Origin of the sequence: Microbacterium sp. NPDC012755, assembly GCF_042901325.1 — a bacterium.
Taxonomy (GTDB): Bacteria; Actinomycetota; Actinomycetes; order Actinomycetales; family Microbacteriaceae; genus Microbacterium; species Microbacterium natoriense.
In genome coordinates, this window is the sequence record NZ_JBIBCT010000001.1 from 3165378 (window position 1) to 3277561 (window position 112184).

102 protein-coding genes, 5 tRNA genes and 1 other RNA gene (2 of these 108 cut by a window edge) are annotated in these 112184 nt (G+C 68.0%); 43 read left to right on the top strand and 65 right to left on the bottom strand.

Translation table 11 applies throughout. The features are described from left to right. From secD to pdxS, 8 genes are all read right to left on the bottom strand, one after another. On the bottom strand, nucleotides 1-1099 hold the 5' portion of the coding sequence (gene secD / locus ACFY5A_RS14795) for a protein translocase subunit SecD (RefSeq protein ID WP_387235114.1). 632 nt of this gene lie to the left of the window's left edge; only the first 1099 of its 1731 coding nucleotides appear in the window; its start codon is at nucleotides 1097-1099; its stop codon lies beyond the left edge, outside the window. Between the two features lie 57 nt (nucleotides 1100-1156). Further along, nucleotides 1157-1555, bottom strand: coding sequence for a preprotein translocase subunit YajC (gene yajC / locus ACFY5A_RS14800; RefSeq protein WP_105677360.1), 399 nt, complete (start codon nucleotides 1553-1555; stop codon nucleotides 1157-1159). Nucleotides 1556-1629: 74 nt separating this feature from the next. Next, nucleotides 1630-2655 carry a Holliday junction branch migration DNA helicase RuvB gene (gene ruvB / locus ACFY5A_RS14805; protein ID WP_105677361.1) on the bottom strand — a complete coding sequence of 342 codons (1026 nt, stop codon included), beginning with the start codon at nucleotides 2653-2655 and terminating at the stop codon, nucleotides 1630-1632. Beyond that, nucleotides 2648-3253: a Holliday junction branch migration protein RuvA gene (ruvA, locus tag ACFY5A_RS14810; RefSeq protein WP_387235117.1), complete on the bottom strand. Its 606-nt coding sequence runs from the start codon at nucleotides 3251-3253 to the stop codon at nucleotides 2648-2650. The genes ruvB and ruvA overlap by 8 nt, the downstream gene beginning before the upstream one ends. Nucleotides 3254-3262: 9 nt before the next feature. Beyond that, complete coding sequence (gene ruvC / locus ACFY5A_RS14815) at nucleotides 3263-3847, bottom strand: crossover junction endodeoxyribonuclease RuvC (RefSeq protein ID WP_387235120.1); 585 nt, start codon at nucleotides 3845-3847, stop codon at nucleotides 3263-3265. A gap of 48 nt (nucleotides 3848-3895) precedes the next feature. Beyond that, the gene (locus tag ACFY5A_RS14820; RefSeq protein WP_387235123.1) at nucleotides 3896-4654 is read right to left on the bottom strand and encodes a YebC/PmpR family DNA-binding transcriptional regulator; all 759 of its coding nucleotides are present in this window, start codon (nucleotides 4652-4654) and stop codon (nucleotides 3896-3898) included. A gap of 62 nt (nucleotides 4655-4716) precedes the next feature. Beyond that, entirely contained in the window at nucleotides 4717-5316 is a 600-nt protein-coding gene (pdxT, locus tag ACFY5A_RS14825) for a pyridoxal 5'-phosphate synthase glutaminase subunit PdxT (protein ID WP_341942108.1), read from the bottom strand. Then, nucleotides 5306-6199 (bottom strand): pyridoxal 5'-phosphate synthase lyase subunit PdxS, encoded by an 894-nt coding sequence (gene pdxS / locus ACFY5A_RS14830; protein ID WP_341942107.1) that lies wholly within the window; start codon nucleotides 6197-6199, stop codon nucleotides 5306-5308. Before pdxS ends, pdxT begins: the two co-directional genes overlap by 11 nt. A gap of 93 nt (nucleotides 6200-6292) precedes the next feature. Here pdxS and ACFY5A_RS14835 point away from each other — a divergent pair, with 93 nt between their 5' ends. Both ACFY5A_RS14835 and pdxY read left to right on the top strand, forming a co-directional pair. Beyond that, the gene (locus ACFY5A_RS14835; protein WP_387235129.1) at nucleotides 6293-7597 is read left to right on the top strand and encodes an aminotransferase class I/II-fold pyridoxal phosphate-dependent enzyme; all 1305 of its coding nucleotides are present in this window, start codon (nucleotides 6293-6295) and stop codon (nucleotides 7595-7597) included. 46 nt (nucleotides 7598-7643) lie between these two features. Then, on the top strand, nucleotides 7644-8495 hold the full coding sequence (pdxY, locus tag ACFY5A_RS14840) for a pyridoxal kinase PdxY (protein WP_387235132.1): 852 nt from the start codon (nucleotides 7644-7646) through the stop codon (nucleotides 8493-8495). A gap of 110 nt (nucleotides 8496-8605) precedes the next feature. On the opposite strand, the gene ACFY5A_RS14845 is transcribed toward pdxY, so the two are convergent. Together ACFY5A_RS14845 and thrS are read right to left on the bottom strand one after the other, a co-directional pair. Continuing rightward, nucleotides 8606-9154 carry an HIT domain-containing protein gene (locus ACFY5A_RS14845; protein ID WP_341942106.1) on the bottom strand — a complete coding sequence of 183 codons (549 nt, stop codon included), beginning with the start codon at nucleotides 9152-9154 and terminating at the stop codon, nucleotides 8606-8608. After that, nucleotides 9151-11079, bottom strand: a complete 1929-nt coding sequence (gene thrS / locus ACFY5A_RS14850; protein ID WP_387235965.1) for a threonine--tRNA ligase — start codon at nucleotides 11077-11079, stop codon at nucleotides 9151-9153. The genes ACFY5A_RS14845 and thrS overlap by 4 nt, the downstream gene beginning before the upstream one ends. A 193-nt stretch (nucleotides 11080-11272) precedes the next feature. Between thrS and ACFY5A_RS14855 the strand changes: the two genes are divergently transcribed. Then, nucleotides 11273-12625: a deoxyribodipyrimidine photo-lyase gene (locus tag ACFY5A_RS14855; RefSeq protein ID WP_341942104.1), complete on the top strand. Its 1353-nt coding sequence runs from the start codon at nucleotides 11273-11275 to the stop codon at nucleotides 12623-12625. 1 nt (nucleotide 12626) lies between these two features. Here ACFY5A_RS14855 and ACFY5A_RS14860 read toward each other — a convergent pair whose 3' ends face one another. Then, nucleotides 12627-12986: a YnfA family protein gene (locus ACFY5A_RS14860; RefSeq protein WP_341942103.1), complete on the bottom strand. Its 360-nt coding sequence runs from the start codon at nucleotides 12984-12986 to the stop codon at nucleotides 12627-12629. 106 nt (nucleotides 12987-13092) lie between these two features. Between ACFY5A_RS14860 and ACFY5A_RS14865 the strand changes: the two genes are divergently transcribed. Continuing rightward, complete coding sequence (locus ACFY5A_RS14865; protein WP_387235136.1) at nucleotides 13093-14721, top strand: hypothetical protein; 1629 nt, start codon at nucleotides 13093-13095, stop codon at nucleotides 14719-14721. 10 nt (nucleotides 14722-14731) lie between these two features. On the opposite strand, the gene ACFY5A_RS14870 is transcribed toward ACFY5A_RS14865, so the two are convergent. From ACFY5A_RS14870 to ACFY5A_RS14880, 3 genes are all read right to left on the bottom strand, one after another. After that, nucleotides 14732-15499 (bottom strand): head GIN domain-containing protein, encoded by a 768-nt coding sequence (locus ACFY5A_RS14870; RefSeq protein WP_387235139.1) that lies wholly within the window; start codon nucleotides 15497-15499, stop codon nucleotides 14732-14734. Nucleotides 15500-15584: 85 nt separating this feature from the next. Next, entirely contained in the window at nucleotides 15585-16250 is a 666-nt protein-coding gene (locus ACFY5A_RS14875) for a response regulator transcription factor (RefSeq protein ID WP_341942100.1), read from the bottom strand. Then, nucleotides 16238-17401 carry a histidine kinase gene (locus ACFY5A_RS14880; RefSeq protein ID WP_341942099.1) on the bottom strand — a complete coding sequence of 388 codons (1164 nt, stop codon included), beginning with the start codon at nucleotides 17399-17401 and terminating at the stop codon, nucleotides 16238-16240. Before ACFY5A_RS14880 ends, ACFY5A_RS14875 begins: the two co-directional genes overlap by 13 nt. Before the next feature lie 165 nt (nucleotides 17402-17566). Between ACFY5A_RS14880 and ACFY5A_RS14885 the strand changes: the two genes are divergently transcribed. Next, nucleotides 17567-18514: an alpha/beta fold hydrolase gene (locus ACFY5A_RS14885; RefSeq protein ID WP_387235143.1), complete on the top strand. Its 948-nt coding sequence runs from the start codon at nucleotides 17567-17569 to the stop codon at nucleotides 18512-18514. A gap of 32 nt (nucleotides 18515-18546) precedes the next feature. Beyond that, nucleotides 18547-18945, top strand: coding sequence for a hypothetical protein (locus ACFY5A_RS14890; RefSeq protein ID WP_387235146.1), 399 nt, complete (start codon nucleotides 18547-18549; stop codon nucleotides 18943-18945). A 248-nt stretch (nucleotides 18946-19193) separates the two neighbouring features. Here ACFY5A_RS14890 and ACFY5A_RS14895 read toward each other — a convergent pair whose 3' ends face one another. Continuing rightward, nucleotides 19194-20483 (bottom strand): peptidoglycan DD-metalloendopeptidase family protein, encoded by a 1290-nt coding sequence (locus ACFY5A_RS14895; RefSeq protein ID WP_387235149.1) that lies wholly within the window; start codon nucleotides 20481-20483, stop codon nucleotides 19194-19196. Between the two features lie 504 nt (nucleotides 20484-20987). Between ACFY5A_RS14895 and ACFY5A_RS14900 the strand changes: the two genes are divergently transcribed. Both ACFY5A_RS14900 and ACFY5A_RS14905 read left to right on the top strand, forming a co-directional pair. Further along, on the top strand, nucleotides 20988-22061 hold the full coding sequence (locus ACFY5A_RS14900; RefSeq protein WP_387235152.1) for a hypothetical protein: 1074 nt from the start codon (nucleotides 20988-20990) through the stop codon (nucleotides 22059-22061). 202 nt (nucleotides 22062-22263) lie between these two features. Continuing rightward, the gene (locus tag ACFY5A_RS14905; RefSeq protein WP_387235155.1) at nucleotides 22264-22848 is read left to right on the top strand and encodes a hypothetical protein; all 585 of its coding nucleotides are present in this window, start codon (nucleotides 22264-22266) and stop codon (nucleotides 22846-22848) included. A 28-nt stretch (nucleotides 22849-22876) separates the two neighbouring features. On the opposite strand, the gene ACFY5A_RS14910 is transcribed toward ACFY5A_RS14905, so the two are convergent. From ACFY5A_RS14910 to ACFY5A_RS14935, 6 genes are all read right to left on the bottom strand, one after another. Further along, nucleotides 22877-23326 carry a hypothetical protein gene (locus tag ACFY5A_RS14910; protein ID WP_387235158.1) on the bottom strand — a complete coding sequence of 150 codons (450 nt, stop codon included), beginning with the start codon at nucleotides 23324-23326 and terminating at the stop codon, nucleotides 22877-22879. A gap of 326 nt (nucleotides 23327-23652) precedes the next feature. Continuing rightward, complete coding sequence (locus ACFY5A_RS14915; RefSeq protein WP_387235161.1) at nucleotides 23653-25746, bottom strand: AAA family ATPase; 2094 nt, start codon at nucleotides 25744-25746, stop codon at nucleotides 23653-23655. A 132-nt stretch (nucleotides 25747-25878) separates the two neighbouring features. Next, a complete protein-coding gene (locus tag ACFY5A_RS14920; protein ID WP_387235164.1) occupies nucleotides 25879-27063 on the bottom strand; it encodes a GIY-YIG nuclease family protein in 1185 nt (394 codons plus the stop codon). After that, nucleotides 27060-29045 (bottom strand): DEAD/DEAH box helicase, encoded by a 1986-nt coding sequence (locus tag ACFY5A_RS14925; protein ID WP_387235167.1) that lies wholly within the window; start codon nucleotides 29043-29045, stop codon nucleotides 27060-27062. The genes ACFY5A_RS14920 and ACFY5A_RS14925 overlap by 4 nt, the downstream gene beginning before the upstream one ends. Then, nucleotides 29042-31765, bottom strand: coding sequence for a DNA methyltransferase (locus ACFY5A_RS14930; RefSeq protein ID WP_387235169.1), 2724 nt, complete (start codon nucleotides 31763-31765; stop codon nucleotides 29042-29044). Before ACFY5A_RS14930 ends, ACFY5A_RS14925 begins: the two co-directional genes overlap by 4 nt. A gap of 179 nt (nucleotides 31766-31944) precedes the next feature. Further along, on the bottom strand, nucleotides 31945-32355 hold the full coding sequence (locus ACFY5A_RS14935; protein WP_387235172.1) for a toll/interleukin-1 receptor domain-containing protein: 411 nt from the start codon (nucleotides 32353-32355) through the stop codon (nucleotides 31945-31947). Between the two features lie 26 nt (nucleotides 32356-32381). Between ACFY5A_RS14935 and ACFY5A_RS14940 the strand changes: the two genes are divergently transcribed. Beyond that, nucleotides 32382-32735: a hypothetical protein gene (locus tag ACFY5A_RS14940; protein ID WP_387235175.1), complete on the top strand. Its 354-nt coding sequence runs from the start codon at nucleotides 32382-32384 to the stop codon at nucleotides 32733-32735. A 765-nt stretch (nucleotides 32736-33500) separates the two neighbouring features. Here ACFY5A_RS14940 and ACFY5A_RS14945 read toward each other — a convergent pair. The 3 genes from ACFY5A_RS14945 to ACFY5A_RS14955 form a co-directional block, all read right to left on the bottom strand. Continuing rightward, nucleotides 33501-33572, bottom strand: a tRNA-Val gene (locus ACFY5A_RS14945). A gap of 25 nt (nucleotides 33573-33597) precedes the next feature. After that, nucleotides 33598-33668, bottom strand: a tRNA-Cys gene (locus ACFY5A_RS14950). 53 nt (nucleotides 33669-33721) lie between these two features. Then, a tRNA-Gly gene (locus ACFY5A_RS14955) sits at nucleotides 33722-33794 on the bottom strand. A gap of 153 nt (nucleotides 33795-33947) precedes the next feature. On the opposite strand from ACFY5A_RS14955, the gene ACFY5A_RS14960 reads away from it, so the two are divergent. Both ACFY5A_RS14960 and ACFY5A_RS14965 read left to right on the top strand, forming a co-directional pair. Further along, nucleotides 33948-34023: transfer RNA gene (locus tag ACFY5A_RS14960), tRNA-Val, on the top strand. A gap of 245 nt (nucleotides 34024-34268) precedes the next feature. Next, nucleotides 34269-34553 carry a GIY-YIG nuclease family protein gene (locus tag ACFY5A_RS14965; RefSeq protein WP_387235178.1) on the top strand — a complete coding sequence of 95 codons (285 nt, stop codon included), beginning with the start codon at nucleotides 34269-34271 and terminating at the stop codon, nucleotides 34551-34553. A gap of 58 nt (nucleotides 34554-34611) precedes the next feature. Here ACFY5A_RS14965 and ACFY5A_RS14970 read toward each other — a convergent pair whose 3' ends face one another. Further along, nucleotides 34612-34998: an SPW repeat protein gene (locus ACFY5A_RS14970; RefSeq protein WP_105673092.1), complete on the bottom strand. Its 387-nt coding sequence runs from the start codon at nucleotides 34996-34998 to the stop codon at nucleotides 34612-34614. 94 nt (nucleotides 34999-35092) lie between these two features. Here ACFY5A_RS14970 and ACFY5A_RS14975 point away from each other — a divergent pair, with 94 nt between their 5' ends. Both ACFY5A_RS14975 and ACFY5A_RS14980 read left to right on the top strand, forming a co-directional pair. Next, nucleotides 35093-35734 carry a Pr6Pr family membrane protein gene (locus ACFY5A_RS14975; protein ID WP_387235181.1) on the top strand — a complete coding sequence of 214 codons (642 nt, stop codon included), beginning with the start codon at nucleotides 35093-35095 and terminating at the stop codon, nucleotides 35732-35734. Nucleotides 35735-35865: 131 nt separating this feature from the next. Next, a complete protein-coding gene (locus tag ACFY5A_RS14980) occupies nucleotides 35866-37026 on the top strand; it encodes a DUF1611 domain-containing protein (protein WP_105673091.1) in 1161 nt (386 codons plus the stop codon). Here ACFY5A_RS14980 and ACFY5A_RS14985 read toward each other — a convergent pair. The 3 genes from ACFY5A_RS14985 to zapE all read right to left on the bottom strand — a co-directional run bounded on the left by ACFY5A_RS14985 (nucleotide 36992) and on the right by zapE (nucleotide 40097). Beyond that, entirely contained in the window at nucleotides 36992-37585 is a 594-nt protein-coding gene (locus tag ACFY5A_RS14985) for a type II toxin-antitoxin system PemK/MazF family toxin (protein WP_387235184.1), read from the bottom strand. The two genes, ACFY5A_RS14980 and ACFY5A_RS14985, sit on opposite strands and share 35 nt — an antisense overlap. 108 nt (nucleotides 37586-37693) lie before the next feature. Further along, on the bottom strand, nucleotides 37694-38932 hold the full coding sequence (locus tag ACFY5A_RS14990) for an ammonium transporter (RefSeq protein ID WP_105673089.1): 1239 nt from the start codon (nucleotides 38930-38932) through the stop codon (nucleotides 37694-37696). A gap of 124 nt (nucleotides 38933-39056) precedes the next feature. Then, the gene (gene zapE, locus ACFY5A_RS14995; protein ID WP_105673088.1) at nucleotides 39057-40097 is read right to left on the bottom strand and encodes a cell division protein ZapE; all 1041 of its coding nucleotides are present in this window, start codon (nucleotides 40095-40097) and stop codon (nucleotides 39057-39059) included. Nucleotides 40098-40227: 130 nt separating this feature from the next. Between zapE and ACFY5A_RS15000 the strand changes: the two genes are divergently transcribed. Together ACFY5A_RS15000 and ACFY5A_RS15005 are read left to right on the top strand one after the other, a co-directional pair. Next, on the top strand, nucleotides 40228-41121 hold the full coding sequence (locus ACFY5A_RS15000; protein ID WP_387235187.1) for a sulfurtransferase: 894 nt from the start codon (nucleotides 40228-40230) through the stop codon (nucleotides 41119-41121). A gap of 19 nt (nucleotides 41122-41140) precedes the next feature. Further along, the gene (locus tag ACFY5A_RS15005; protein WP_341942087.1) at nucleotides 41141-41572 is read left to right on the top strand and encodes a SufE family protein; all 432 of its coding nucleotides are present in this window, start codon (nucleotides 41141-41143) and stop codon (nucleotides 41570-41572) included. On the opposite strand, the gene ACFY5A_RS15010 is transcribed toward ACFY5A_RS15005, so the two are convergent. Beyond that, nucleotides 41556-42710 (bottom strand): alpha/beta hydrolase, encoded by a 1155-nt coding sequence (locus ACFY5A_RS15010; protein ID WP_387235190.1) that lies wholly within the window; start codon nucleotides 42708-42710, stop codon nucleotides 41556-41558. The two genes, ACFY5A_RS15005 and ACFY5A_RS15010, sit on opposite strands and share 17 nt — an antisense overlap. A 25-nt stretch (nucleotides 42711-42735) precedes the next feature. Here ACFY5A_RS15010 and ACFY5A_RS15015 point away from each other — a divergent pair, with 25 nt between their 5' ends. The 4 genes from ACFY5A_RS15015 (at nucleotide 42736) to ACFY5A_RS15030 (ending at nucleotide 47933) form a co-directional block, all read left to right on the top strand. Beyond that, a complete protein-coding gene (locus tag ACFY5A_RS15015) occupies nucleotides 42736-43317 on the top strand; it encodes a DUF3000 domain-containing protein (protein ID WP_223586378.1) in 582 nt (193 codons plus the stop codon). Further along, entirely contained in the window at nucleotides 43310-44503 is a 1194-nt protein-coding gene (locus ACFY5A_RS15020) for a ribonuclease D (RefSeq protein ID WP_341942085.1), read from the top strand. The genes ACFY5A_RS15015 and ACFY5A_RS15020 overlap by 8 nt, the downstream gene beginning before the upstream one ends. Before the next feature lie 73 nt (nucleotides 44504-44576). Then, entirely contained in the window at nucleotides 44577-45782 is a 1206-nt protein-coding gene (locus ACFY5A_RS15025) for a thiolase family protein (RefSeq protein WP_341942084.1), read from the top strand. A gap of 6 nt (nucleotides 45783-45788) precedes the next feature. Continuing rightward, on the top strand, nucleotides 45789-47933 hold the full coding sequence (locus tag ACFY5A_RS15030; protein WP_387235193.1) for a 3-hydroxyacyl-CoA dehydrogenase NAD-binding domain-containing protein: 2145 nt from the start codon (nucleotides 45789-45791) through the stop codon (nucleotides 47931-47933). A 142-nt stretch (nucleotides 47934-48075) separates the two neighbouring features. Here the strand turns inward: ACFY5A_RS15030 and ACFY5A_RS15035 are convergent, their stop codons facing one another. From ACFY5A_RS15035 to ACFY5A_RS15045, 3 genes are read right to left on the bottom strand one after another with little or no spacing between them, the layout of a single operon-like run. After that, entirely contained in the window at nucleotides 48076-49698 is a 1623-nt protein-coding gene (locus ACFY5A_RS15035) for an FAD-dependent oxidoreductase (protein WP_387235196.1), read from the bottom strand. Further along, nucleotides 49691-50596, bottom strand: coding sequence for a diacylglycerol kinase (locus tag ACFY5A_RS15040; RefSeq protein WP_341942081.1), 906 nt, complete (start codon nucleotides 50594-50596; stop codon nucleotides 49691-49693). Before ACFY5A_RS15040 ends, ACFY5A_RS15035 begins: the two co-directional genes overlap by 8 nt. A gap of 1 nt (nucleotide 50597) precedes the next feature. After that, nucleotides 50598-52220 carry an FAD-binding oxidoreductase gene (locus tag ACFY5A_RS15045; protein WP_387235200.1) on the bottom strand — a complete coding sequence of 541 codons (1623 nt, stop codon included), beginning with the start codon at nucleotides 52218-52220 and terminating at the stop codon, nucleotides 50598-50600. 20 nt (nucleotides 52221-52240) lie between these two features. On the opposite strand from ACFY5A_RS15045, the gene ACFY5A_RS15050 reads away from it, so the two are divergent. The 5 genes from ACFY5A_RS15050 to ACFY5A_RS15070 all read left to right on the top strand — a co-directional run bounded on the left by ACFY5A_RS15050 (nucleotide 52241) and on the right by ACFY5A_RS15070 (nucleotide 56392). After that, nucleotides 52241-52819: a helix-turn-helix domain-containing protein gene (locus tag ACFY5A_RS15050; RefSeq protein ID WP_341942079.1), complete on the top strand. Its 579-nt coding sequence runs from the start codon at nucleotides 52241-52243 to the stop codon at nucleotides 52817-52819. Then, nucleotides 52816-54264 (top strand): glycerol-3-phosphate dehydrogenase/oxidase, encoded by a 1449-nt coding sequence (locus tag ACFY5A_RS15055; protein WP_341942078.1) that lies wholly within the window; start codon nucleotides 52816-52818, stop codon nucleotides 54262-54264. Before ACFY5A_RS15050 ends, ACFY5A_RS15055 begins: the two co-directional genes overlap by 4 nt. 140 nt (nucleotides 54265-54404) lie before the next feature. After that, nucleotides 54405-55100, top strand: coding sequence for an SPFH domain-containing protein (locus ACFY5A_RS15060; RefSeq protein ID WP_105673076.1), 696 nt, complete (start codon nucleotides 54405-54407; stop codon nucleotides 55098-55100). A 45-nt stretch (nucleotides 55101-55145) separates the two neighbouring features. Beyond that, nucleotides 55146-55820: a TetR family transcriptional regulator gene (locus ACFY5A_RS15065; RefSeq protein ID WP_341942077.1), complete on the top strand. Its 675-nt coding sequence runs from the start codon at nucleotides 55146-55148 to the stop codon at nucleotides 55818-55820. A gap of 101 nt (nucleotides 55821-55921) precedes the next feature. Further along, a complete protein-coding gene (locus ACFY5A_RS15070; RefSeq protein WP_341942076.1) occupies nucleotides 55922-56392 on the top strand; it encodes a hypothetical protein in 471 nt (156 codons plus the stop codon). A 582-nt stretch (nucleotides 56393-56974) separates the two neighbouring features. Here ACFY5A_RS15070 and dxs read toward each other — a convergent pair. Further along, on the bottom strand, nucleotides 56975-58915 hold the full coding sequence (gene dxs / locus ACFY5A_RS15075) for a 1-deoxy-D-xylulose-5-phosphate synthase (protein WP_341942075.1): 1941 nt from the start codon (nucleotides 58913-58915) through the stop codon (nucleotides 56975-56977). Between the two features lie 161 nt (nucleotides 58916-59076). On the opposite strand from dxs, the gene ACFY5A_RS15080 reads away from it, so the two are divergent. Then, nucleotides 59077-59778, top strand: a complete 702-nt coding sequence (locus ACFY5A_RS15080) for a hypothetical protein (protein WP_387235205.1) — start codon at nucleotides 59077-59079, stop codon at nucleotides 59776-59778. On the opposite strand, the gene acnA is transcribed toward ACFY5A_RS15080, so the two are convergent. The 4 genes from acnA to dut all read right to left on the bottom strand — a co-directional run bounded on the left by acnA (nucleotide 59779) and on the right by dut (nucleotide 64571). Then, nucleotides 59779-62613, bottom strand: a complete 2835-nt coding sequence (gene acnA, locus ACFY5A_RS15085; RefSeq protein ID WP_105673070.1) for an aconitate hydratase AcnA — start codon at nucleotides 62611-62613, stop codon at nucleotides 59779-59781. It abuts the gene before it with no gap. A 154-nt stretch (nucleotides 62614-62767) separates the two neighbouring features. Next, on the bottom strand, nucleotides 62768-63502 hold the full coding sequence (locus ACFY5A_RS15090) for a DUF3159 domain-containing protein (protein ID WP_387235208.1): 735 nt from the start codon (nucleotides 63500-63502) through the stop codon (nucleotides 62768-62770). After that, nucleotides 63499-64086: a DUF3710 domain-containing protein gene (locus tag ACFY5A_RS15095; RefSeq protein ID WP_105673068.1), complete on the bottom strand. Its 588-nt coding sequence runs from the start codon at nucleotides 64084-64086 to the stop codon at nucleotides 63499-63501. Before ACFY5A_RS15095 ends, ACFY5A_RS15090 begins: the two co-directional genes overlap by 4 nt. Then, entirely contained in the window at nucleotides 64086-64571 is a 486-nt protein-coding gene (dut, locus tag ACFY5A_RS15100) for a dUTP diphosphatase (RefSeq protein ID WP_181155829.1), read from the bottom strand. Before dut ends, ACFY5A_RS15095 begins: the two co-directional genes overlap by 1 nt. 12 nt (nucleotides 64572-64583) lie before the next feature. On the opposite strand from dut, the gene ACFY5A_RS15105 reads away from it, so the two are divergent. Then, complete coding sequence (locus tag ACFY5A_RS15105) at nucleotides 64584-65057, top strand: DUF3093 family protein (protein ID WP_341942070.1); 474 nt, start codon at nucleotides 64584-64586, stop codon at nucleotides 65055-65057. A 136-nt stretch (nucleotides 65058-65193) separates the two neighbouring features. On the opposite strand, the gene ACFY5A_RS15110 is transcribed toward ACFY5A_RS15105, so the two are convergent. Beyond that, nucleotides 65194-65487 carry a DUF4193 domain-containing protein gene (locus tag ACFY5A_RS15110; RefSeq protein ID WP_105673065.1) on the bottom strand — a complete coding sequence of 98 codons (294 nt, stop codon included), beginning with the start codon at nucleotides 65485-65487 and terminating at the stop codon, nucleotides 65194-65196. Nucleotides 65488-65687: 200 nt separating this feature from the next. On the opposite strand from ACFY5A_RS15110, the gene sepH reads away from it, so the two are divergent. Beyond that, complete coding sequence (gene sepH, locus ACFY5A_RS15115) at nucleotides 65688-66725, top strand: septation protein SepH (protein WP_341942069.1); 1038 nt, start codon at nucleotides 65688-65690, stop codon at nucleotides 66723-66725. A 15-nt stretch (nucleotides 66726-66740) separates the two neighbouring features. Here the strand turns inward: sepH and ACFY5A_RS15120 are convergent, their stop codons facing one another. Continuing rightward, nucleotides 66741-67862: a nucleotide pyrophosphatase/phosphodiesterase family protein gene (locus tag ACFY5A_RS15120; RefSeq protein ID WP_341942068.1), complete on the bottom strand. Its 1122-nt coding sequence runs from the start codon at nucleotides 67860-67862 to the stop codon at nucleotides 66741-66743. A 45-nt stretch (nucleotides 67863-67907) separates the two neighbouring features. Between ACFY5A_RS15120 and ACFY5A_RS15125 the strand changes: the two genes are divergently transcribed. Further along, nucleotides 67908-70349, top strand: coding sequence for a DNA topoisomerase (ATP-hydrolyzing) subunit A (locus tag ACFY5A_RS15125; protein ID WP_387235214.1), 2442 nt, complete (start codon nucleotides 67908-67910; stop codon nucleotides 70347-70349). Nucleotides 70350-70460: 111 nt separating this feature from the next. Here the strand turns inward: ACFY5A_RS15125 and ACFY5A_RS15130 are convergent, their stop codons facing one another. Next, a complete protein-coding gene (locus tag ACFY5A_RS15130) occupies nucleotides 70461-71276 on the bottom strand; it encodes an alpha/beta fold hydrolase (protein WP_387235217.1) in 816 nt (271 codons plus the stop codon). 19 nt (nucleotides 71277-71295) lie between these two features. Further along, on the bottom strand, nucleotides 71296-73374 hold the full coding sequence (locus ACFY5A_RS15135; protein WP_387235220.1) for a type IIA DNA topoisomerase subunit B: 2079 nt from the start codon (nucleotides 73372-73374) through the stop codon (nucleotides 71296-71298). A 182-nt stretch (nucleotides 73375-73556) separates the two neighbouring features. Here ACFY5A_RS15135 and ACFY5A_RS15140 point away from each other — a divergent pair, with 182 nt between their 5' ends. Beyond that, nucleotides 73557-73772, top strand: a complete 216-nt coding sequence (locus tag ACFY5A_RS15140; RefSeq protein ID WP_105673060.1) for a hypothetical protein — start codon at nucleotides 73557-73559, stop codon at nucleotides 73770-73772. A gap of 29 nt (nucleotides 73773-73801) precedes the next feature. Here ACFY5A_RS15140 and ACFY5A_RS15145 read toward each other — a convergent pair whose 3' ends face one another. From ACFY5A_RS15145 to ACFY5A_RS15170, 6 genes are all read right to left on the bottom strand, one after another. After that, nucleotides 73802-74842, bottom strand: a complete 1041-nt coding sequence (locus ACFY5A_RS15145; RefSeq protein WP_387235223.1) for an alanine racemase — start codon at nucleotides 74840-74842, stop codon at nucleotides 73802-73804. After that, on the bottom strand, nucleotides 74839-75534 hold the full coding sequence (locus ACFY5A_RS15150) for an alanine racemase (protein ID WP_105673058.1): 696 nt from the start codon (nucleotides 75532-75534) through the stop codon (nucleotides 74839-74841). Before ACFY5A_RS15150 ends, ACFY5A_RS15145 begins: the two co-directional genes overlap by 4 nt. Further along, entirely contained in the window at nucleotides 75534-76292 is a 759-nt protein-coding gene (locus tag ACFY5A_RS15155; RefSeq protein ID WP_387235226.1) for a type 1 glutamine amidotransferase, read from the bottom strand. The genes ACFY5A_RS15150 and ACFY5A_RS15155 overlap by 1 nt, the downstream gene beginning before the upstream one ends. Beyond that, entirely contained in the window at nucleotides 76289-77605 is a 1317-nt protein-coding gene (locus tag ACFY5A_RS15160; protein WP_341942061.1) for a MurT ligase domain-containing protein, read from the bottom strand. Before ACFY5A_RS15160 ends, ACFY5A_RS15155 begins: the two co-directional genes overlap by 4 nt. Beyond that, nucleotides 77605-78846, bottom strand: coding sequence for an RNA polymerase sigma factor (locus tag ACFY5A_RS15165; protein WP_105673055.1), 1242 nt, complete (start codon nucleotides 78844-78846; stop codon nucleotides 77605-77607). Before ACFY5A_RS15165 ends, ACFY5A_RS15160 begins: the two co-directional genes overlap by 1 nt. 166 nt (nucleotides 78847-79012) lie before the next feature. Then, nucleotides 79013-79954 (bottom strand): proteasome assembly chaperone family protein, encoded by a 942-nt coding sequence (locus tag ACFY5A_RS15170; protein WP_105673054.1) that lies wholly within the window; start codon nucleotides 79952-79954, stop codon nucleotides 79013-79015. A gap of 113 nt (nucleotides 79955-80067) precedes the next feature. Between ACFY5A_RS15170 and ACFY5A_RS15175 the strand changes: the two genes are divergently transcribed. The 3 genes from ACFY5A_RS15175 to sucB all read left to right on the top strand — a co-directional run bounded on the left by ACFY5A_RS15175 (nucleotide 80068) and on the right by sucB (nucleotide 84711). Further along, entirely contained in the window at nucleotides 80068-81546 is a 1479-nt protein-coding gene (locus ACFY5A_RS15175) for a leucyl aminopeptidase (protein ID WP_387235229.1), read from the top strand. Further along, the gene (gene lpdA / locus ACFY5A_RS15180; RefSeq protein WP_387235232.1) at nucleotides 81543-82916 is read left to right on the top strand and encodes a dihydrolipoyl dehydrogenase; all 1374 of its coding nucleotides are present in this window, start codon (nucleotides 81543-81545) and stop codon (nucleotides 82914-82916) included. The genes ACFY5A_RS15175 and lpdA overlap by 4 nt, the downstream gene beginning before the upstream one ends. A gap of 67 nt (nucleotides 82917-82983) precedes the next feature. Beyond that, nucleotides 82984-84711: a 2-oxoglutarate dehydrogenase, E2 component, dihydrolipoamide succinyltransferase gene (gene sucB, locus ACFY5A_RS15185; RefSeq protein ID WP_387235235.1), complete on the top strand. Its 1728-nt coding sequence runs from the start codon at nucleotides 82984-82986 to the stop codon at nucleotides 84709-84711. 8 nt (nucleotides 84712-84719) lie between these two features. On the opposite strand, the gene ACFY5A_RS15190 is transcribed toward sucB, so the two are convergent. After that, on the bottom strand, nucleotides 84720-86195 hold the full coding sequence (locus ACFY5A_RS15190) for a hypothetical protein (protein WP_387235238.1): 1476 nt from the start codon (nucleotides 86193-86195) through the stop codon (nucleotides 84720-84722). Nucleotides 86196-86359: 164 nt separating this feature from the next. On the opposite strand from ACFY5A_RS15190, the gene ACFY5A_RS15195 reads away from it, so the two are divergent. Further along, on the top strand, nucleotides 86360-87070 hold the full coding sequence (locus ACFY5A_RS15195) for a DUF4191 family protein (protein WP_105673049.1): 711 nt from the start codon (nucleotides 86360-86362) through the stop codon (nucleotides 87068-87070). Nucleotides 87071-87135: 65 nt separating this feature from the next. Here ACFY5A_RS15195 and ACFY5A_RS15200 read toward each other — a convergent pair whose 3' ends face one another. Next, nucleotides 87136-88323 carry a RimK family alpha-L-glutamate ligase gene (locus ACFY5A_RS15200; protein ID WP_105673048.1) on the bottom strand — a complete coding sequence of 396 codons (1188 nt, stop codon included), beginning with the start codon at nucleotides 88321-88323 and terminating at the stop codon, nucleotides 87136-87138. A 17-nt stretch (nucleotides 88324-88340) separates the two neighbouring features. Between ACFY5A_RS15200 and ACFY5A_RS15205 the strand changes: the two genes are divergently transcribed. Further along, entirely contained in the window at nucleotides 88341-88829 is a 489-nt protein-coding gene (locus ACFY5A_RS15205) for an ATP-dependent zinc protease (RefSeq protein WP_387235241.1), read from the top strand. 6 nt (nucleotides 88830-88835) lie between these two features. Here ACFY5A_RS15205 and ACFY5A_RS15210 read toward each other — a convergent pair whose 3' ends face one another. Further along, nucleotides 88836-89267, bottom strand: coding sequence for an RDD family protein (locus ACFY5A_RS15210; RefSeq protein ID WP_223586358.1), 432 nt, complete (start codon nucleotides 89265-89267; stop codon nucleotides 88836-88838). Between the two features lie 136 nt (nucleotides 89268-89403). Between ACFY5A_RS15210 and glnA (ACFY5A_RS15215) the strand changes: the two genes are divergently transcribed. Continuing rightward, nucleotides 89404-90828: a type I glutamate--ammonia ligase gene (gene glnA / locus ACFY5A_RS15215; RefSeq protein ID WP_105673045.1), complete on the top strand. Its 1425-nt coding sequence runs from the start codon at nucleotides 89404-89406 to the stop codon at nucleotides 90826-90828. Nucleotides 90829-90995: 167 nt separating this feature from the next. Next, nucleotides 90996-91838: a transposase gene (locus ACFY5A_RS15220; RefSeq protein WP_387235244.1), complete on the top strand. Its 843-nt coding sequence runs from the start codon at nucleotides 90996-90998 to the stop codon at nucleotides 91836-91838. Nucleotides 91839-91872: 34 nt separating this feature from the next. On the opposite strand, the gene ACFY5A_RS15225 is transcribed toward ACFY5A_RS15220, so the two are convergent. Then, on the bottom strand, nucleotides 91873-92379 hold the full coding sequence (locus tag ACFY5A_RS15225) for a GNAT family N-acetyltransferase (protein ID WP_387235247.1): 507 nt from the start codon (nucleotides 92377-92379) through the stop codon (nucleotides 91873-91875). A gap of 115 nt (nucleotides 92380-92494) precedes the next feature. Here ACFY5A_RS15225 and ACFY5A_RS15230 point away from each other — a divergent pair, with 115 nt between their 5' ends. Further along, a complete protein-coding gene (locus ACFY5A_RS15230) occupies nucleotides 92495-93667 on the top strand; it encodes an AI-2E family transporter (protein WP_341942054.1) in 1173 nt (390 codons plus the stop codon). Here the strand turns inward: ACFY5A_RS15230 and ACFY5A_RS15235 are convergent. Genes ACFY5A_RS15235 through ACFY5A_RS15250 form a run of 4 tightly spaced genes read right to left on the bottom strand, consistent with a single transcriptional unit; the run spans nucleotide 93654 to nucleotide 99149 of the window. Beyond that, nucleotides 93654-94568 carry a diacylglycerol kinase family protein gene (locus ACFY5A_RS15235; RefSeq protein ID WP_341942053.1) on the bottom strand — a complete coding sequence of 305 codons (915 nt, stop codon included), beginning with the start codon at nucleotides 94566-94568 and terminating at the stop codon, nucleotides 93654-93656. The two genes, ACFY5A_RS15230 and ACFY5A_RS15235, sit on opposite strands and share 14 nt — an antisense overlap. A gap of 42 nt (nucleotides 94569-94610) precedes the next feature. After that, nucleotides 94611-97586, bottom strand: coding sequence for a bifunctional [glutamine synthetase] adenylyltransferase/[glutamine synthetase]-adenylyl-L-tyrosine phosphorylase (locus tag ACFY5A_RS15240; protein WP_341942052.1), 2976 nt, complete (start codon nucleotides 97584-97586; stop codon nucleotides 94611-94613). 7 nt (nucleotides 97587-97593) lie between these two features. After that, the gene (glnA, locus tag ACFY5A_RS15245) at nucleotides 97594-98931 is read right to left on the bottom strand and encodes a type I glutamate--ammonia ligase (RefSeq protein ID WP_387235251.1); all 1338 of its coding nucleotides are present in this window, start codon (nucleotides 98929-98931) and stop codon (nucleotides 97594-97596) included. A gap of 2 nt (nucleotides 98932-98933) precedes the next feature. Then, on the bottom strand, nucleotides 98934-99149 hold the full coding sequence (locus ACFY5A_RS15250) for an SPOR domain-containing protein (RefSeq protein WP_341942050.1): 216 nt from the start codon (nucleotides 99147-99149) through the stop codon (nucleotides 98934-98936). A 70-nt stretch (nucleotides 99150-99219) separates the two neighbouring features. On the opposite strand from ACFY5A_RS15250, the gene ppgK reads away from it, so the two are divergent. Then, nucleotides 99220-99966 (top strand): polyphosphate--glucose phosphotransferase, encoded by a 747-nt coding sequence (gene ppgK, locus ACFY5A_RS15255; protein ID WP_387235254.1) that lies wholly within the window; start codon nucleotides 99220-99222, stop codon nucleotides 99964-99966. A gap of 67 nt (nucleotides 99967-100033) precedes the next feature. On the opposite strand, the gene ACFY5A_RS15260 is transcribed toward ppgK, so the two are convergent. From ACFY5A_RS15260 to ACFY5A_RS15280, 5 genes are all read right to left on the bottom strand, one after another. Continuing rightward, nucleotides 100034-100597, bottom strand: coding sequence for a LysM peptidoglycan-binding domain-containing protein (locus ACFY5A_RS15260; RefSeq protein ID WP_387235257.1), 564 nt, complete (start codon nucleotides 100595-100597; stop codon nucleotides 100034-100036). Between the two features lie 179 nt (nucleotides 100598-100776). Continuing rightward, nucleotides 100777-101133: RNase P RNA component class A (gene rnpB, locus ACFY5A_RS15265), an RNA gene on the bottom strand. A gap of 23 nt (nucleotides 101134-101156) precedes the next feature. Then, nucleotides 101157-102854 (bottom strand): bifunctional 3'-5' exonuclease/DNA polymerase, encoded by a 1698-nt coding sequence (locus ACFY5A_RS15270; RefSeq protein WP_387235260.1) that lies wholly within the window; start codon nucleotides 102852-102854, stop codon nucleotides 101157-101159. A gap of 25 nt (nucleotides 102855-102879) precedes the next feature. Further along, the gene (locus tag ACFY5A_RS15275) at nucleotides 102880-103611 is read right to left on the bottom strand and encodes a zinc ribbon domain-containing protein (protein ID WP_105673035.1); all 732 of its coding nucleotides are present in this window, start codon (nucleotides 103609-103611) and stop codon (nucleotides 102880-102882) included. Between the two features lie 33 nt (nucleotides 103612-103644). Continuing rightward, entirely contained in the window at nucleotides 103645-104025 is a 381-nt protein-coding gene (locus ACFY5A_RS15280; RefSeq protein WP_341942047.1) for a YchJ family metal-binding protein, read from the bottom strand. A 22-nt stretch (nucleotides 104026-104047) separates the two neighbouring features. On the opposite strand from ACFY5A_RS15280, the gene ACFY5A_RS15285 reads away from it, so the two are divergent. Together ACFY5A_RS15285 and ACFY5A_RS15290 are read left to right on the top strand one after the other, a co-directional pair. Next, nucleotides 104048-104878 carry an aldo/keto reductase gene (locus ACFY5A_RS15285; RefSeq protein ID WP_341942046.1) on the top strand — a complete coding sequence of 277 codons (831 nt, stop codon included), beginning with the start codon at nucleotides 104048-104050 and terminating at the stop codon, nucleotides 104876-104878. Further along, the gene (locus tag ACFY5A_RS15290; RefSeq protein ID WP_387235265.1) at nucleotides 104790-105857 is read left to right on the top strand and encodes a methyltransferase family protein; all 1068 of its coding nucleotides are present in this window, start codon (nucleotides 104790-104792) and stop codon (nucleotides 105855-105857) included. Before ACFY5A_RS15285 ends, ACFY5A_RS15290 begins: the two co-directional genes overlap by 89 nt. On the opposite strand, the gene ACFY5A_RS15295 is transcribed toward ACFY5A_RS15290, so the two are convergent. Beyond that, nucleotides 105820-106665: a helix-turn-helix transcriptional regulator gene (locus tag ACFY5A_RS15295; RefSeq protein ID WP_387235268.1), complete on the bottom strand. Its 846-nt coding sequence runs from the start codon at nucleotides 106663-106665 to the stop codon at nucleotides 105820-105822. The two genes, ACFY5A_RS15290 and ACFY5A_RS15295, sit on opposite strands and share 38 nt — an antisense overlap. Nucleotides 106666-106766: 101 nt before the next feature. Here ACFY5A_RS15295 and ACFY5A_RS15300 point away from each other — a divergent pair, with 101 nt between their 5' ends. After that, nucleotides 106767-107531: an SDR family oxidoreductase gene (locus ACFY5A_RS15300; protein ID WP_387235271.1), complete on the top strand. Its 765-nt coding sequence runs from the start codon at nucleotides 106767-106769 to the stop codon at nucleotides 107529-107531. 3 nt (nucleotides 107532-107534) lie between these two features. On the opposite strand, the gene ACFY5A_RS15305 is transcribed toward ACFY5A_RS15300, so the two are convergent. From ACFY5A_RS15305 to ACFY5A_RS15315, 3 genes are all read right to left on the bottom strand, one after another. After that, nucleotides 107535-108422, bottom strand: a complete 888-nt coding sequence (locus tag ACFY5A_RS15305; RefSeq protein ID WP_387235274.1) for a TIGR01777 family oxidoreductase — start codon at nucleotides 108420-108422, stop codon at nucleotides 107535-107537. A gap of 106 nt (nucleotides 108423-108528) precedes the next feature. Further along, on the bottom strand, nucleotides 108529-109482 hold the full coding sequence (locus ACFY5A_RS15310; protein ID WP_387235277.1) for an L-lactate dehydrogenase: 954 nt from the start codon (nucleotides 109480-109482) through the stop codon (nucleotides 108529-108531). A gap of 73 nt (nucleotides 109483-109555) precedes the next feature. Then, nucleotides 109556-110464, bottom strand: coding sequence for a DMT family transporter (locus tag ACFY5A_RS15315; RefSeq protein WP_387235280.1), 909 nt, complete (start codon nucleotides 110462-110464; stop codon nucleotides 109556-109558). A 92-nt stretch (nucleotides 110465-110556) separates the two neighbouring features. Here ACFY5A_RS15315 and ACFY5A_RS15320 point away from each other — a divergent pair, with 92 nt between their 5' ends. Continuing rightward, the gene (locus ACFY5A_RS15320; RefSeq protein WP_387235283.1) at nucleotides 110557-111393 is read left to right on the top strand and encodes a LysR family transcriptional regulator; all 837 of its coding nucleotides are present in this window, start codon (nucleotides 110557-110559) and stop codon (nucleotides 111391-111393) included. A 60-nt stretch (nucleotides 111394-111453) separates the two neighbouring features. Here ACFY5A_RS15320 and ACFY5A_RS15325 read toward each other — a convergent pair. Continuing rightward, a tRNA-Val gene (locus tag ACFY5A_RS15325) sits at nucleotides 111454-111526 on the bottom strand. A 153-nt stretch (nucleotides 111527-111679) separates the two neighbouring features. Between ACFY5A_RS15325 and aceE the strand changes: the two genes are divergently transcribed. Beyond that, nucleotides 111680-112184: the 5' end (the start) of a pyruvate dehydrogenase (acetyl-transferring), homodimeric type gene (aceE, locus tag ACFY5A_RS15330; protein ID WP_223586350.1), read on the top strand. 2222 nt of this gene lie beyond the right edge of the window; 505 of the gene's 2727 nt are visible here — the first part of the coding sequence; its start codon is at nucleotides 111680-111682; the stop codon falls past the right edge of the window.

Consider the following 112184-nt stretch of genomic DNA (forward strand, 5'->3'; position numbering starts at 1 on the left):
CGGCGCCGAGAGCCCGGTACACGATCAGCGAGTAGATCGCGACGAGCGCGAGGCCGATGAGACCGGCGATGAGGCCGATCTGCAGCTGCTGCGTACCGAGAGTCGCCGACACGGTTCCCGAGCTCTGCACCACGAAGCTGAGAGGCAGGGCGCCGAACTTGAGCTGGTCGGCGAGAGTGGTCGCGGACTCCTGGGTGAAGTTGCCCGAGATGCTCGGGCGGCCGTCGAGGATCTGCCCGTTCATCTGCGGAGCACTGATCACGCTGCCGTCCAGTACGAACGCGAACTGGTCGCGCGGCGAGAGGTTGGCGAGCTTGTTCTGGTACAGACGCGTGCTGACCTTGCCGAAGGCGTCGGCACCCTCAGACGTCATGGTCAGCTGCACGAGCCAGGCGCCCGACTTGGGGTCGCGGCCGGCCGTCGCATCGGTGATCGCGGTGCCGGTGAGCTCGGCCGGGCCCAGGAGGTACTTGGCCGTGCCGCTCGGGTCGCAGGCGATCAGCGGCTGGTCCTGGGGAGCCCGGGAGGCGTCGGCCGGCGGGTTCGCGCAGTCGTAGGCGAGGAACTCGGCCTGCAGCTTGTCGGTGACCCACGCGAGGTCGCTCGAGTCCGTCGGCTTCACCGTCGGGGTGGCGTTCAGCGAGGGGTCCGGCGTCGGATACGGCGTGGTGTTGCCGTCCTCCCCGGTGAACGACGTCGCGGCGGCCGTCGTGTAGAGCACCGCGCGGAACTCCAGCTGAGCGCTCGACTTGATCCGCTCGCGCGTGGCCTCGTCGGCCACACCGGGGATCTGCACGACGATGTTCTGGCCGCCCTCGGTCGTGATGTCGGCCTCGCTCACACCGGAGGCGTCGACACGCTGCCGGATGATCGCGGCCGCCTGGTCCATCTGCTCCTGCGAGGGCGCTGCGCCGTCTTCGGTCTGCGCCTGGAGGACGATCTGCGTGCCGCCCTGGAGGTCGAGGGCGAGTTCAGGGGTCCACGAGCTCTGCTTGAACACATACACGCCGAGCGCGTTGATGCCGAAGAGGACGCCTGTCACCAGGACGAGTCCGAGAAGGACCCTCCAGGCGTGACGGACCGGAGAGGAAGAAGCCACGTGATCAGCTTTCTGAGATGCCGGAGCGCCGGTGCGGCGCCATGGTCCTGAGGAGGATTACTTGTCGTCCGCGTCGCGCTCGAGACGCGCGCGCGTCTCCTCGGCCGTCTCGATGCCGGGAGCGGCGTCAGCGGCGGGCGTCTCGTCGACGGCATCCGTCACGTCGTCCGCGATGGCGTCCTTGGGCTCGACGACCCGCAGGATCGCCTGGCTGTGCACCTCGATGATCGTGCCGGGTGCGATCTCCACCAGAGCCGGCTCGTCCAGGTCGATCGGGTCGTAGGCCACGATCGTCCCGAAGATGCCGCCCTGGAGCAGGACCTTGGCGCCGGGGACGGTCTTCGTCGCCTTAGCCTCCTGGTCGGCCTTCATCTGCCTCTGACGCTTGCGGGTGTTCACGAACATGAAGATGATCAGCACCGCGAGGATCGGGAGCATGATGAGTGTGGGATCCATCGCGGATGCCTTTCAGTCGCGCACACGCCGACGACGGCGTGCACCAGGGGGGATCGGAAGGAAGTCTTCAGCGATTATAGGTGATCGAACAGTCCGTCTTCGGTGCGACGGGCGACGCCGAGGTGCGCGTAGGCCTCCGGCATGGCGATCCGACCCCGCGGAGTGCGACCGAGGAAGCCGATCCGCACGAGGTACGGCTCCACGACGCTCTCCACGGTCTCGGCCTCTTCGCCGACCGCGACGGCGAGCGTGCTGAGACCGACGGGGCCGCCTTTGAACCGGCGGACCAGCGCTTCCAGCACTGCCCTGTCGAGGCGGTCGAGGCCGATCGAGTCGACGTCGTAGAGCTCGAGGGCCGCGCGGACGCCGGACAGGGTCGCCTCTCCCCCGCCGTGCACGAGTGCGTAGTCGCGGACGCGCCGGAGGAGGCGGTTCGCGATGCGGGGGGTGCCACGGGAGCGCCGTGCGATCTCTGCGAGGGAGTCAGAGGGCAGATCGACTCCGAGTACGCGAGCGGATCGGTCGATCACGCGCTCCAGCTCGGACTCGTCGTAGAACTCGAGGTGGCCGGTGAAGCCGAAGCGATCCCGGAGCGGGTTCGGGAGCAGACCGGAGCGGGTCGTCGCGCCGACGAGGGTGAACGGGGCGAGCTCCAGGGGGATGCTCGTGGCCCCGGCGCCCTTGCCGACCATGATGTCGATGCGGAAGTCCTCCATCGCGAGGTACAGCATCTCCTCGGCCGAGCGCGCCATGCGGTGGATCTCGTCGATGAAGAGGACCTCGCCGGGGGTCAGGCTCGACAGCAGGGCGGCCAGGTCACCGGCGTGCTGGATCGCCGGGCCGCTGGAGAGCCGCAGCGGACGCCCGCTCTCGTGGGCGACGATCATGGCCAGAGTGGTCTTGCCGAGCCCTGGGGGGCCCGCGAGGAGGATGTGGTCGGCCGGGCGGCTCTGGATGCCGGCGGCGTCCAGCAGCAGCTGCAGTTGGCCGCGGACCTTCTGCTGACCGACGAAGTCGCTGAGACTGGTCGGTCGCAGCGCGCCCTCGATGGCGAGCTCTGTCTCGTCGACCGGCTCGGTCGCGTCGCGCGCGTCAGACACGCGCCGGCCCCAGCATCGCGAGGGTGCGGCGCAGGAGCGACGCGACGGACGAGCGCTCGGCCTCCGAAGCGTCGGCGGACGTCTGGGTCGCCGCCTCGACGGCGACCTTCTCGGACCAGCCGAGCCCGATGAGCGCCGCCGCGACCTGATCGATCACGTCGACTCCCCCGGCGGCGGGCTTCCTGGCCGGGCTTCCGACGGGAGCCACCTTTCCGGCGAGCTGCACGACGATCAGCTTGGCGGTCTTCGGACCGATGCCGGAGACGCGACGGAACGGCGCGTCGTCCTCCGCGGTGACGGCCTCGGCGATCTGGTCGACCGTGAGGTGCGAGAGGACGCCGAGCGCGGACTTCGGTCCGACACCGGTGACGCTGATGAGCAGGCCGAAGACCTCCAGTTCGCTGCGATCCGCGAACCCGTAGAGCGACAGGGCGTCCTCGCGGACGATGAGACTCGTGTGCAGCATCAGCCGCTCTCCGATCGCGGCGGTGTGCGCGACGTCGGCCGGGACGGCGACGGAGAACCCGACTCCTCCGACTTCGATGACGACCTGGTCCGGCGTCGTGTGCAGGACAATGCCGTGCAGCGAGGAGATCATCTCACCAGTCTAGGCACCGGATCGTACATACGTTCGAGCGACACGCTCGGCATCCGCCCAGGCCTTCTGCGCGGGCGTCAGCACGTCCTGCCCCGGCACTCCCGCAGCCCCTCGGCGCCAGGCATGGCACAGCGCGATCGCGAGCGCGTCAGCGGCGTCGGCGGGCTGCGGCGGGGCGTCGAGACGGAGGATGCGGGCGATCATCGCCTGCACCTGTCGCTTGTCGGCGGAACCGTAGCCCGTGACCGCGGCCTTCACCTCGCTCGGCGTGTGGGTCGCCGCAGGAAGACCGGCCTCGGCTGCCAGCAGGAGCGCCACTCCACTGGCCTGAGCGGTGCCCATCACCGTGTGGCTGTTCTGCTGAGCGAACACGCGCTCGACGGCGACCGCGTCAGGGCGGTGCGCCGCGATCACCTCGCGGATGCCGGCGGCCACCGTCGCGAGACGTTCGCCGATCGGCGCGTCGACGGCGGAGCGGATCACGCCGACGTGCACGAGCGTCCCTCGACGGGCGCGGTCGACGTCGACGACGCCGACACCGCACCGGGTCAGACCGGGGTCGATGCCGAGGACGCGCAACGTGGAGGAGGTCACCTCTCCAGGCTATGCGCCGTCAGCGGCGCCGGCTGCCCGGCGCGCCCGTCACTCGTCGTTCTCGAGCTCCGCCTGCACCTCGGCCGACAGGTCGAAGTTGGTGAACACGTTCTGCACGTCTTCGCTGTCCTCGAGGGCGTCGATCAGTCGGAAGATCTTGCGCGCCGTGTCGGCGTCGATCTCGACCTTGAGGTTCGGGACGAACTCGACGTCGGCCGACTCGTACTCGATGCCCGCGTCGACGAGGGCCGAGCGCACCGAGACCATGTCGGTCGGCTCGGTCACGATCTCGAAGCCCTCGGCGTGCGGCTCGATCTCCTCGGCGCCCGCCTCGAGCGCCGCCATCATGACGTCGTCTTCGGTGGTGCCCTCAGAGCTCACCACGATGACGCCCTTGCGGCTGAAGTTGTACGCCACGCTGCCGGGGTCGGCGAGGGTGCCGCCGTTGCGGCTGAGCGCGGTGCGCACTTCGGCCGCCGCACGGTTCTTGTTATCGGTCAGACACTCGATCATGAGGGCGACGCCGTTGGGTCCGTAGCCTTCGTACATGATCGAGGTGTACTCGACGGCCTCGCCGCCGATACCGGCGCCGCGCTTGATGGCGCGGTCGATGTTGTCCTTCGGGACGGAGGTCTTCTTCGCCTTGAGGACGGCGTCGAACAGCGTCGGGTTGCCCTGCAGGTCGGCGCCGCCGAGCTTGGCCGCGACCTCGATGTTCTTGATGAGCTTCGCCCACGACTTCGCACGCCGCGAATCGATGATCGCCTTCTTGTGCTTGGTCGTGGCCCACTTGGAATGCCCGGACATAAGTCTCCCGCTCGTCGAATCCGCCCGGGCGCCTGGCCCAGGGCATCGTCCAGTCTAACGAATCACGCCGCGCGCGCCGCGACCCGATCGAGGAAGCGCGCGTGGAAGCGGCTCTCCCCCATGATCTCCGGGTGGAAGCTGAGCCCGAGCAGACCGCCCTGCTCGACGGCGACGACGCGGCCGTCCGGCAGCGCGGCGAGGACGGATGCCGCCTCTCCGACGCTCTCGACCACCGGTCCACGGATGAACGCCGCCTTCACGGACCCCGTGCCGAGCTCGGGCACGTCGAGCTCGGCCTCGAAGGACTCGACCTGGCGGCCGAAGGCGTTGCGTCGGACGACGACGTCGAGCCCGCCGAACGACTCCTGTCCGTCGATCGCATCGACCACGGCATCCGCCAACATGATGAGACCGGCACAGGTGCCGAGCACCGGCATCCCCGCGGCGATAGCCTCGCGGATGGGCTCCTGCAGACCGAAGATCCGGGAGAGCTTGTCGATCACGCTCGACTCGCCGCCGGGGATCACGAGCCCCGACACCGTCGCGAGCTCCTCCGGACGGCGCACGAGCACGACCTCGGCGCCGAGACCGGCGAGCAGGGCGGCGTGCTCGCGCACGTCGCCCTGCAGCGCGAGCACGCCGACCTTCGGGCTACCAGCCACGCTCGGCGAGGCGGTGCGGTGCGGGGAGGTCGGAGACGTTGATGCCGACCATGGCTTCGCCGAGTCCGCGGGACACCTCGGCGATGACCTTCGGGTCGTCGAAGAACGTCGTGGCCTTGACGATGGCCTTCGCGCGCTCTGCGGGGTTGCCCGACTTGAAGATGCCGGAGCCGACGAAGACGCCGTCGGCACCGAGCTGCATCATCATGGCGGCATCCGCGGGGGTGGCCACGCCGCCCGCCACGAACAGCACGACGGGGAGCGTGCCGGTCTCGGCGATCTCGGCGACCAGCTCGTACGGCGCCTGCAGCTCCTTGGCGGCGACGAACAGCTCGTCCTTCGGGAGCGCGGTGAGCGCGGCGATCTCGCCGCGGATCCTGCGGATGTGCTTCATCGCCTCGGAGACGTCTCCGGTGCCCGCCTCACCCTTGGAGCGGATCATCGCCGCGCCCTCGTTGATGCGGCGCAGCGCCTCGCCGAGGTTGGTGGCGCCGCACACGAAGGGCACCGTGAAGCCGTACTTGTCGATGTGGTTGACGTAGTCGGCCGGGGAGAGCACCTCGGACTCGTCGATGTAGTCGACACCGAGCTCCTGCAGCACCTGGGCCTCGACGAAGTGGCCGATGCGCGCCTTCGCCATCACGGGGATCGAGACCGCGTCGATGATGCTGTCGATCATGTCGGGGTCGCTCATGCGCGACACGCCGCCCTGGGCGCGGATGTCGGCGGGAACGCGCTCGAGGGCCATCACGGCGACGGCGCCGGCGTCTTCGGCGATCTTCGCCTGCTCGGCGGTGACGACGTCCATGATGACGCCGCCCTTGAGCATCTCGGCGAGCCCGCGCTTGACGCGCGAGGATCCGGTGGTGGTCTGTTCGGTCATGAGGGGCTCCTGTCAGGATGAACCAAAGCTCGTTTTGATCTATGTCAAAAGATAGCACTGTCCGGAACGACCTAGAATCGGTCACGAGGACTCATGACGGACATCACAGGGAGCACAGCGGCGGAGATCGCCGACAGCGTGCGCGGGCTGCGCGACCGCGGCCTACTGCGTGCGGGCAGCGTCCTGCCTCCGGTGCGTGAGCTCGCCTCGACCCTCGGCGTCAATCGCAACACGGCGGTCGCCGCGTATCGTCAGCTGGCCCAGGCGGGACTCGTCGTGTCGCGTGGCCGCGCGGGGACCGTCGTCGCCGGACACGAGTCCGTCGCCCAGGAGGGATACGCCGCCGACACGGTGCTCCGCGATGTCGGAACCGGAAACCCGGATCCTCGGCTGATCCCGGACCCATCCCCCGCACTCGCCACCCTCGCCGGCCGCCCGGTGCTCTACGGAGAGCCGGTGATCGACCGCGGGCTCGACGAGTGGGCGCACGACTGGGTCGCCGCAGACCTCGGCGACGCCGACTTCCGCATCACGATCACCAGCGGTGCGGTGGATGCCGTGGAGCGCCTGCTCGCGCAGGCTCTCATGCGCGACGACGCCGTCGCGCTCGAGGATCCGTGCTTCCTGGCCAGCATCCACACCGTCCGGCTCGGCGGATACCGTGCCGTCCCCGTGCCCGTCGACGAAGAGGGCATGACGGTCGACGGTCTGCGGGCCGCACTCGACGCCGGCGTCCGCGCGGTGATCTGCACACCCCGCGCGCAGAACCCCACCGGGGCGAGCCTCAGCGCCCGCCGGGCGGCGGAGCTGCGCACCGCGCTCGCCGCGCACCCGTACGTGCTGATCATCGAGGACGATCACTTCTCGATGCTGTCGCGCCGCCCCTACGAGACCCTGATCGGCCCCGCGCATCGACGGTTCGCGCTCGTGCGCTCGGTCTCGAAGTTCCTGGGTCCCGACATGTGCCTGGCCGTGGCGGCGACCGATCCCGAGACCGCAGAGCGTCTCGCGATGCGGCTGAGCCCCGGCACCACCTGGGTGAGCCACCTGCTGCAGCGCCTGACCCTCGCGCAGCTGACCGACGAGACCGTGGCAGCGAGGATCGCGGCGGCATCCGAGCACTACGCGGCCAAGAACGACGACTTCGCGACCCGCCTGCGAGAGCACGGCATCGAGGCCGCCGCATCAGACGGACTGAGCCTGTGGGTCGCCCTGCCGATCGCCGCGCGCACGGTCGCCGAGCGCCTCATGCGGCGCGGCTGGCTGGCCCGCACGGGTGACGACTTCGCTCTCGACGACAGGGCAGAGCCGTCGCGCCACCTGCGCCTCACCGTCCACGATCTCTCCGACGACGATGCGGCGACGCTCGTCACCGACCTCGTCGCGGCAGTGCGATGATCCACCCCCGCGGTCTCCGGCCCGCTCTGAACGAAAGGATCGGAGAATGAAGGTCCTCTCCATCCAGTCCGCCGTCGCATACGGCCACGTCGGCAACTCGGCGGCCGTCTTCCCGCTGCAGCGCATCGGCGTCGAGGTGCTCCCGGTCTACACGGTGAACTTCTCCAACCACACCGGCTACGGCGCCTGGCGCGGCCCGCTCATCGCGCCGGCCGATGTCGCCGAGGTCATCACCGGCATCGAGGAGCGCGGCGTCTTCGGCGAGATCGACGCGGTGCTCAGCGGCTACCAGGGCGGAGAGGGCATCGGCGACGTCATCATCGACGCCGTGGCCCGAGTCAAGGCCGCCAACCCGGAGGCCGTCTACGCGTGCGATCCGGTAATGGGTAACGCGAAGTCCGGTTGCTTCGTCGCTCCCGCGATTCCGATCCTGCTCCGCGAGAAGGTCGTCCCCGTCGCCGACATCATCACGCCGAACCAGTTCGAGCTGGGCTTCCTCACCGAGACCGAGCCCGACACCCTGGAGTCGACCCTCGCCTCCGTCGACCTCGCGATGGCCATGGGCCCCTCGACCGTGCTGGTCACCAGCGTCGAGCGACCCGACCGCGAAGAGGGCACGATCGAGATGCTCGTCGCCGACGCGACCGGTGCGTGGATCGTCCAGACCCCGCGCCTTCCGATGAAGGCCAACGGCTCCGGCGACGTCACCGCCGCACTGTTCACCGCCCACTACGTGCAGACAGGCAGCGCGCAGACGGCGCTGGAGCGCACGGTGTCGAGCGTGTTCGACCTGCTGTCGTTGACCCTCGAGTCGGGCGAACGCGAGCTGCAGCTCATCGAGGCGCAGGAGTTCTATGCGAACCCGCGACTCCAGTTCACCGCACGCCAGGTGCGCTGAGGCGCGGACGCTACCGCGCTTCGTCTCGCTGCACTCGCTCGCTCAACGACCGGACTCCCGCGTCTGGTCGTTGAGCGAGGAGCGCAGCGACGAGACGAAACGTGTGAGGCTCAGGCGGAGGGCCAGGCGTTCGCGACGGCCTCGCGCACCTCGCCGAGCAGCTGCGGCAGCGCCTTCGTCTTGGCGATGATCGGGAAGAAGTTGGCGTCCGACGTCCATCGCGGCACCACGTGCTGGTGCAGATGGGCGTCGACGCCGGCCCCGGCGACGGCGCCCTGGTTCATGCCCAGGTTGAAGCCGTCGCAGCGTGACACCTCGCGCAGCACGCGCATCGCGGTCTGGGTGAGAGCGCCGATCTCGGCGACCTCCTCCGGCGTCGCCTGATCGTAGGTCGCGATGTGCCGGTACGGGCACACGAGCATGTGGCCGGAGTTGTACGGGAACAGGTTCAGCAGCACATAGGCGGTCTCGCCCCGTGCCACGATCAGCCTCTCCGGGTCCGGGTGCTTCGGCGCCTCGCAGAACGGGCACTCCTCGCGCAGCGGCTCAGGGCCCGCCTGGATGTACGCCATCCGGTGCGGGGTCCACAGCCTCTGGAACTCGTCGGGGACGCCGGCCAGATGACCGGCGTCCTCCAACGACTCAGAACCCGAGGTCACGCCAGGTCCCCTGCTTTCAGCACCAGCGCGTGCGAGGAGATCGCCGCGGTGATCCGGCGCACGGCATCCGCCACCGGCACGCCGTTCTCCTGCGTGCCGTCGCGGAAGCGGAACGAGACCGTACCAGCGGCCCTGTCCTGCTCGCCGACGATGAGGATCACGGGGACCTTCGCCGTCGTGTGGTTGCGGATCTTCTTCTGCATGCGGTCGTCGGAGTGGTCGACGTCTGCGCGCACTCCCGCCGCGCGCAGCTGGCCGATCACATCGTCGAGGTAGTCGCCGTACTGCTCGGCCACCGGGATGCCGACGACCTGGCTCGGCGCCAGCCACAGCGGGAAGTCTCCCGCGTAGTGCTCGAGGAGGATCGCGAAGAAGCGCTCGACCGAACCCAGCAGGGCGCGGTGGATCATCACCGGACGGTGCTTCTGCCCGTCGGATCCGGTGTACTCGAGCTCGAAGCGATCGGGCTGGTTGAAGTCCAGCTGGATCGTCGACATCTGCCACGTGCGGCCGATCGCGTCGCGCGCCTGCACAGAGATCTTGGGACCGTAGAAGGCCGCGCCGCCGGGATCGGCGACGAGCTCGAGGCCGGATGCGACGGCGACCTCGCGCAGGGTCTCGATGGCCGTGGCCCACTGCTCGGGCTCTCCGAGGAACTTCGGGTTCCCCTCCTCGTTCGTGGACAGCTCGAGGTAGAAGTCGTTGAGCCCGTAGTCGCGCAGGAGGTCCAGGACGAGGTTCAGGTTGGTGGTGAGCTCCTCCTTGACCTGATCCTGGGCCACGTAGATGTGCGCGTCGTCCTGCGTCAGCCCTCGGACGCGGGTCAGGCCGGACAGCGTGCCGCTCTTCTCGTATCGGTAGACGGTGCCGAACTCGGCGAGCCGCAGCGGCAGCTCGCGGTACGAACGTCCACGCGAACGGAAGACGAGGTTGTGGAACGGGCAGTTCATGGGCTTCAGGTAGTAGTCCTGCCCCTGCCGCGTGATGTTCCCCTCCTCGTCGACGATCTCGTCGAGGTGCATCGGAGGGAACATGCCGTCGGCGTACGTCTGCAGGTGACCCGACGTCATGAAGAGATCCTTCTTCGTGATGTGCGGGCTGTTCACGAGGTCGTACCCGTTGCGCAGCAGGTGACGGCGCAGGTTCTCCTCGATCTCGTAGCGGATGATGCCGCCCTTCGGGTGGAACACCGCGAGACCGGAGCCGATCTCGTCGGGGAAGGAGAACAGGTCCATCTCCGCGCCGAGCTTGCGGTGGTCCCGACGCTCGGCCTCGGCGAGGCGCTCCTGATACGCGCGCAGCTCGTCCTTGGACGGCCAGGCCGTGCCGTAGATGCGCTGCAGCTGCGGGTTCTTCTCGCTGCCGCGCCAGTACGCCGCGGCGATGCGGGTGAGGTCCCAGCCGTTGCCGATCATCCGCGTGTTGGGCAGATGCGGCCCGCGGCAGAGGTCCTTCCAGACCACCTCGCCGTCTCGGGTCGTGTTGTCGTAGATCGTGAGCTCGCCATCGCCGACCTCGACGGACGCGCCCTCGGCTGCGTCGGCGTTCGACCCCTTGAGCCCGATGAGCTCGAGCTTGAACGGCTCATCGGCGAGTTCGGCGCGCGCCTCATCGTCGGTGACGACGCGGCGCACGAAGCGCTGGCCCTCGCGGACGATGCGCTGCATCTCCTTGGTGATGGCCTTGATGTCTTCGGGGGTGAAGGGCGTGTCCACGCCGAAGTCGTAGTAGAACCCGTCGGTGATGGGCGGGCCGATGCCGAGGTTCGCCTGGGGATTGATGCGCTGCACCGCCTGGGCGAGCACGTGAGCGGCCGAGTGACGCAGGATGTTCAGCCCGTCGGGGCTGTCGATGGTGACGGGCTCGACCTCGTCGGCGTCGGTCACGGTGGTGGCGAGGTCCTTGAGGACGCCGCCGACGCGCATCGCGACGACGGATCGGTCAGAGAACAGGGCGAAGCCGTCTTTCGGCTGGGCGTTTTCAGGCACTGAGCACTCCATCTGGGTCAGGAATCCAGGCTACCCGCACGACCGGGTGCTTCAGACCGCTCTCGCCCTCGGAATCGGGCGAACCGTGGGGAGCTCCGCGGTGAAGAGCACGCAGAGGGGACAATGAGATATGCCCTCTCCCACGATCGTCTGGCTGCGCGATGATCTCCGAATCGCGGACAACCCGGCCCTGCTCGCGGCCTCGCGCCGCGGGGAGCCGACCATCGCGCTGTACGTGCTCGATGAGGAATCACCCGGTGTCCGGGTCCTGGGAGGGGCTGCTCGCTGGTGGCTGCACCACTCGCTGGCGTCGTTGGCGGAGCGGCTCGGCGAGAAGGGCGTGCCCCTGGTGCTGAGGCGAGGCCCCGTGTCACGGGTCGTCGAGGATGTGGTTCGGGAGAGCTCCGCCGGCGCCGTGTACTGGAACCGGCGCTACGGGGCGGCCGAGCGCGACATCGACGGCGCCCTGAAGTCCTCCCTGCGCGAGGCCGGTCTTCTGGTCGAGTCCTTCTCGGCGTCGCTTCTGCACGAGCCGTGGATGGTCAGGACGGGCGGGGGCACCCATTTCTCCGTCTTCACTCCGTTCTGGCGCGCCTGCCAGGCGCTTCCGGCGCCCCGGCATCCGCTGCCGGAACCTGACGACTTCGTCGGCATCCCACCCGCTCTCGAATCCGACGACATCGCCGGGTGGGCTCTGCGCCCGTCGTCCCCTGATTGGGCCGGAGGTCTGCGAGAGACGTGGACACCCGGCGAGCCCGCAGCGATCGACCGCCTCGCTCAGTTCCTCACGGAAGACGTCGACGACTACGAACGGACGCGTGATGAGCCCGCGGCGGGAATGACCTCGCTGCTCTCTCCTCGACTGCGCTGGGGCGAGCTGAGCCCGTTCACCGTGTGGCACAGCGCCGCGGGCGCACCGGGGACAGGGAAGTTCCTCGCCGAGCTCGGATGGCGGGAGTTCGCCTGGCACACCCTCTTCCACTTCCCCGATCTGGCGACCCGCAACCTGCGCCCGTCCTTCGACGCCTTCCCCTGGCCGCCGGTCGACGTCGAACAGCTCACCGCGTGGCAGCAGGGACGCACCGGCGTGCCGCTGGTGGATGCCGGGATGCGGGAGCTCTGGAGCACCGGATTCATGCACAACCGCGTCAGGATGGTGGCCGCGTCGTTCCTGGTGAAGAATCTGCTGATCGATTGGCGGCTCGGCGAGGAGTGGTTCTGGGACACGCTCGTCGACGCGGACGAGGCGAGCAACCCCTTCAACTGGCAGTGGGTTGCCGGGTCCGGCGCCGATGCCGCGCCCTACTTCCGGGTCTTCAACCCTGAGCTTCAGGCGAAGAAGTTCGATCCGCAGTCCCGCTATGTCGAACGATGGGCCGGGGATTCCCTCCTCACGACGCCGATCGTCGACCTGGGCGCCACGAGGAAAGCGGCTCTCGCGGCCTATGAGCGGATGAAACGAACCTCCGCGGATCTCCCCTGACTCACAGCGCTGCCGGCTCGCTCGCGCCGCCAGCCGTCGGAGCGAACACGATGATCGCCGCACCGACCAGCGCGACGGTCGAACCCACCCAGTCCCATGTCGTGGGCCGGAATCCGTCGACGATGATGCCCCACGCCAGGGAGCCGGCGATGAACACACCGCCATAGCACGCGAGCACTCGCCCGAAGTTCGCATCGGGTTGCAGCGCGGCAATGAATCCGTACGCTCCGAGGGCCATCACTCCGAACACGGCGAACAGCCACCCGCGGTCCTCCTTCACGGTCTGCCAGATCAGCCAGGCGCCGCCGATCTCCGCGACGGCCGCGAGCAGGAACAGGATGCTGATGCGCAGAACGGTCATGCGTTCAGTGTTCCAGGGTTCCCGCGCTCACCGTCCTGATCGATACGGTGATCACGGGGAGCTGATCGCATCCCCGTCTCCCCCACTGCACCCGATAGGCCCTGCCATGCGCTCTGTCCGCTCCCGCCCCGCCGCCGTCACCGGCCTTCTCGCCATCGCAATCGTCGCGCTGCCGACGGCCGCGGTCGCCGCGGTCGCTCCCTCCGACGACGTGACTCCGGTCGTGGCCGTGTCGCTGGAGCCGTACTTCCCCGGCGAGCCGTCCTGGCCGTCCACCGCGTACCCGACCTGGGCGCTGCGCATCGATCTCTCCGACGCCGATCCCGTGCCAGGCGAAGCCACGAACATCGACCTCTCCGCGAATCTCACTGCGGCGGCCGCTCCCGGCGCGCTGCGCGATGAGGACGGGGTGGAGCTCGCGACCTTCGCCGTGTCACCCGACGGACACCGCATCACCGTCACGTACTCCGCCGCAGCCGCCGCGGTCGTCGATCTGCAGGCCGAGCTCGCGATCTTCGTCAGCGCCGACTCCGTGGGCCCGGGGAAAGACACGCTCACGGCTCAGGCCGCGGCCGACGGCCTCGTGTTCCCGCTCAGCGCCTCCTACACGGGACTCGCCTGGAACCCCGCCGGCACCGTGGGAACGTGGGTCCCGAGCCCGACCGGCTCCCTGCGCTTCCTCGCACGCTCCGTCGTCGAGGCCGTCCCCGAGTTCGCCGAAGATGGCGGTCAGTGGATCGGAGTGGGCGGCGCGAGCGACTGGACCGGAAGACTCGCCCCTGTCAGCGGAACCACCCGGGTGTTCGGGCTGGACGAGCTCCCCGCCACCCTGGACGGGTTCACGGATCCGGCATCCCTGTGGCAGGACGGCGTCGACTACACGGTAGACGAGCAGGAGACGCACGATGGCGGGCCGGTGTTCGGCGTCACGGTCACCGGTTCTCCGACCGGATACATCGTCGTCGAACAGGCGTACGACCTCGTCTCGGCGGGCCCCTCGCTGTTCGACGCTCCCAACACCGCCCTCCCGCTTCAGGGACGGAAGGTGTTCGGCGCCGGCACCCGTATCGTGACCGGATCGGTCGGCGGGCACCAGGGCGGGGGGAACGGAGTGGGAGGGCTGTCCACTCTCGCCTTCTTCGCCGGCTCGGGCGGAGCGGCCTCCGGTGCCCCGATCTCTCCGGCGCTGTCCGTGGACCGCGCAGTGACCCCCGACACCGCCGCCCCCGGAGAGACGACCGGACGGGTCGCTCTCACCATCGCGAACACCGGCAACACCCCGCTCGACGTGAACGTCGCCGACCTCCTCGCCGCGAACGACGCCTCCGTCCTCCTCCGCGATGCGGACGCGAGTTCCGGTGCCGTGACGGTGGACGGCCGCGCCGTCCGCTGGACCGGCATCGTCGGCCCCGGCGAGACGCTCGTGGTGACCTACACGTTCCGCGCGACGGCATCAGGGCCTCGTCCGGGAACCGTCTCCTGGAGCGGGAACGCCCGCGGAGTCGTGCCCCGGAACGCGGAAGAGTCCGTGGAGCCACCGGTGCCCACCGCAGAGGTCACCGTCTCCGCACGTCCCCTCGTTCCGGAAGCGCCGACCTCGCCGGGGTCGGGGAGCACTCTCGCGACCACCGGATCAGATGCGCGCGCCGCGCTCGGTCTCGGCGCCCTGGCCGTCCTGCTGGGCGCGGGAGGGGCTGCGCTCCTGGTGAGCTCGCGTACGCGGTCCCGGAGCTGACCTCCGAGGTTCAGCGACGGTACAGCTCCCCCGAGCCGGAGATCCTCTTCGTCACGCTCGGGTCCCCCGCGTAGGAGACGTCTCCGCTCCCGTCGATCACGACATCGAGGAAGAGCCGGGCGTCGACATCGGCATCCCCCGACCCGGTGACGACCACGCGGGCGCGGTCGCTGCGCAGGGATGCCGCGCTGAACCCACCCGACCCCGCAACCTCGACGTCCTGGGCGGCGGCCGTGCCGTCGATCTCGACGCCCCCGGATCCCGTCATGCGGACGGTCAGCTCGGAGAGCTGGACATCGTCGACGGAGATGCTGCCTGACCCGTCCGCGACGACGGAGGCCGAGTCCGCGGCGACGCCTGTGGCCTCGACATCGCCCGAACCCTGCACGTCGATCGAGGGCGCCGTCGCGCCGGTGAAGTCGACCTGCGCGTCGCCCGAGCCTCGCACGTGGAGAGTCTCGAGGGTCGTCACCGTGAGCTCGTAGCGGATCTCACCGTTCCATCCGATGGGCGTCTTCTCCATGCCGAGGGTCAGCACCCCATCGGAGATCTCTGACGTGAGCTCGCCGATCACGTTCTCCCCTGCGGTGATGCGCAGGGATGGCGTGGTGCCGACGCGCATCGTGAGATCGCCGCTCGTGTCCAGCACCACCTCGTTGATGTCCGTGATCGGTCGGTCCTCGCTCACCCGTGTCCCCGTGTCGAACGCCGCGCAGCCGGTCAGGGCGGCGGTGACGGCGAGCAGGATGACGGTGGAGGACAGCAGACGGGAGCGCATGGAAGACACGCTACGGAGGCGCCGGGCCGCTGAACAGCTACCGGGGTATGGAATCCGCCTCCCTCTGCGGTACGAGGAGGTCTCGTCAGACGCCGGGAACGACGAGGCCCCACTCATAGGCGAGGATCACGAGCTGTGCGCGGTCGCGGGCTCCCAGCTTCATCATCGTCCGATTCACATGGGTCTTCGCGGTGTGCGGAGAGATCGTCAGGGTCTCGGCGATCTCCTGATTGGTCAGCCCGCCGGCGACGAGCAGCATCACCTCGCGCTCGCGATCGGTGAGCGCGTCGAGAAGGCCCAGATCCGGAACGCGGGGTGAGGCGTCGGCGGCGCGCAGCGAGCGCTCGATGAGGGCGCGAGTCGCGGCGGACGACAGCAGCGCGTCTCCCCGGTCGATCGTGAGCACGGCGCGCACGATCTCCTCCGGCTCGGCGCCCTTGCCGATGAATCCGCTGGCACCCGCGCGCAGGGCCGCCACCACGTACTCGTCCTCCTCGAAGGTCGTGAGGATGAGCACGCGCGTGCGACCCCCTGCGCCCTCTGCGCAGATCTCAGCCGTCGCGGCGATGCCGTCGAGGTCGGGCATCCTGATGTCCATCAGCACCACGTCCGGCGTCTCGCGCTCCACGGCGCGCACGGCGTCCCGCCCTGTGGCGACCTCGCCGACCACGAGGATGCCGGCGTCGCCGAGGATGTCGCGGACGGCCTGCCGGATGAGCGGCTGGTCATCGGCGATGATCACGCTGACCATTCGTCACTCTCTCCGGCTGTGGGGAGTCGTACGTCGAGACGGAACACTCCGTCGACGCTCTCCGTCCGGACCGTACCGCGGACGGCTGTGACGCGCTCACGCAGGCCGACGAGCCCGTGACCGCCAGGGAACGCCTCCGGCCCCGGACGCACCTCGTTGCGGACGTCGATGAGGAGATCGCCGCCGACGACGTCCAGGCGGACGCGCACGGGACGATCCGACCCGTGCTTGTGGGCGTTGGTGAGGCCCTCCAGGAGCACGAGGTAGGCGACGTGATCGTTCGACGGAGACAGCGCGACCCCGGCGGACTCGTCGTGGAGCTCGACGCGCAGCCCCGCGACCACGAAGCGCGCGATCAGGTCGGCGGCGCCCGCGAGCCCGGTCTGCGGGCGCAGGTCCCCGGTGTCCTCCGGATCCTCGGAGCGCAGCAGCGCCATCAGGCCCCCGATGTCGGTGAGGACCGTGCGGGACGCGCGTCGAATCGTCGTCAGCGCCTCTCTCGCGCGATCCGGTCGGGATTCCAGTGCCGACGACGCGACTCCCGCGTTGAGACTGATCACCGTGATCTGATGCGCGACGACATCGTGGAGATCGCGCGCGATGCGCACACGCTCCTCCGCGACCCGACGTCTGGCTTCCTCTTCTCGGCCGCGCTCCGCACGTTCCGCACGCTCGGTCATCGCGGCGCCGAACTCGCGACGTGATCGTGTGGCATCGCCGATCGCCCCGGCCAGTGCGATGAAGAACAGGAACTGCAGGGCCCTCGAATCGAAGAACTCGCCGTGCAGCGGGACCGCGTTGGAGACGAAGACGACTCCGACGACCAGCGTCAGCGCGATCAGCCCCACGGTGCGACGTGTGTACGCGGTGACGGCGAACGCGCTGATCGCCGTCGCGATGAGAGAGCTCGGCGAGAGTATCCCCGTCAGCGAGAGGACGACCGCGACGACGACGCTGACGCCCAGGACCGCGAGCGGCCACCGGCGACGGAACGGCATCACCGCGGCCGGCAGGAGCGCGATCGGGAGCAGCATCCCGGGGACCTGGAAGACCGCCTCCGGGTACGGCAGCACCGCGAACAGGATGATGACGGCGACGGCGATCACATCCCCGAACGGCGCGGTGAGTCCGGAAGCGGGGCGGGCGGGCATCCTTCCAGTATTCCGCGCGCGGCCGGATCGGGAGTCCGCCCTGAGGATGACTTCCCCGTACTGCGAACGCGGTAGGGAGATGTCTGCGCCGGGGCGATGCCTCGAGCGGGCATCCGAACGACGCTGGAAGGACGGGGCGCACCGTGCGCCGCGGGAGAGGTCCGAATGAAGAAGTCTGTGAAGAGAGTGCTCGTCTCGGTGACCGCCGTCGCCGCGGTGATCGCCGTCGGATTGGCGACGACCACGATCGTGAACGTCGTCGCCACCGACGCCGAACAGGAGCGGATCGAGCCCTACGGCCAGCTCGTCGAGGTCGACGGACGCCACATGAACGTCGTCATCAGCGGCAAGGGCGACGAGACCATCGTGCTCCTCCCCGGGTTCGGCACGGCGTCCCCCGCGCTCGATTTCGCGCCTCTCGTCGATGACCTGTCGGCGGATCACCGCGTCGTCGTGGTCGAGCCGTTCGGCTACGGCCTGAGCGACGGCACGGACCGCGAACGGACCACGGCGAACATCGTCTCCGAGGTGCACGAGGCTCTGGACGAGCTCGACATCGACCGGTATGTGCTGATGGGGCACTCGATCGCCGGGGTGTACGGCATCGAACTCGCACGTCGCTATCCCGACGAGGTCCAGGCGTTCGTGGGTATCGACTCCAGTGTGCCCGGTCAGCCCCGAACGGACACCGCGTTACCCATCGGCCTGCTCGGCGCCGCCAAGAACCTCGGGCTCATCCGCCTTGTCGCCACATCCGCCACGGGCTACGAGGAGGACGCGTACTCCGAAGAGGTGCGCGAGCAACTGGTGATGCTCTCCAACCGGAACTCGCTGAGTGCGACGTATCTCGATGAGATGTCGCACATCCGCACGAACTTCGCTGACGCGCTCGGCACCGGGTTCGCCCCGACGCTGCCGCTGCTGCTCTTCGTCGTCGAGCACAACGAGGAGGTCCCGGAGTGGCGGGAGCTGCACGAGAAGCAGGCCGCGAGCGTCGAGGACGGAACGGTGATCGCCCTCGACGGCTCGCACTATCTGCACCACACGCAGTCGCCGCGGATCGCCGAAGAGTTCCGGGCATGGGAGGCGGCTCGATCGGCGCAGGTCGACTGAGGTCGCCGACGGGCACCGGATAGCGTGGGCACATGATCAGGACTGCTGCACGATGGATGCTCGCGCTGGTGCTCGCCGCGGCCGGCGCCGCCCATCTCGTCCGCACCCGGGGCTTTCGGATCGTCGTCCCGGACTGGGCGACTCGGGTCACGGGCCTCGACAAGGACGCGATCGTCATCGCCTCGGGGGCGGCGGAGCTCGCGCTGGCTGCCGGTCTCGTCGCCCTCCCCCGCGAACGCCGCAGGATGGGCTGGGCCGTGGCGGGATTCTTCGTCGCCGTGTTCCCCGGGAACGTGCACCAGTGGCGTACGCGCCGCTCCGCACCCGGCCTCGACACGGATGCCCGCCGGCTCTGCCGTCTCTTCCTGCAGCCGCTGCTCGTGCTCTGGGCGCTGTGGGCGACCGCCGAGGGTGGCGACCCGCTCCGTTGACAGCGCGTGTCCCGCCTGGGGTTCCGGCAGTGGGCGCACCCGCAAGCGTCGTACGTCGCGCGTCGGCTCAGGCGAAGAAGTCCTCATCGATCTCGACGACCTTGTACGTCTCGCGCATCGCCGTCCACCCCACTGCTGAGAGCCGTGACGACGCCTACTGGTCGACCGCCGGACGACGTTGTGACGGGCAAGGCGCTTCGCCTGTCGTCTCCCGTTTGTAGGAGACGACAGGCGATGCAAGGGTTCGTCTAGGAGATGATGGAGAACGCGCCCCACCCGGAGCCGACCTGGATGCCGTTTCCGAAACCGCCGGTCCCGTTTCCGGGATACAGCCACAGCGTCTGGTCGCTTCCGCGACGCGCGATGAGGTCGGGGTTGCCATCCCCGTTGTGGTCACCGTTGCTGACGATGTTCGTGAAGCCGTTCCATCCCTGGCCGACCTGTTGGACGTTACCGAAGCCGCTTGCTGTGCCGTAATATCCCCAGAGCTCGCCCGCGGAGTTGCGGGCGATGAGGTCGCCCCGCCCATCCTTGTTGAAGTCTCCAGCCACCAATGAGGTGAACGCCGACCAGTTGGTCCCGATCTGCACTGGTGCGGCGAAGCTTCCTGCGCCGTTGCCCGGATACAGATACAGGTTCGAGTCGGAACCACGGGCGACCAGATCGGGGTTCCCATCGCTGTTGAAGTCGACGCCCCCGGTCAACAACGAGTAGGTGTTCCATCCAGGGCCGAGATATGTGGGGGTGAAATTGCTCGCGAAGTCGCCGCGGTAGAAGTACAGGCTGCCGTCTGATCGTGTCTGCATGAAGTCGCCTGCGTTGTCTCGATCGAAGTCGCCCGTGACGATAGACGCCGTGGTGGCCCATCCCGGACCTCCCTGGTAGGTGAGTTGCGTCCCACCCGCTCCATCGCCGAAGAACTCCACCAGGTAGCCGTCGTTGCGGATGCCGATCAGGTCGGCCTTCGCGTCGCCGTTGATGTCGAACTTGATACCTGACCCGGTTGGGCCCGCTCCCAGCGGTTGAAGCGCAGCGACGTCGGGCTGACCGCAGTAGAAGTACTGGTTCGTGAGGTTGACCCCATTGCGGCGGATCTCGAAGTGCATATGAGGTCCGGTGCTGTTGCCGGTGCTTCCCACTGTGCCGATGCGCTGACCTTGATGCACTGTGGCGCCCTGTCCGACGGTCAACGACCCGGCGACCATGTGGGCGTACAGCGTCGTGTAGCTGCCCGCATGGGCGAGCACGATCTTCGTCCCGTAGCCGTCCGAGCTCGACTGACCGGCGGCGGTGACCACACCATCCGCCGCCGCGTACACCGGGGTGCCACCGTTTCCGTTTATGTCAACGCCATCGTGACTGGGGCGGCTGTCGGCAGGGCATCCGTCAACGATGTCGGCAACGTGGCCGCTGACGGGGGACACGAAGCCGACGGCGGCAGACGCGGTGGCCGAGGGCACCAGAGCGGCACCGGCTATGGCGACGGCCGTCACGACGAGGGCAGCGAGTTTGCGAGGAGCGCGGAGGCTAGGTTTCATGCCCACACCGTATTGAACAACTCAGCGCAGCCGCTGTCCCCTCTTCTACCTACAGACTCTCGCTCTGCCGGTCGGTACGTTGAAGGGTTCGTCACTCTTCGCATCGCCCGAATGCGACCCAAGCACCCCGGACAACAAAAAACCCCGGATGAACCGGGGGTTTTGTCTGTGCGCGATACTGGGATCGAACCATGAACTTTGCCTATTCGGAATAGGCGTGAATACGGGCGACGCCAGTGTTTTCTAGGGATCATACGATTTTCGAGTCGCGCAAGAATCGTCAAGAAGTGGAGTGAATTCCCGTTCACACGCCCACGTAGGGCCCACGGAAATTCGTATCCTCAGGTATTCACGGATACGCCGTGGATCAATCCGTAGGTATCGATTCAACACGTCTGAACGGCGTCGGGAATGACGTCGGACATAGGTCGCTAGGGTCGTGGACATGGACCATGTGTGCTTCGATGCCCCTGGCGTGATCTCGGATGCGGGTGTGCTCCCCTGATGCTCACGGCGACACCTACTCCCCTGCCGGTTGCGACGGCATCGGGACCCGAGTTCCTCGGCATCCCGTTGGCTGTCTGGGCGTTTGGAGTCTCGCTACTGAGCTTCCTGATCGCTCTGAGCGCTCTGGGCTGGCAGGTGACGAAACACTTCCTCGACGGTGGCCGCGTGAAGGTGTACCTCAATACCGCGGTCTGGCAACCCGAGTTCATGATCGCTACGAACCGATCAGGCAAGTTCGCCTTCAAGCACGGCTCGGCATCACGCAGCGTGACGCACGGTGAGGCGCTGGAGCTCGCGCAACTGGTTGTCGAGAACCCCGGACGCACCGCCGTCACGATCTATTCGCCAGGACTCCAGTTCAGCGGACACGGTAAGAAGAACCACACTGTAGTGCCGCGCATGTTCGAGACCGACGGGACGTTCGGCCCGGATGGGGCCGTCACTGACACGGTCGTGAGGCTCGAGCCCTATGCACGCGTCACCTTCCTGCTCGACTACTGGAGCTCGGTGCCGGGCCTCCTGAAGGAGGCCCCGAAGGGCTACGTGGATATCCGAGGACACGTAAGTGTCGCTGGCCGCACCAACAGACCCCAGAGGTCGAGCTATCGGAAGCGGTGGCGCATCCACCTCGGCATGTACACGGCGATCGAGGGATCTCCGGACTTCACTCCTCTCGCGGTACTGTGGCGGGAGATGTATATCCGCCTCCCGAAGGATCAGGAGGGGGATGATGTGCATCCGTCGCATCAGAGTCGACGGACGACACGCTACGACGCACGCTTTCTTCTCGACCGTGCGATGGCGCGCTTCGACGCGCGCCCCGATCGTGATGACCTCAAGGAAGCCCTTCAAGAGCTCGCAAAGAAGGACGGCGACAAGTACCCATCATTCGGCATGAATCTGTGGGAAGGTTACGCCGCACTCGACCGGATGGAAGGGCACCTGACACCATGGACCGAGGGCCTGTTCAGCGCGGCGTACGTGAAGAGGAAGCCTGCGTCGGCGCAGGAGAACGCATCCGACGACGCTGAGAACACGTCTGAGGCGGAGCCATCGCCGGACCAGTTTTAGATCGCGAACAACATCTCCCATCACGTCGCGCCGTATATCGGAAGATGGCCAGGATGCTCTGCCAGGATGCTGACATGGTGAGGCAGATCATTACGGCGGTTCGTTCGGGCACAACGCTGACTGCTCGAATGAAGGCAGCACTGCCGTTTGCCGGCGATCTCGACGCGCTCCGGCAGATGTTCTCCTGAGGAGCGGCGACAGTATGAGCTCTACGAAGCCGGTCGCGCTGTGGGTCGAGCCGGAGCGAGCAACGCGCTCCGAGAAGATCATCGCAGTATCCACGGTCAGTCTGATCGGCGTCGTGCTGGCGTTGGCAATCGGGCACCTGTTCCTGCCGACGACAGGACTCGTGGCACTCAACCGTGACGGGTGGGGCTTCGCAGACATCAGCCATCTCGCACTGATGGCGCTGATATCTGCGCTGGTCTTGGTGCATGCCTCGCTCGGAGAGGATGCCCTTCGACCCCGGACGATGCTCGTGCTGTCCAGCGTCATCGGAGGCATCGGAACCCTGTTAGCTCTCGCCAGGAGCTACTTCCTGTTGTTCGGCCTGCTGTACTCCGAGGAGGAATGGCGGACGTCTGCCGTGTTCGCTCTGGCGGTGTTGGGCGTCATTCCGTTCGCTCTTCCCTTCGCGAGCGGGATCATCCTCCTGAGGAACGACTTCGAGCCAGTGAAGTGGCGCGTGCGCGCCGTGTCTATCACGGTTGGAACTGCGGCGTTGATCGTCGTGCTCGCAGCGATGATTCCACGGTGGGTGCGACTGGCCGAGATGGGCGTCTGGTGAGAGGCCGAGGAGCGCCGCACTGGGACGCTCAGGCTGCAGGACATGCGGGAGCGATGTCCTGGGTCCGCCTGATCGAGCGCACGGAGATCAGCGCGAGGAACGCCAGGAACAGCACGATGCTGATCGGTAGCGCACAGAGCCCGTAGACCGACTGAACGAATATCGGCCACAGCGCCAGACTGACGGATGACATCGTATCCATCAGGGGCTGCGCACCTTCGACGATGGACGACGACCAGCCGCTGTACAGCGCCGCCTGGGCGAGCAGCATCCAGACGGGACTCACGAGCAGAGGCAGGGCGCGGAGCCACCACCGGTACCGCGCAGCGCGTCGTGCCAGCCTCCAGCCCGCGAGCAGAGCGACGATGAGGCCGGCACCCCATCCCAGAACACCGAGACCAGCGGCGATGCCCTCCTCGCCGACGTTGTCAGCGCTCGGCTCCGAGAGGGCCAGCATCAGAGCGCCGTACATCATCATCGACGCGGTCAACGCCGTGGGCGCACCGACGCCGACCCATGTGACGGCTCGGTCACGGCGCGTGGGTGCTGCCGTTTCCTAGAGCGCGCGTGTCATCCTCTCACCATAGCCAAGGTGCTGTCACTCATGCGGTGTGGAATCGCCCCACTGGACAGTCGGGTCCGGGCGCAGCTCGAGTACCTCGCCGGGGTCGATCTCGGGCCAGGTGCGGTTGTACTGCAGCACGGGCGATCCATCACCGAACCGCGCCCACTGCTCACCACTCGGTTAGGAGGCAGCTGTCCGCTCTCAATGGGGCCTAGCGGTACGCGACTCGCGTCGCACCCCTAAGCAAAGATCTTCCCAAATATGCTGTTGAGCTCCGTGACCACAGCGTCCGCGCTTTCACCCAGAGAGGCGCGATAAGCGTCAAGAGTCGGACGAGTCGCACGGTACGCGACCGCCTGGTTCACCTTGTCGCGCTTTTCGTTGGTGCTCGCGTAGTAGGACTCGATCGCACCACGAGATAGCACATGACAATCCTCGTCGGCGAGCATCTCCAGAAGTTCTGTCTTCAACTGCGCCGCGAGACTGTCTGCTGCTGGAGCAACTAGCTTCTCTAGACGATCCGAACGACGAACATAGGCGAAAACTCGTTCGAGGCACTCGATAGCCGCCGCGGAATCTCCAGCATCGTGTGCCGTTCTAGCTTCGCCAAGGTGTTTTCGAGTCTCGCCGCTACGCTCGAGATCCCGTACCTGCGAGCTGGTCAGATCCAACGCGATCGAGCTCCACACATCCAGTGCGTCCAGTAGTTCTCCGCGCTTCGCTTTACTCGTATCGCTCGGTGACACGCGCTCGAACCCATCGGTGATGACGTCCAGGTCGCATATCACCGAAACGGGGATCTGGAAGTTGGAGAAGAAGGTCCGATAACTCTGAATATTCGACTTGCCCTGGACCCTTGCAAACGCAATATTGCGTTCTGCTGCATCCCAACCAGGATCCAAGAGCTTAGCAAGCATAGGAAGTATGACTGCGTCGCTGTCACCTTCTACAAGCACTACTCGCTTTGCGAAGAATCCGATGCTGTTGTTCTCGTGACACACGATTTGGAACGCCGTCTTCATTGAGAGGTTATCGGTAAGGCTCACGTGTAGTGCTTCCGCAGTGGGGGCCTCGCCACCCAAACCCTTGCTCTTGTGCATCTTGATAAGGGTTTCAGTTGCGTCAGCTTCGAAGAACAATGGCGAGTGCGTCGTCACCATTACCGAATGGATCTCGGCGAACGTGCGCAGGGCGGCGAACAGTTGGCGTTGTGCGTGGGGGTGAAGGTACAACTCTGGTTCTTCGAACAGCAACCAATACCCCGGGTGAGATTCGTGCCCATCTGAGCTAAGGGTCCGAAGCTCGGCATAAGCGCGGAGGATTGCGAAGGTCACTGCTCGTTTGAGGCCATCTCCCTTTGAAACGATGGGGCCCGTGTGCCCATCATCTGCGATGATCTCGGCAGAGTTGATGATTGAGCGGACTTTCGGGACTGGAACATGGATCCTCAAGTCAACACCGGGAAAACTCTGCTGAACGAACCCCGCGATGGTCGCCTCGATGTCTTTCACACGGTCGATACGCTCGTCCATCTCGACGCCGTCTTCACCAACGACGCGGCTCAGCTTCGCTTGAATCTCACGGAACTGCTTCTCGACGTCGCCGAGCTGGTCCTCAATCTCCCCCATGAGTATTCCGATGAGCTTGCCAAAAGTCGCAGAGTCTGAAGTCTTCACCTCGTCGCTGACGTCTTTGACAGCTTCCACGTAGATCGGTTCCGGCAAAAAATCCTTGATCGCTGCGTCGATCCCTGTTGGAAGCGGTCGATCGCCTGGCTCTTTCTCGTCATCGGGCATCGCTGCGACGGCTTCGGCGCGCGCAGTCTTGATGGCGGTCTGTGTCGGTTGGGCAGCGAGCACTTCATCGAGCTCTGGCAATAGCTCGACCACGGCTGCGCGGAGCTCAGCGCCCTTCTTTCCCCGCATCAGCTCTGTCAGAGTTTCCTCGCCCCACCGCGCTTCGCTCGGAACCCGTTGACTAATCAGAAGCTGGCTCCTACCGGATTCGCCCGGAGTGAAAGACCGCACGAACCGGACGGCACCGTTCTCGACCACGCCGGCGAAATCGCTGCGATGCTTCTCGTTCTTGATTCTCGCCAGGTCCGCGTCCGTGACGTCCTCTACGTGCAGTTCGATGCGTATACTCCGCTCGGAACTGTAAAATTCCTCGGCTCGGGGGCGACGCGTTGATGAAGGCATCAGCAGCAGGATCGCCTGCAGCACTGACGACTTTCCGGAGTTGTTCTCTCCGATGAGACAGCCAAACTTCGACAACGGAATACTCACGTTCTTGAGGGCGCGAAAGTTCTCGACCTTCAGTTCAACGAATCGCATCTCAACTCTCCCTAAGATCTCGACGAAACCGTGTTTATCGCTCGACAGCCGATCGTTGCCCGTTCATGTGCCGGATGTGGAGCACCGCTGGATCGGGCTTTGGATCTCCCGGTCACGCATGCAGGTGCTAGCTCAGCCACGCGGGATCAATCGCTGCTGCACTTTGTCGTACTCGTATTCGGCGATCTCACCGGACATGATCATCGCGATGGCCTCGTTGATAACGTCTCGCGGAACGATGAACCACTCGGAAGGGTCATACTGCTTCCCCTTCCGATCGATTTGAGTTAGGTCGAGTCGCACTTCGGCGAACACCCGGTGCAACAAGTTCTCGAGCGCCGATGCCTTAAGGTTGTATACCCGGTAGTCGGCGACGATCTTCACCGCGGCCATCAGGTACGTAGGCGACACTGCAGCGCTCTTGACCCGCTGTTCGACGCTCGTGGTTGAGAAGCCGATCTTGTGGAGGTCCTTGACGTTGGCGATGAGCGGATCGGTGCTGAGTGATTGCAGCACGTATATATGACCGCTTTCGACGTCCGCATCGAGAATGTCGCTGGCGTCGTGCCCGGTGCGCGCCAGGACCTGCCCCTGTGTCTCATACATGCGGGTTTGGAGGCTCTTGTCGTACATCGCAGATTCGGTACCGTTCTCGAACACCAAGCGCAGGCGTTGCTTCTTGCGGGATTCGCCGCCGATGACGAGGTCGACCTTCTCGCCAACCTCGGCGACGAAGCACATCACGCCGTTGAGGACGAAAAACACACCCTCTCGGATCAGGTCCATGCCGGTGAATGGCTTCAGCTCGAAAGTGCCATCGGCGAGCTCCGCGTGCTTCGCTTTGAACAGCGGCTCAAACTGTTCGAAGTCCTTCGCCTTCACGCGCTGTGCGACTGACTCGGCGGACTCCGGCCGCTTGATCGCAGGTAGGCCAGACACGTCGAGGATCCCGGCCTCGTCGCCCAGCAGATCGTCGAGATCGTCGCTCCCGAGCAGCTCATCGAGCGACGCTGGAGCTGCTGGCGATTCGAGCAGGCCGAACTCATCGAGACGCTTCACCGCTTCGGCTTTCGCCTCGTTGGCGAGAAAGCCGTCCAGCCGCGCACCGAGCTTGCGCTCGGCGATCCCACGCGTCTGGGAGCTGGGCACCCGACCTTCGGTGCGCCGGAAATCTACGATCTCGAGAAACGCACGCTCCAGGCGGTCCGATGACGTGATCTTCTTTGGCTTCTCCGGCGCGTTTAACAGCTCGTCGTCGAGGATGTCGTCGATTGTGAGGACGATGTCCTCGTTGGACGTGAAATCGACCGGGGTCACGAGGGCTCCCCCATCTCTGTCGCTGCCTTCTCGGCCTCACGCTTCTGCTTCAGCTTCTGCAAAAACAGCAGCGCTGCCGCCATGCGCTTCTCCGCAGGGTCATCCGAGCGCAGATCGGGGCGCTTGCCGTTGACCTGCACCCAGGTCTTGATCTTCGGGTACAGCGCCAGTGCTTCCTCCTCCGAGAACTCGATCTTCAGCGAGGTGATCGTGTCTTGGATCAAGCGCAGCACCGACGGCGTAACCGACTTCGACAGCACCTCGAACGCCCGCTGGAACGGGTTCACCGAGTCGATGAGGTTGATGTTCAGCTCGTCGATGCTCACGAACTTCTCGGCCATCTTGATGAACCGCTTGTCACCGACTTCGCGGACCTCGCCGTTCTTGATCACGGAGTCAACGACGACTTGCTGACGAACTTCCTCGACCTGCTCCTCGGTGAGGTCGGGGTACTTCTCCCGGATGATCTTCGGAATCAGTACCTTGTTGGTCGTTTCTGCGTCAACGGAGCCCGCGGCTGCCCGGGCGAAGGTGTCGTCCTGCAGGATCGTTGCCTTCAGGTCGTTCAGGTCCGTCGCGACGATCTGCTTCACGCGGTCGCTCGAGGGCTCCTTGAAGCCCTTGATCTTGAGCTCGCCCTTCTTCGCCGGCTCGTCGTCGTCGAACTTCTTCGTTTTGAAGTTGAAGTTCGGCGCGAGCACCTGCTCCATAAGAAGAGATGCCGTGATTGCCTTGAGCATGTTGTTCACTGACACCTTGACCTCGCCCTGCGAGGCATCGGGCTCGGCGATGAGGTTCGTAAACTGCGCATGCATCTTGCCCGGGCTGTCACGGGTGACTCGTCCGATGATCTGGATCACCTCGGTGAGGGAAGCCCGGTAGCCGACCGTCAGGGCGTGCTCGGCAAAGGGCCAGTCGAAGCCCTCCTTCGCCATGCCCAGCGCGATGATGATGTCGACGCCGTCGCGCTCCTTCGACGCGGTGCGGGACAGGTAGTGCAGCGTGTCGCCGCGCTTCTTCTGGTCCGTGTCGTCGACAAGGTCCGCGACACGCACGATCTCACCGGTGTCCTCGCGACGCACGCTGATGATGCCCGTGTCGGGATCGGTCGACTCGACGTGGCCGATCGCGTCGATGATGCGACCGACCTCTTCGATCTTGTCCTTCGTCGACTCGCCCGAGTTCACGCTCGGGATGTGCACGATCGTCTTCTTGTCTAGGTCGAGCACTTCGTGGATCGCGTCGGTGTACCGCCCCTGGTAGAAGTGGTGCCCAATGCCGAGCGACCGCAGGTACTCGTAGCCGTTGAGTTGGTCGTAGTAGTTGAACGTGACCGGCGTGAACTTCGCCTCGTCCTCAGGCGACAGCACCGGCACCGAGTCCCCACGGAAGTACGACCCGGTCATCGCCACGATGTGGACGTCTGATCCGTTCATCACGTCACGCAGGAGAGCTCCCAGACGTGACATCTCCGTGTCGGCGGAGACGTGGTGGAACTCGTCGATAGCCAGTACCGCGCCGTTGAACGACTCCGGGGCCAGCTTCTCGAACGCGAAGCGCAGCGTCGCGTGAGTGCACACGAGCACCGCATCGGGCCCTTCGAGGAACTTCACGAAAGCGTCGACCTTGCCCGCCGACGATCCCGCGTCGCACAGGTTGTGCTCGTCCTTGATCTCCCAGTCCGCCCAGAAGCCCTGCTTTGTCAGGGCTGTCGATGCGAACGACGCACCGATCGAGCGCTCCGGCACCGCCACGATGACCTTCTTGCGGCTCTGGTTGTAGAGCTTGTCCAGCGCTACGAACATCAGCGCGCGCGACTTGCCTGACGCCGGCGGAGCCTTCACCAGCAGGTGCTGGGCGTCACGCTGCTCGAAGACACGCTGCTGCATCTCACGCATGCCCAGCGCGTCCGTGTTCACTGATGCCTTCGTCTGCGCGTAGGTGACATCGACGATGTTCACGGGCTTGTTGATCGCGTTCACGTGGCGGTCCTCCGGGTCTTCTTCGCAGGAGCCTTCGCGGCGTCCTCGGCAGTCATTCGCTCGTAGAGCTCGAACAGATCAGACAGCCGCTGCTCGTCCGTCTCGTAGGGCTTCTTCGAGTAGAGCGAGTCGACCAGCGCATCGACCGTCTGGTGCGCTTGACGGAGATCCTGCGGCATCTTGTCCGGGTCGTAGAGCTCTGCCAGCGTTTGCTCACAGTGGTACTCGCGCACGTCGAGTATCCGAAGCGCGGCGACCGTCAGCTTCTCCTTGACCGCTGCCGACAACGGCGGAACGGGGAAGTTGTTGTAGACGATCGTGTTCGAGTACTGATAGTCCTCGCGCATTCTGCCGGACACCGCGTTAACCCAGACCATGTGAATTTTCGACATCAGCAGGGCAAACACCCACGGCTGAGCGTCGTAGACCGCGAACCCCTTGTTCGAGATCACCGCGTCCGGCCCCAAATAGCCCATCGGGATGTATTCCCGACGCCCGGAGGAGATGCTCGGCACGATGATGGATTCCGTAGGCTTGTAGCTGCGCTGAACGAACCTATGAGGTTGATCTGCGAACTTCGCAGCCACATCGCTGGCTTTGTCGTCCATACGAGACGCGGTGACACGGGCTAACCGCGCGGCGATCGATCCTACTCTGCTCGCCTCTTCCGCCTCGGCATCGTCCACCCAGAGGCAGTACCGCTCTCCGCCGTTGATGGCCTCCGCTGAGCCCATGAAGCCCTTGATCCATCGCCTTGCTTCAGGAGCCTCATCCACCATCCTGAGCATCTCAGACGGCGAAAGAATCAGCCCGCCGCCATCGGTCGGCTTTGAACCATAGACCATAGGGGGAAGATCCCGAGACAGGGGCAACCGGGCGCGACCCACGATGATGTTCGGTCCGTCGGTCAGGTAGCCGTTGATGTTCGCGACTGTGAGCCGCAGACCGTCGGTGTACAGGTACTTGGGCTCGGGACTGCCGTTTCGAAGGCCGATCACTGCAACCGTCACGCCTGCATTGCGTTTAGCGTTATTCTCCCACTTGAAGGACGTGTAGGCGAATCCGATCTCGACACCGTCCCTAAGCAATGTAGGGAACAATAGGCCGACGTGATCGCCCTGCGCGACCGAATTAGTCGTCACGAATGCCAGACGCGCGATCGTCCGTCGAATATAGTCCGCGCCCTTCACGAACCACAGCGAGATGTAGTCCAAGTTTCTCGAGAACGCCCGGCCGCCGAAGACCTTGGCGAAGTCAGCCTTCTGTTCCGCGGACTGCATGCTCGAGCCCACATACGGAGGGTTGCCGATGAGGTAGATCTCCGCCTCTCCGTCGTTCGGGCAGACGTCGTTCCAGTCCACTCGCGTCGCATTGCCGGCCTTGATCTGCCCTGTCTCCTTCAGCGGGATCAGGGGGATCTCGACACGGAACTTCTCGCGAAACTCCCGGTTCATCTGGTGCTTCGCGATCCAGAGCGACAGGATCGCAACCTCGACAGCGAAGTCGTCGATCTCAATGCCGTAGAAGTTCTCGATGCTGATCTTCGAGTCCGCCCAGAGCACCTGGTGCGAGGAACTCAGCTCGGCGAGCCGCTCAAGGATCGCGTGCTCGAGCTTGCGCAGTTCCTTGTACGCGATGACGAGGAAGTTGCCGGAACCACACGCGGGGTCGAACACCTTGATATCCGTGATGCGGTCGAGCAGACGCATCAGCCGCCGTTCGCTGTCTTGAGCCTCGTTGAGCTCGGTCTTCAGGTCATCGAGGAAGAGCGGCTCGATCGTCTTCAGGATGTTCGGCACAGAGGTGTAGTGCTGCCCCAGGTCGCTCCGCTTGCCCGGCGTGACGATCGCTTGGAACATCGAGCCGAAGATGTCGGGGTTGATGTCGCGCCAGATGAGCGTGCCTGAGGCAATGAGCTCGTCTCGCGCCTGCTTCGTGAAGCGCGGCACGACCTGATCGTCCTTGACGGTGAACAACCGGCCGTTCACGTAAGGGAACTCGGCGAGGTGCTTTGGCTTATCAGCCGCGTTCTCTGTATCAAGTGCCTTGAATAGGTCGGTCAGGAACTCAGCGAGGTCCGAGCCGTCGGACTGGGTCTGGGATCCGATCGCGTTCGTGAACTGGTTGTCGCCAAAGATGCCTGTGTCCTCCGCGAAGAAGCAGAACAACAGACGGGTGAAGAAGATGTTGAGCGAATGACGACCACGCTCGTCGTCGAAGATGCCGGGGTTGGCCTGCAGGAGTTCGTCGAAGAGCTTGCCCATACGCTCGGCGGCCTTGACGTCGGCATGGGACTCAGCGACGTACTGCGCCTTCTCCATGCCGGCCCACGGCAGGAGGAACGCGAAGTGCTGGTCGATCTCGCGGATCGGGAAGCCGATCGTCTCGTTCGTCTTGATGTCGTGTACTACCAGCTCGACGTAATCCGTGACGATGACAAACCGCGTGCTGAAACGGACCACGGCCGGGGTCGACTTGAGATCTTCGATGACCTCGAGAGGGTCGCTGGTCGTCTCCTTGAAATAGACGACGTTCTTCTGCGCGACCTCGGTGGACGGGTCAACTGCCACGTTGAGTGAGCCGTTGCGCAGCCTCGTGACGTTGCCCTGGGGCTTCCCGTAAGCGAGCAGCAAGTCGAAGATGAATTCTCGGTCGTAAGTCTCCCTGCCAGCTAGAGGAGCGACGCGCTCCTCTACTGCTTTGAGGCTCAGTCTCGCCATATCGATGTTCCTACTCTCGCCCGCGCCGCGTCGAAAAAGCAGCAAGTCGTCCGCACCGTTGCCTCGCCGAATGAGACCCGGCCGCGCGTCGTGATCATCCTATCGGCGGGGTCTGGCGCTACCACGGCGGTCTGCTCTGCCGACCTCAGTCGGCCGCGAACCTCACGTGAGCCGAAGTCTTAATCAGCGTGCGCCGCGTTCAGCAGGACAGCACCCGCGATCTTCTCTGCGATGACAGCGACCACGTCACGCGCGGTCTCGAAGCCGGCGAGGTCAGGAAGGAACCCGCTGTACTCGGCAACGTCGGCGAATGTCACTCCAATGAGTACGGGGATCAGCGTCGACTTTCCGAGAAGCACCCCAAGCTCGCGCTCGGTCCAGAAGCGACCAGTGAGGTAAGCAGGTGTGAGGAGCACAACACCGGCGCGGGCCTTGCGTAGGCCCCTGTCCATCTGCAGCGCCTGGCTCTGACCGGGAATGATTGCGACCTCGTCGAACCACACGCGAACGCCAAGGCTCTCGAGCTCATCCTTGAGTTCAGTCGCGACGCCGAGCCATCGATACGTGCGTAGCTCAGGAAGACGTCCCATTCGCGATCGTCGCGCCCGGCGATCTCATGCTGGACGCGTTCTGTCAACTCCCGCTCCGCCGGGGTGTACACAATCCGCGTGGTCGTCGCCGCCGACTGGAGCTTGCGATTCAGCTCACGGGCGGCGCGGTCGGCTTGGGCAGCGACCTGCTGATTGTGGGCGTTGGCCTGGCGGATCTGTTGGTTCACCCGCTGGTTGTGCTGATTGACGCGGTTCACTTCACGGTTGTACTCGTCGACCCGCCGCTTGTTCTCGCGGTTCACGCGGTCAACTTCTCGTTGCAGCTTCTGCTGAGCCGCCCTCATTTTCGCCTGCAACTGCGCGGTATTGATGCTTCTCACCATGACGATGCCCTCTCGTGTCCTTGTCATGAAGAGTAGGCGCGACCACCGACATCGCTGCTCCAGGGCTGGCTGGCAGTTCGTGCGCTACTTGGCGAGACAACGACTCAGATTAACAAAGGGACCCCGTGATCGAGTGGTCACGGGGTCCCTCGCAGTCGACTCGGTGATCGAGGTCAACCGGCGTTCGGAGGCTCGAAACCGCCAACGTGGACGTACTGACGCCAAAAGCGACGAACGTCGTCCTCGTAGTGGATCACGCCGTGCGCAGCGTCGCAGCTAGGCGCACCCACGCAGAGCCCGCGAGTCTTGCCGGCCGCCCAGCGCCGATACCCCGTGATACCTGAGGCCAGAATCGTCTCGAGCTGTTCCTCGGTAAAGCCGAGGGCGCAGGCGGGCCCGGGGAAGGTCACAGTCACATCCTCGCAGGTCGGGTCGGGCATCCCGACTGCAGTCGCTTACGCCGAGCGCCGGACACCATGAGCGCGGAAGTTCCGGACCGATATCCATCCATATCTGAATTCATAAGCCATTCGAGCCGCTTTCCCCCAGCATCCAGACGCCGTGGAGCCGGGATTGTCATCGCTGGATAGTGCTCGGAAGCGTCACTGGGATAGCCCACGTTCGCGGCGCTCCCAGTGACGCCCTCGACCCGAGGGGCCCGGGAACAACCCGGAGTTACCCTCGGACAGATCACGATCGGGTCACAAAAACGGGCAAATATGGCCCACGTGGGGCCCACGCGGAGCGTCTGACGTACACCCGAATGCACGAAAACCCCTGATGATCAGGGGTTTTCATCTGTGCGCGATACTGGGATCGAACCAGTGACCTCTTCCGTGTCAGGGAAGCGCGCTACCGCTGCGCCAATCGCGCCCGTTGGGGCTATTCAGTTTCTGAGAGGTGGCGACGGGATTCGAACCCGTGTAAACGGCTTTGCAGGCCGGTGCCTAGCCGCTCGGCCACGCCACCGTGTGGATTGACCCCACGTGCGGAAGGCCCTCCGAAGAAGGCCCCTGCACTTGAGCGGATGACGAGACTCGAACTCGCGACCCCAACCTTGGCAAGGTTGTGCGCTACCAACTGCGCTACATCCGCGTTGTTCCCGGGTTGTTGCCCCGAGCACTTGATAAACATTAGCCGACGATCGGCGGTTGTCAAAACCAGACCCGAATCTCGCGCGTGTCCCGTGATCTGGTCAACAGGGCCTCCGACGGTCGGGTAGTATCGGTTGACGTACCCCACGGGTATGGGCGATTGGCGCAGTTGGTAGCGCGCTTCCTTCACACGGAAGAGGTCATCGGTTCGAGTCCGGTATCGCCCACCACAGAACCCCGCAGAGCTTCGGCTCCGCGGGGTTTCTTCGTCCCACAGCGGCCGAAGCTCCGACCGGGTCGACCTCGGGTGTCGGAGCCCACGACTACCGTTCACACCGTGTCAGACCTTCCTCCCCTGCCAGGGCCGTGCGGACTCTGCGGGGGTCTGCGCGGCACGCGGCGCGAAGGTTCCCTGATCTGCGTCGACTGCGGCTGGCGCTACGGAGACGCGCCTGACCCGGACCTGCCTCTTCCCGTGATCGAAGTGGTCTACTACCTCCGATACGACCGCCGGGTGAAGATCGGCACGAGCCGGAGGCCACGGCAGCGCCTCGCGAGCATCCGGCACGACGAGCTCCTCGCCTTCGAACAGGGCGGCAGGGCCCTCGAACAGCAGCGGCATCGAGAGTTCGCCTCGGTCAGGGAGGGCGGCGAGTGGTTCACCCGGACCGACGAGGTGAGAGCGCATATCGCGGCTCTGCGCGAACGCGGCGAGCCGTGGACGCTCTATGCCCGCTGGCTGAGCGATGCCCTTCGGTGACCTCACACGTCGATGACGGTGCTGCCGGACCGGTCCGGCAGCACCGTCGTCGTCGCTCTCACGCGTGAGCCGCAGAGACCTTCACGCGGGCCGGCTGGGGCTGCGAGAACAGCACGACCACGATCACCGCGACGCCGACCACGACGTGCGGCAGCCAGACGTTGAGAGCCTGTCCCGAGAAGCCGAACAACCACGGCGACAGCGCGAGGAACAGGCTCGCCACGATGTCGAACACGAGGTGGACGGGCATCGGAATGAACCCGAACGGACCCCACTCGTACTTGGTGAAGAGGCTGTAGACGATGAGCCCGACACCGAGCACGATCGGGATGACGACGGCAGCGCCCCCGACGCTGGAGAAGCCGAACAGCCACGGTGCGGCGATCAACGCCACGCCGACGATGTAGTCGAGGGCACCGTGGACCTTGGTGGGGATGAAACGCATGATTCCTCCTTAGCTGCGCCGCGGATCGCGACTCACAGCTGGTTCGGAGCGCAGGGGGAAACGGATTGCCGACTTACCCGCATAGCCTGGGGACGTGCCCGAGATCCGCCCCGCCTCTCGCCCCGTCGCCATCGCACGCATGCTCGTCGGGGCCGCCGTCATCGGCACCCTGATCTACACGTATGCGATCGGCATCCCGGCACAGGGAGCGAATCCGTTCGACTACTTCGGCTACTTCACGAACCTCACCAGCCTGCTGACCGGCCTGATCCTGATCGCGAGCGGGGCTGCGGCGGCAGTCACCCGCACCGTGCCGGACTGGATGCCGCAGGCGCGCGGCGCGGCCGTCACCTGCATGATCATCGTCGCCCTGATCTACAACCTCGTCGTCCCCGGCACAGGAACCGCTCCCGCGTGGGTCAGCATCACGCTCCACCTCGTGTTCCCCGTGCTGCTGGTGCTGGACTGGCTCCTCGTCGGCGATCGGCCGCCGCTGCCCTGGCGGCGGCTCTGGATCGTCCTCCCCTATCCGCTGACCTGGCTCGTCGTGACGCTCGTCCGCGGCGCGACGGACGGATGGGTCCCCTACGGATTCCTCCTTCCCGAACGGGGCGCCGCACAACTCGCTGCCACCGCCGGAGGCCTGTTGCTCGCCCTCCTCGCCGCGGCTGCACTGGTCTGGACGATGAGTCGTCAGCGCGGGGTCGCCACGGCGTCGACCGGGTTCGCGGGGTAGTCCCAGGCTCGACTGCTACGGTGACCGGGTCGGCACCTCGCCGACGTCAGGGAAGACTTCTTGTCGACCAACGGGCTCCATCAGCCATTTCGTTCTCCGTCGCCTCCTCTGGGTGATCCTAGGAGCGCGCCATGCCCGCCCATTCCCTTTCCGACCCGATCGACTCCTCTGCGCTCGACTGGGCACTCCCCGCGACGCTTCCTGCCGGTTCGACGGCCGTGGTGTACTGCGAGGGACAGTTCGGCGAGCAGGACGGCAAGACCGCCAACGGACTCGTGCGCCACTCCGAGAAGTACGAGATCCTCAGCGTCATCGACAGCACACGCGCGTTCCAGGACACGGGTGCGTTCCTCGACGGCGCGGACAACGGCATCCCGATCCTCGCGAACCTCGCCCAGGCGATCGTCAACGCCGGGCGGGTGCCCGACTACCTCATCTGCGGTGTCGCCCCCGCCGACGGGCTCATCTCCCCCGCGGTGCGCCGGGCCCTGCTCGACGGCATCTCACGGGGAATGCACATCGTCAGCGGTCTACACGAGTTCCTCGGCGACGATGCCGAGTTCGTCTCCGCGAGCATCGCCGCAGGAGTCACCATCACCGATGTGCGCCGCCCGCGCGACAAGAAGGACCTGCACCTCTTCTCCGGTCGGATCTTCGACGTGACCTGCCCTCGGATCGCGATCCTCGGCACCGACGGCGCCATCGGCAAGCGGACCACCGCGACGCTCCTCGTCCGTGCCCTCACCGATGCCGGCATCCGGGCGGTCCTCGTCGGCACCGGCCAGACCACGATCATCCAGGGCGGACGCTACGGAGTCGCCCTCGACGCGCTCGTGCCCCAGTTCTGCTCGGGCGAGGTCGAGAACCAGGTCGTCGCGGCCTTCGAAGGCGAGGATCCCGACGTGATCATCGTCGAAGGACAGGGCGCACTCAGCCACCCCGCGTACCTGACCTCGGCGCACATCCTCCGGGGAAGCCGCCCCGAAGCCGTCATCGTGCAGCACGCACCGGCCCGCAAGACGCTCGGCGACTTCCCGATGGTCGCGATGCCGTCCGTCGCGAGCGAGGTGGCGCTCATCGAGTCTTTCGCCGACACCCGCGTGATCGGCGTCACGGTCAACCATGAGGATCTCACCGCTCCCCAGCTCGCCGCAGCGATCGACGAGATCGAAGGGGAGCTCGGCATCCCCGCCACCGATCCGCTCACGAGGCCGGCGAGCGAGCTCGTGGAGATGGTGCTTCAGGCCTTCCCCGCGCTCAGCCCTCAGCTCGCCAGCCGTAACGCCGGCTGAGGGCGCCGGAGACCCGGCCGAAACGGACCTTGTCGAGGACGGCGGCTTCGCGCCTCAGCCCGCGCTCGTGGACGCTGTACAGCTGCTCGATGTCGACCCACGATTCCCTGCCCTGCGAGTCCCAGGAGCCGGAGCCGATCGACAGGAAGTCCCTGTCCCGTTCGTGCGCCTTGCTGGTCATCCGCACCGCGTACACGCGGTCCGACGACTGGCGGCCGATCACGAGCACCGGCCGGTCCTTGCCCCTGCCGTCGTTCTCCTCATAGGGCACCCACGTCCAGATGACCTCTCCGGCGTCCGGAGCGCCGTCACGAGCCGGCGCGTAGGAGATCCGCAGGTCACGGATGCGCTCCGGATCGATGCGCACGGTGTCGGTGCCCGCGGCCTGCCCCGGCTCGACGTCATGCCCGGAATCCGCGGAGCCGGTGCGCTCGGCATCCGTCTTCAGGCGCGCCCTCGGGCGTGTCGGAGAGCCCTGGGAGGGCGTTCTGCGCCCGGATCCCACCGCCTTGAGGAGGATCTCGAGGATCGAGGTCAGGATGCCGTTGCCATTGCCCACAGGGTCACCCTATCCGCTGCCGCACCACGTCAGCGCACGCCGGAAGGGCGTCTCGGTTCAGGGGAACCGAGACGCCCTTCCGCGTTCGCACGACGATGCTGTAGGCGCTCACGCGTCCGCGAGCGCGTACCCCTCCTCGCCGTGCACGACCAGGTCTACTCCTGCGATCTCGTCCTCGTTCGTGATGCGGAACCCGATCGTCTTCTCGATCGCGAAGCCGATCACGAAGGAGATGATGAACGAGTAGAGCAGCACGCCCACCGCGGCGATCGCCTGCACCGCCAGCTGACGGAGGTCGCCACCGACGAAGAGGCCGGTGCCGGTCGCGAAGAGTCCGAGGTAGAGCGTGCCGAACAGGCCGCCGACGAGGTGGATGCCCACCACGTCGAGCGAGTCGTCGAACCCCAGGCGGAACTTCAGCTCGACCGCCAGCGCGCACAGGATGCCGGCCAGGGCGCCGAGCAGCAGCGACCACCCCGGCGTCAGGTTCGCGCAGGCCGGAGTGATGGCCACGAGACCGGCAACCGCACCGGACGCCGCCCCGACAGAGGTCGCCTTGCCGTCCTTGATGCGCTCGACGAGGATCCAGCCGAGGATCGCCGCCGCGGTGGCGCCCAGGGTGTTGAGGCCGATCAGACCGACGCCGCCCATGTCCTCAGCGAGCCATTCCGCACCCGCGTTGAAGCCGAACCACCCGAACCACAGCAGGGCGGCCCCCAGGAGCGTCAGCGGGACGTTGTGGGGCTTCAGGATGCCCTTCTGGAAGCCGATGCGCTTGCCGAGGACGATCGCCAGCGCGAGGGCCGCCGCACCCGCGTTGATGTGCACGGCGGTTCCACCGGCGTAGTCGATGACGGCGATGCCGCTGTCCTCGCCGAACAGGGTGGTGCCGAGATTCATGATCCAGCCGCCGCCCCAGACCCACGCGGCCACCGGGAAGTAGCCGACCGTCGCGAACACGCCGGCGAAGATCAGCCAGGATCCGAACTTCGCGCGGTCGGCGATCGCGCCGGAGATCAGTGCGACCGTGATGATCGCGAAGGTCGCACCGTACGCGACGCCGAGCAGGGCGACGTTGGATCCCTCGCCGCTGGCCAGCGCGCTCAGGCCGAAGTCGGCGAAGGGGTTGCCGGCGAAGGCGGTCGGGCTGTCGACGGCGCTCATCGAGAATCCGAAGAGGATCCAGAGCACCGCGACGAGACCGATCGAGCCGAAGCTCATCATCATCATGCTCACGACGCTCTTCGCCTTGACGAGGCCTCCGTAGAAGAAGGCGACTCCGGGCGTCATCAGCAGCACGAGAGCCGTCGCTGTGATCGCCCAGGAGATGTTGCCGGGTGCATCCATGTGTAAACCTCACATTCGGGAAACTGTGAGGTTCAGTGTGGCGACACCCGATTTCCGGGATGCGTGAAGTTTGTTGCGCGCACGTTACAGGCTGAGCGCCCGTGTGAACATCGCGTTACGCAGGTCAGCGTTCGGCGTGGGTGAGGGCGTTCAGACGCGAGATCGCCCGCAGGTACTTCTTGCGGTAGCCGCCGCCGAGCATCTCCTCGGCGAAGACCTGATCCAGGCTCACACCGGTGGCCACGATCGGGATCTGCGCGTCGTAGACCCGGTCGACGAAGGCGACGAAGCGCAGAGCCTCCGACTGATCGGTCAGCACGCGCACATCGCGAAGGCCCACGAGCCCGAGGCCCGTGATCAGACGGATGTACCGCGAGGGGTGCACGCGGGCGAGGTGGGAGATCACGTCGCCGAACGCGTCATCGGATGCCGCGCCTCCGGTCGCACCCTTCGCGATGGCATCGGCGTACTCCGCATCGGACGACACGACGGCGTGACCGTCGAGCGCACGCTGGCGGAAGTCGACGCCGTCGATCCGCAGCGTCTCGAAGCTGTCGGACATGGCGTGGATCTCCCTCAGGAAATCCTGGGCGGCGAAGCGCCCCTCGCCGAGCGCATTCGGCGGGGTGTTGGAGGTCGCTGCGAGCTTGGTCCCTGTGGGGACGAGCTCTCCGAGGAGACGTGTCATCACCATGGTGTCGCCGGGGTCGTCGAGTTCGAACTCGTCGATGCAGAGCAGATCGGCGCCCTTCAGCAGATCGACCGTGTTCTTGTACCCGAGGGCTCCCACCAGGGCGGTGTACTCGATGAACGAGCCGAAGTACTTCCTGCGCGCGGGCATCGCGTGATAGATCGAGGCGAGGAGGTGCGTCTTGCCGACGCCGAAGCCTCCGTCGAGGTACACGCCCGGCTTGATCTCGGGCTCCTTCTTCGCCCGGCTGAACAGACCTCCGCGCTTCACCGGCGCACCACGCCCTGCGAACCGGATCAGGGTCTCCTTCGCCTCCTCCTGAGAGGGGTACGCGGCGTCCGCGCGATAGCTGTCGAACGTCGCTCCATCGAACTGGGGCGGGGGCACCAGGCTCGCGAGCATCTCAGGACCGGTGACGGTCGGCTGGCGCTCGGTCAGGTGCACGACGCCCGTGGCGGTGGTGGTGTCAGTCATCGTTTTCCTGTGTCGAAGTCTTACGAATCCGGTGCCGGGGGCGCAGCGGGGATCTATCGTCGAAGGGACGGCTCAACACTACGCCGTCCGCACCTGCGTCATCGCCCGCTCAACGTCTGAGGAGATCCCTGTGGCCATCGAGTTCGATTCGTCTTCGTCCAAGTTCGCCGAGTACGCGGAACCCGGCCGTCTGGTCACCACCGACTGGCTCGCCGCGCACCTCGGCGATCCGGGACTCGTCGTGGTCGAGTCCGATGAAGACGTGCTGCTCTACGAGACGGGCCACATCCCGGGGTCCGTGAAGGTGGACTGGCACACCGAGCTCAACGACCCTGTCGTCCGCGACTACGTCGACGGCGAGGGCTTCGCGAAGCTCCTGAGCAGCAAGGGCATCTCCCGCGACGACACCGTCGTGATCTACGGCGACAAGAACAACTGGTGGGCGGCCTACGCGCTGTGGGTCTTCTCGCTCTTCGGCCACGAGGACGTGCGCCTCCTCGACGGCGGCCGCGACCGCTGGATCGCGGAGGGACGCGAGATCACCCGCGAAGCCACCGTGCGCCCCGCGACCGAGTACCCCGTGATCGAGCGCGACGACTCCGTCATCCGCGCCTACAAGGAGGACGTGCTCGCCCACATCGGCAACCCGCTGATCGACGTGCGCTCCCCCGAGGAGTACAGCGGTGAGCGCACCACCGCCCCGGCCTATCCCGAGGAGGGCGCCCTTCGCGCCGGCCACATCCCGACAGCGCAGAGCGTGCCGTGGGGCAAGGCGGTCGCCGAGGACGGCGGCTTCAAGCCGCGTGCCGAGCTGGACGCCATCTACCGAGACGGCGCGGGTCTCGCCGACGGCGACCAGGTCGTCGCGTACTGCCGCATCGGGGAGCGCTCCAGCCACACCTGGTTCGTGCTGACGCACCTGCTCGGGTTCGAGAACGTCCGCAACTACGACGGCTCCTGGACCGAATGGGGCAGCGCGGTGCGCGTGCCGATCGTCACCGGGGCAGAGCCCGGCACCCTCTGACGGTGCGAGAATGTCAGGGATGACCACCAGCACCGTCCCCGACGTCCTCGCCGAGATCCGCGATTCCTTTCTGGAGACCCCGGAGCCCGATCGGCTCCTGCTCCTGCTCGAGTTCGCGGACGAGCTGCCCGCCGTGTCGGACGAGGTCGCCGCTCACCCGGAGATGTGCGAGCGGGTCGCCGAGTGCCAGTCCCCCGTCTACATCTACGTCGAGGTGCACGACGGCGTCGTGACGATGCACGCGACCGCTCCCCCGGAGGCCCCGACGACCAGGGGCTTCGCCAGCATCCTGGTGCAGGGGATCTCCGGACTCACCGTCGACGAGGTCCTCTCGATCCCCGAGGACTATCCGCAGTCGATCGGCCTGACCAAGCTCGTCTCCCCGCTGCGCATCGGCGGCATGACGGGCATGCTGATGCGCGCCAAGAACCAGGTCAGGCAGAAGAGCTGAAGCCGTTCCCGCTCACCCAGTCGGTGATGGATGCCGTCCACGCCGTCTGGTCGTAGTTCCACAGCTTGGTGTGCCGCGCCACCGTGAAGCGCGGCATCGTCACGATGTCCGGACGGGCCTGCTGGAGCGCGTGGGAAGCGTCTGACGGGACGAAGCCGTCGTCGTCGCTGTGCAGGATGAGGATCGGCACGTCGAGCTCCTCGGCCCTGGCCACCATGTCGAGCCGGTCGAAGGAGATGGCGTCGTCCGCTCCGCTCAAGCGCGCGGTGAGCGGGAGTTGGAGGGCGCCCATGGCCATGTCCGGCAGCGGACCCCTGAGCCCGGACTCCCTCGCCTGGAACCGCAGGACGGTGCGCCAGTCGACCACCGGCGACTCGAGGATGAGTCCGGCGATCCTGCTGCGATTCGCCGAGTTGACCGCGGTCTGCAGCGAGATCGCCCCGCCCATCGACCACCCCATCAGGATGACGCGCTCGGCGCCGTGGCGCAGCGCGTAGGAGATCGCCGTGTCCACGTCGCGCCACTCCGCAGCACCCAGCGCATACGCGCCGGCTCTGCTCCGTGGCGCCTCGCCGTCGTTGCGATACGACACCACGAGGTTCGGGAGCCCTGCGGCATGCAGCACCGGCACGGCCCTGAGGCACTCCGCCCGCACCGCTCCGCGCCCGTGGACCTGGATCACCCACGTCGACGACTCCCCGGGGAAGTACCACGCAGGGCACGGACCGGCGGGCGATCCGATCAGGACGTTCTCCCAGCGCAGGTGCAGTTCGCTCGGGGTCGAGTAGTAGTAGCCGCTGAACGTCGCGTCCCGGTCGACCCTGGCGCCCGGCTCGATCTGCGTGAGCAGCTTGCGCCGCACCGTCGTGGCATCGGCGCTGAGCACCGCACCCAGCTTCACGTAACCGTAGGTTCCGGTCGTGAACAGGCCGTAACGCCCCGGGAGCTCCGTGTCGAGGGTCCGCTGCAGCTCGATCGTCTGCGCGCCCGTGTCGACAGCGCGGATGACCGTGTCCAGCGGCCTCCTGCCCGGGGTGACCACGCGACGGGCGGTGCCGAACACGAGCAGGGCGACCGCGGCCCCGAGCGCGAGCAGTGCGGGGACAAGGAGCGCAACGGCGTGCCTGAGACTCTTCATCGCCTCCTGACTCTAGCCTGTTGCCGTGACCGCACAGCCCGATGACGGGACCCTCTTCGACGCCGCCGTGGCCGAACTGCGTGAGACCGCCTTCCGTGCGGACATCGCCGTTCGGGAGATCACCACGCCCCAGGGCCTCGCCCCCTTCGCGATCGCGCTCGCCGCGGACGTCCGCCCCGACGACACCGGAGACTCGGTGTACGGCACCGGGCGCTTCGTCCTCCTCCACGATCCCGATGCTCCGGCGCCGTGGGACGGCCCGTGGCGCATCGTGCTGTTCGCCCAGGCTCCCCTGGAGCCGGAGATCGGCACGGACCCGCTGCTCGCGGACGTCGCCTGGTCCTGGCTGGTGGATGCTCTCGACTCGAGGGATGCGATCTACCACTCTGCATCCGGCACCTCGACCAAGACGCTGTCGAAGGGTTTCGGCGGGCTCGCCGTCGAGGGCGACGGCGCACAGATAGAATTGCGGGCGTCCTGGACTCCAGAGGGCCCGTTCAGACCGCACGTCGAGGCATGGGCCGAACTGGTCGGAATGCTGGCGGGTCTTCCGCCCGGATCCGAGGGCATCGCCGTGATCGGCGCGCGAAAGGCTGCACGTGACTGAATACTCCGTGATCTCGGATTCCGAGGAGTTCCTGGCGGCATGCGCCGCACTCGCCGAGGGCACAGGTCCCGTCGCCGTGGACGTGGAGCGGGCATCCGGGTTCCGCTACTCCCAGCGGGCGTACCTCGTGCAGGTGTTCCGCCGGGGCGCGGGGGTCTTCCTCTTCGACCCTCCGGCCATCGGGGACTTCGCGCCGCTGCAGGCCGCGATCGGCGACGTCGAGTGGGTGTTCCACGCGGCGAGTCAGGATCTGCCGTCGCTGCGGGAGCTCGAGCTGGTCCCTGCGACGATCTTCGACACCGAGCTGGCGTCCCGACTCCTCGGACACGAACGCGTCGGCCTCGCCGCCGTCGTCGAGGAGACCCTCGGCATCGTCCTGAAGAAGGAGCACTCGGCATCCGACTGGTCGACCCGGCCGCTGCCGCCGGCATGGCTGGAGTACGCCGCGCTCGATGTCCTCCACCTCATCGACGTGCAGGAGGTGCTGGTCGCCGAGCTCGAGGAGCAGGGCAAGACCGAGTTCGCCGCGGAGGAGTTCGCCGCCACGATCACCCGGCTGCCGAAGCCTCCTCGCGAGGACCCGTGGCGTCGGCTGAGCGGTCTCCACCAGGTGCGCGGTGCGCGCAACCTCGCGGTGGCCCGTGAGCTGTGGCGGGCGCGTGAGGCCTTCGCGCAGGAGCAGGACGTCTCCCCCGGAAGGCTGGTGCCCGATCGTTCGCTGGTGGCCGCCGTGCTCGCCAACCCGCAGAGCAAGTCGGCGCTCGCCGGCACCAAGGACTTCCAGGGCAGGGCCAGCCGCACCCAGATCGATAGGTGGTGGCAGGCGATCGTCGACGGCCGCGCCGCCGAGGTGCTGCCGCGCGAGCGCGTTCCCAGCGACACGCTGCCCCCGCCCCGCGCGTGGGCCGACCGCAATCCCGAGGCGGACGCCCGGCTCAAGGCCGCACGCCCCGTGGTGGAGGCCGTCGCCGAGGAGCTCGGCATGCCCACGGAGAATCTGCTCACCCCGGAGTTCCTCCGTCGCGTCGCGTGGGATCTGCCGGGGACGACCGTCGAAGAGATCGGCACAGCGCTCGCCGCGCTGGGAGCGCGCCCGTGGCAGATTGCACAGACTGCACAGAAGATCGCCGACGCCTTTGTAGAGGCTGGTCAATCGCCCGACGAGACCCCCACACCCGCTTCGTAGGTTCGATCCAACCGATTCCTCCCGCCTCCGCGGCCTTCCTAGACTGAGGACACCGCACAAACTTGGAGGCAGAGTGGCCGAGATCTCGGACGTCTTCTTCGTCGATGGAGTGCGCACCCCCTTCGGGCGCGCCGGCGAAAAGGGCATGTACTGGAACACCCGCGCAGATGACCTCGCCGTGAAGGCGACCATCGGCCTGATGGAGCGGAACTCGGCCGTCCCGGCCGACCGCATCGACGACGTCGCGATCGCCGCGACCTCGCAGACCGGAGACCAGGGCCTCACTCTCGGCCGCTCGGTGGCGATCCTCGCCGGCCTTCCGCAGACGGTCCCCGGCCTCGCCGTCGAGCGCATGTGCGCCGGCGCCATGACGAGCGTCACCACGATGGCGGCGTCGATCGGCATCGGCATGTACGACTTCGCCCTCGCCGGCGGCGTCGAGCACATGGGACACCACCCCATCGGCGGCAACGCCGACCCGAACCCCCGATTCGTCGCGGAGCGCATGGTCGACCCTGGCGCACTGAACATGGGAGTGACGGCGGAGCGCATCTTCGACCGCTTCCCGCACCTCACCAAGGAGCGCTCCGATCGGTTCGGCATGCTCAGCCAGCACAAGGTGCAGGCCGCCTACGACGCGGGCAAGATCCAGCCCGACCTCGTGTCCGTCGCGACGAAGGACGCCGACGGCGCCTGGGGCCTCGCGACCGAGGACGAGGGCCGCCGCCCGCAGACGACCATGGAGGACCTCGCCGCCCTCAAGACGCCGTTCCGTCCCCACGGACGCGTCACCGCCGGCACCTCCTCTCCCCTCACCGACGGCGCGACGATGTCGCTGCTCGCCGGAGGCGGAGCGGTCAAGGAGTTCGGTCTCACGCCCAAGATGCGCATGGTGTCGTTCGCCTTCGCCGGCGTGCAGCCGGAGATCATGGGCATCGGCCCGATCCCGTCGACCGAGAAGGCCCTCAAGAAGGCCGGTCTCACCATCGACGACATCGGTCTGTTCGAGCTCAACGAGGCCTTCGCCATCCAGGTGATCTCCCTGCTCGACCACTTCGGGATCGCCGACGACGACCCCCGGGTCAACCAGTGGGGCGGCGCGATCGCGCTCGGTCACCCGCTCGCTGCATCCGGCGTGCGCCTGATGATCCAGCTCGCCGCGCAGTTCGCCGAGCGTCCTGACGTGCGCTACGGCCTCACCGCGATGTGCGTCGGACTCGGCCAGGGCGGCTCCGTCATCTGGGAGAACCCGCACTACAACGGCAAGAAGAGGAAGTAAGTCACGATGACCAACTACGACGACATCGACTTCTCCCCCATCCAGGCTCTCACCGAGGGCGAGGTGATCACGCACTCCCCCGTGCGCGATATCCGCCTCGCCTCCGGCAAGGTGCTCGCTCTCGTCACCCTCGACAACGGGCGCGACCACACACGTCCGAACACCCTCGGTCCGGCGACGCTCACCGAGCTCGGCGCCACCCTCGACGGACTCAAGGCACGCGCCGCGGCCGGTGAGATCCAGGCCGTCGGCATCACCGGCAAGCAGTACATCCTGGCTGCCGGCGCCGATCTGTCGGACATCAGCAAGGTCGGGTCGCGAGACAACGCGCGCCTGATCGCTCAGCTGGGCCACAAGGTGCTCGGCAAGCTCTCCGAGCTCGGCGTCCCGTCGTTCGCCTTCGTCAACGGCCTCGCGCTCGGCGGCGGCCTCGAGATCGCTCTGAACTCGACGTACCGGACCGTCGACGCCTCCGCGGCGGCGATCGCCCTGCCCGAGGTGTTCCTCGGCATCATCCCCGGCTGGGGCGGCGCCTATCTGCTGCCGAACCTGATCGGCATCGAGAACGCCCTCGAGGTCGTCATCTCGAACCCGCTCAAGCAGAACCGGATGCTCAAGCCTCAGCAGGCCTTCGATCTGGGAGTGGTCGACGCCATCTTCCCGGCGGCGAACTACCTCGAGAACTCGCTGGCCTGGGCCGATGCGGTCCTCGGCGGGAGGAAGGTCGAGCGCAAGAACGAGCCGGGCAAGATCGAGCGGCTCACCAAGTGGCCGATCGCGATCAAGATGGCCCGCGGCATGCTCGAGTCGAAGATCGGCACGGTGCCGAAGTCGCCCTATGCGGCTCTCGACCTGCTCGACAAGGCGAAGAGCGGTACCAAGGCCGAAGGCTTCGCCCGCGAGGACGAGGCGCTCGCAGAGCTCGTGACCGGCGACCAGTTCGCCGCGTCGATGTACGCGTTCGACCTGGTGCAGAAGCGCGCCAAGCGCCCCGTCGGCGCACCCGACAAGGCTCTCGCCAAGAAGGTCACCAAGGTCGGCATCATCGGCGCCGGCCTCATGGCCAGCCAGTTCGCGCTCCTGTTCGTGCGCAAGCTCCAGGTGCCCGTGCTCATCACCGACCTCGACCAGGCCCGCGTCGACAAGGGCGTGGCCTACATCCACGAGGAGATCGGCAAGCTCGAGTCCAAGGGCCGTCTGGACTCCGACTCCGCGAACAAGCTGCGCGGCCTCGTCACCGGCACCACCGACAAGAGCCTCTACGCGGACTGCGACTTCGTGATCGAAGCCGTGTTCGAGGAGGTCGGCGTCAAGCAGCAGGTGTTCGGCGAGATCGAGAAGATCATCGCCGAGGACGCGATCCTCGCGACCAACACGTCGTCGCTGTCCGTCGAGGAGATCGGCTCGAAGCTCGCGCACCCCGAGCGGCTCGTGGGCTTCCACTTCTTCAACCCGGTCGCGGTGATGCCGCTGATCGAGATCGTGAAGACGCCCTCGACGTCTGACGCCGCGCTGTCGACCGCGTTCGTGGTCGCGAAGGGACTGGGAAAGAACGCGGTGCTCACCGCCGACGCCCCCGGATTCGTCGTGAACCGTCTTCTCGCGAAGGTCATGGGCGAGGCAGCTCGTGCCGTGTACGAGGGCACCCCCGTGGCGGATGTCGAGAAGGCCTTCGGTCCGCTCGGCCTGCCGATGGGCCCGTTCCAGCTGATCGACCTGGTCGGTTGGAAGGTCGCCGCCCACGTGCAGGACACGATGGTCCGCGCGTTCCCCGACCGCTTCTACGCGAACGAGAACTTCCACGAGCTGGCTGCTCTGGATGCCGTCGTGGAGAAGGACAAGGGCGGTCGCGTGACCGGCTGGACCAAGCAGGCGGAGAAGCTCCTCAAGCCGGCGGTGGGCAACTCGCCCGCATCCCCAGCGACGATCCTGCAGCGTGTTCAGGATGGTCTGGCGACCGAGATCAAGCTCATGCTCGACGAGGGCGTGGTGCCCGAGGTCGAGGACATCGATCTGTGCCTGATCCTCGGTGCGGGCTGGCCCTTCATCGACGGCGGCGCATCGCCGTACCTCGACCGCGAAGGGGCCTCGGAGCGCGCCTTCGGCGGGTCGTTCCACACTCCGCAGATCAGGGGTGTCGAAGCCCGCTGACTCCCGGTCGGCGAGCGAGCGACGATCATCCCCGGTCGTTGAGCGAGCGAAGCGAGACGAAACGCCTCATCCGACGTCATACGTCGGATGAGGCGTTTCGCGTATCCCGCGCTCCTCGCGAGACGCGCGCGGTGGCCTTCCCCTACTGGACTGGCCTCACATCGTCGTCGCCCGCACGCGGCCAGTACGACAGAGCCCGCTCGGCGAGGGCGGTGATGGTGAGCGAAGGATTCACCCCGGGATTCGCCGGAACCGCGGAGCCGTCGACGACGTGCAGACCAGGGTGACCCCAGACACGGTGGTAGGCGTCGATGACGCCCTCCTCCGGCGACGACGAGATCACCGCTCCGCCGAGGAAGTGCGCGGTGAGCGGGACGCCGAAGACCTCGGGCCACGAGCCGCGAGCCTCGGCCGGCTCACCGCCGTCGCGCTCGACACGTGCGGCGATGGCCGCGGCCGCCGCGTGGGCCTGCGGAAGGTAGCTCGGGTTCGGTTCGCCGTGTCCCTGCTCGCTGGTCATCACCAGTCGGCCGAAGCGGCGGCGCAGAGACAGCGTGAGCGAGTTGTCCGCCGTCTGCATGACGAGAGCGATGATGCCGCGCTCGCTCCAGCGCCGAAGGTTGCCGAGTCGGAACTGCCGCACCGGCGAACGGAGCACCTGTGCCGCGAGGTTCGTCAGCCGAGCACCGAGCCGTCGATCGCCGGGGACCAGAGCTGTGGCGAGAGCGCCCATGAGGTTCGAGCCGGGGCCGTAGCGCACGTTCTCGACGTGGGTGCGGTCGTCCACGTGGAACGACGTGGTGATCGCGACCCCTCGCGCCAGTTCCAGCGATTCGGGGACCTTCGTCGCTATCGCTCCGTCGAGAGCCTCCGAGTTCGTCCGGGTGAGGCGCCCGACGGCATCCGAGATCCGCGGCAGCGAGCCCGACTCCTTCATGCGGTGCAGCAGCTGCTGCGTCCCCCACGTGCCCGCGGCGAGCACCACCTGCCTGGCGGTCACGGTCCGCCGTCCTCGCCGGAGCCACGCGCCGCTGCGCTGGGTCGTGACGGCGAACCCTCCGCCGGGCAGCTCAGCCACGTCGATGACCGTCCGCAGCGACTCGATCGCGACGCCTCGGCGCTCGGCCAGAGCGAGATAGTTCTTCATGAGCGTGTTCTTCGCGCCGACCCGGCATCCGACCATGCAGTTCCCGCAGAGCGTGCATCCGGTGCGCTCTGGCCCCTCCCCGTCGAAGAACGGATCGGGGGTGCGCTCCCCCGGCTTCCCGAACCAGACGCCGACGGGTGCGCGCCGGAATGTGTCTCCCACGCCGAGGTCTTCCGCGGCCCCTGCCATGATCCGCTCGACGGGACCGGTGTGAGGATAGTGCTCGACGACGCCGAGCATCCGCTTCGCCGTCGCGTAGTGCGCGGAGAGCTCCCGCTCCCAGTCGGCGATGCCGCGCCACTGCGGATCCTGGAAGAAGCTCGCGCCCGGCTGATACAGCGTGTTCGCGTAGTTGAGCGACCCGCCGCCGACCCCGGCGCCGGCCAGGATCATCACGTGCGGCAGCCGATGGATGCGCTGCACGCCGAAGCATCCGAACGCCGGCGCCCACAGGTACCGCCGCACGTTCCAGTTGGTCTTCGCGAAGTCCTCATCCTCGAACCTGCGGCCGGCCTCGTACACGCGAACGCGGTAGCCCTTCTCCGCCAGCCGCAGTGCGGCGACGGAGCCTCCGAACCCGGACCCCACGATGACGACGTCTTCGTCGAACTCAGTCATTGCTCTCCCTCGGCACCAGCATCGTGAGCGCGCCCGGAATCAGCGAGATGGTGCATTCATCCTCGCCGATCCGCTCACCGTCGGCATAGACCACGAGTCCAGGAGCGGACACCGATACGGTCTTCGCGCGACGGTGCCTCACCTCTCGACGATCCAGATGGCGCCCCTGGAGCAACAGCGGGAACAGGCGCAGCAACCTCATCCGACCGATCGGCGCGACCTGCACCACGTCCAGGAGCCCGTCATCGGGGATGGCGCCCGCGCACACCGGCATCCCCCCGCCGTAGCTCGACGTGCTCCCCACCGCGATCAGCGTTCCCGGAGCGTGCTCGGGGTCGGCGCCGTCGACGGACAGGCGGAAGTCCATCGGACGCAGACGCGCGAGCTCGATGAGGAGCGCGAGGTAGTAGCGCAGGGCGCCGTGCGGCCATCGCAGGCGGTTCGTGCGATCGCTCACCTTCGCGTCGAACCCGAGTGCGGCGATCGTCAGGAACCGACGCGTCGAGTCCCTGGTGGCGACGACGCCCACGTCGATGGGACGCGGCACCCCGGTCAGCGCGAGCTCCGCCGCGGCCGAGGCGTCTCCGCGCGGCAGCCCCAGCGCCCGTGCGAGGTCGTTCCCCGTCCCCGCCGGGACGAGCACGAGGGGAACGGATGCCGCGCACAGTTCGTCGAGCACCCCCGACAGCGTGCCGTCGCCTCCGACGATGACGAGCGCCCGCGGGGCGTCGGCGAGGGCGGCTGCGGCGAGCCGATGGGTGTCGGCGGCTGATCCGCCCGCGTACGCCCGCACGTCGGCGCCACGATCGCGCAGGTGCGCGACCGCCGCTTCCGCCGCCCGCCTGCCTCGGCCCTTGCCCGAGAACGGGTTCGCGAGCACGGCGATGTGCTCGGCCACGTCAGCGCGTCCGCTCGATTGGGATCACAGCGCCCGGGTTCATGATCTCCGAGGGATCCAGCTCCCGCTTGATCGCGGACAGGATGCGGATGCCGGTCGACCCGATCTCGCGCTCCAGCCACGCGGCGTGGTCCCGCCCGATCGCATGATGATGGCTGATGGTGCCCCCCGCGGCGAGGATGGCGTCGTTGACGCTCGCCTTGACCGGCTCCCACACGGCGAGCGGGTCGGAGCGGATGCCGGCCAGCACGGTGAAGTACAGCGATGCCCCCGTCGGGTAGACGTGCGAGACGTGGCACATGACGTAGGACTTGGCCCCGGCCTGCGCGAAGCCGTCCTTCAGGGCGGCCTCCACCGCCGATCGCAGCGTCGAGAGGTTCGACCAGGTCGTCGCCGTCTCGAGCGTCTCGCAGAAGACGCCGGCGTCCAGGAGTGAATCGCGCAGGTAGGGTCCGTCGAATCTCCCCTTCAGCCACTCCTCCGCTGCTCCCTCGCCCGCGGAGACGCCTCCTGCTGCCGCGAGCAGAGCGCTGACCCTGGACCGGCGCTCCGCGATGTCGTCGCCCTCGTAGACGGTGACGACGCTGGCGCCCTTCGCGAGCGCCTTCCCGATCTTCCCGACCTGAGCGAGGCTCACCGCGGTCTCGGCCTCGTCGGAGAGGCGGATGACGGTCGGCCCGTTCCCGTGCTGGGCGACGTGGCGGAGCCCCTCGGCGCCGCTCAGGAAGTCGGGGAAGGACCACGACTCGAAGACGCGATTACGCGGAATCGGATGCACGCGCACGGCCACCTCGGTGATCACGCCGAAGATGCCCTCCGATCCGAGGAAGACCCTGATCAGATCGGGCCCGGCGGCAGAACCAGGTGAGCGGCCGAGGGCGATGTCTCCGGTCGGCGTCGCGACGCGGATGCCGGTCACCATGGTGTCGAAGCGGCCGTTGCCCGCGGAGTTCTGACCGGATGACCGCGCAGCGGCGAAGCCGCCGATGGTGGCGTAGCGGAAGCTCTGCGGAAAGTGGCCCAGCTCGAGGCCGTGAGCAGAGAGCAGCGCCTCCGCCTCGGGACCGGTGGTGCCTGCCGCAAGGACCGCTTCGCCGCTGACCTCGTCGAGCCGGACGAGCCCGCTGAGCCTGCGCAGGTCCAGGCTGACGACGGCGTGGTGTCGTCCGCGCTCGGGGTCCAGGGCGCCGACCACGCTGGTTCCTCCGCCGAACGGGATCACCGCGACGCCGCGATCGGCAGCCACGCGCAGGCACGCGCTGACCTCGTCGTGATCGGCGGGTCGGATGACCGCGTCCGGCGCGTCCTGACCGATCCGCCGCCTCCGCAGCAGATCGGGCGTGGAGCGTCCTCCCGCGTGACGGATGCGCGCCTCGTCGGAACGGTCAACGTGCTGTTCCCCCACCGCTGCCTGAAACGCGGCGAGATCGTCGTCGTCGAGTGCGGAGGAGCCGAGCACGACCTCCCCGAGGGCGGCGGCCTGCTCGGGCTTGCGGATGCGTCCGAGCAGAAGGGGCAGCAGCGTGCGCACCGCGAGCGGGAGGTCCTTCGCCTTCGCCGGGTCGCCCCAGCCGTTCCATCTCATCGACGGGTCGTCCTCGACCCTGCCATCTTCTGGGCTCATGCGTTACAGTGTGACACATCATGGAAGAACGTCAAGTGATGTGGGACGCCACGCAGGTGCGTATTCTCGACGCCGCCGATGCGCTGATCGAGCGCAGAGGCGTGCACGGCGTGACGATCGCCGAGCTCGCCCGCCGCGCCGATCTCAGCCGACCGACCATCTATCGCAGCTGGAGCGACGCCGACGATGTCGTCCGCGCAGCCCTGCTGCGCCGCGTGGGCGGCATCCTGGACGCGTTTCCCGAGCATGCGCGCACACGCGCCGATCTGGTGAATGACGTCCTGCGATTCACCGCGCTGTTCCGTTCCGACGCCGTCTACGGCCGTCTCCTCGCCGACGAGCCGGAGGCGTTCACGCGCTACACGCTGCAGCGCGTGGGGTCGAGCCAGAGGATGATCCTGCAGTGGCTCGCCACGGCGATCGGCACCGCACAGGTCGGAGGGACGGTACGGCACGGTGAGCCTCTGGAGATCGCCGTGATGCTGCTCCTCATCGCCCAGTCGGCGGTTCTCTCGCACGGCACCGTGTCCGAGCTCATCTCCGACGCCGCCTGGGAGCGCGAACTGCGCTCGGCGCTCGACGGACTGCTCCGGCCATGACTCCGGACCCCAGGGTTCTCAACGTCGCTCGGCGCAGGACCGATCTCGCCAGGTCGGCCGACGGCACCGCGGACGTGCTCGTCGTCGGCGGCGGCATCACCGGCGTCGGCGCCGCCCTCGACGCGGCCTCCCGCGGCCTCAGAGTCGTGCTGATCGAGGCCGAGGATCTCGCCTTCGGCACGAGCAGGTTCAGTTCCAAGCTCGTGCACGGCGGACTGCGCTATCTCGCGACCGGAGATGTGGCGACGGCCCGGGAGAGCGCTCTCGAACGGCACCTGCTGATGACGACGATCGCTCCGCATCTGATCCACCCCCTGGCACAGCTCCTGCCGTTCAGTCCGGGGGTCACTCTCCGCCAGCGCGCGGCCGGGGCGGTCGGCATGGGTCTCGGCGATCTGCTGCGGATGCGCGCCCGCACACCGCGCACCGTGCTCCCCACCCCGAGGCTCGTCTCCGCGCGCACGGCGCATCGCCTGGCTCCCGTCCTCGACCCCCGAGGGCTGCGCGGCGGGATGCTGTCGTACGACGGGCAGCTCGTCGACGACGCCCGCCTGGTCGCCACGGTCGCGCGCACCGCTGCATGCCTCGGAGCGCGCATCCTGACCCGCGTGCGCGCGATCGAGCTGCGAGGGGACGGCGCGACGGCCGAGGACGCCATGTCAGGCGAACGGCTCGAGATCAAGGCGCACGCCGTCATCAATGCGACCGGCGTCTGGGCGGGGTCCCTCGACGGCGCGATCAGCGTTCGCCCCAGCCGTGGCACGCACATCGTCCTCGATGCCTCTGACCTCGGCTCCCCCACGGCGGCGCTCACGATCCCGCACGAGGGGTCGATCAGTCGATACGTGTTCGCCCTGCCGCAGCAGCACGGACGGGTGATCGTGGGCCTCACGGATGAGGATGCGCCAGGGCCGGTGCCGACCGTCGCACAGCCCACCGAGCCCGAGATCGCCTTCCTCCTGAGCACTCTCAATCGGGTCCTCGCCGTGCCCGTCCGGCGCGATCAGGTGCGCGGAGCATTCGCGGGCCTCAGGCCCCTGGTCGACAGCGGTGCGGACGCCACCTCCGACGTCTCCCGGCGGCATCTCGTCGTGGCGTCGGATGCCGGGTTCGTGACGGTTCTGGGCGGCAAGCTGACCACCTACCGTCGGATGGCCGAGGATGCCGTCGACCTCGCCGTCTCGTCACGAAAGCTGAGCGCCCCGTCGAGTCGCACCGCATCGCTGCGTCTGGTGGAGCGCACCGTCGCCGGTGCGGAACCCCTCGACGAGCTCACCGGTCTCACACGAGCCGACGTCGAGTTCGCCGTGCGCAGCGAGGGCGCGATGACGGCCGACGATGTGCTCGATCGGCGGACCAGGATCGGACTCGTCGACGCCGACCGGGAACGCTGCCTCCCGGCCGTCGAGGAGCTGGTCGCGCGTACTCTCGCCGACCTCGGCTGAGGCCACGCGGCGGCCGATCAGGGCCGGGGCGTAACCGCTGCGGGGCACTCCGGCGAACGGCCGACGAACAGCGCATGAACTCCCCCGCCGCACGGGCTCCGGAGGCGATCTGCTGCGACACGACGCGGCACAGTGGTGTCATGGACATGCTCTTCACGATGCTGGGCGGCAAGGGGATGTCGGGGCTGCTGAAGACCGGCACGGCGATCCTCACGACACTCCTGGTCCTCCCGGCTCTCCTCAAGCTCTTCGTGGTCACCGTCGACGAGGGCTGGGCCGCCATCCGCACGCGCAACGGCAAGCCGATCATCCGCAATCGTCCGCAGCGCCGACCGGCCAACCGGCGTGGAGCCGTCGGCGAAGTGGTCGTGCTCGATCCCGGTTCGCACGGCGCCTTCCCGCTGTTCTACTGGTACAAGCTCATCGACGTGCGCTGCCGTGCGACCGATCTCCCCGCGCGCGAGATGACCGGGGCAGGCGGACACCAGCACCGCGTGCACGCGTCGTTCGAGTGGCGCCCCATACCGACCGGACGAGATATGCGGGTCTTCGAGCTCGACGTCGTCAACGTCAAGGAACGTGCGTCCAACATCGTAGGCGCCGCGCTGCGTGACGTGATCCGCGGCCTCGACGGTGCGGAGCTGCCCCACAACGACGAGATCAACACGAGGGTGATCGCCGCCAGCGCGGAGGAGATCCGTCGAGCCTGCGGCGTGGAGCTCGTCCGCGTGATGGTCACAGGCGACGCGCTCACCGACGGCTATCTTCTGTCCACCGCCATGCGCGACGGAGACCGCGGCGCCCAGGCTGTCGCCGCTCTGCACGCCTTGAACTGAACCGCCCACTGGTGGATTCCGCCACGGCGGCGTACAGTTTTGAACATGTTCGAAACTGAAGCGCCGATGACGAAGAGCGCGCGTACGAAGGCGCGGATCAGCGCGGCGGCGGTCGAGTCGTTCACAGAGCGCGGATACGCCGAGACCACGATGCGGCTGATCGCCGAGAAGGCCGGAGTCTCGGCGGGAAACGCCTACTACTACTTCCCCTCCAAGGATCATCTCGTCCAGGAGCTGTACCGGCGCGTGCAGGAAGAGCACGCAACGGCGGCGCGCGCGGCACTTTCAGGAGAGCGTGGCCTCGTGGATCGTCTACGGCTGGTGCTCGAATCCGGGCTGTCCACGTTGACTCCGTACCAGCGCAGCGCTGCAGGATTCCTGACGGCGATGATCCCCCCGGACTCGCCGATCAACCCGCTCTCTGCCGAATCGGCGGAGGCGCGGGCCATCACGATCGGGCTGTTCCGCGAGGCGATCGACGGCGCACAGCACCGCCTTCCAGCTGACGTGGCGGCGCTCCTGCCGGAAGCTCTGTTCGTGGGCTATCTCGCGCTTGTGCTCCGCTGGACGTACGACACCTCTCCGTCACACGAGCAGACGACACGGCTGCTCGACGCCGGCCTGCGGCTGTTGAGCGTCGCGCTGCCCTTCGTGCGGGTCCCAGGACTGCACCGAGCGACCATGCAGCTTCTGACACTGATCGCGGAAGTCCGATCATGACCCCGCAATCGGTGCGGCGCTCGCCTCGCACACCGGCGGAACCTATGGCGTTCACTGGTGCCGAGCTCGTACGAGGCGCCGTCTCCGCATGGGCGATATTCATGACCATGCTGCTTCTGTCCACGACGATCACCGCAGCCGCGTACTCGTCCTTCCCCGGCTGGGGTTCGCCGGGCACCCTTCTTCCCAGCGTCCTCATCGTCGACGCCGCAGCACTCATCATCGGCGGCGTCGTCTCCGCTCTCGTGACGGTCCTTGGGACACTCCTCGCGCATAGGCTCGGATCCTTGCTGCGCCACGAGGCATCTCTGCGCGTTCACGTGGCGATCTTCACGGCTCTCGGCGTCGGAGTCGGCAAGACCTACGTCCTCGTTCTCCTGCTGATGCAGATTCCTCAGAGCGTGGGCGTACTCGGCGCACCGCTCGCGTTCCCGGCCGTGCTTGTGGCGCTCGCGGTACCACTGGGGTGGTGGTACACGGCGTGGCGCGCCCTGCTCGAAGACAGCAGAGCTCGCTCTCAAGCTGCGCGAGTGCAGAGCATTCAGGATGCAGTCGCCGAGGTGCGCCCATGATCGCGAAGAAGGACGCGATCCCTCCGCGCACTCAGGCGAGACCGATGGCGTTCACGGACCGTGAAGCGCTGCGCGGTGGCATCGACGTGTGGTGGATCTTCCTCGTCTTCCTCGTCATAGGCATCGGCGTCTGGTGTACAGCCCTCGATCTCACGGATGGCGTCGAGACGTCTCCCTCGAACATCAACGTGTTCCTGTTCGCCGCCTTCTGCGCACTCGTGATCGGAGGGACGATCTCCCTCATCGTCATGCCCGTGGGGGTCATGCTGGCGATACTTCTCGGGCGCGCTCTGTCGCGTAGCCGACGGCTCTGGGTGCACGTCGTCGTCTACACCGCGCTCGGCATCGCCATCGGCCTCGTATACATCGCGCTGCTGCGGGGCGGTGAGGTGTTCGCCCCGATTCGCTCAGTATGGGACTACGTACTCTTCGTCCCCGCCGTCTCTGCGTCACTCGCGGTTCCGCTCGGCTGGTGGTGCACCGCTCATCGGCTCCTGCTCGCGGATCGACGTCGGAGGGAGCACCGCACTGAGCGACCGCACACCGAGGGCGGTGCGGCGGGGAGCGCTTCCTCGCCGGGGATCAGTGCCGCTCGTGCAGCGGAAGGTCGATCGCTCCGGTCTCACCGGCGTTGCGGGCGACCGGAATACGGGTGCCGAGCACCTGTGCGACGACGTCCTGGGCGATCTTCGGCGCGGTGAGGCCGGCATCCGCCAGCACCTGCTCGCGCGAGGCGTGATCGATGAACTCGTCGGGAAGCCCCAGCTCGTCCACGGCAGTGTCGATCCCGGCCTCGCGCAGCACCTGACGCACGCGGGTGCCGATCCCGCCCACGCGGATGCCGTCCTCCAGCGTGATCACGAGACGGTGATGCGCGGCCAGCTCGATGACGGAGGGCTGCACGGGGATCGCCCAGCGCGGATCGATGACGGTGGCCCCGATGCCCTGCGCCCTGAGGCGTGCGGCGACGTCCATCGCGAGCGCGGCGAACGGGCCGATGCCGACGATGAGGACGTCTTCCGATTCGCCCCTCGCGAGCACGTCGACGCCGTCGTCGAGACGCTCGAGCGCGGGGAGGTCGGGGGCGACCTCACCCTTCGGGAAACGGATGACCGTGGGGGCGTCGTCGACGAGGACCGCCTCCTCCAGCGCCTCTGTGAGGCGCGCGGCATCGCGGGGAGCAGCGATGCGGATGTGCGGGACGATCTGCAGCATCGCGAGATCCCACATGCCGTGGTGGCTGGGCCCATCGGGTCCGGTGACGCCTGCGCGGTCCAGTACGAACGTGACGCCCGCGCGGTGGAGAGCGACGTCCATCAGGACCTGATCGAATGCGCGCCCCATGAAGGTCGCGTACACGGCGACCACCGGGTGCAGGCCGCCGTAGGCGAGACCCGCGGCGGATGCCACCGCGTGCTGTTCGGCGATGCCGACGTCGTACACGCGATCGGGGAAGCGCTCGGCGAACGGCGCGAGGCCCGTGGGGCGCAGCATCGCGGCGGTCATGGCGATGACGTCGCTTCGGCGCTCGCCCACATCGACGAGAGCCTTCGAGAACACATCGGTCCACCCCAACCCGCCGGAGGAGAGCGTCTCCCCCGTCGCCGGATCGATTCTGCCGACGGCATGGAACTGGTCGGCCTCGTCATCACGCGCCGGCTGGTAGCCCCTGCCCTTCTCGGTGATCGCGTGCACGATGACCGGGGCCCCGTACGACTTCGCGAGCTCGAGCGTCTCCAGCAGCGCCGGCAGATCGTGTCCGTCCACCGGGCCGAGGTACTTGATGTCGAGGTTCGAGTAGAGCGCTTCGTTGTTCGTGAAGCGGGAGAGGAACCCGTGCGTTCCGCCGCGCACGCCGCGGAACACCGCGCGACCGACCGGCCCGAAGGCGCGGAACAGGCGGTCGGACTTGCGGTGCAGGTCCTTGTACGCCGCCGCGGTGCGCACGCGGTTGAGGTAGCGGGACATTCCGCCGATGGTCGGCGCGTAGGAGCGCCCGTTGTCGTTCACGACGATCACGAGGTTGCGGTCGTTGTCGTCGGAGATGTTGTTCAGCGCCTCCCACGTCATGCCGCCCGTGAGGGCGCCGTCGCCGACCACGGCGACGACGTGGCGGTCGGCGCGACCGGTCGCGGTGAGAGCACGAGAGACGCCGTCGGCCCAGCTCAGCGAGCTCGACGCATGAGACGACTCGACGACATCGTGCGGGCTCTCGCTGCGCTGCGGGTACCCTGCGAGACCGCCGCGGACCCGGAGATCGGAGAAGTCCTGCCGCCCTGTGAGCAGCTTGTGGACGTACGACTGGTGACCCGTGTCGAAGATGAACGGATCGTCGGGCGAGGAGAAGACCCGGTGCAGTGCGATCGTGAGCTCGACGACACCCAGGTTCGGACCCAGGTGACCGCCCGTGCGGGACACGTTCTCCACGAGGAAGTCGCGGACCTCCGCAGCGAGTTCGATCAGCTGCTCGGTGGACAGGGCGTCCAGATCTCGGGGTCCTGAGATGCTCGGAAGAATGGGCATCTGCGCCTCCTCACAGGCTCTGTACGCGGCATCCGAGTTCCGGTTCGAAGGCCGCTACGATCCTATCGCGCAAGGCCGGGAATCCTCGGTGAGAAGGCGTTCGCCCCGCCCGTCGCGGCGGATGTCTGCCCTAGCATCGTCACAGATCCGAAGGAGTCTCCATGCCCGCAGCCGCACCGCAGTACGTGTGGCGCCGTTCCGATCTCGTGCTCGGCCGGATGCTCGCTCTGTCTCCGCTCTCGATCGTCGCATCCTTCGTCCTCTCGGTTTTCGCGCTCGGCATCGTCAGCGCCTTCACCCCGAAGCCGGCGAACCCGCAGTCGGGTTGGGACGAGATGACCGGGATCTTCGAAGGCATGATGGCCGGGTTCGCGGTCGCGCAGATCGTCCTCGCTGCGGCTCAGATCGCGATTGCCGTCGCTGTCGCCATCATCGCGTCGCGTCTGCGACCGTTTCGTCGTGGACACGCACTCGGTCCGATCGTGATCGCACTCTCGCTGGCCGCTGTCGTCTCGACGGCGCTCGACTGCGCAGGGAGGATCACGCCGGAGCTGGTGGTCGCCTCAGGGACCGGAACGCTGCACGACGTTCTCCGCTGGGTGGGTCCGGCGCTGGTCGCACTGGCGATAGCGGTGCTGCTGAGCTTGTTGAGAATGTGCGGGCTCGCGATATGGCGCTTCCCCAGCCTGCCTCTGCTCGCTCTGACCTCTCCGCTCCTGCTGATTCCGTCCGTGCGTATGCTCGACCTCGTCGCCGCTTTCATCCCCCCTGTGATCCTCGGCGCCGTGTGGCTGCGTGCGCTGGGGAATGCAGAAGCGGGCGGAACGTCTGTAGACGCTCCGCCCGCTTCCGCGCTCAGTTGATCAGACCAGCGAGCGCAGCACGTACTGCAGGATGCCGCCGTTGCGGTAGTAGTCCGCCTCACCGGGGGTGTCGATGCGGACGACCGCGTCGAACTCCACGACCTGCTTGCCCTCGGGCGAGTGCTCGCTCGGGGTGGCGGTCACGCGGACGGTCTTCGGGGTCACGCCGTTGTTGAGCTCTTCGAGACCCGTGATCGAGACGATCTCGGTGCCGTCGAGGCCCAGCGACTCCCAGCTCTCCCCCGCGGGGAACTGCAGCGGGACGACGCCCATGCCGATGAGGTTCGAGCGGTGGATGCGCTCGAAGCTCTCGGTGATGACCGCCTTCACGCCCAGGAGGCTGGTGCCCTTGGCCGCCCAGTCGCGCGACGAGCCGGAGCCGTACTCCTTGCCGCCGAAGATGACGAGCGGTGTGCCCTGCTCCTGGTAGTTCATGCTCGCGTCGTAGATGTACGACTGCGGGCCGTCAGGCTGGGTGAAGTCGCGCGTGAAGCCGCCCTCGATGACCTGACCGTCGTTGACGGCGGAGACCAGGAGGTTCTTCAGGCGGATGTTCGCGAACGTGCCGCGGATCATGACCTCGTGGTTGCCTCGGCGCGAACCGAAGGAGTTGAAGTCCTTGCGGTCGACGCCGTGCGCCTCGAGGTACTTCGCGGCGGGCGTGCCCGGCTTGATGTTTCCGGCCGGCGAGATGTGGTCGGTGGTGACCGAGTCGCCGAGCGTCGCCATGACGCGGGCGCCCTGGATGTCGCGCACCGGGGTGAGCTCCATCGTCATGCCGTCGAAGTACGGAGCCTTGCGGACGTACGTCGAGTCCTCGTCCCACTGGAAGATCGCGTCATCCGGAGTGGGGAGGCTGCGCCAGCGCTCGTCGCCGTCGAACACCGTCGCGTACTGCTTGATGAACTGGTCCCGAGAGATCGACGAGTCGACGATCTCCTGCACCTCTTCCGGCGTCGGCCAGATGTCCTTGAGGAACACGTCGTTGCCGTCGGAACCCTTGCCGAGGGCGTCGTTGTCGAAGTCGAAGTGCATCGAACCGGCGAGGGCGTAGGCGATGACCAGCGGCGGGCTCGCCAGGTAGTTCATCTTGACGTCGGGGCTGATACGACCCTCGAAGTTGCGGTTTCCGGAGAGCACCGCGGTCACGGCGAGGTCGTGCGAGTTGATCGCCTCGGAGACCTCCTCGATCAGCGGACCCGAGTTGCCGATGCAGATCGTGCAGCCGTAGCCGACGGTGTAGAAGCCGAGACCCTCGAGGTCCTTGTCGAGACCCGACTTCTCGTAGTAGTCGGTGACGACCTTGGAGCCGGGGCCGAGCGTCGTCTTGACCCACGGCTTCTGCTTGAGCCCCTTCTCGAGCGCCTTGCGGGCCACGAGACCGGCGGCGATCATGACCGACGGGTTCGACGTGTTGGTGCACGAGGTGATGGCCGCGAGGGTCACCGCGCCGTTGTCGAGGATGTACTTCTCCCCCGACGGCGTGGTCACCGGAACCGGCTTCGACGCGTTGGCGGGTGCACCGCTGTTGATGTGCACCGGACGGGTCGTCGGGGCTTCCTCTCCGGGGACCTGACCGGGGTCGGATGCCGGGAACGAGTGCTTGCCCTCGAGGTCGACGAGGTCGTCGGAGGTCGACGGGGTCGCGTAGCTGAGGATGTCGTGCTCGAACTGTGACTTCGCCTCCGAGAGGAGGATGCGGTCCTGCGGGCGCTTCGGGCCGGCGATCGACGGCACGACGGTGCCGAGGTCGAGCTCGAGGTACTCGCTGAACACGGGCTCGTGCGACGCGTCGTGCCAGAGCTTCTGCTCCTTGGCGTACGCCTCGACGAGCGCGACGGCCTCTTCGCTGCGGCCGGTGAGGCGCAGGTAGTCGAGGGTGACGTCGTCGATCGGGAAGATCGCCGCCGTGGAGCCGAACTCCGGAGACATGTTGCCGATGGTGGCGCGGTTCGCGAGCGGGACGGATGCGACGCCCTCGCCGTAGAACTCGACGAACTTGCCGACCACGCCGTGCTTGCGCAGCAGGTCGGTGATGGTCAGCACGACGTCGGTCGCGGTGACGCCGGCCGGGATCTCACCGGAGAGCTTGAAGCCGACGACGCGCGGGATGAGCATCGACACGGGCTGGCCGAGCATGGCCGCCTCTGCCTCGATGCCGCCGACGCCCCAGCCGAGCACGCCGAGGCCGTTGACCATCGTGGTGTGCGAGTCGGTGCCGACGCAGGTGTCGGGGTAGGCGCGCAGGACGCCGTTCACGTTCCGGTCGTAGATGACCTTGGCGAGGTGCTCGATGTTCACCTGGTGCACGATGCCGGTGCCAGGAGGAACGACCTTGAAGTCCTGGAACGCGGTCTGGCCCCAGCGCAGGAACTGGTAGCGCTCGCCGTTGCGCTCGTACTCGATCTCGACGTTGCGCTCGAGAGCGTTCTCCGAGCCGAAGAGGTCGGCGATCACGGAGTGGTCGATGACCATCTCGGCCGGCGAGAGCGGGTTGATCTTGTTCGCGTCGCCGCCCAGCGCCGTCACGGCCTCGCGCATCGTGGCGAGGTCGACGATGCAGGGAACACCCGTGAAGTCCTGCATGACCACGCGCGCAGGCGTGAACTGGATCTCGGTGTTCGGCTCCGCCGCGGCATCCCACGACCCGAGCGCCTCGATCTGCGCCTTCGTCACGTTCGCGCCGTCCTCGGTGCGAAGCAGGTTCTCAAGGAGCACCTTGAGGCTGAAGGGGAGCTTGTCGAAACCGGGCACCGTGTCGATGCGGAAGATCTCGTAGTCGGTGCTGCCGACCGTCAGGGTGCTCTTGGCACCGAAGCTGTTCACCGTGGACACGAATCCGTCTCCTTCTATTCGGATGGGAGCGACAGGCGCCTCCATCTTGCTCGCCTCCGACGCCGTCCGGCTAGCAAGGTGGACCTAACCCAGTCTGCTCCCCGCGGGCCTCGGGCGAAAGCCTGCAATTTATCTTGATGTCAAGATAAATCTATCATGCCTCGGAAGAGGACTCGGCAACCGACTCGCGGGGGTAGAGCGCTCGGACCACGAGCCACGTGACGGCGATCATGGGAGCGAACAGCGGAAGCCCCATGATCAGCTTCAGAGTGCCGAGCGCGGTGACCTCCCCCGCGAGGTAGAGCGGGAACTGCACGGCCAGCCGAGCGAAGAACAGCGCGGACCAGGCGATCCCGAGCCACAGGAACGCGCGCTTCTTCCGGCGATCCCTGCGCCACGCGGTGCCGTCGCCCATGAGGAACCCGACCGCCAGGCCGATGAGCGACCATCCGATCAGCGCCGAGATCAGCAGCACCGTCCCGTAGGCGGTGTTCGTGATGAGACCGGGGACGAAGTTGTCCTGTCCTCGCCCCGTCCAGAGCGCGAGACCGGCGGCGGCCGCAGCGGCGACGAGACCGCCGATCGCGGCCGACGGCGGCGACTTCTGCAGCAGCCGGATGATCGTAAACACGGCGGCGAGACCGACGGACACCCCCAGCGCGAGGACGAGCGGCTCGGGGCGGATGGTGAACAGGATCACGAATGCGAGGCTCGGCAGCACCGACTCCAGGATGCCGCGCCAGCCGCCCATGGCGGACCAGACGACCTTCTGCGTGCTCGCGCTGTCGGCGGGATCGAGCCCTGCACGCCGCGCAGCGCCGCCGAGCGCCGCCCCGAGGATCTCGGATGCGGAGGGCTCGCGCTGGTCGTCGGGCTCTGCTGCGCTCACGCGGAGCCCGGCGTCGCCGGCATCTTCAGCGGGATCAGGTCGCGCGGCGGCATGGGAGCACCTCCGCGGACGACCACGATCGAGCGGAACAGGTCCTCGACCTTGGCGGCGGCCTCCAGGTCGGATGCCGCGGCACCGCCGATCACGCCGCGCAGGAACCAGCGGGGGCCGTCGATGCCGATGAAGCGCGCGAGGCGCAGTTCGGAGCCCTCGTTGGCGGGTGCGGGCACCTCGGCGAGCAGTTCCTTGCCGAGGGGGCCGTCTCGCTCCTCGACCCGGCCGCCCTGAGCCTTGACCTGGTCGCGCAGCTGCACGCGGGTCTCGTCCCACAGGCCCCCGGAGCGCGGTGCGGCGAAGGGCTGCACCTGCAGGGAGGAGTCCGCGTAGTCGAGCCCGACGGCGACGATGCGCTTGGTCTGCTCCTCGACCTCGAGGCGCAGATTGAGGCCCTCCCGCGGGAGGATCTTGATGCCGCCGAGGTCGATGTACGGGCGGACGGGATTCGCCTCGGAGTCGTCCAGGGGGCCCTCGGTGGCCCGGTTGTCGGGCGCCGACTTCGACGGGGTGGCGTTGTTGTCAGTCATCAGCCTTGTCCTGCTTCGTTCTGGTGGGATGCTGCCTGGTATCCGGTGGATCCGAATCCCCCCTCGCCGCGGACGCTGTCTGGCAGCTCCTCGACGGGGATGAAGGTCGCTCGGGTCACCGGCATGATGATCAGCTGGGCGATGCGATCGCCGACGGCCACATCGTACGCGCTGCGGATGTCGGTGTTGATCAGGCTCACCTTGATCTCCCCGCGGTAGCCGGCATCCACCGTCCCAGGGGAGTTCACGATCGAGATCCCGTGCTTGGCTGCGAGGCCGCTGCGCGGCACCACGAACGCGGCGTACCCCTCGGGCAGAGCGATGCGGACGCCGGTCGCGACGAGCGCGCGCTCGCCCGGTCCGAGGTGCACGGCCTCCGCAGCGACGAGGTCGGCTCCGGCGTCTCCGGGGTGCGCGTAACCGGGAACGACGGCGGCGTCGTTCAGCACAGGGGCGATAATGGGGATGTCCACCGATTCAGTCACCCCACGAGGCTAATGCAGAACCGCGCCCCACAGACACGTCCGCTCTACCGCGAGCGGCTGTCGCCGAGCCTCTGGCTGCTCGTGACCGTCGCCCTCGCGGGCCCCATGGTGTCTCTGATCTTCGTCCCGGTCGGCTCGACCGTAGCTCTCCTCGCCGGCGCCGCCGTCTCGGCTGCGCTCGTCGCGGCGTTCATCGGCTTCACTCCTGTGCTGTCCGTCGAGGGCACCGTGCTGCGCGCCGGCAGCGCGCACATCGACGCGCGTTTCCTCGGCGATCCCGAGGCCTTCACCGGCGACGAGGCGCGGCAGGCTCGCGGTCCGCGGCTCCCCGCACGGGGCTGGCACCTCATCCGCGGCGGCATCGACGGCGTCGTGACCGTCCCCAACATCGATCCGGACGACCCTGTCGACACCTGGACGATCTCCACGCGGACCCCCGACCGCCTCGCCGCGGCGATCCGCGCCGCCCGGTCCGCCACCGACTGATCCGTCGTCCGTCCGCTCGCCAGCTGATCCGTCACCACCGGCCGATCCCTCCGGCACAGCGGCGACCAGAGCCCGGATACGACGACGCGCCCTGAACCGTGAGGTTCAGAGCGCGTGACGATCGCGTGTCGCTGCGTCAGGCAGCGCACTCCTTGCAGATCGGACCGGAAGCGTCTTCGTGGTCGAGCTGCGAGCGGTGCTTCACGAGGAAGCAGCTCATGCAGGTGAACTCGTCCTCCTGAGCGGGGAGCACGACGACGTCGAGCTCCAGGTCGGACAGATCGGCACCCGGGAGGTCGAAGCTGGACGGGTTGTCCGAGTCCTCGTCCCCGGTCGAGCCGGAGAGCTTGTCCGGCACACGCTCCTTGAGGGCTTCGATCGACTCGGAGTCGTCTTCGCTCTTGCGGGGAGCGTCGTAATCGGTTGCCATGTGGTAAATCTCCACTTTCATGGTGCGAGTGGTCGGGATGCGCCGTCGGGTAATCGGCGGCCATAGTTTGCATGACCGCGAGAGATTTCGCAAATGCCCTCGCATGCGACAGAGCAAACTCACGGCACGCCCAGGGTATTCCCGGCCCTGCCGGATCATGCGTGACACCATGAAAGCACACCCACCAGAGGGGCATTCGCATGGAAAACGTCACCATCGTCGGCACTGAAGCAGGAGTGCTGGTACTCGCGACCGAATCGGGCGCGCGGTTCGCGTTGCCCATCGACGACGTGCTGCACCGGGAGATCCGCCGCGCGACGCGACAGAGCGAGCCCGTCGTGCAGCGCCTCGCCGCCAGCCCCCGCGACATCCAGGCGCAGATCCGCGCCGGACTCACGGCACCGGAGGTCGCCGAGCTGCTCGGCATCGGCGTCGACGACGTCGCGCGATTCGAAGGGCCAGTGCTCGCCGAGCGCGAGCACGTCATCGGGCAGGCGCTCGCCGTGCCGGTCCTCATCGGCAGCGAAGTCGAACCCGATGCCCAGCCGACGTTCGGCACCGCCATCCGCGCCAAGCTCGCAGAGCTCGAGGCGTCCGCCGAGCGCTGGGCGAGCTGGAAGGACGAGAGCGGCTGGATCGTCAAGCTCGAGTTCACGGCGAACGAGGTCGAGCACGATGCGCGCTGGAGCTTCGACCCGCGCCGCAGCGCTCTCGCACCGCTGAACGCCGACGCCACCCAGCTCTCCCGCCAGGGATCCCTGCCCGAAGGCCTCATCCCCCGGCTGCGCGCCGTGGACGCGGAGCGCCCCGCGTCGCCCTACAAGGACGAGAGCCGCTTCGACTCCGGCGCTTTCGGACCCCGTCTCGTCCCGACGCCGGAGGCCGACGCCGAAGACCCGAGCCTCCCGGAGCGCTCCCCGTCCGCCGCTCAGGATGCCGCGATCAAGCGCGCACCGGAGTCCCAGACGACCAGCCCGGAGACGGCCGACCTGCTCGAGGCTCTGCGCCGTCGTCGCGGCCAGCGTGAGAGCGCGCCCCTCATCGATGCTGACGACGAGGATCGTTCGCCGGAGCCGAGTCCCATCGCCCTGTTCGACGCTCTCGAATCGTCTCAGGACGAGCCGGAGGACGAGCCGGAGCCCACCCCCGAACCCGCGCAGGACAACGGACGCCGCCGTCGCCGCAACGCGATGCCGTCGTGGGACGAGATCGTCTTCGGAGCGCGCACCGACGAGTGATCCGCGCGCGACCGCTCAGCGAGCGAACGCGCCGAATCGCAGCAGAGGCACCTGACGCTCCTCGGGAGTGAGCCCGCCGTGCTGCCCGACCATCCCCCGGCTGCGCTGATCGGCGGCGGTCCCGTCGTACACGGCACCGCTCCCCCGCGCGACGACGAGCAGGTCGCCGATCCGGGACGCCGCGGCATCCGTCACCGTCTGCCCGAAGAGTCCCGAAGCGATGGCCTCGGCCTTCGACCCGATGTCGGCGACGCCGTCGAGGTCCGACCGCCACCGCGAGAGGACGGCATCGACGTCGCTCTCGGGCTGCAGGTACACGTGGAGCATCCGCGGCTCTCCTCCGACGTGCCGTACTCCGTCGAGGTGCTCGGCCTCCAGCACCATCTGCCGATGGCTCGGCACGTCCACCATGCCGTGGTCGGAGGTCACGATGACACCGACCCCCGGAGGGATCCTGCGCGCGAGCGCGGCGTCCACGTCCTCGAGCGCCGACACCCATTGGCGCGAGGCGATGCCGTGCTTGTGCCCCGCCTTGTCGACCTCGGGAAGGTAGCAGTAGACGAGGGCACCGGGATGGCGCTCCGCGAGCTCGTAGGCGGCCTCGACGCGATCCGCGGGCGACTGCGCCGCGACGAAGTCCGCACCGCGCAGCGTGGCCCGCGTGAACCCGCTGCCCGCGTAGGCGGCGACGCCCACGGCGAAGACCGGTCTGCCCTCGGCGCGTCCGCGTTCGAACACCGTGGGCGCCGACTGCCACACGGCGGGGTCGATGCCCTCGGACTCCCACCCGGACAGCTGATTGACCAGCACATCGCGCTCGCGGTCGAGCACGCGGTATCCCACGAGGCCGTGCTCGCCGGGCCACACCCCGGTGAGGATGCTCGTCAGGGCGGCAGCCGTCGTCGAGGGGAACACCGAGTGGGCGACGTCCTTCTTCGCCATCCCCGCCGTCAGACTCCGCGCGTGTCCGGCGTGAGCTCGCAGGCTGATGGCCCCGAGGCCGTCGATGAGGACGAGCACGACGGAGTCCGCCCGCGGCAGCACCGAGGACTCACCGCGCAGGGACGCGAACAGGTCGTCCGCCACCCCGACGACGCTCCGGGCTGTCGGGGACTCGGACGGTAGCATGAGGGACATCCGAGCCAGTCTGACACAGGCTCCATCTACGCCCTCAGGAACTCCATGCCGAAAACCCCGCCGCCCGAGCTCGCCCCGGAACGAATCCAGGACATCGACCTCGAAAGCGAGATGCAGGGCTCGTTCCTCGAGTACGCCTACTCGGTCATCTACTCGCGCGCTCTGCCCGACGCCCGCGACGGTCTCAAGCCCGTGCAGCGGCGCATCCTGTACCAGATGGCAGAGATGGGTCTTCGTCCCGACCGCGGACACGTCAAGAGCGCCCGCGTCGTCGGCGAGGTGATGGGAAAGCTGCACCCACACGGCGACTCGGCCATCTACGACGCCCTCGTCCGCCTGGCGCAGGAGTGGGCTCTGCGCGTGCCCCTCGTCGACGGGCACGGCAACTTCGGCTCGCTCGACGACGGCCCCGCGGCCGCGCGGTACACCGAGGCCCGCCTCGCGTCGCCCGCCATGGCCCTCACGGAGAACCTCGACGAGGACGTCGTCGACTTCATCCCGAACTACGACGGGCAGTTCCAGCAGCCGTCTGTCCTCCCCGCGGCCTTCCCCAATCTGCTCGTGAACGGCGCCAGCGGCATCGCGGTCGGCATGGCGACGAACATGGCGCCGCACAACCTCATCGAGGTCGTCGCCGCGGCGACGCATCTGCTGGAGAACCCCGACGCCTCCACCGAGGAGCTCATGGAGTTCGTGCCGGGGCCGGACTTCCCCTCCGGCGGCATCCTCATGGGCCTCGACGGCGTCAAGGACGCCTACACGACCGGACGCGGTGCGCTCAAGGTGCGCGGCAAGGTCTCCGTCGAGCCGCTCGGCCCGCGCCGCACCGGCATCATCGTCTCGGAGCTGCCGTACATGGTCGGCCCCGAGCGCCTCATCGAGAAGATCCGCGACGCGGTGCAGTCGAAGAAGCTGCAGGGCATCAGCGACGTCACCGACCTCACCGACCGCAACCACGGCCTTCGCGTCGCGATCGGCATCAAGACGGGCTTCGACCCGAACGCCGTGCTCGATCAGCTCTACCGGCTGACCCCGCTGGAGGACTCCTTCAGCATCAACAACGTCGCCCTGGTCGACGGACAGCCGCGGACGCTCGGCCTCAAGGAGATGCTCAGCGTCTACGTGGCGCACCGCCTCGAGGTCATCACGCGCCGCAGCCGCTACCGCCTCGCCCGCCGTGAGGAGCGCCTGCACCTCGTCGAAGGTCTGCTCATCGCGATCCTCGACATCGACGAGGTCATCCAAGTCATCCGCTCGTCCGACGACTCCGAGCAGGCGCGCACCCGCCTGCGGTCGGTGTTCGACCTCAGCGAGCTGCAGGCCGAGTACATCCTCGAGCTGCGGCTGCGTCGCCTCACGAAGTTCTCCCGGATCGAGCTGGAGGCCGAGCGCGATGCGCTGCGCGCGGAGATCGCCGCGCTGCAGGAGCTTCTGGCGAGCCCGGTGCTGCTGCGAGCTGCCGTGGCGAGGGAGCTGGATGCCGTGGCCGACGCCTACGGCACCCCCCGGCGCACGCTGCTCATGAACGCCGCACCTCCGAAGCCGCGGGCCGCGAAGGGCGCCCCCGATCTTCAGATCGCCGATGCCCCGACCGTGCTCGTGCTCTCCACGACCGGTCGTGCCGTGCGCGTCGACCTCGCCGAGGGGCAGGAGCTGACGGCCCCGGCGCGCCGCAGCAAGCACGACGCGATCCTCACCACGGTCCAGACGACCGTGCGTGCGGATCTCGGTGCGCTGACCAGCGAGGGGCGCGTCCTGCGCTTCTCCCCCGTCGATCTGCCGTCGGTGCCGTCGACGTCGGTGCAGCTCGCCGCGGGAACCCCGCTGCGGGACTACCTGGGCGTCACGACGCGCGGAGAGCGCGTCATCGGCTTCGTGCGCTTCGACAGCGAGACGCCGATCGCACTCGGCACCGCACAGGGCACGGTCAAGCGCATCGTCCCCTCGACCCTCCCCGTGCGCCCGGATCTCGAGGTCATCGGGATGAAGCCCGGCGACACCGTGGTCGGAGCCGCCGAAGCTCCGGACGACGCCGAGCTCGTGTTCATCACGACGGATGCGCAGCTGCTGCGGTTCGGAGCATCCGCGGTGCGTCCGCAGGGGGCACCGGCCGGCGGCATGGCGGGCGTCAAGCTCGGAGCCGGCGCCTCGGTGCTGTTCTTCGGCGCGGTGTCCCCAGAGGCCGAGGCCGTCGTCGCCACCGTGTCGGGCGCCGACAGCGCTCTGCCCGGCACCGATCCCGGCCGCGCCAAGGTCTCCTCCTTCGCGGAGTACCCCGCCAAGGGTCGTGCCACAGGCGGTGTCCGTGCGCACGCCTTCCTGAAGGGCGAGGACCGGCTCACGGTGGCGTGGGTGGGTCCGGACCCCGCACTCGCCGTCGATCCGACCGGTGCGGTCCGCAAGCTCCCCGAGAGCGGCTCTCGCCGCGACGCGTCCGGCCAGCCGATCGACGGCGTGATCGGCTCCATCGGTCGCACGATCGTCTGAACCGGCGCCCCCGAGGGGCCGGGATGAGCGCGACAGTGAACGCCGATCGCCCTCGCGTCGCGGAGACCGCGCGAGCCGAGAGTTTGTGCGGGGGCTGCCGCTCCCCGCTTCTCAGGACGCTCGGCCCCTGAAGGCGGCACCGTCCAGGATGCGGAGGAGCGCCGTCGAGGCGGCGTCCGGTGCATCCCAGGTGACGATGTGCCCTGCACCCGCGATGACATGCTCGACGACGCCCTCGGCATCGGCCCAGGCCCGCATCGCGATCGAGATGTTGCCCGTCCTGTCTTCTGCACCCCGCATCAGACCGAGGGGAACCGGCGTGCGATAGCCGGGCTCCGGCGTGATCAGGGAGGCGGTGGCGCGCCAGACGTCGAGGAACACGCGCTTGGGCATCCGCGCGAAGACCTCCTCCGTGCGGGCGACGGCCGCCGGCGTGGTCGCCGACGCCCTCGCCATGAGTCCGGGGAGCACCCGCGCGGGGATCATGGCCAACGAGGGCGCCGCGATGCGCAGAGCGAAGCGCTCGATCGCGGACAGCGGTCCGGCGTTCCAGCTCGCGTCGATCACGACCAGTCCGTGTGCGGCCAGAGGGGCTTCGCGGATCACTGCCTGGGAGAGGTTGCCGCCCAGGGAATGCCCGACGAGAACGGCGCCTTCGGTTCCGATCGATGCGAGCAGCGCCTTCAGGTCGCCGACGGCATCCTCCGCGGTGAACCGTCGCCCGACCAGGGTCGACTCCCCATGACCGCGCAGATCCCAGACGATCGGCCGGTAGCCGGCGGCGGCCAGCGCTCTCACCTGATCGTCGTACATACGGTGGTCCATGCCCGCGCCGTGGGTGAGCACGATCGGACGGCCTGGTCCGCCGTGGTCCGCGAACGCGATGCGGGAGCCCGGCCGATCGAGGAATCCGTCCAACTGACCCATGACCGACCTCCGCGACGACTCAGGCGTCGATCGCCTCGCGCGACAGACGGTCGGACGACTCGATGATGAACTCGCGACGAGGGGCGACCTCGTTGCCCATGAGCAGTTCGAAGACGCGACCAGCGGCCTCCGCATCCTCCATGCGCACCCGCCGGAGCAGACGTCCGCCCCGATCCATCGTGGTGGTCGCGAGCTGTTCGGCGTCCATCTCGCCGAGACCCTTGTACCGCTGGATCGGCTCGTGCCAGCGCTTGCCCGACTTCTTCAGCTTCGTCAGCAGCGCGTGCATCTCCTGCTCGCTGTAGGTGTAGATCGTCTCGTTCGGCTTGGACCCCGGGTTCATCACGATGACCCGGTGCAGCGGCGGCACGGCGGCGAACACGCGCCCCTGCTCGATCAGCGGCCGCATGTAGCGGAAGAAGAGGGTGAGCAGCAGCGTGCGGATGTGGGCGCCGTCGACGTCGGCGTCGCTCATCAGGATGACCTTGCCGTAGCGCGCGGCGTCGATGTCGAAGCTGCGTCCAGATCCGGCTCCGATCACCTGGATGATCGAGGCGCACTCGGCGTTGGAGAGCATGTCTCCGACCGAGGCCTTCTGCACGTTGAGGATCTTGCCGCGGATAGGCAGCAGCGCCTGGAACTCGCTGTTGCGCGCGTTCTTCGCCGTACCGAGAGCCGAGTCGCCCTCGACGATGAAGAGCTCACTGCGCTCCACGTCGTTCGTGCGGCAGTCGACGAGCTTGGTCGGCAGTGTGGACGACTCCAGCGCGTTCTTGCGGCGCTGCGTCTCCTTGTGCGCGCGTGCGGAGACACGCGCCTTCATCTCGGCGACGATCTTGTCGAGCAGCTGCACGGCCTGGCTCTTGTCGTCGCGCTTCGTCGAGCTGAAGCGGTCGCCGAGGTCCTTCCGGAGCACCTGGGCGACGATCTGGCGCACAGCGGGGGTGCCGAGCACCTCCTTCGTCTGGCCCTCGAACTGCGGCTCCGGCACGTTGACGGTGAGCACGGCGGTGAGCCCGGCCAGCACGTCGTCCTTCTCGAGCTTGTCGTTGCCGACCTTCAGCCGGCGGGCGTTCTGCTCGACCTGGGTGCGCAGCACCTTGAGGAGCTCCTGCTCGAAGCCCTGCTGATGCGTTCCGCCCTTCGGAGTCGCGATGATGTTCACGAATGAGCGTGTCGTCGTGTCGTAGCCGGTTCCCCAGCGCATCGCGATGTCGACCGCGCACACGCGCTCGACCTCGGTGGCGACCATGTGACCGTCGGCCTGCAGCACCGGCACGGTCTCCTTGAAGGTGCCCTCACCCTGGATGCGCCACGTGTCGGTCACCGGCGCATCGGAGGCGAGGTACTCGACGAACTCGGAGATGCCGCCCTCGTAGTGATACGAGGTCTCGTTCCTCTCCTCGGCGCGCTCATCGCGGACGACGAGTTCGAGGCCGGGGACGAGGAACGCGGTCTGCCGTGCGCGGGTCTCCAGATCGGGGAGCTGGAACGCTGCGTCCTTGGTGAAGATCTGCCGATCGGCCCAGTACCGGATGCGAGTGCCCGTGACACCGCGGGGGGCCTTCCCGATCACGCGCAGCTCGCTCTTGTCCTGGAACGGCGTGAACGGCGCGTCGGGGCGCTTCTCCCCTGTGTCGGCGAAGTTCCCCGGCTCACCACGGTGGAAGGACATCGCGTAGGTCTTGCCGCCGCGGTCGACCTCGACGTCGAGCCGCTCGGAGAGCGCATTCACGACGGAGGCGCCGACACCGTGCAGGCCGCCGGATGCCGCGTACGAGCCGCCGCCGAACTTGCCGCCGGCGTGCAGTTTGGTGAAGACCACCTCGACACCGGTCAGACCCGTGCGCGGTTCGACGTCGACGGGGATGCCGCGGCCCTTGTCGTGCACCTCGACGCTGCCATCGGCGTGCAGGATGATGTCGATCTTCGAGCCGTTGCCCGCGACGGCCTCGTCGACGGCGTTGTCGATGATCTCCCAGAGGCAGTGCATGAGGCCGGGCGAGCCGTTGGAGCCGATGTACATGCCGGGGCGCTTCCGGACGGCCTCGAGCCCTTCAAGCACCTGGAGATGATGGGCGGAATACTCGGCGGTCACAATCTCCGATTCTATTCTCGCGACCCCCTCCAGAGCCGCAGACACTCCCCGATCTGCGTCAGACGACCACCGCGGCGTACGCGCTGAGCGAAACACGCCGTAAGCCGGGCATGCGTACAGGTTGCGCGTGGTTGTATTGAGCACACCCCGACAGTGAACCCGACACCCAAGGAGGCACCGAGATGAATGCAACGACCGAACGTGAGACCTCCGCCGTCGAGTTCCGCCTGACCGCCATGGATCGCTGTGATTCCTGTGGCGCTCAGGCCTACATCGCGGCGGTCGTCAACGGCTCCGAGTTGCTCTTCTGCGCCCACCACGGACGCAAGTACGAAGAGAAGCTCCGCAGCATCGCGACGAGCTGGCACGACGAGACCGCTCGCCTCATCGAGGCCTGACTCGCTGCTCTCGACCGGCGCCGCGTCCGTCAGTCGATGACCACGCGTCGCACGCGTGAGGTGAGACGGGTGAGGATCTCCTCGCCCACCGTGTCGACCCGCTCCGCGAGCGAGGTCGCGCTCACCTCTCCGTGAGCGCCGGCACCGAAGATCCAGACGGTGTCGCCGACCGCGAGGTCGGTCGCATCGGACATCACGGATGTGGTGTGGCCGATGCTCGTGAGCAGCCGAGTTCCGGACTCCGTCCCGACGGGCATGCCCGCGAGGGTCGAGAGCAGGCCGTCGAAGCTGCCGATGCCGATCACCGCGGCGCCGTCTGCGATCTCGACGACCGTCGCGGTGAGTTCCGCCACCGGCAGGATCCCGTCAAGATCAGGGCCGTCCGCCGATCGGACGCCGTAGCAGAACGCCCCGATCCGGGAGACGGATCCGCGCAGTTCAGGACGCCACCACGACGCCGCTGAGGCGGTGAGGTGGAGGGCTTCCGGAGCAGCGCCGGACGCGTTCACGACCTGCACGGCGTCGAGGAAGGCACTCTGGGCGTCGTCGTCCTCGGCATCGCTCGCCTCCGCGAGGTGACTCCAGACGCCGACAATCACGATGGCACCGGAGGCTTCGGCCGCACGGGCGCGCTCCACGACCGCGGCCCAGTCCTCGGGCAGCACGCCGTTGCGGTGCAGCCCGGTGTCGATCTTCAGGTGGATGCGCGCGCGGAGTCCGAGGGCGACGGCCCTGGCGATGATCCGGTCGAGGTACTCATCGGTGCCCACCCCGAGGTCGATCCGCTGCAGGAGAGCATCGTCGATCTCGTCATCCGTCGCCGTCGCCCAGGCGAACACGCGCGCCGGGCGCTCGAGGATGCGACGGATCTCGAGACCTCCGCGGACGTCGTAGCTGCCGAACCACTCCACGCTCGTGCGCGCCGCGGTCTCCACGGCCCAGGTGATCCCGTGCCCGTAGGCGTCGTCCTTCATCACGAGCATCAGCTCGGACGGCGAGATGCGCTCCCGCACCGCGTCGATGTTCGCGATGAAGCGAGCGCTGCTCAGTCGCAGCTGCGGACGGGTCATGACTCCCACTCCCTCTCGGCGTGGGACCCTGCGACCGTCACGAGCTCCGCGACGGAGAGCCCCGTCACCGATCTCCACCCGGCGAGGGCGGGTCCGGCAGGACCTCGTCCGCCGAAGTACGTCACCTCTGTGCCCACGGGAACGTCCTCACCCTGCAGGTCGACGACGCAGACATCCATCGCCACCCGGCCGACGATGGGCCGTTCTCTGCCGTCGACCTCGACGTGGGCTCTGTTGCCGAGCGCTCGCACGATCCCCTGCGCGTATCCGCCGGTCACCAGCGCGACCACGGTGTGCGCGGTCGCGCGGTGGGTGTACCCGTAGGACACGGCATCACCGGGTCTGAGCCTCTTGGTCGACATCACGCGGCCTGCCAGCCGCATCACGGGATCGGTGAGCAGCACGCCGTCATCGTCCGGCAGCCCGTAGAGCCGCGCGGAGTCGATGTCGGGCTCGATGCCGACGACCGCGCCGATGCCCTCCAAGGACAGGGCTTCGGCCTGACTCGCCGAGTCGACGAGCACCGCTTCGGCTCCCGCCATCGTCACCGCGTGGGCGACGGAGAGGATGCCGTGCCCCCAGGCATCGGAGCGCAGATCGGCCACTCGGCCTCCTGCGGCGACAGCGGCCGCCGCAGATGCGGTGAGCGCCGATCGCGAGATCACCGCCCGGGGAAGCGCACTGCTGATCATCACAGACCGATCGTGCTGAAGTCCTTGCTGTGAACGAGGTGCTCGATGGCCGCGCGGGCTCCGTCTGCGTACTCGTTCAGATGCGTGTGCGCATCGCCGGCGGACCACGCGATGCCGCGCCGTGCGGTCACCGCGGTGAGGATCGCGTCGGACCACTGCGGATTCAGCGGAAGAGCCGGACCCTGCACGTTGGACGCGTAGGACTCTCCCCTGCGGACGATCTCGCCGGCCGCGCCGTCAAGAGAGAAGCTGCCCTTGCCCGCCACCACTGTGCCTGCGGCGTCGGCCTGCGGGCCGAGGGTCCAGCGGGAGGCGTGGTCCTCGAATCCGATGACTCGACCGAACGGGGCGTCGGCGATGATGTATCCGACGTTGCGGTCGCGCGTGCGCGCCACGCGGAACGGGAACAGGCCGAGACCCTCCAGGCTCTCACCGTCGAGCAGATCGACGCCTTCGCTGAGGAGCTCGGCGGACGCGCCGATCGCGAAGAGCGAGCGGCCGGCCTCGACGAACCTCTCGAGCTCCGCCGCGCGCGCCCGGAGGTCGTCTGCGACGATGCGCATGGCGGAGAGAGGGCCGTTGCCGAGCACGATGATGTCGGCATCCGCGGGGAGTGCCTCCCCGATGCCGACGCGGACGACGTCGACGGGCACTCCGGCGCGCTCCAGACGCACCTGCAGGGCACGCACGTTGCCGCGGTCGCCGGTGATGCCGAGCTCCACCGGATAGAGCTGGACGATTCGCACGGTCTCGGTCATCGGCGCGCAATCTCCTGATCTCCGTGACCGAGCAGCCTGCGCCCGATCATCATCAGCTCGTAGTTGACGAACCAGGTCTGGCGGCCAGAGGCCGCGGGCTCGAGCGCCCGCATGAGCGCCACCGCCTTCTCCATGTCGGGCTCGACGACGCCGATCTCGACGCCGGCGTGCTCGAGGCTGAGAGCGAGCTGGTACGCCTTCTCCCCGGTCACGACGTCGATGCGCTTCACCACGTCGAAGTCGACGTCGTACAGCCAGGAGACGTCGGGCGTGCCCTCGTCGATCGCGATGAGGGCGCGCTCGGGGGCCCCCTCCAGCGCATCCAGGTTCATCTGCAGGCTGGGCGCGTTCTTGAACATGACGAACTCGACCTGCTCGCCCGCCGGGTCGCGGCGGAGCGGGATGACCTCGCCGCGTCCGTACGCGGGCGCCATCTGCGCGAAGCCCTTCGCGGCGCTCTCCACCGTGAAGTCGGATCCGAGGACCCGCGACGCCACGGTCAGCGCGGCGGCCGCGTCGGCCGCGTAGTGCAGGCCGCGGGCGGGGAGGGTGATCTCGGCGTCCACACCGTCGACGCGGACGACCACATCACGCCCACGGGCGCTGACGACCTCGGCGAAGGCGTCGTGGTCGAGGATTCCGGCGTTGCCGCTCCGGGTGTCCGCGGCATTCGCGAGGCCGTGCGCTGAGGCCGCGACGAGCTCAGGCGAGACGCCGAAGAACGACACCTCACCGCGCATCGCGCTCGTGTCGATCTTGCTCAGGTACGGGTCGTCGCGGTTCACGATGACATGACCGGTGGCGCGCTTCGACGCCTCGAGCATCATGTCGGCCACGCGCTCGGTCTCGTAGAAGCGGTACAGCTGGTCGACCTGCACGTTCAGCGAGAGGATCACCGACGGCGAGAGCCGATCCGCGAGATCCGCCGCGTACCCCTCATCGATCTCGAGCACGGCGACGTCGGCACGGATGCGGCCGGTGAGCGTCGCATCAGCGAGCAGCGCGCTGGTGACGCCCTGCGGCAGATTCGCGCCCGTCGGGTTCGTGAACACGGTCAGGCCGTGTGCACGCAGCACCTCGCTGATCATGTGCGTCGTCGTGGTCTTGCCGTTGGAACCGAGCACGAACACCACGCCGTACCGGAACTGTCCGGCGAGCGTGGGAAGCAGGGTCGGCGCGAGTCTGTTCGTCAGGTACCCCGGAAACGCCGATCCGCCGCCGCGCAGACGCGTGGCGAACCGGGCGAGCTTACCCGCCAGAACGGGGAAGACGTAGCGGATGCCTGCCGAGCGCGCCTGAGGTGCGCCCGTCATCATTCGAGGTAGTCCCGCAGCGACTGCGACCGGCTCGGGTGCCGCAGCTTGGCCATGGTCTTCGACTCGATCTGGCGGATGCGCTCACGCGTCACGCCGAAGGTGTCGCCGATCTGGTCGAGGGTCTTCGGCTGCCCGTCGCCGAGGCCGAAGCGCATCCGGATCACACCGGCCTCGCGCTCGGAGAGAGAGTCGAGCAGCTGCTCGAGCTGACGCTGCAGCATGGTGAAGCCGACCGCGTCAGCGGGGACCACGGCCTCGGTGTCCTCGATGAGGTCGCCGAACTCGCTGTCGCCGTCCTCACCGAGCGGCGTGTGCAGGGAGATCGGCTCTCGGCCGTACTTCTGCACCTCGACGACCTTCTCGGGCGTCATGTCGAGCTCGCGGCTGAGCTCCTCGGGGGTGGGCTCCCTGCCGAGGTCCTGCAGCATCTGACGCTGGACACGGGCGAGCTTGTTGATGACCTCGACCATGTGCACCGGGATGCGGATGGTGCGGGCCTGGTCGGCCATCGCGCGGGTGATCGCCTGACGGATCCACCAGGTGGCGTACGTCGAGAACTTGAAGCCCTTGGTGTAGTCGAACTTCTCGACCGCACGGATCAGGCCGAGGTTGCCCTCCTGGATCAGATCCAGGAACTGCATGCCGCGACCGGTGTAGCGCTTGGCGAGCGAGACGACGAGGCGGAGGTTGGCGCCGAGCAGGTGGCTCTTCGCGCGCTGACCGTCACGGGCGACCCACTGCAGGTCGAGTCCGAGCTGGCTGGTCTTCTCCGCCGCGGTCATCGCGGCGAGCTTCTCCTCGGCGAACAGACCGGCCTCGATGCGCATCGCGAGCTCGACCTCTTCGGCCGCGTTCAGCAGCGCGACCTTTCCGATCTGCTTCAGGTAGTCCTTGACGGGGTCGGCCGTCGCGCCGGTGATCTGCGTGGAGTAGACCGGGACGTCCTCGTCGTCGTTCGAGGAGATGACGATCGCGCCTGTCGGCAGCGGCTCGGTGAACTTCGGCTTCGCGTCGTCGTCGTCCTCGTCGGCCTCCTCGGCCGCACCGGCGACGGGGGCATCGTCGTCTTCGACGATGTCATCCGACTTCTTCTTCTTGGCAGGAGCGCGCTTCGCCGCGGCCCGCTGCGCAGCGGTCTTGGGCGCGGGCTTCTCGGGCGTCTCGTCGACCTGGGCGTCGATCTCCGGTTCGACGGCGGTCTTCTTCGTCCGGGATTTGTTTGTCGTGGCAGGAGTCACGTTTCGCCTTTCACGGGGCCGCTGAAACGCCCCGGAACTTTCGGACACTAGTAAGACCCTTGTCAAGTCCAGCCTCCGAAAAGACTGATTGACAACGGGTCAGAGTCCTAGTATCGCACACGTACAGGTGTGCGGCTGCATTCGGTGCGGAACATACCTCGTATCGTCAGCCTCGACCCTGCTTGTCGTCATCGCCCGACGGGCGCGAGGCCAGATATCTCTCCAGCTCCGCGGCGAGCTCATCGGCGCTGGGAAGGTCGCGTTCGCTGAATCCGCCCTCGTCGTAGGAGTCGTCCTCCGGGTCGCGCCCCGCCATGTAGGCGTCGTAGCGGCGCTCCAGGTTGTGCACCATCTGCTGCAGCTCGTCGTTGCCGAGCACCTGCTCGTCCACCCGGGTGATGTAGTCCTCCCGGCGCGCGCGCACCTCATCGAGCATCAGCACCAGACCCGTCGCGGCCATCAGACGCTCGGCCGCCGTGATCACGGCATCCGGGTTCTCGGTCTCTGCGAGGTAGTGCGGAACCAGCAGGACGAAGCCGACCACACGATCACCGCGCTCGGCGAACCGGAACTCGAGCAGATGCCCCGCGGTCGCCGGAACCTGCGTGCGGGGGCGCCACACCGAGTGCGCGACGGTGAGGTCGCGTCGGTTGCCGCTCACCGTCGTGCCGATCGGACGCGTGTGCGGCACGGGCATGGCGATCGAGTGCACCCAGCTGACGCCGGAGACCTCGTACTCGGTCGCGAGCTCGAGGACGGTGCGCGCGAACTCGTTCCAGGCGAAGTCGGGCTCGTAGCCGGAGAGGAGCAGGAACTTCTGCCCGAGCGCATCCGTGGCGAGAGAGAGCTCGAGCCGAGCAGGCCGGAACTCGGTCAGGTGGTCCTGATCGAAGGAGATCACGGGGCGACGCGCCCGGTAGTCGAGGAGTGCGTCGTTGTCGAACACGACGACGGGCTGGAGATCGGCCGTCTCTCGGAGGTGGTCGATGAGTCCGGAGACGGCGCTGCCCGCGTCGGTGAATCCGGTCAGGAGCATCACCAGAGGAAGGCCGCGCGGCACTGCCGGCGCGTTGGCGACGCGTTCGAGGATGTCTCCGGAGAAGGGCATATCTCCATGCTACGAGGCGCGTCGGATGAGGGGGCGGCACGCGTATTGCTCAGAGCGAACACGCGGCGGCGCCACCACACGCCCCCGGCCTCCGTGCTCTCTAGGATGGAGACATGACGCTTCCCGCGCTCTCGCGCACCTCAGATCAGTTCCCCGGAAGCGCTGCAGATGCCGCAGTGCTCGTCGTGCCCGACATCTCCGACTCCGCAGAGTCGCTCGCCGGCTTCCCCGGCCTCGCGGACTCGCTGCAGGGCATCGGCTTCACGGGTGGCGCCTCCGCCTTCGCGCGGGTGCACGCACCCCAGGTGACGACGGTGCCGTTCGCGGTGGTGGGCGCCGGGAAGAACCCGAACTCGCTCGCCGTGCGCAACGCCGTCGGCGCCGCACTGCGCACGCTCACGGGGTTCGCGACCGTCTCGGTCGCACTGGCGTCGGGGCTCGAGGAGTTCGCGGATGCCGCGGCAGAGGGCGCCGTGCTCGGAGGCCACCGGTTCGACGGGTACAAGGCCGATCCCCCGAAGCCGCGGGCGAGCACCGTTCTGCTACACGCTGAGCTCGACGATGCCGCCGTGGCGCGCGCCGCAGCCGTCGGCGAGGCCGTCGCGCTCGTCAAGGACCTCGTGCTGGTGCCCGCCGAGTGGCAGAGCCCTGCGCAGCTCGCCCAGAGCGCCGCCGACAGCGTCGATGGGCTCGAGGTCTCCGTGGAGATCCTCGACGAGAAGGCGCTGGCCGAGCAGGGCTTCGGCGGCATCCTCGGCGTGGGCCAGGGATCGGACCGGCCGCCGCGTCTCGTACGCCTCGACTACTCCCCCGCCGACGCGGCGCGCCACATCGCCCTCGTCGGCAAGGGCATCACCTTCGACACCGGAGGCCTCTCCCTCAAGCCCGCCGCCTCCATGGTCGGGATGAAGTTCGACATGGCGGGAGCCGCGACCAGCCTCGCCGCGCTGCGGGCCATCGCGAAGCTCGGCCTTCCCGTTCGCGTGACCGCCTGGCTGTGCATCACCGACAACATGCCCTCAGGGCGGGCGATCCGCCCCGGCGACATCCTGCGGATCCTCGACGGCACGACGGTCGAGGTGAACAACACCGATGCGGAGGGCCGCCTCGTGCTGGCCGACGGTCTGGTCGCCGCGAGCCGCGAACACCCCGATGTCATCATCGACGTCGCGACCCTCACCGGCGCCATCATCGCCGCGCTCGGCCATCGGCACACCGGCGTGTTCGGAGACGACGACACCGTCGCGGAGTTCCTGGCCGCAGCGGATGCCGTGGACGAGCCGGCGTGGCACATGCCCCTCCCCGCCTACATGGAGGACTCGCTCGACTCCCCCATCGCCGACCTGCAGAACGCGAACATGAGCGATCGCATGGGCGGAGCCTCCTTCGCCGGGCTCTTCCTGCAGCGTTTCGTCGGCCGCGTGTCCGACGCCGAGGACGCCCCGCGCATTCCGTGGGTCCACCTCGACATCGCCGGCTCCAGCGAGCACAACGGCGCACCTTACGGCTTCACTGAGAAGGGCCCAACGGGGGCGATGGTCCGATCGATCATCGCCTTCGCCGACGCATCCCACCCGGAGGCAAGATCATGACAACCCACACCTTCGACATCGTCGTCCTCGGTGGCGGCAGCGGCGGGTACGCCGCAGCCCTGCGCGCCAGCGAGCTCGGCAAGTCCGTCGCCCTGATCGAGAAGGACAAGGTCGGCGGCACCTGCCTGCACCGCGGGTGCATTCCCACCAAGGCGCTGCTGCACGCCGCCGAGGTGGCGGAGCACGTGCGGGGGGCCGCGCACGTCGGCATCTCGGCGTCGCTCGACGGCATCGACCCGGCGGGAGTCCGCGCATACCGCGAAGGCATCGTCGCGAAGAAGTACAAGGGCCTGGAGGGCCTCGTCAAGGCCCGCGGCATCACGACGGTGGCCGGCACCGGGCGCCTCAACGCCGATCGCTCGGTGAGCGTCGGCGACGACGTGTACGTCGGTGCGGACGTGATCCTCGCGACCGGCTCGTACAGCAGGACCCTCCCCGGTCTCGAGATCGGCGGACGCATCCTGACGAGCGAGCAGGCGCTCTCCCTCGACGTCATCCCCGAGAAGGTGCTGATCCTCGGCGGCGGCGTGATCGGCGTCGAGTTCGCCAGCGTGTGGCGCTCGTTCGGCGCCGAGGTCACGATCATCGAGGCGCTCCCGCACCTCGTCCCCAACGAGGACATCGCGCTCAGCAAGGGCCTGGAGCGCGCATTCCGCCGTCGCGGAATCCAGTACTCCCTCGGCATCCGCTTCCAGACCGCCGTGCAGGACGACACCTCTGTGACCGTCACGCTCGAAGACGGCAAGGAGTTCACCGCCGACTACCTCCTCGTCGCGGTCGGCCGCGGTCCTGTGACCGCCGACCTCGGGTTCGAGGAGGCGGGCGTCGTCCTCGACCGCGGATTCGTCACGGTCGACCAGGACCTCCGCACCGGCGTCCCCGGGGTGTGGGCCGTCGGCGACATCGTCCCGGGTCTGCAGCTCGCACACCGCGGTTTCCAGCAGGGCATCGCGGTCGCCGAGCGCATCGCGGGCCTGTCGCCCGCGAACGTCCCGGACGTCCAGATCCCGAAGGTCACGTACTCGAGCCCCGAAGTCGCCTCGGTGGGCATCACCGAGGCGGCGGCGATCGCCGCCCACGGAGCGGATGCCGTCGCCGCCTACGAGTACAACCTCGCCGGCAACGGCAAGAGCGAGATCATCGGCACCGGGGGTCTCGTCAAGGTCGTCCGCCTCAAGGACGGCCCTGTCCTCGGCGTCCACCTCCTCGGCGACCGGGTCGGCGAGCTCATCACCGAGGGCCAGCTGGCCGTCGCGTGGGAGGCGCACCCCGAGGACATCGCCCCCCTGATCCACGCCCACCCCACACAGAGCGAGGCACTGGGCGAAGCCTTCCTGGCGCTGGCCGGAAAGCCGCTCCACGCTCTCTGAGCACCAACCGGTGCGCAGTTCACTAAGCTAGACAAGCGTCATACAACTTCCTGAAGGAGACTCCGTCATGAGCACATCCGTGATCCTCCCCGCTCTCGGTGAGAGCGTCACAGAGGGTACGGTCACCCGCTGGCTGAAGCAGGTCGGTGACACGGTGCAGGCGGATGAGGGCCTGCTCGAGATCTCGACCGACAAGGTCGACACCGAGATCCCCTCCCCTGTCACCGGCGTGATCGAGGAGATCCTCGTCGCCGAGGACGAGACCGTCGAGGTCGGCGCGCTTCTCGCGCGCATCGGCGACGGCAGCGGCGCGGCACCGACCGCGGATGCTCCGGCAGCCGCGGCCCCTGCGGCAGAGGCGACCCCCGAGCCGGCCGACCCCAGCGTCGGTGCACAGGCCGAGGCCGCGCCCGCTGCGTCCGCACCCGCGGCCCCTGCCGCACCGGCTGGCGACGCCACCGACATCGTCCTCCCTGAACTGGGCGAGAGCGTCACCGAGGGCACCGTCACCCGCTGGCTGAAGCAGGTCGGCGACACCGTCGCGGTCGATGAGGCCCTGCTCGAGATCTCGACCGACAAAGTCGACACCGAGATCCCGTCGCCGGTCGCCGGCGTCCTGCAGGAGATCGTCGCCGGTGAAGACGAGACCGTCGCCGTCGGCGCCGTGCTCGCGCGTGTCGGCTCCGGTGCAGCACCCGCCGCCGCGGCGCCCGCTGCTCCGGCACCTGCAGCGGCTCCGGCTGCTGCTGCTGCTCCTGCACCCGCTGCCGCACCGGCACCCGCCGCCGCTCCTGCTCCCGCTCCCGCTCCCGCTCCCGCAGCTGCCCCGGCGCCTGCTGCCGCACCGGCACCCGCCGCCGCACCGGCCCCGGCCGCTGCGGAGAACGACAACGTCTACGTGACGCCGCTCGTGCGCCGTCTCGCTTCGCAGCAGGGTGTCGACCTCGCGACCGTCGCCGGCACCGGTGTCGGAGGACGCATCCGCAAGGAGGACGTGCTCAAGGCCGCCGAGGCCGCGGCCACCGCGCCCGCCGCGGCCGCACCCGCTGCTCCGGCTCCTGCTCCTCTCGAGGTGTCGCCGCTGCGCGGTACGACGCAGCCGATGTCGCGTCTGCGCAAGGTGCTCGCGGAGCGCGCTGTCGCTTCGATGCAGCAGACGGCCCAGCTGACGACGGTTGTCGAGGTCGATGTCACGGCCCTCGCCGACTACCGGGACAGCGTCAAGGGATCGTTCCTGCAGAAGACCGGCGACAAGCTGTCCTTCCTGCCGTTCTTCGCCCTGGCCGCCGCCGAGGCTCTGCGCGCCTTCCCGATCGTGAACTCCACGGTCGACGGCGACCAGATCGTCTACCCGGCGACCGAGAACCTGTCGATCGCGGTCGACACCGAGCGCGGCCTGCTGACTCCCGTCCTGCGCGACGCGGCGTCGAAGAACATCGCTCAGATCGCTCATGAGATCGCCGACCTCGCTGCTCGCACTCGCGACAACAAGCTGAAGCCCGACGAGCTCGCCGGCGGCACGTTCACGCTGACCAACACCGGTTCGCGCGGCGCGCTGTTCGACACTCCGGTGGTCTTCCTGCCGCAGTCCGCGATCCTCGGCACCGGAACCGTCGTCAAGCGCCCCGGTCTCGTGAAGGTGGGCGGCGCCGATGCGATCGCCGTCCGTTCGTACGTGTACCTCGCGCTCTCGTACGACCACCGGATCATCGACGGCGCCGACGCAGCTCGCTTCCTCGGTGCGGTCAAGGCCCGCCTCGAGGCGGCGAACTTCGCGGCAGACCTCGGAGCCTGATCACAGCGTCACCCTGGCTGGTCCGCGACGTCGTACACGTCGCGGACCAGCCAGTGCTCGTTAAGGCGCACGAGCACGAGCATCCGCTCGCCCTCGGAGGGAGAGCCGCCGCCCTCCCCTGCGACCGCTGACATCCGCACCACTGCGACGTCGCCGTACTCGTCCACCAGCGCGAGTTCCGGTCGCCCATCACCCCGCAGCGCGTCCGCCAGCGCATCGACGACACCGGCTGAGCCTTCGGCCACCGCCTCCGTGCACGCGGTATCGGCCTCGGCGAGGCACTGCGAGATCGTGTCGAGAAGCACGGGACCCGACGCCAGCGGATCCTCATCTGGGCCCGGCGACTCCGGCGCGCTGTGCGGACGTGCACCAGGTGTCGCAGCCGGAGACTCCGGCGGAGTGGACGCCCGCGTCTCCGGTGTCACAGCACCGACCGTCTCTGCGCCATCGGTGGGCCACAGCAACCCCACGGCCAGGGCTGCCACAGCGGCGACACCGGCGATCATCTGCGCTCGGCGCCGGTGGGGCCTCGGCACCCGTCCGCCGTCGCCCTCCCGACGTTTGTCACTCCGTCCGTCGTCACGCTGTTTCTGACCGATGCGGCTCCGCAAGCCAGCGCCTGTCACCCGCGCAACACCCCGACCGGAGTCAGGTCGTAGGCGGAGAAGCAGGGCGGCCATCGTCCCGGAAGCAGCCCGCCCCCATCCCACCAGAGCTGAGCGGACGGCGCGTCCTACTCCCCTGGACACATCGCCCTCGTCAGAGGCGCGTCGCAGTTCCCGCCGACTCCATACCTGCGCGCGGGGGTCCTCGTCGCGGAGCATCTCGATGTCGCGAACCCTCTCTGGCGCCAGGACTTCCCGGTCGAGCGCCTTCGGCGCCGCGAGCTCGAACAGCTCCGCCTCCCATCGCGTGAGGTGCTGAGGCAGCATCCGCGGCCTGCTGCTCCCCTCCGTGAGCCCACCCTGCACGGAGGAGAGCAGCCGCCCCAGCGCCCGGTCGGTGCATTCCCGCTGCACCAACTCGACGATCCGCGCGGTCGCGATCCGCACGTCTTCGCCCTCCCCGATCACGAACATCGGCCGGCCTCCGTCCGTGATCCACCAGGTGCCGCTCCCCTCGGCAATCTTCTCCCCGCACTCCGCCACGCCCCGCAGCAGACTCGCCACGAGGGTGCTCACCTCCCCAGGGGCGAGCGTGGACCCCGCAGCGGCTCGGCGCCCCAGAAACGCCGAGATCCGCTCCGTGCACCACGGCAGCAGCACGTCGTGCCCGTCGGCACGACGCACGAGGTCGAGCGGACCGGCCACATGATCGCTCCCCGCGAGCATCCACCCGGCCCACCCGCTGAACGCGGCAGCATCCGCGCAGACGGCGACCCCATCGCCGTCTGCGACCAGCGTGCCCCGGAACGGCCCCTCGTCCGCATCGAGCACCCTGATCGCGCGGTGCGCACCGGGCACCAGCCCGGTCGTCGCGTTCATCTCCCTCACCATGCGACCATGACAGCGCATCCGCCTGCGCCGTGGTGGCGAAAGCGGGTGATGTGGATGGATCCGTCGCGAATCAACCGCTGTGGACGAAGAGTGGAATCCGCCCGGCGCGAACGGGACATCGGACGCACCGGGGAATCGGTAGGCTGATACCCATGGCAAACCGCGCGTCCGCACCTGAGAAGCGTCCTGGGTTCTTCTCCCAGATCAGGTCCCTCTTCAAGTTCACCCGTGAGATCTATCCCTGGCTTCCGTGGGCGCAGATCGCCATCCTCGTCGCCGGCGTCCTCGTCGGACTGATCGCCGGATACGTCATCCCGCCGTTCCAGATCTGGACGCTGGTCCTGTGGGGCATCTCCGGTCTCATGCTCGGCATCCTCGGTGCGATGTTCCTCATGACGCGCCTGTCGACGTCCGCCATGTACCAGAAGATCGACGGCATGCCCGGCGCGACGGGTCATGTGCTGAGCACGAGCCTCGGCCGCAACTGGCAGGCCTCCGAGACGCCGGTGGGCATCAACCCGAAGACGCAGGATGCCGTGTACCGCACGGTCGGCCGCGGCGGCGTCGTGGTCGTCGGTGAGGGTTCTCGCGGACGCCTCACCCGCCTGGTCAACGATGAGCGCAGCAAGGCGGAGCGCGTCGCGCACGGCGTCCCCGTCACGGTGCTCTACGTCGGCCATGGCGACGACGACGTCACGATCGCCGACCTGGCGAAGACCATCAAGAAGCTTCCGAAGGCCATCGACAAGGCGACGATGGGCGCGGTCATCCGCCGCATCGACTCGGTCTCCCAGTCGCTCTCCTCGCTGCCGATCCCGAAGGGCATCGACCCCACCAAGGTCCGTTCGCAGCGTCCGCGCTGATCGAACGCCCCGCACACGAAGAAGCGCGGCCGCACCTCGTCAGGAGGACGGCCGCGCTTCGTCGTTCACTCGGAGAGCGGCTGACGGGGCAGACGACGCACCTTCGCACGGCGCCGACGTCGCTCAGGGATCATGGAGCGCATCTCATCGAGCTTGCCGAAGCAGAAGAGTCGATCGTCGGCCTCGAGGATCACGTGCTTGCGCGGGTTGGGGATGACGCTGACGCCCCTGTGCAGCGTGAGCACGGTGATGTCGCGCTCCCACAGCCCCGCTTCACCGAGCGTCTTCCCGACGAGATCGACGGCCCCGTGGACCATGAGCTCCGCCACTCCGTAGCCGGTCGAGACGGTGAGCCGCTGCCGCACGTCGATCTCAGGGAAGGCGACCTGCCCGGCGATATAGTCGATGATCGCACCGGCGACGTCGAGCTTTGTGGCGGTCTCGATGCCCTGGAGCCCCGGAGAGGAGTTCACCTCCATGACGAGCGGGCCGTCCTCGCCCTCCAGCATGTCGACTCCGGCGACGCGCAGGCCCATGATCTGCGCCGAGCGCACCGCGGCGCGCTCGTACACGGGGTCGAGCTCGATGGCCTCCACTGAGCCGCCCCGGTGCACGTTCGACCGGAACTCGTCGCCGGCCGCCGAGCGTCGCATGGCCGCCACGACGCGGTCGCCCACGACGAGGGCGCGGATGTCCTTGCCACGGCTCTCCGAGATGAACTTCTGGATCAGCACGTTCTGCTTCGTCGAGTGCAGGGTCTCGATGATCGCCTCGGCGACCTTGACCTGCGGAGCGAGGATGACCCCGATGCCCTGCGTGCCCTCGAGGAGCTTGATCACGACGGGGGCGCCCCCCACGCGTTCGATCGCCGGACGCACGTCGGCGCGATTGCGGACGAAAGCGGTCGGCGGCATCGCGATGTTGTGGCGCGACAGGATCTGGTTCGCGCGGAGCTTGTCGCGCGCACTGGAGATGCCGTTCGCCGTGTTCGGCGTGTACACGTCCATCTGCTCGAACTGGCGCACCACGGCGGTGCCGAAGTACGTGATCGAGTTGCCGATGCGCGGCAGGATCGCGTCGTAGTCGCTGAGCTGACGCCCCCGATAGTGCAGGTCCGGTTCATCGGCCGTGAGGTCTATCGCGAAGCGCAGCGTGTTCAACACCTTGACGTTGTGCCCGCGCTGGAGTGCCGCTGCACGGAGTCGTTGGGTTGAGTACGCCTGCGGCGCACGGGAGAGCACAGCGATCTTCACGAAGTTTTCCTGCCAGGATGTATCGGGTGAGTAAGACATCCCATTCAAACACTCTTATCGGGTGGCGAGAATGGGTGAGCCTGCCCGATCTCGGCGTCGACTGGTTGAAAGCCAAGATCGACACGGGCGCGCGCACCTCATCGCTGCACGCTTTCGAGATCCGCGAGTTCGAGCGCGACGGCGAGGAGTGGGTGCGATTCCGCGTCAAGCCCTGGCAGGACAGCCAGGAGGACACCGTCGACGTGGAGTGCCCCGTGCACGATCGGCGTGCCGTCCGCAGCTCCTCTGGCCACGCTCAGGAGCGTTTCGTCGTCGAGCTGCTCATCCGCCTGCACGACCGCGAGGTCCTCGCCGAGGTCACGCTGAGCAACCGCGACGAGATGGGGTTCCGGATGCTCATCGGCCGCGAGGCGCTGCGTCAGGGGTACGTCGTCGATCCCGCCCGATCCTTCGTGGGCGGACGCGCGCCTCGAGAGGCGCGCCGCCGCAACCGCGGCAAGGAGTGAGCCGCGTCAGGCGCGGATGAGCATCAGCCCCGACGCCTTGTCGTGAAGCCCCCGCTGATCGGCGTCCCACACCACCGCGGGGATGACGATGACCAGCAGGAGCGTGCGGACGACGGGGCGCCACAGGCCGACCCAGCCGGGGCCGGCGAAGGGAACCACGCGCATGCCGAGAATGCGGTGCCCCGGGCTGCCGCCAGCGGTGGGGATGAAGAGGATCTGCATCACCGCGAACACGGCCATGGGCGCGAACTGGCTGAGACCGGCCTCCGAGGGCAGCGCGAACTGGTTGAATCCGAAGAACGCCGTCGCGATGATGCTCGCCGCCGCGTAGTCGATCAGCAGCGCGCCGATCCGCCGGCCGGGGCGGGCGATGCTCCCGGGACCTTGCTCCGGAAGACCGAGTCGTTCACCGGGGTACGAGTTCACAGCATCCGTCACTTGTCCAGCCTACCCAGCGTCCGCGGATGCCTTCGCCGTAACAAGCTCGAAACAAAGCGGACACCCCGGAGAAATCCTCCAGCCGTACTGTGCAGAATGGCCGTGAAGCCATCGATCCGCATTACAGGAGTCGTACATGTTCAAAGATTCGTCCGAGGTACTGAGCTACATCACGGAGAACGACGTCAAGTTCCTTGACATCCGTTTCACCGATCTCCCCGGTGTGCAGCAGCACTTCAACATCCCGGCATCCACGGTGGACGAGGACTTCTTCGTCAACGGCCAGCTGTTCGACGGTTCCTCGATCCGCGGCTTCGCGAGCATCCACGAGTCCGACATGCAGCTCATCCCTGACGTCACGACCGCCTATGTCGACCCGTTCCGCGAGGCGAGCACGCTCGTCATGGTCTTCGACATCTACAACCCCCGCACCGGAGAGATCTACTCGAAGGACCCGCGTCAGGTCGCCAAGAACGCCGAGAAGTACCTCGCGTCGACCGGCATCGCCGACACGGCGTTCTTCGCGCCCGAGGCCGAGTTCTACATCTTCGACGAGGTCCGCTACTCCGTCACCGCGGGCGAGAGCTTCTACAAGGTCGACTCCGAAGAGGCCGCGTGGAACACCGGCCGTGAGGAAGAGGGCGGCAACCTCGGCAACAAGACGCCGTACAAGGGCGGCTACTTCCCCGTCTCCCCCGTCGACAAGACGGCTGACCTCCGCGACGACATCACCCTCAAGCTCATCGAGGCCGGGTTCATCCTCGAGCGCTCGCACCACGAGGTGGGCACCGCCGGTCAGCAGGAGATCAACTACCGCTTCGACACCATGGTGCACGCGGCCGACGACATCCTGAAGTTCAAGTACATCGTCAAGAACACCGCGGACCAGTGGGGCAAGACCGCGACGTTCATGCCGAAGCCGCTCTTCGGCGACAACGGCTCGGGCATGCACACCCACCAGTCGCTGTGGAGCGACGGAAAACCGCTTTTCTACGACGAGGCCGGCTACGGCCAGCTCAGCGACATCGCGCGCTGGTACATCGGCGGCATCCTGGCGCACGCTCCGGCGCTGCTCGCCTTCACCAACCCGACCCTGAACAGCTACCACCGTCTGGTCAAGGGCTTCGAGGCTCCGGTCAACCTGGTCTACTCGGCCGGAAACCGCTCGGCCGCGATCCGCATCCCGATCACGGGCTCCAACCCGAAGGCGAAGCGCATCGAGTTCCGTGCGCCCGACGCCTCCGGCAACCCGTACCTCGCCTTCGCCGCGCAGCTCATGGCCGGCCTCGACGGCATCAAGAACCGCATCGAGCCGCACGAGCCCGTGGACAAGGACCTCTACGAGCTCCCGCCCGAGGAGGCCAAGAACATCCCGCAGGTGCCGAACTCGCTGCTCGACTCGCTGGAGGCCCTGCGCGAGGACCACGCCTTCCTCCTCGAGGGCGGCGTGTTCACCGAGGAGCTCATCGAGACCTGGATCTCCTACAAGTACGAGAACGAGATCCTGCCGATGGCCCAGCGACCGCACCCGTTCGAGTTCGAGCTGTACTACGGCGTCTGATCGTCCGACGTTCACGATGTGCCCGTCCCGACCTGCGTCGGGGCGGGCACATCCGTCTGCGCCCGGGTCCCGAAGAACAGGCTGACGGAACCCCCGATTCCTCGGTACTCTCGATCGATGCCCGCCCACATCCGCCGCGCCGCGCCGATCGTCGCACCCGTCGTTCGATGACGTCACACGACTTCGCAGAGATGGCGGCCGCGCTGTACTCCGGTCCACCCGCCGAGTTCGTCGCGACGCGGAACGCGTTCGCGGCAGCGGCCGCCGATCGCGACACGGGCGATCGGATACGCGCGCTCAAGAAGCCGTCGGTGTCGGCGTGGGTCGTGAACCTGTTCGCCCGCGAGCGGCCCTCCCAACTCGGTGAGGCTCTGCAGTTGGCGCAGGAGCTCCGCGACGCGCAGGCCGACCTCGACGCTGCGACGCTTGCGGCACTCGGCCGTGAACGCCGCGCACTCACTCAGCGCCTGGCTGCGGAAGCGACCTCACTGGCGTCGGCACAGGGCGAGCGCATCACGCCGGCCACCTCCGAAGCGGTGCGGCAGACACTCACTGCGGCGTTCTTCGATCCGGATGCAGCGGTGGCCGTCGCTTCCGGTCGGCTGATCCGAGAGCTCGAACCCTCCGCCCCGGTGGATCTGGAGTCGGTCGTCGCGGGCGGAGTGTCGGATGCCGCGCCCGCTTCCGCCCCTCCTCTCGATGAGGTGCGAGCGCGACGGATGCGGAGGGATGCGGAACGTGCGGTCAGCGACGCGGAGAAGGCTCTTGCTCACGCCGAACAGCAGCAGCACGCAGCGCAGAGGGCGGTGAGGGACGCCGAGGCTCTGACCGCTCGGCTGCCCGCGCAGATCGAGGAGCTCGAGACGGAGCTCGCACGGATGCGCGATCGACTCGCCAAGGCGACGACGGATGCCTCGGCCGCTCAGGCGCTCCTGGATACGGCGACGTCCGACGTCGTGAGCGCAGCGGAGGAGCTGTCCGCATCACGGCAGCGCGTGAGCGAGCTGTGATGACGGCCTCTCGAGCCTGTCGAATGATCAATGACTAGTCGTCGACGGCGCCCAGGTCCAGCATCCATTCGTTCATGACGAGCTCGCCGCCCCGGAAGGTCTCGGTGATCGTCCCGACGAGGGCGAAGCCGTTGCGCCGGCAGACGCCGTTCGACGCGGCGTTCTCGGCGCCGGGGAACGCGGTGAGGAACCGGCGCCCCGAGCGGTGCTCGCGCGCATCGACCACGAGCAGCGCGAGAGCCTCCGATGCCGCCCCGCGCCCCTGCGCCTCGGGGAGGACGAACCATCCCGTCTCCAGGGCCGCTGAGCCCCGCCAGTCGACGTTCCACCAGCCGATCGACCCGAGCGGCACACCGTCATCCTCGATGACATACATCCGTGCCTCTCCCGACTCCCCCAGCCGCAGATAGCGGGCGTGCCGGTCGACGAGCTCCTGCTCACTCTCCGGTCCGTTGAGGTGGGCGGTCATCGTCGGAGTGTTCGCCTGTGTCAGGAGGGGGAGGTCTTCCGCGGACCAGGGACGGAGCAGCAGTGCGGTCATGCCCAGACTCTCCCACGCGGCTCGGACACTCCGCGGCGGACGCCGCCGCAACCGGCTTGACTCCGGAGCGCGCGCCTGCTCAACTGACAGTTCCGAACCGACACCTGGGGGCACGATGCGACGCCGTCGACCGATCACCACGCCTGAGACGACGAACACGGCGCAGCCGTACCAGGGCACCCGCCCTCAGCCGCAACCGACGACGGCCGCCGCCGCGATCTCGCGCATCAACCCGTTCGTGTTCGGCCTGTTCGGGGCTCTCGGCGTTCTCGTCGCGCTGACCCTGGGCGGCATCGTCACCCAGCTCGGAACGGTGCTCGTCTACATCGGGTTCGCCGTGTTCCTCGCGCTCGGCCTCGATCCGATCGTGACCTTCCTCGAGAAGCGGTTCTCCATTCCGCGCCCCGGCGCCGTCGCGATCGTCGTCGCGATCGTGCTGCTGCTCTTCGCGGGGATCATCCTGGCGATCGTCCCGATCCTCGTCGACCAGATCAGCAACCTGATCGAGAACGGTCCGAAAATGGTGAGCGACATCCAGCACGCCGCCTGGTACAAGGACCTCACCGCCCAGTTCGGCGCGAACTTCCAGGACGCGACGGACGCCGTCCTCAAGTTCGTGAAGGACCCCAGCAACCTCCTCAACATCGGCGGCGGCGTGCTCGCCGTCGGCACCGGCATCGCCGGCGGCTTCACCGGCGTCACGATCGTGCTGATCCTGACCCTCTACTTCATGGCCTCCCTGCGCAGCATGAAGAAGGTCGCCGCCCGCTTCGTGCCCGCCTACCAGCGCGACACCTTCAGCAGCCTCGTCGAGGACGTCTCCGGCGCCGTCGGCCGCTACGTCATCGGCCAGGTGAGCCTCGCCCTGGTGAACGGCGTCCTCAGCCTCATCGTGCTCTCGATCATCGGCGCCCCGGTGCCGGCCCTGCTGGCCCTGATCGCGTTCATCGGATCGATGATCCCGCTCGTCGGAACGCTGTCGGCGTCCATCGTCAACTCGCTGATCTGCCTCGTCGTGAGCCCCGTCACGGCGCTCATCGCCTTCATCTACTACCTCATCTACATGCAGATCGAGGCATATGTCCTCTCCCCGCGCATCATGAGCAAGGCGGTCGCCGTCCCCGGCTCGCTGGTCGTGATCGCCGCGGTCGCCGGCGGCGCCCTCGGCGGGATCGCCGGCGCCCTCGTGGCGATCCCGGTCGCGGCGAGCATCATCATCATCGTCCAGAAGGTGCTCTTCCCCGCTCAGGACGGGAAGACCACCCCGCCCGCCGTCAGCGCACGATGAGAGCGCCCGGCTGCACGGTCGCGACGAAGGACGCGACCTCGCCGACCTCCTCGCCGTCCACCTCGAACTGCTGAGGGGAATCCAGGGTCACCGAGATCGTCTGCGCAGCCACGTGGCGAGTCGACTCCGTGCTGACCGCCTCCGTGCCCCCGCCGAGGAGACGCCGGATGCCGTTGTCCCACACGACCGACCTCACGGTATCGAGCCACTGCAGCGCCCCGTCGGCGCTCACGAGCAGCAGATCCAGCTGCCCGTCGTCGAGCACGGCATCCGGGAGCAGACGGATGCCGCCCTGCAGCATGCCGCAGTTGCCGATGATCATGGTGTGCCCACGGACCTCCTGGGCGTCGCCCTCGTCCAGCGTGAGGGTGATGTCCGTCATCTCCGTGCCCGCCAGCGCCCGCCCCATCGCCTCGACGTAGGCGAGCCAGCCCGCACGGTCCTTCAGATCGTCGTTCGTCTCCACGAGCATCTGCGCATCGACGCCGAAGCCGACCATGACGGTGAAGGCGCGCTTCTCCCCCTCGAACTCGACCCAGCCGATGTCGATGCTGCGGGGCTCGCCGTCCTGCACGCGCTCGAGCGCCGCGGTGATGTCGTCGAGTGGCACACCGAGGTTCCGCGCGAGCAGATTCCCCGTGCCCTGCGGGACGATGCCCAGCGCCACCTCGGTGCCTGCGAGCACCTCTGCGACCGCTCGGACCGTACCATCGCCGCCGACCGCGACGACGACGTCGCAGCCCTCGTCGATCGCGGAGGACGCCATACCGCGCCCCGGGTCGTCCTCGCTCGTCTCCCACCACACAACCTCCGCGGTGATGCTCTCCGAGACAGCGGCGCGTAGCCGCTCCTCATCGATCTTCGAGGGATTCCAGATCACACCGAGCTTCGAGATCGTCATGGGGCCAGCCTGCGCGAGTGGAGCCCGGATAGCAAACCGGACTCACCCGTAGAAGAGCGCCTCGAAGGCCTTCCTCGCCCGTCGGGTGACGCCGAGATAGTCGTCTTCGAGCACGGAGGCCGATCTCTCCGGATAGCCGAGCAGGATCCCCAGTGCGTCCAGCTGACGCGGCTCGACGGGCAGCACGTCGCTCGTCTGCCCGGTGTACAGGGTGATCGCCGAACGCAGCCGACTGGACAGGCGCCACGCGGCGCGCAGCAGGTCGGCTGACGCCGCAGGCACGAGCTCCGCATCCACCGCCGCATCCAGCGCGGCGATGGTCGACGTCGTGCGCAGAGCGGGCACGGCGTGCGCATGCTGCAGCTGCAGCAGCTGCACGAGCCACTCGACGTCGCTGAGCGTCCCGGGACCGAGCTTGAGGTGGCGCCGCGGGTCGACGCCCTGCGGCAGCCGCTCCCCCTCCACCCGCGCCTTGATGCGCTTGATCTCACGCGTGCCCTGCAGGTCGATCGCCTCCGGGTACCGGATGCTGTCGGCGAGGTTCGTGAACTTCGCGATCAGCTTGGCGCTCCCCGCGACGCCGCGCGCCCGGAGCAGGGCCTGGGCCTCCCACGAGAGCGACCATCGCCGGTAATACTCGGCGTAGGCCTCGATCGAGCGCACCACAGGGCCGTTGCGCCCCTCAGGGCGAAGATCCGCGTCGAGGTCCAGCGGCACCCGGTGATCCGTCAGATGCTCACGGAGACCGGCGACGATCTGCGTGGAGAGCTTCTGCGCGCGTTCGGGGTCGATGCCGTTCGCGTCGTACACGTAGAGGATGTCGGCATCCGATCCGAAACCGAGCTCCGCGCCGCCGAAACGCCCCATGCCGATCACGGCGAAGTCGAGCGCCGCGTCCTCCTCTGGAACGATCTCGCGCTGCACCGCCCTGAGGGCGGCCTGGATGGCGGCGTCGGTGATCTCCGTGAGGGAGGTCGCGACCTCCTCGATCGTGAGGACGTCGAGAACGGCGCCCATCGCTGTTCGGAGCAGTTCTCTGCGGCGCAGAGCCCGCACGGCGCGCAGCGCGTCGACGACGCTCTCGTGACGCGTCTGGATCGCCCTGGCCTCCTCGTCGAGCGCGGCCCCGCTGCGCGGTCGCAGCAGCTCCGTGCTGTCGAGCCAGGCGACGGATTCGGGGATCCACTCCATGAGCTCGCCCACGTACCGCGACGAGGAGAGCAGACGCGTGAGGCTCTCGGCAGCGCCGGACGAGTCGCGCAGCATCCGCAGGAACCACGGGGTGTCGCCGAGCCGCTCGCTGATCCGGCGGAAGGCGATCAGGGCGTAGTCGGGGTCGCTGCCGTCGGCGAACCACCGCACCATGATCGGCATGAGGTGCCGTTGGATGGTCGCCTTGCGGCTGAGGCCGGTCGTGAGCGCGCCGATGTGGCGGAGCGCGCCGGCGGGGTCACGGAAGCCGATGGCGGCGAGGCGGTCGTGCGCCTGCGCCGTCGAGAGCGTGCGCTCCTCCTCCGGCAGGGCGGCGACGGCGGAGAGCAGAGGGCGGTAGAAGAGGCGGATGTGGATCTCGCGCACCTCGCGACGCACGCTCTCCCATCGCGCCCACACGCCGTCTCCGGACTCCGCGAGGCCGGTGCTGCGGGCGAGCACGCGGAGCCCCGCGGGAGTGCGGGGCATCAGATGGGTTCGGCTGAGCTCCCTCAGCTGCAGGCGGTGCTCCATCAGCCGCAGCACGCGGTAGTCATCGGCGAACGTCGCCGCCTCCGCTCGACCGATGTAGCCGCCCTCGACCAGTGCGTCGATGCTCTCCAGCGTGCCGCGCGTGCGGATGCGCGGATCGGTGAGCCCGTGCACCAGCTGCAGCAGCTGCACGGTGAACTCGATGTCTCGGAGGCCTCCGGCTCCCAGCTTGAGCTGATACGGCGCATCCTCCGGATCGATGTGCTCCATCACGCGCTCGCGCATGCGCTGAACGCTGTCGACGAAGTTCTCCCGCGCCGCGCTCGACCAGATCTTGGGCTGCACGGCCTCGATGTACGCGTCGCCCAGCTCGGCGTCGCCGGCGAGGGGACGCGCCTTCAGCAGGGCCTGGAACTCCCAGCTCTTGGCCCATCGGTCGTAGTACGCCAGGTGCGAGGCGAGGGAGCGCACGAGCGCGCCCTGCTTGCCCTCGGGACGGAGCGCCGCGTCGACCTCCCAGAGCGGGGGCTCGACCTCGATCCCGCTGAGGCCTCGCATGGTCTCGCGCGCGAGACGCGTCGCGATGTCGATCGCCCTGGCCTCCGGGACGAGATCCTCGTCTTTCGTGCCGCCGACGAAGATCACATCCACGTCGCTGACGTAGTTCAGCTCGCGAGCTCCGGCCTTCCCCATACCGATGATCGCCAGTCGCGTCGCCGCCACGTCCTCGGTGCGCAACGTCACTCCAAGCCGGGTGCGCGCGATGGCGAGTGACGCCTCGAGAGCGGCCCCCGCGATGTCGGCGAGAGCCGCTGCCACGTCTCCGACGATCTCGACGGGACGGGGGTGGCCGAGGTCGTAGGCCGCGATCGCCACGAGGTGGCGGCGGTACGCGACGCGCAGAGTCCCGAGCGCGGCGTCGTCTCCGGACGCCGCGAACCCGTCCTCGGCGCCGACGGCGTCGAGAAGCAGCCCACGGAGGTCGGACGCCGAGGGCAGCGCGTGCACCGACGTCCGCAGCACGTCGAGCTGCTCGGGGTGTCGTCGGAAGAAGTCGGCGAAGCCCTGAGACGCGCCGAACACCTGCCACGCGCGGCGCCGCGTCTCCGGTGCGCCCAGCAGCGCCCGCAGTTCGACGGTGTCGCGCCAGGCCACATGGAGCATCCCCTGCACGGCGGCGTCGGGGTCAGCCGCATCCGCTCCGTCGAGCAGCTCCGCCCTCTCGATGCCGAGAAGGGTCGACAGCTCGGCGAGGGATGCCGCGGCCTCACTGAGCTCGGCGAAGCCCAGCCTGGCCAGCGCGGAGAGCGAGACGGAATCGTCCGAACGGGCCATGCGCGACTCAGAGGAGCTCGAGGTTGTTCTTCAGCTCCAGCGGAGTGACCTGGCCGCGGTAGGACTCCCACTCCTTGCGCTTGTTCAGCAGCACGTAGTTGAAGACGGACTCCCCCAGTGTCTCCGCGACGAGCTCGGAGTTCTCCATGTACTCCAGGGCGTGGTCGAGGCTCGCGGGAAGGGCCGAGTAGCCCAGCGCGCGGCGTTCGGCGTCGCTGAGGGACCACACGTTGTCCTCGGCCTCTGGCGGCAGTTCGTAGCCCTCCTCGATGCCCTTAAGGCCGGCGGCGAGCATGAGCGCGTACGCCAGGTAGGGGTTGGCCGCCGAGTCGAGGGCGCGGTACTCCACACGGGTGGAGCCGCCCTTGTTCGGCTTGTACATCGGCACGCGCACGAGCGCGGAGCGGTTGTTGTGGCCCCAGGTGACGAAGCTCGGAGCCTCGTCTCCGCCCCACAGCCGCTTGTACGAGTTGACGAACTGGTTCGTGACGGCAGCGATCTCGTTGGCGTGCTTGAGGAGTCCGGCGATGAAGTGGCGTCCCGTCTTGGAGAGCTGGTACTTCGCGCCCTCCTCGTAGAACGCGTTACGCTCGCCCTCGAAGAGCGACATGTGCGTGTGCATGCCACTGCCGGGCTGGCCGCTGAGGGGCTTCGGCATGAACGTCGCGTAGACGCCCTGCTCGATGGCCACCTCCTTGATGACCGTGCGGAAGGTCATGACGTTGTCGGCCATCGTCAACGCATCCGCGTATCGCAGGTCGATCTCGTTCTGGCCGGGCCCGCCCTCGTGGTGGCTGAACTCGACCGAGATGCCGAGATCCTCCAGCATCCGCACCGAACGGCGACGGAAGTCGTGCGCGGTGCCGCCCGGCACGTTGTCGAAGTATCCGGCGGAGTCGACGGGAACGGGACCGTCCGGGCCGAAGGACGAGGACTTCAGAAGGTAGAACTCGATCTCGGGGTGCGTGTAGAACGTGAATCCGGCGTCCGCCGCCTTCGCGAGGGTGCGCTTGAGCACGTGCCGGGGGTCGGACACCGCGGGTCGTCCGTCCGGGGTGGTGATGTCGCAGAACATGCGCGCGGTCGGATCGATCTCTCCGCGCCACGGCAGGGTCTGGAAGGTCGTCGGGTCGGGCTGCGCGAGCAGATCCGACTCATAGCTGCGGGTGAGACCCTCGATCGCCGAGCCGTCAAAGCCGATTCCCTCGGCGAAGGCGCCCTCGACCTCGGCCGGGGCGATCGCGACGGACTTCAGGGTGCCGATCACGTCGGTGAACCACAGCCTGACGAACTTGACGCCGCGTTCCTCGATCGTCCGGAGGACGAAATCCCGCTGCTTGTCCATCGCTACTCTGCGACCTTGCCGGAGCCGGCGTCCCAGCCGTTCTCGGCGGCTTCCTCTTCGGCCCAGGCGCGCGAGCGCTCCTTGAGCTTCTCCGGTGCGTTCGCAGCCTCGGCCTCGGTGTCGAACGGTCCGACGCGGTCGGCGGACGGCGAGATCATGCCGAACTCGACCTGACCGGTCTCCAGGTTGTACCAGTACTTCTCATCGCCGTTGGTCATGGCCGATCCCCTTCTTCACGTGGTGTCATCGATCCTACTGGCGACGGCACCGGTCGCTAAGCTATCGACCATGGCTAAAGCGATCGGCGTCGATATCGGCGGCACGGGTATCAAGGCAGGACTCGTCGACCTCTCACACGGAACCATGGCTTCCGACCGGGTGCGTGTGCCCACGCCCGAGGGCGCATCCCCGCAGGACATCCTCGTCGCCGTGCAGACGGTCCTGAAGACGCTCGACGTGCACGAGTCGACCCTTCCGCTCGGCGTGGCCTTCCCCGCCATCGTCAAGCGCGGGAAGACCCTCTCCGCGGCGAACGTCTCCAAGGAGTGGCTCGACTTCGACGCCGAGCGCTTCTTCCGCGACGGACTCGGTCGCAACATCGTGTTCGTGAACGACGCGGATGCCGCGGGCGTCGCTGAAGCGCGCCACGGCGCCGCCAGAGACGTCCAGGGCCTCACGCTCCTCACGACCCTCGGCACGGGCATCGGGTCGGCGTTCCTGTACGACGGCGTGCTCGTCCCCAACTCCGAACTCGGACACCTGAACTTCGGCACCTACGACTCCGTCGAGAAGTGGGCCGCCACCTCCGCACGCGAGCGCGAAGGACTGAGCTGGTCCGAGTGGGCGGAGCGGCTGCAGGCCTTCTACTCGCACATCGAGTTCCTGTTCAGCCCCGACCTGTTCGTGGTCGGCGGCGGCGTCTCCAAGAACGCCGGCGACTTCCTCCCGCTGCTCGAGCTGAAGACGCCGATCGTCCCGGCGATCCACCGCAACAACTCCGGCATCATCGGCGCGGCATCCCTCGCCGGCGACTGAGCCCGCAACCCACACGACACACGAAGGCCCCGCTGAATCCAGCGGGGCCTTCGTCGTGCCGAACCCGCTACTGCTTCACCACGAACAGGTCGGAGGGATTCACCGCCAGCTGCAGAACGTCGCCGGTCTTGAGCGGCCAGTCCAGGTTGCTGTACTCCACGAACGAGTACGGTTCGAGACAGAACCGGTCGCCGATCGCGAACTCGCCGTCGCCTTGCGCGACCGTGTACGACTCGATGCGTCCGGCGGAATCCCTCGCCACGGTTCCGTCGGCGGTGTCGCTCGGACCGCGGTCGATCAGATCGGGACCGGTCCAGTACACCCAGTGTCCGTCGACTCCGCCGCCTTCCAGGAATCCCAGCTTCGACCGCCCGACGCATCCGCTGATATCGGGCATGGTGGCGCCCTTCCGAAGAAGGAGGCGATCTCCCGGCGCGATCGACTCCGGAGTGATGTTGTTGAGGGACGCCAGCCCGGCGACGCCGAAACGCTTCTCGATCGCGGCCAGCGAATCGCCATAGGTGACCTCGTAGCCCACGAGTGCGTCCTCGTAGAAGACGACTTCTCCCTCGGCGCCGTCGATGAACCCGGTGTCGACCGGCTCGGACGTGGCGATCAGTGCAGGGTCCACCGTCGGTTCCGGCGACGGTTCGACCGCGGCCGGCGTCTCCGCGGACTCCGGCACCGGAACCGTGCACCCGGCGAGAACGACCGCGGCCAAGGCGACGAGAAGCGCCGACGTGGCGGCTGTGCGGCGTGACCTAGACGCACGCTACCGCGGGATCGGCGGAGAGACCAGCGTCCAGGGTGCGAATGGGCCGACCTGTACGCCGGGTTCTGTTCCGGGGTTCTTCGCCCCTTCGACGGCCATCTCTCTCGGCGACACGTTGCCGTGGCACTCTAGCGGTCTACCCGAGGACTCGGCGAGCCGCGTCAACATCCTCTGTCTGACCTTGCTCCGGACGAGGTTTACCTGGCGGGCCGTGTCACCACGGCCCCCGGTGGTCTCTTACACCACCCTTTCACCCTTACCCCTTGCGGGGCGGTCTGCTCTCTGTGGCACTGTCTCGCGGATTGCTCCGGGTGGGCGTTACCCACCGTCCTGCCCTGAGGAGCCCGGACGTTCCTCGGTGCGGTTGCCCGCCACGCGACCGTCCAGTCGACCCATTCGCCCGTCCAGTCTACCGGGACTACTTCTCCGCGGATTCGGCGATCCGCAGATCGAGCGGCACGTCGATGGGGAAGCCTCCGAAGAGTCGCGTGGTCGCCACCGCTGCAGCCTCGCGCACGGCCTGGGCTGCGGCCTCCGCCTGCTCGGCGGGCACGTGCAGGATCACTTCGTCGTGCAGGAAGAACGCCAGATGCGGATGCCGCGCGAAGGGTCCCGAGGCGAACGCCGGCGCCTCCGACTCCGGAAAGTCCCTCAGCCGATGCCTGATCTCCGCGAGCCAGATCAGCGACCACTCGGCAGCCGTGCCCTGGACCACGAAGTTGCGGGTGAAACGGCCCCAGTCGCGGGCGCGCCGACGGGCGAGGGCGACCTCCGTCTGATCGACGTCGGCGTCCGTCGCTCTGGCCTGCATGCGCGACCACTCATCCGACGGGCGGGGCGACGAGCGACCGAGCCAGGTCGAGACGACCCCGCCGTCCTCGCCCTTCCTCGCCGCCTTGTCGACGTGCGCCATCGCCCGCGGGTACACCTTGCGGAGCCTCGGCACCAGTCGCCCGCTGTCCCCCGTCGTCGCGCCGTACATCGCACCGAGCACGGCGTACTTCGCCTCTTCGCGCGTCCCCACGGCGCCGGAGTCGACGACACCCGCGTAGAGGTCGCTCCCCTGCGCCGCCCGCGCCATCGCCCGATCGCCGGCCATGGCGGCCAGCATCCGCGGCTCCAGCTGAGCGACGTCCGCGACGACGAGCATCCACCCGTCGTCGGCGCGCACCGCCGTGCGGAGCATGCGCGGCAGCTGCAGCGCTCCCCCTCCGGCCGACGCCCACCGTCCCGTGACGACGCCGCCGGGGATGTAGATCGGTCGGAAGCGCCCGTCGTGGACCCACTCGGACAGCCACGTCCACCCGTTGGCGCTGAGCAGACGCGCGAGCTTCTTGTACGCGAGGAGAGGCTCGACGACGGCGTGGCTGTGCTGCGCGAGCTCCCAGCGGTTCGTCGACTCGACCTGCACCCCCACGCGGTGCAGGGCGCGCAGGAGCTTCGGCTGGCTGTCGAGGTTCAGCGTCGCGTCGCCGAGGATCGCGCGGACGCGGTCGGCCAGCTCGAGCATGCGCGACGGGACACCGCCCCCGACGGGTCGCGTCCCCAGCGTGTCCGCAAGGATCCCCCGATGGACGTCCTCGTTCCACGGGAGTCCTGCCGCGCGCATCTCCTCCGCGATGAGCCCGCCGGCCGACTCCGCCGCGCAGAGCAGCAGGAGGCGCCCGTCGCGGCCGTCGGCGATGACCCGACGCTGCGCCCGGTACTGATCCAGCGCGTCGGCGACCGGGTCTTCTGCGGGGTGTTGCTCCATCACGTCGAACAGCGCAGGTGCGTCGTCCGAGGGTCCGCGGCGCACCCAGGACGCCGACGGCGCCAGGGGACGCGCCACCGTGTCCGTGTCGCGGAGGATCGCGTGGCACAGCAGCAGGTCATGCGTGCGGGTGAGGAACACCCCGGCGTCGAGGAGCATCGGATAGATCTCCCTGGCGTGGCGGAGGATCCATCTCGGTGTCGCCTCGTCCTCGCGCGCGGCCACCCAGCCGGGCAGCTCGCTCGCGGAGAGCTCGTGCCTGCTGATCTCGACGTCATCGTCGCCGATCTCGACCGCGACGTATCGGCCGGAGCCCGTCGCCACCAGGGCGATCCTGCGCTCGGCGGGACGCCGCGAGGTCACCGCCGTGGCGCTCGTGGCGCGGAGATCACAGCCCGGATTCCTCGGTGCGCACCAGGATGCATCCGCACTCCGGGCACGACACGACGGCGTCCTCCGCCGCACGACGGATGTCGTTGAGGTCGGTGCCGGGCAGCAGGATGCGGCATCCTTCGCAGGTGCCGCGAGTCAGGAGGGCGGCGCCCGCGCTGTTGGCCGCGCGCCGCGCATAGTCGGCCAGCAGTGCCGCGGGGATCTGCTCGGTGATCGCGGCACGATCGCGCGCCAGCTGCTCGCCGAGTTCGGTGGCCGCCGCCACGTCGGCCTTCGCCTGCGCGGTGAGAGCCGAGCCCTCTGCCGTCGTGGCGTCCAGCAGCGCCTGCTGGGCGGCGACCGCGGCATCCGCCTCCTCGACACGACCCATCACATCGAGCTCGGCGTCTTCGAGGTTGCTCTGGCGCCTGGCGAGGCTGTCGAGCTCGTGCTCGAGTGCCTGCGCCTCCTTGGAGTTCGTCGCGGCGGCGAGACGCTCGGCGTCGCGGGCGCGCCTCTGCTCGACCAGCTTCACGTCGGACTCGAGACGAGTCAGCTCGACGCGCACATCGTCGCGGGTTCCGGTGAGCGTGGTCAGCTCCCGCAGCTGCTCCTGACGGATGGCGACGAGTTCGGTGATGCGCGGCCCCTGCACCGGCTTCGTGCGCGCACGATCCGCCTGGGAGATGCGCCGATCGAGATCGGCGACGTCGAGCAGGATGCGCTGGTGTTCCGGGCTGGCGTTCACGTCTTCAAATCTAGTCGGTGCGTGCGACGTCTCTCACTGCACTTCTCCGTCGAGGTACAGCCATCGCCGCCCCTCCCTCACGAAACGGCTGCGTTCGCGGAGTGATCCGCGCTCATCGCCCTGCTGCCAGAACGCCTCGAACTCGACGATGCCCTCGCGGTCGAAGGGGCCGCCGGCGACGCGGTCGATGATCAGGAGCCGTCGCCAGCGCAGTCCCGGCTCCAGATCCATCACAGGGGGTCGCGTCGAGCCGTGCCAGGAGGCGCGGAGATACGCGGTGTCGCCGAGCGAGAAGGCCGTGTAGCGGGACCGCATCAGTCGTTCGGCCGTCGGAGCGGGAGAGCCGTCGATCAGGGGGCCGCAGCATCCGCCGAGCACATCCCCCGATCCGCACGGGCATCTCTGGTCATCCATGGCCCCAGCGTACGCTGAAGGCATGAACCGCTTCACCGCCCACAACGGATTCCAGCTGCCGGCAATCGGACTCGGAACCTACGGTCTGCGAGGAGATGCCGGATCGGATGCCGTCGCCGCGGCGATCGGCGCCGGATACCGCCTCATCGACTCCGCGTTCAACTACGAGAACGAGGGCGCGGTCGGGCGCGGAGTGGCGGCGTCCGGCGCCGATCGCTCCGAGGTGATCGTGACGACCAAGCTGCCGGGTCGTCATCATGCAACGGCGAAGGCGCGGACGAGCATCGAGGAGAGCCGTTCCCGCCTCGGGCTGGAGACCACCGACCTCCATCTGATCCACTGGCCCAACCCGAGCCAGGACGAGTACGTCGAGGCGTGGCAGGCCCTGGTCGACGCACAGCAGCGCGGCGTGGTGCGGCAGATCGGCGTGTCGAACTTCCTCCCCGAGCATCTGGAGCGCATCGAGCGCGAGACAGGTGTGCGCCCCGTGGTGAACCAGATCGAGGTCCATCCCTACTTCCCGCAGACCGAGCAGCTCGCCTATCACCGTGAACACGGCATCCTCACCCAGGCCTGGAGTCCGTTGGGCAAGGGATCGGCCCTGCTCTCGGAGCCTGTCCTGGTCGAGGTCGCCGCGGCCCACGGCATCAGCGCCGCACAGGCCGTGCTCGCCTGGCATGTCGCCCGCGAGACCGTCGCCATCCCCAAGGCGACGTCTCTCGATCATCAGACGGCGAACCTCGCAGCGGGCTCCGTGGTGCTCGATGCGGCGGAGGTCGAGGCGATCACCGCGCTCGGGCGCCAGGACGGCCGGCTGTTCGGCGCCGACCCTCGGACGCACGAGGAGTCCTGAGATCAGCAGCATCACGATCGCCGGCATCGGCGTCGCCCCGGGGAGCGCGCGAGCGTACTTCGGTCTTCAGGCGGTCCTGGGCGCGCTCTGGTGGGTAGGGGTCTTCACGACGGACTCCCTGCGACACGCGACGCTCGGCGACCTCCCCGCCGCCGTGATCGCCGTCGCCGACATCCCCCTCTTCGTCCTCGCCTCGGCGCTCGTCGCATGCGGCATCCGCTGGGCGGTGTGGATCGTCGTCCCGTGGACTGCGTTGGTGGCCGCGGGCATGGCGGTCTACGCGACGGCGACGACGCTGGCGGGATGGGGCGCACTGCTCATGGCGCTCGCCGCGATGGGGTCGATCGCGGCGGGCATCGTCATCGTCTGCGGCCGAGCTCCCGTCGAATGGATCGTCAGCGGGCCGTTCGCCTTCCGCACGGCCGACGATGAGGGCCGCACCAGACTCGCCGTGCGGGTCTTCCGTCAGATGCTGCTGTTCTGGGTGCTCTTCCTCGGCGTGCTGCCCCTGGGCATCTCCGCTCTGGAATCCCGGTGGATGCTCGCCGTCGACCTCCCCGTCGCCGTGCGGATCGGCGGCGGCCTGCTGTTCGTCGCGACGGGAGCGCTCGGCATCTGGTCGGCGGTCTCGATGCTCGTCAAGGGCGAGGGCACACCGCTGCCCGCGCATATGGCCCGGCATCTCGTGATCTCCGGCCCCTACCGCTACGTGCGCAATCCGATGGCGGTGGCGGGCATCGCCCAGGGCGTCGCCGTCGGCCTCGCCCTCGGTTCCTGGATGGTCGTCGCCTACGCCCTGTGCGGCTCACTGATCTGGAACACCCTCGTCAGACCGCAGGAGGAGGCCGACCTCTCCGCGCGCTTCGGCGCCGAGTTCGACGAGTACCGGAGCGCCGTGTCCTGCTGGATCCCGCGTCTGCCGAAGAGCCGCCGCCCAACCGTCACGACGAGCGGATCGTCTGCGTCCCCAGCACCCTGAGCAGATCGAGTCTGCTCGCCGCCTCGCTGCCCGGCGCCGCGGTCAGCACGATGAGCGCCTGAGACTCATCGGGCGTGAGGAGGGCCTGGCAGTCGACCTCGATCTCGCCGAGATCCGGGTGCACGACGGTCTTCCGATCCTCGAACCTCCGGCGGACCTCGTGGTCCTCCCAGTAGTCGACGAACTCGGGGCTCACGGCACGCAGAGTCTGTTCGATCTCCCCCGCGCGCGACGTCGGCCCCCAGGTGCCGTGCGCCGCGCGCAGCGACGCCGCGAGAGTGCGGCCGTGACGCTCGTGATCCCGCACCGGATAGATGCGGCGTTCCTCCTCGGGCCTGGCGAACCAGCGGTAGATCCCGCTGCGCTCCATGCCCTTCCGCGCACTCGCGTCGCCGAACAGGGCACGCGCGGCGTCGTTCTGCACGAGCACCTCGTCGAGGACGGACACGACGAAGGCGGGGGTGTCGCTCAGGCGGTCGATGACGCGCAACAGGCTCGGGGCGACGTAGTCGCTGAACACGGCGCGATCCGGCGCACTGTGCCCGCTGACCCGGTAGAGGTAGTCGCGTTCGTCGGGCGTGAGCCGGAGCGCCCGCGAGAGGGAGGACAGCATCTGCACACTGGGCTGAGGGCCGCGGCGCTGTTCGAGCCGCGCGTAGTAGTCGGCGGACATCGCGGCGAGCATCGCGACCTCCTCGCGGCGCAGCCCGCTGGTGCGGCGCCGGGGCCCCTCACTCAGGCCGACGTCCGACGGCTTCAGCTCCTGTCTGCGTCGCAGCAGGAAGTCGGCGAGGGCATCACGATCCATTCCCGAAGTATCCCCCGTCTGCGCCGTGCGCATCCAGGGAGCGCCGATCCATGGATGAGCGCTCTCTGCCACGCCCGCGGGAACCTCCGCAGGCTGGGAACATGAACATCAGCGGAAACACCATCTTCATCCCCGGGGCGACCAGCGGGATCGGCCTCGCCCTCGCCAGGGCGCTCAGCGCACGCGGCAACACCGTGATCATCGGCGGTCGCAGGGCCGACCTGCTCCGGACGATCGCCGCCGAAACCCCCGAGCTGCACACGGTCGAGATCGACACGACGGATGCCGACAGCATCCGCTCCGCCGCCCAGGAGGTCATCGCCGCAAACCCCGACCTCAACGTGCTCGTCACGATGGCCGGCATCATGCGGGTCGAGGACTGGACGACGCCGGAGGGCTTCCTCGAAACCGCCGAGGCGACCGTCACGACGAACCTGCTCGGCCCGATCCGCCTCATCGCCGCCTTCATCGAGCAGCTGCGGGCGGTACCGGACGCCACGATCATGACGGTGTCGTCGGGACTCGCGTTCGCGCCCCTGCGCGTCACTCCGACGTACAACGCGACGAAGGCGGCGATCCACATGCTCAGCGAGTCGGTGCGCCTGCAGCTCGCCGGCACCGGAGTGCGGATCGTCGAGCTCGAGCCGCCGTCCGTGCGCACGGCGCTGATGCCCGGCCAGGAGAGCAGCGCCTTCGCGATGCCTCTCGACGACTTCGTCTCCGAGGTCGTCGAGCTCATCGAGACGCAGCCGGACGCGACCGAGATCCAGGTCGAGAACGTGAAGTTCCTTCGCTACGGCGAGGCGCGGGGTGACTACGACCAGGTGGTCGCGACCCTCAACAGCCTCGACCCGCACGGGAACTGACGCTCAGACCGCGTGCTCCACGGCATCCTCCGCCGTCGCGTGGGAGAACGAGAAGCCCGAGCGCTCGAGTGCGAGCGGACGCACGTCCGCATCGCCGAGGAGCAGGGAATCGGCCGCAGGGCCCAGCGCGAGGCGAAGCGCCCAGGCGGGAGCGGGCAGCCAGAACGGGCGGTGCATCCTGCGGGCGAGAGCGCGTCCGATGTCGTTCGCGGAGGCCGGGGTCGGTCCGGTCAGGTTCACCGGCCCCGTCAGCCCCTCGTCGATGGTGTGCCGGATGGCCCGCACCTCGTCGTCGAGGGAGATCCAGGGCCAGATCTGCGTGCCCGTGCCCAGCGGCCCCGAGACGCCGAGTCTCGTGAGCGCGATCAGCGGCTTGAGCACGCCCCGCGGGTGGATCACCGGCGCCGTGCGGAGCAGCGCCACACGCGCACTCTCCCCTGCGCGACGGGCGGCGTCCTCCCACGCCACGCACAGTTCCGCGAGGAAGGTGCTCCCCGCTCGTGAGGACTCGTCGAGCACGGCGCCCGGAGCCGAGCCGTAGTACCCCACCGCGGAGGCCGACACGAGGGCGGGAGCGTCCGATCCCTGCGCACGGAGCGCTGCGGCGATCGTCTCCGTCGGGCGCAGACGCGACGAAAGGAGCTCACGGCGATAGCGTGGCGTCCAGGGCAGCCTGCCGACGCTGGCTCCGCCGAGCGCCACCACGGCCTCCGCTCCGGAGAGCACGTCGGGGTCGAGGGGCGCCTCTCCCGGGCTCCACTGCACCTCGTGCGAGGCGCGCGGCGGACGACGCACGAGGGTCGTCACCTCGATCCCGTCCGCGCGCAGCGACGCTGCCAGCGCCGATCCGATCAGGCCGGATGCTCCGCTGATGACGATGCGACGGGTCATGATCCTCCGATGCTCGCTGCGGGCCACGGGCGGGACGACGATCTCGTGTCGGACGACGCGGCCCCGCGCCGATCGTACCCCGCCGCGTCCGCCCTGCTCGCGACGCCTAACCGCGGAGGTCGCCCACGGCCGAGGCCAGAGCACCAGCCGAGAGCCTCAGCAGCTCCAGCTCCTCCGGGGAGAACGTCGTGTTGCGGACGGGAACCGCTCCGGCCGCGCTCACGATGGACGGCACGGAGAGAGCGACGCCGTCGATCCCGTGGAAGTCGTGGAGCACCGTGCTCACCGGCATCACGGCGTGCTCGTCGCGGAGGATCGCCTCGACGATCCGCGCGCTGGAGAGCCCGATCGCGTAGTTCGTGGCGCCCTTGCCCTGGATCACCTTGTAGGCGGCATCCCTGACGTTGACCGCGATCCCGCGCAGCTCGTCGAGAGTGAGCCGCGGGTGCTCCGGAGTCTCCCAGTCGAGGATGGGCACGGTGCCGATCGTCGCGTGCGACCAGAGCGGGAACTCGGTGTCGCCGTGCTCGCCCACGATGTACGCGTGGACGCTGCCGGTGGAGACGCCGGCGCGCTCGGCGAGCTTCCACCGCAGACGCGAGGTGTCGAGCACGGTGCCGGACGAGAAGATCCGCTCCGGCGGAAGCCCCGTCGCCTCCTGGGCGATCACGGTCAGCACGTCGCAGGGGTTCGTCACGATGACGTAGACGGCGTTCGGCGCCACCTCGATGAGCTTCGGAAGCATGTCGCGGATGATGCCGGCGTTCACGTCGGCGAGCTCCATCCGCGTCTGCCCCGGCTTCTGCTTGGCCCCCGCCGTGATCACCACGACGTGTGATCCGGCGGCCACCGAGATGTCGCTGCCGCCGACGATGTCGCTCGACCCGGTGAACTGCGTGCCGTGCGCGAGATCGAGCACCTCGGCCTCGACCTTCTCGGTCGCGATGTCGTACAGAGCGACGTGGCGCGCGGAACCACGGATCAGGGCCGCGTACGCGACGCTCGAACCGACGCTGCCCGCGCCGACGACCGTGAGCTTCGAGTTCTCGATGATTGCCATGCGGTCAGTCTCGCAGTGCCGGGGCCGTGGACTCCAGCGGATCGGACCGGAGAATCGCGAAGCAGGTCGGATGTCACTGCGCCCGCGACTCCGCTGAGATGGGGTGCTCCATCGCGGTCGGCCGTCGTCGTGAGTCGCCTGACCCGCCCACCGCGCAGGCGATCGCGCCGATCGCGAGACCCAGGATCACTCCCTGGCCCGGAACCTGACCGAGGAGGAGCCAGCCGAAGAGCGCAGCGACCGACGGGATCACCGCGAAGAGCAGCGACACCCGGGCGGCGCCGCTCCGCCGCACCGCCGCCATGTAGACCGTGGTGCCCACGGCGGCGCTGAGCACGATCATCGCGCCCATGCTCGCCAGCGCGAGCCCGGGGTCGCCCAGATCGGGCGGCGTCACCGCCGCCCAGATCAGCATGGGCATCGCGGAGACGAACTGGCCGATGGCGCTCGCAGGCAGCGGATCGGCGGCCGCGAGGAATCGCTGCTGGTAGACCCCTCCTGCGGACATGCCGAGGAGCGCCAGAAGCGTCAGGACCAGCGCCGCATCCACCCCTGTGGCCGTGACCCGCCCCGCGAACGCGACCCCGATGGCGACGAGTCCGAGAGCGAGCCCGACGACGCCCCGTCTGGTCGGCCGCTCCCCGAGCCACGACGCCGTGAGCACCGCCGTCACCAGCGGGTTCATCGCGATGACGAGCGCCGTCAACGTCGGCGAGACCCCCTCCCGCATCCCCTCGTACGCGCATCCGAACTGCACGGCCTGTGTGAGCAGCCCGACCACGATCGCATGCCCCCACTGCCGACCGCGTGGCCACCGGCGACGCCCGAATGCAGCCGCCCCGGCGAGGAGCGCGGCGGCCAGCACGAATCGGATCGACAGCACCCACGGCGCCGACAGCTCGCCGAGCGCCATCGCGCCGAGGGGGTAGCCGAGTCCGTACAGCACGACGATGAGGATGATGTGAGTCGCTCGGAGCTTCATGGTTCCGATGCTCTCCGCAGCGAGGCCCGTCCGTCCAACAATGATTATTGATCGCGATCGATAAGCTTTGGCAATCGGACTAGGGTGTGACCATGGAGACCCTCGACGTCATCCCGCTGCGCTCCTTCCTGGCGATCGCATCATGCGGCGGATTCCACAGAGCGGCGGCGGCCCTTCACCTCAGCCAGTCGGCCGTGAGCCAGCACGTGCGGCGCCTGGAGCAGGTCGTCGGAGCGCCGCTCGTCGAACGCAGCGGACGCCTCATGGCCTTCACCCCTCGCGGAGAGTCCCTGCTCGCCGAAGCGCGCCGGATCGTCGACCTCCACGATGAGGTGCTCCGAACCGTGCGGGTTCCCGATGAGACCGGCACTCTCGTGCTCGGCTCCACCGAGCACGGGGCCGAGCAGATGCTCCCCGAGATCATCTCGACGCTCAAACGCGACGCGCCCGACACGGAGGTGAGGATCCGCCTGGACCGCACCGCACGCGTCAGCGAGGCGCTCGAGGCCGGTCGCCTCGATCTCGCGGTGGTGCTCGAGATCGGAGAGCCCAGCCCGGCGCAGAGACGGCTCCGACTCGGGTGGTTCGCCGCCCCGGAGTGGACCGCGCCGCTGAACGAACCCGTGCCGCTCATCCAGTTCGATCCCCCCTGCGTGATGCGCCCCGCCGTCCTCGATCTCATGGCGGCGAACGGGAGGGCCTTCCGCACTGCCGTCGAGGTCGGCGACCTCGCCGGCGGCCTGTCCGCAGCACGTTCCGGCCTCGGAGCGATCCTGCTCCCCGTCGTGGACAGGGGTCTGGAAGGGCTCCGCCCGGTCCCGGGCCTCCCCGTACCCCCGCCGTTGCGCATGGTCGTGCGCGGACGCCACAGCATCCCGGCACGGATCGTCCGCTCCGTGCAGAACGCGGTCGATGCCGCCTTCGCCTGAGGATGCCGGCCCACGGCGGGCTCCGCGGGAGTGCACGACCCGACGAGCCGAGGAGAAAGGTGGGCCCTGCCGGGATCGAACCGACGACATCCACGGTGTAAACGTGGCGCTCTACCAGCTGAGCTAAAGGCCCTGGTGCTGCCAGTCTATCCGGTGGCGGGTGCGCGCCCGTGTCGTGGAAGAGGGATAAGGTGAGGGAGGCGCGCGTTGTGCACAGCCGACAAGGCTGCCCGCGTCGCTTCCCGTTTCATTGGCATGACCTGCCAGCTTGACGAAAGGCTCCCCCGTGACCGTGCACGACCAGGATCCGTACTCCCAGGGCCCCCTCGACAGCGATCCGGAGGAGACCGGCGAGTGGCAGCAGTCGCTCGACGAGCTCGTCGACGCGAAGGGCCACGGCCGCGGCCGCGAGATCATGCTCAGCCTGCTCAAGCGCTCCAAGGAGCTGCACCTGGGCGTGCCGATGGTCCCGACGACGGACTACATCAACACCATCGCCTCGGAGAACGAGCCCGAGTTCCCCGGCGACGAGGAGATCGAGCGCCGCTACCGCGCATGGATCCGCTGGAACGCCGCCGTGACCGTGCACCGCGCACAGCGCCCCGGCATCGGCGTCGGCGGTCACATCTCGACCTACGCGTCGTCCGCCGCGCTGTACGAGGTCGGCTTCAACCACTTCTTCCGCGGTGCGGACAACCCCGGCGGTGCCGACCAGATCTTCATCCAGGGTCACGCCTCCCCCGGCATCTACGCGCGTTCCTTCCTCGAAGGCCGCCTCACGGAGGAGCACC

Excerpts from the sequence above, each read along its gene's own strand:
- ACFY5A_RS15030 (WP_387235193.1), top strand. The coding sequence starts at position 45,789 with ATGACCAACTACGACGACATCGACTTCTCCCCCATCCAGGCTCTCACC.
- ACFY5A_RS15315 (WP_387235280.1), bottom strand. The coding sequence starts at position 110,464 with ATGAAGCTCCGAGCGACTCACATCATCCTCATCGTCGTGCTGTACGGA.
- ACFY5A_RS15280 (WP_341942047.1), bottom strand. The coding sequence starts at position 104,025 with ATGGATGACCAGAGATGCCCGTGCGGATCGGGGGATGTGCTCGGCGGA.
- ACFY5A_RS15250 (WP_341942050.1), bottom strand. The coding sequence starts at position 99,149 with ATGACCAACGGCGATGAGAAGTACTGGTACAACCTGGAGACCGGTCAG.
- zapE (WP_105673088.1), bottom strand. The coding sequence starts at position 40,097 with ATGACTGACACCACCACCGCCACGGGCGTCGTGCACCTGACCGAGCGC.
- ACFY5A_RS15160 (WP_341942061.1), bottom strand. The coding sequence starts at position 77,605 with ATGACGGGCGCACCTCAGGCGCGCTCGGCAGGCATCCGCTACGTCTTC.
- ACFY5A_RS14890 (WP_387235146.1), top strand. The coding sequence starts at position 18,547 with ATGATCAGGACTGCTGCACGATGGATGCTCGCGCTGGTGCTCGCCGCG.
- ACFY5A_RS14930 (WP_387235169.1), bottom strand. The coding sequence starts at position 31,765 with ATGGCGAGACTGAGCCTCAAAGCAGTAGAGGAGCGCGTCGCTCCTCTA.
- ACFY5A_RS14910 (WP_387235158.1), bottom strand. The coding sequence starts at position 23,326 with ATGATGATGTACGGCGCTCTGATGCTGGCCCTCTCGGAGCCGAGCGCT.
- ACFY5A_RS15010 (WP_387235190.1), bottom strand. The coding sequence starts at position 42,710 with ATGAAGAGTCTCAGGCACGCCGTTGCGCTCCTTGTCCCCGCACTGCTC.
- ACFY5A_RS14875 (WP_341942100.1), bottom strand. The coding sequence starts at position 16,250 with ATGGTCAGCGTGATCATCGCCGATGACCAGCCGCTCATCCGGCAGGCC.
- pdxY (WP_387235132.1), top strand. The coding sequence starts at position 7,644 with ATGAAGGTCCTCTCCATCCAGTCCGCCGTCGCATACGGCCACGTCGGC.
- ACFY5A_RS15125 (WP_387235214.1), top strand. The coding sequence starts at position 67,908 with ATGCCGAAAACCCCGCCGCCCGAGCTCGCCCCGGAACGAATCCAGGAC.
- ACFY5A_RS15045 (WP_387235200.1), bottom strand. The coding sequence starts at position 52,220 with ATGAGCCCAGAAGATGGCAGGGTCGAGGACGACCCGTCGATGAGATGG.
- ACFY5A_RS15055 (WP_341942078.1), top strand. The coding sequence starts at position 52,816 with ATGACTCCGGACCCCAGGGTTCTCAACGTCGCTCGGCGCAGGACCGAT.
- ACFY5A_RS15140 (WP_105673060.1), top strand. The coding sequence starts at position 73,557 with ATGAATGCAACGACCGAACGTGAGACCTCCGCCGTCGAGTTCCGCCTG.
- ACFY5A_RS14885 (WP_387235143.1), top strand. The coding sequence starts at position 17,567 with ATGAAGAAGTCTGTGAAGAGAGTGCTCGTCTCGGTGACCGCCGTCGCC.
- ACFY5A_RS14820 (WP_387235123.1), bottom strand. The coding sequence starts at position 4,654 with ATGTCCGGGCATTCCAAGTGGGCCACGACCAAGCACAAGAAGGCGATC.
- ACFY5A_RS14895 (WP_387235149.1), bottom strand. The coding sequence starts at position 20,483 with ATGAAACCTAGCCTCCGCGCTCCTCGCAAACTCGCTGCCCTCGTCGTG.
- ACFY5A_RS14880 (WP_341942099.1), bottom strand. The coding sequence starts at position 17,401 with ATGCCCGCCCGCCCCGCTTCCGGACTCACCGCGCCGTTCGGGGATGTG.
- ACFY5A_RS15070 (WP_341942076.1), top strand. The coding sequence starts at position 55,922 with ATGACCATGCTGCTTCTGTCCACGACGATCACCGCAGCCGCGTACTCG.
- ACFY5A_RS15310 (WP_387235277.1), bottom strand. The coding sequence starts at position 109,482 with ATGGCAATCATCGAGAACTCGAAGCTCACGGTCGTCGGCGCGGGCAGC.
- lpdA (WP_387235232.1), top strand. The coding sequence starts at position 81,543 with ATGACAACCCACACCTTCGACATCGTCGTCCTCGGTGGCGGCAGCGGC.
- ACFY5A_RS15285 (WP_341942046.1), top strand. The coding sequence starts at position 104,048 with ATGAACCGCTTCACCGCCCACAACGGATTCCAGCTGCCGGCAATCGGA.
- ACFY5A_RS15105 (WP_341942070.1), top strand. The coding sequence starts at position 64,584 with ATGCAGAACCGCGCCCCACAGACACGTCCGCTCTACCGCGAGCGGCTG.
- ACFY5A_RS14990 (WP_105673089.1), bottom strand. The coding sequence starts at position 38,932 with ATGGATGCACCCGGCAACATCTCCTGGGCGATCACAGCGACGGCTCTC.
- ACFY5A_RS15120 (WP_341942068.1), bottom strand. The coding sequence starts at position 67,862 with ATGTCCCTCATGCTACCGTCCGAGTCCCCGACAGCCCGGAGCGTCGTC.
- ACFY5A_RS15155 (WP_387235226.1), bottom strand. The coding sequence starts at position 76,292 with ATGACCGAGACCGTGCGAATCGTCCAGCTCTATCCGGTGGAGCTCGGC.
- ppgK (WP_387235254.1), top strand. The coding sequence starts at position 99,220 with ATGGCTAAAGCGATCGGCGTCGATATCGGCGGCACGGGTATCAAGGCA.
- sucB (WP_387235235.1), top strand. The coding sequence starts at position 82,984 with ATGAGCACATCCGTGATCCTCCCCGCTCTCGGTGAGAGCGTCACAGAG.
- ACFY5A_RS14865 (WP_387235136.1), top strand. The coding sequence starts at position 13,093 with ATGCGCTCTGTCCGCTCCCGCCCCGCCGCCGTCACCGGCCTTCTCGCC.
- ACFY5A_RS15145 (WP_387235223.1), bottom strand. The coding sequence starts at position 74,842 with ATGACCCGTCCGCAGCTGCGACTGAGCAGCGCTCGCTTCATCGCGAAC.
- ACFY5A_RS14940 (WP_387235175.1), top strand. The coding sequence starts at position 32,382 with ATGCTGGACGCGTTCTGTCAACTCCCGCTCCGCCGGGGTGTACACAAT.
- ACFY5A_RS14905 (WP_387235155.1), top strand. The coding sequence starts at position 22,264 with ATGAGCTCTACGAAGCCGGTCGCGCTGTGGGTCGAGCCGGAGCGAGCA.
- ACFY5A_RS15300 (WP_387235271.1), top strand. The coding sequence starts at position 106,767 with ATGAACATCAGCGGAAACACCATCTTCATCCCCGGGGCGACCAGCGGG.
- ACFY5A_RS15150 (WP_105673058.1), bottom strand. The coding sequence starts at position 75,534 with ATGATCAGCAGTGCGCTTCCCCGGGCGGTGATCTCGCGATCGGCGCTC.
- ACFY5A_RS15170 (WP_105673054.1), bottom strand. The coding sequence starts at position 79,954 with ATGCCCTTCTCCGGAGACATCCTCGAACGCGTCGCCAACGCGCCGGCA.
- ACFY5A_RS14980 (WP_105673091.1), top strand. The coding sequence starts at position 35,866 with ATGCCCGCCCATTCCCTTTCCGACCCGATCGACTCCTCTGCGCTCGAC.
- ACFY5A_RS15110 (WP_105673065.1), bottom strand. The coding sequence starts at position 65,487 with ATGGCAACCGATTACGACGCTCCCCGCAAGAGCGAAGACGACTCCGAG.
- ACFY5A_RS15295 (WP_387235268.1), bottom strand. The coding sequence starts at position 106,665 with ATGGATCGTGATGCCCTCGCCGACTTCCTGCTGCGACGCAGACAGGAG.
- ACFY5A_RS14900 (WP_387235152.1), top strand. The coding sequence starts at position 20,988 with ATGCTCACGGCGACACCTACTCCCCTGCCGGTTGCGACGGCATCGGGA.
- ACFY5A_RS15305 (WP_387235274.1), bottom strand. The coding sequence starts at position 108,422 with ATGACCCGTCGCATCGTCATCAGCGGAGCATCCGGCCTGATCGGATCG.
- yajC (WP_105677360.1), bottom strand. The coding sequence starts at position 1,555 with ATGGATCCCACACTCATCATGCTCCCGATCCTCGCGGTGCTGATCATC.
- ACFY5A_RS15095 (WP_105673068.1), bottom strand. The coding sequence starts at position 64,086 with ATGACTGACAACAACGCCACCCCGTCGAAGTCGGCGCCCGACAACCGG.
- pdxS (WP_341942107.1), bottom strand. The coding sequence starts at position 6,199 with ATGACCGAACAGACCACCACCGGATCCTCGCGCGTCAAGCGCGGGCTC.
- ACFY5A_RS15240 (WP_341942052.1), bottom strand. The coding sequence starts at position 97,586 with ATGGCCCGTTCGGACGATTCCGTCTCGCTCTCCGCGCTGGCCAGGCTG.
- ACFY5A_RS15175 (WP_387235229.1), top strand. The coding sequence starts at position 80,068 with ATGACGCTTCCCGCGCTCTCGCGCACCTCAGATCAGTTCCCCGGAAGC.
- ACFY5A_RS15235 (WP_341942053.1), bottom strand. The coding sequence starts at position 94,568 with ATGACGATCTCGAAGCTCGGTGTGATCTGGAATCCCTCGAAGATCGAT.
- ACFY5A_RS15035 (WP_387235196.1), bottom strand. The coding sequence starts at position 49,698 with ATGACTGAGTTCGACGAAGACGTCGTCATCGTGGGGTCCGGGTTCGGA.
- glnA (WP_105673045.1), top strand. The coding sequence starts at position 89,404 with ATGTTCAAAGATTCGTCCGAGGTACTGAGCTACATCACGGAGAACGAC.
- ACFY5A_RS14870 (WP_387235139.1), bottom strand. The coding sequence starts at position 15,499 with ATGCGCTCCCGTCTGCTGTCCTCCACCGTCATCCTGCTCGCCGTCACC.
- ACFY5A_RS15230 (WP_341942054.1), top strand. The coding sequence starts at position 92,495 with ATGCGACGCCGTCGACCGATCACCACGCCTGAGACGACGAACACGGCG.
- ACFY5A_RS15220 (WP_387235244.1), top strand. The coding sequence starts at position 90,996 with ATGACGTCACACGACTTCGCAGAGATGGCGGCCGCGCTGTACTCCGGT.
- ACFY5A_RS14915 (WP_387235161.1), bottom strand. The coding sequence starts at position 25,746 with ATGCGATTCGTTGAACTGAAGGTCGAGAACTTTCGCGCCCTCAAGAAC.
- ACFY5A_RS15290 (WP_387235265.1), top strand. The coding sequence starts at position 104,790 with ATGCGGCGGAGGTCGAGGCGATCACCGCGCTCGGGCGCCAGGACGGCC.
- ACFY5A_RS15195 (WP_105673049.1), top strand. The coding sequence starts at position 86,360 with ATGGCAAACCGCGCGTCCGCACCTGAGAAGCGTCCTGGGTTCTTCTCC.
- ACFY5A_RS15065 (WP_341942077.1), top strand. The coding sequence starts at position 55,146 with ATGTTCGAAACTGAAGCGCCGATGACGAAGAGCGCGCGTACGAAGGCG.
- ruvA (WP_387235117.1), bottom strand. The coding sequence starts at position 3,253 with ATGATCTCCTCGCTGCACGGCATTGTCCTGCACACGACGCCGGACCAG.
- glnA (WP_387235251.1), bottom strand. The coding sequence starts at position 98,931 with ATGGACAAGCAGCGGGATTTCGTCCTCCGGACGATCGAGGAACGCGGC.
- ACFY5A_RS15130 (WP_387235217.1), bottom strand. The coding sequence starts at position 71,276 with ATGGGTCAGTTGGACGGATTCCTCGATCGGCCGGGCTCCCGCATCGCG.
- ACFY5A_RS15080 (WP_387235205.1), top strand. The coding sequence starts at position 59,077 with ATGCCCGCAGCCGCACCGCAGTACGTGTGGCGCCGTTCCGATCTCGTG.
- ACFY5A_RS15190 (WP_387235238.1), bottom strand. The coding sequence starts at position 86,195 with ATGAACGCGACGACCGGGCTGGTGCCCGGTGCGCACCGCGCGATCAGG.
- ACFY5A_RS14970 (WP_105673092.1), bottom strand. The coding sequence starts at position 34,998 with ATGCGTTTCATCCCCACCAAGGTCCACGGTGCCCTCGACTACATCGTC.
- ACFY5A_RS14935 (WP_387235172.1), bottom strand. The coding sequence starts at position 32,355 with ATGGGACGTCTTCCTGAGCTACGCACGTATCGATGGCTCGGCGTCGCG.
- ACFY5A_RS15005 (WP_341942087.1), top strand. The coding sequence starts at position 41,141 with ATGACCACCAGCACCGTCCCCGACGTCCTCGCCGAGATCCGCGATTCC.
- ACFY5A_RS15205 (WP_387235241.1), top strand. The coding sequence starts at position 88,341 with ATGTATCGGGTGAGTAAGACATCCCATTCAAACACTCTTATCGGGTGG.
- ACFY5A_RS15050 (WP_341942079.1), top strand. The coding sequence starts at position 52,241 with ATGGAAGAACGTCAAGTGATGTGGGACGCCACGCAGGTGCGTATTCTC.
- ACFY5A_RS15225 (WP_387235247.1), bottom strand. The coding sequence starts at position 92,379 with ATGACCGCACTGCTGCTCCGTCCCTGGTCCGCGGAAGACCTCCCCCTC.
- ACFY5A_RS15060 (WP_105673076.1), top strand. The coding sequence starts at position 54,405 with ATGGACATGCTCTTCACGATGCTGGGCGGCAAGGGGATGTCGGGGCTG.
- sepH (WP_341942069.1), top strand. The coding sequence starts at position 65,688 with ATGGAAAACGTCACCATCGTCGGCACTGAAGCAGGAGTGCTGGTACTC.
- ACFY5A_RS15320 (WP_387235283.1), top strand. The coding sequence starts at position 110,557 with ATGGAGACCCTCGACGTCATCCCGCTGCGCTCCTTCCTGGCGATCGCA.
- ACFY5A_RS14835 (WP_387235129.1), top strand. The coding sequence starts at position 6,293 with ATGACGGACATCACAGGGAGCACAGCGGCGGAGATCGCCGACAGCGTG.
- dxs (WP_341942075.1), bottom strand. The coding sequence starts at position 58,915 with ATGCCCATTCTTCCGAGCATCTCAGGACCCCGAGATCTGGACGCCCTG.
- ACFY5A_RS14855 (WP_341942104.1), top strand. The coding sequence starts at position 11,273 with ATGCCCTCTCCCACGATCGTCTGGCTGCGCGATGATCTCCGAATCGCG.
- thrS (WP_387235965.1), bottom strand. The coding sequence starts at position 11,079 with ATGCGCGTCGGCGGCGTCCTCAAGGACCTCGCCACCACCGTGACCGAC.
- ACFY5A_RS14860 (WP_341942103.1), bottom strand. The coding sequence starts at position 12,986 with ATGACCGTTCTGCGCATCAGCATCCTGTTCCTGCTCGCGGCCGTCGCG.